At 64.7% G+C, this 115,343-nt stretch carries 97 protein-coding genes, 2 tRNA genes and 1 pseudogene (2 of these 100 only partly in view); 32 read left to right on the forward strand and 68 right to left on the reverse strand.

What is annotated here, in order from left to right; translation table 11 throughout:
- Together ACIBW7_RS14825 and ACIBW7_RS14830 are read left to right on the forward strand one after the other, a co-directional pair.
- A protein-coding gene (locus tag ACIBW7_RS14825) for an RNA degradosome polyphosphate kinase (protein WP_397046765.1) crosses the window boundary here: on the forward strand, positions 1 to 595 show its end. Its footprint begins 1,565 nt before the window's first position; 595 of the gene's 2,160 nt are visible here — the last part of the coding sequence; its start codon lies beyond the left edge, outside the window; its stop codon occupies positions 593 to 595.
- 100 nt (positions 596 to 695) lie between these two features.
- Complete coding sequence (locus ACIBW7_RS14830; RefSeq protein ID WP_397047077.1) at positions 696 to 1,640, forward strand: NUDIX domain-containing protein; 945 nt, start codon at positions 696 to 698, stop codon at positions 1,638 to 1,640.
- 183 nt (positions 1,641 to 1,823) lie between these two features.
- On the opposite strand, the gene ACIBW7_RS14835 is transcribed toward ACIBW7_RS14830, so the two are convergent.
- The 3 genes from ACIBW7_RS14835 to leuC all read right to left on the reverse strand — a co-directional run bounded on the left by ACIBW7_RS14835 (position 1,824) and on the right by leuC (position 4,814).
- A complete protein-coding gene (locus ACIBW7_RS14835) occupies positions 1,824 to 2,474 on the reverse strand; it encodes an HU family DNA-binding protein (protein WP_397046766.1) in 651 nt (216 codons plus the stop codon).
- A 156-nt stretch (positions 2,475 to 2,630) separates the two neighbouring features.
- Entirely contained in the window at positions 2,631 to 3,239 is a 609-nt protein-coding gene (gene leuD, locus ACIBW7_RS14840) for a 3-isopropylmalate dehydratase small subunit (RefSeq protein ID WP_397046767.1), read from the reverse strand.
- A 153-nt stretch (positions 3,240 to 3,392) separates the two neighbouring features.
- Complete coding sequence (gene leuC, locus ACIBW7_RS14845; RefSeq protein WP_397046768.1) at positions 3,393 to 4,814, reverse strand: 3-isopropylmalate dehydratase large subunit; 1,422 nt, start codon at positions 4,812 to 4,814, stop codon at positions 3,393 to 3,395.
- A 149-nt stretch (positions 4,815 to 4,963) separates the two neighbouring features.
- Here leuC and ACIBW7_RS14850 point away from each other — a divergent pair, with 149 nt between their 5' ends.
- The 3 genes from ACIBW7_RS14850 (at position 4,964) to ACIBW7_RS14860 (ending at position 6,526) form a co-directional block, all read left to right on the forward strand.
- Positions 4,964 to 5,665, forward strand: a complete 702-nt coding sequence (locus ACIBW7_RS14850; protein ID WP_397046769.1) for an IclR family transcriptional regulator — start codon at positions 4,964 to 4,966, stop codon at positions 5,663 to 5,665.
- Positions 5,666 to 5,700: 35 nt separating this feature from the next.
- Positions 5,701 to 6,201, forward strand: a complete 501-nt coding sequence (locus ACIBW7_RS14855) for a pyridoxamine 5'-phosphate oxidase family protein (RefSeq protein WP_397046770.1) — start codon at positions 5,701 to 5,703, stop codon at positions 6,199 to 6,201.
- 130 nt (positions 6,202 to 6,331) lie between these two features.
- A complete protein-coding gene (locus ACIBW7_RS14860) occupies positions 6,332 to 6,526 on the forward strand; it encodes a DUF5302 domain-containing protein (RefSeq protein ID WP_397046771.1) in 195 nt (64 codons plus the stop codon).
- A gap of 350 nt (positions 6,527 to 6,876) precedes the next feature.
- Here the strand turns inward: ACIBW7_RS14860 and ACIBW7_RS14865 are convergent.
- The 4 genes from ACIBW7_RS14865 to ACIBW7_RS14880 form a co-directional block, all read right to left on the reverse strand.
- Positions 6,877 to 6,949 (reverse strand) — tRNA-Glu (locus ACIBW7_RS14865).
- Between the two features lie 154 nt (positions 6,950 to 7,103).
- Positions 7,104 to 7,175 (reverse strand) — tRNA-Gln (locus tag ACIBW7_RS14870).
- A 134-nt stretch (positions 7,176 to 7,309) separates the two neighbouring features.
- Positions 7,310 to 8,782, reverse strand: coding sequence for a glutamate--tRNA ligase (gene gltX, locus ACIBW7_RS14875; protein WP_397046772.1), 1,473 nt, complete (start codon positions 8,780 to 8,782; stop codon positions 7,310 to 7,312).
- A 13-nt stretch (positions 8,783 to 8,795) separates the two neighbouring features.
- Positions 8,796 to 9,569, reverse strand: a complete 774-nt coding sequence (locus ACIBW7_RS14880; RefSeq protein ID WP_062984767.1) for a fumarylacetoacetate hydrolase family protein — start codon at positions 9,567 to 9,569, stop codon at positions 8,796 to 8,798.
- A 209-nt stretch (positions 9,570 to 9,778) separates the two neighbouring features.
- Between ACIBW7_RS14880 and ACIBW7_RS14885 the strand changes: the two genes are divergently transcribed.
- Complete coding sequence (locus tag ACIBW7_RS14885; RefSeq protein WP_397046773.1) at positions 9,779 to 10,960, forward strand: MFS transporter; 1,182 nt, start codon at positions 9,779 to 9,781, stop codon at positions 10,958 to 10,960.
- A 481-nt stretch (positions 10,961 to 11,441) separates the two neighbouring features.
- Positions 11,442 to 11,954 (forward strand): hypothetical protein, encoded by a 513-nt coding sequence (locus tag ACIBW7_RS14890; protein ID WP_397046774.1) that lies wholly within the window; start codon positions 11,442 to 11,444, stop codon positions 11,952 to 11,954.
- Between the two features lie 311 nt (positions 11,955 to 12,265).
- Here the strand turns inward: ACIBW7_RS14890 and ACIBW7_RS14895 are convergent, their stop codons facing one another.
- On the reverse strand, positions 12,266 to 12,532 hold the full coding sequence (locus ACIBW7_RS14895) for a hypothetical protein (RefSeq protein WP_397046775.1): 267 nt from the start codon (positions 12,530 to 12,532) through the stop codon (positions 12,266 to 12,268).
- A gap of 387 nt (positions 12,533 to 12,919) precedes the next feature.
- Between ACIBW7_RS14895 and ACIBW7_RS14900 the strand changes: the two genes are divergently transcribed.
- Positions 12,920 to 13,048, forward strand: a complete 129-nt coding sequence (locus tag ACIBW7_RS14900; protein WP_397046776.1) for a hypothetical protein — start codon at positions 12,920 to 12,922, stop codon at positions 13,046 to 13,048.
- A gap of 1 nt (position 13,049) precedes the next feature.
- Here the strand turns inward: ACIBW7_RS14900 and ACIBW7_RS14905 are convergent, their stop codons facing one another.
- The 4 genes from ACIBW7_RS14905 to ACIBW7_RS14920 form a co-directional block, all read right to left on the reverse strand.
- Positions 13,050 to 13,631 carry a Uma2 family endonuclease gene (locus ACIBW7_RS14905; RefSeq protein WP_397046777.1) on the reverse strand — a complete coding sequence of 194 codons (582 nt, stop codon included), beginning with the start codon at positions 13,629 to 13,631 and terminating at the stop codon, positions 13,050 to 13,052.
- A gap of 78 nt (positions 13,632 to 13,709) precedes the next feature.
- Positions 13,710 to 14,717 carry a 3-isopropylmalate dehydrogenase gene (locus ACIBW7_RS14910; RefSeq protein WP_397046778.1) on the reverse strand — a complete coding sequence of 336 codons (1,008 nt, stop codon included), beginning with the start codon at positions 14,715 to 14,717 and terminating at the stop codon, positions 13,710 to 13,712.
- A 171-nt stretch (positions 14,718 to 14,888) separates the two neighbouring features.
- Complete coding sequence (serA, locus tag ACIBW7_RS14915; protein ID WP_397046779.1) at positions 14,889 to 16,487, reverse strand: phosphoglycerate dehydrogenase; 1,599 nt, start codon at positions 16,485 to 16,487, stop codon at positions 14,889 to 14,891.
- A 671-nt stretch (positions 16,488 to 17,158) separates the two neighbouring features.
- Positions 17,159 to 18,658, reverse strand: a complete 1,500-nt coding sequence (locus ACIBW7_RS14920; RefSeq protein WP_397047078.1) for a hypothetical protein — start codon at positions 18,656 to 18,658, stop codon at positions 17,159 to 17,161.
- A 7-nt stretch (positions 18,659 to 18,665) separates the two neighbouring features.
- Between ACIBW7_RS14920 and ACIBW7_RS14925 the strand changes: the two genes are divergently transcribed.
- A complete protein-coding gene (locus tag ACIBW7_RS14925) occupies positions 18,666 to 19,061 on the forward strand; it encodes a DNA polymerase beta superfamily protein (RefSeq protein WP_397047079.1) in 396 nt (131 codons plus the stop codon).
- A gap of 21 nt (positions 19,062 to 19,082) precedes the next feature.
- Here ACIBW7_RS14925 and ACIBW7_RS14930 read toward each other — a convergent pair whose 3' ends face one another.
- Positions 19,083 to 19,574 (reverse strand): winged helix-turn-helix transcriptional regulator, encoded by a 492-nt coding sequence (locus ACIBW7_RS14930; protein WP_397046780.1) that lies wholly within the window; start codon positions 19,572 to 19,574, stop codon positions 19,083 to 19,085.
- A 104-nt stretch (positions 19,575 to 19,678) separates the two neighbouring features.
- Here ACIBW7_RS14930 and ACIBW7_RS14935 point away from each other — a divergent pair, with 104 nt between their 5' ends.
- Positions 19,679 to 20,323, forward strand: a complete 645-nt coding sequence (locus tag ACIBW7_RS14935) for a dihydrofolate reductase family protein (protein ID WP_397046781.1) — start codon at positions 19,679 to 19,681, stop codon at positions 20,321 to 20,323.
- Positions 20,324 to 20,389: 66 nt separating this feature from the next.
- On the opposite strand, the gene ACIBW7_RS14940 is transcribed toward ACIBW7_RS14935, so the two are convergent.
- The 6 genes from ACIBW7_RS14940 to ACIBW7_RS14965 form a co-directional block, all read right to left on the reverse strand.
- Positions 20,390 to 20,593, reverse strand: coding sequence for a cold-shock protein (locus ACIBW7_RS14940; RefSeq protein ID WP_040693519.1), 204 nt, complete (start codon positions 20,591 to 20,593; stop codon positions 20,390 to 20,392).
- Between the two features lie 425 nt (positions 20,594 to 21,018).
- The gene (iolD, locus tag ACIBW7_RS14945) at positions 21,019 to 22,875 is read right to left on the reverse strand and encodes a 3D-(3,5/4)-trihydroxycyclohexane-1,2-dione acylhydrolase (decyclizing) (RefSeq protein ID WP_397046782.1); all 1,857 of its coding nucleotides are present in this window, start codon (positions 22,873 to 22,875) and stop codon (positions 21,019 to 21,021) included.
- Positions 22,872 to 23,708, reverse strand: coding sequence for an ATP-binding cassette domain-containing protein (locus ACIBW7_RS14950; protein ID WP_397046783.1), 837 nt, complete (start codon positions 23,706 to 23,708; stop codon positions 22,872 to 22,874). Before ACIBW7_RS14950 ends, iolD begins: the two co-directional genes overlap by 4 nt.
- Positions 23,705 to 24,757, reverse strand: coding sequence for an ABC transporter permease (locus tag ACIBW7_RS14955; protein ID WP_397046784.1), 1,053 nt, complete (start codon positions 24,755 to 24,757; stop codon positions 23,705 to 23,707). The genes ACIBW7_RS14950 and ACIBW7_RS14955 overlap by 4 nt, the downstream gene beginning before the upstream one ends.
- Before the next feature lie 13 nt (positions 24,758 to 24,770).
- On the reverse strand, positions 24,771 to 25,778 hold the full coding sequence (locus ACIBW7_RS14960) for a sugar ABC transporter substrate-binding protein (RefSeq protein WP_397046785.1): 1,008 nt from the start codon (positions 25,776 to 25,778) through the stop codon (positions 24,771 to 24,773).
- Between the two features lie 10 nt (positions 25,779 to 25,788).
- Positions 25,789 to 26,706 carry a TIM barrel protein gene (locus ACIBW7_RS14965; protein WP_397046786.1) on the reverse strand — a complete coding sequence of 306 codons (918 nt, stop codon included), beginning with the start codon at positions 26,704 to 26,706 and terminating at the stop codon, positions 25,789 to 25,791.
- 258 nt (positions 26,707 to 26,964) lie between these two features.
- Between ACIBW7_RS14965 and ACIBW7_RS14970 the strand changes: the two genes are divergently transcribed.
- The 4 genes from ACIBW7_RS14970 (at position 26,965) to ACIBW7_RS14985 (ending at position 30,372) form a co-directional block, all read left to right on the forward strand.
- Positions 26,965 to 27,969 carry a LacI family DNA-binding transcriptional regulator gene (locus tag ACIBW7_RS14970; protein ID WP_397046787.1) on the forward strand — a complete coding sequence of 335 codons (1,005 nt, stop codon included), beginning with the start codon at positions 26,965 to 26,967 and terminating at the stop codon, positions 27,967 to 27,969.
- A 27-nt stretch (positions 27,970 to 27,996) separates the two neighbouring features.
- Entirely contained in the window at positions 27,997 to 29,010 is a 1,014-nt protein-coding gene (locus ACIBW7_RS14975; RefSeq protein WP_397046788.1) for a Gfo/Idh/MocA family oxidoreductase, read from the forward strand.
- Between the two features lie 262 nt (positions 29,011 to 29,272).
- Entirely contained in the window at positions 29,273 to 29,584 is a 312-nt protein-coding gene (locus ACIBW7_RS14980) for a hypothetical protein (RefSeq protein WP_397046789.1), read from the forward strand.
- 497 nt (positions 29,585 to 30,081) lie between these two features.
- Positions 30,082 to 30,372: a hypothetical protein gene (locus tag ACIBW7_RS14985; RefSeq protein WP_397046790.1), complete on the forward strand. Its 291-nt coding sequence runs from the start codon at positions 30,082 to 30,084 to the stop codon at positions 30,370 to 30,372.
- A gap of 405 nt (positions 30,373 to 30,777) precedes the next feature.
- Here ACIBW7_RS14985 and ACIBW7_RS14990 read toward each other — a convergent pair whose 3' ends face one another.
- From ACIBW7_RS14990 to ACIBW7_RS15010, 5 genes are read right to left on the reverse strand one after another with little or no spacing between them, the layout of a single operon-like run.
- The gene (locus ACIBW7_RS14990) at positions 30,778 to 31,590 is read right to left on the reverse strand and encodes a DUF6339 family protein (RefSeq protein ID WP_397046791.1); all 813 of its coding nucleotides are present in this window, start codon (positions 31,588 to 31,590) and stop codon (positions 30,778 to 30,780) included.
- Positions 31,587 to 32,483, reverse strand: coding sequence for a hypothetical protein (locus ACIBW7_RS14995; RefSeq protein ID WP_397046792.1), 897 nt, complete (start codon positions 32,481 to 32,483; stop codon positions 31,587 to 31,589). The genes ACIBW7_RS14990 and ACIBW7_RS14995 overlap by 4 nt, the downstream gene beginning before the upstream one ends.
- Positions 32,483 to 34,477 (reverse strand): hypothetical protein, encoded by a 1,995-nt coding sequence (locus ACIBW7_RS15000; protein WP_397046793.1) that lies wholly within the window; start codon positions 34,475 to 34,477, stop codon positions 32,483 to 32,485. Before ACIBW7_RS15000 ends, ACIBW7_RS14995 begins: the two co-directional genes overlap by 1 nt.
- The gene (locus tag ACIBW7_RS15005) at positions 34,474 to 35,490 is read right to left on the reverse strand and encodes a PD-(D/E)XK motif protein (protein WP_397046794.1); all 1,017 of its coding nucleotides are present in this window, start codon (positions 35,488 to 35,490) and stop codon (positions 34,474 to 34,476) included. Before ACIBW7_RS15005 ends, ACIBW7_RS15000 begins: the two co-directional genes overlap by 4 nt.
- The gene (locus ACIBW7_RS15010) at positions 35,490 to 38,054 is read right to left on the reverse strand and encodes a Z1 domain-containing protein (RefSeq protein WP_397046795.1); all 2,565 of its coding nucleotides are present in this window, start codon (positions 38,052 to 38,054) and stop codon (positions 35,490 to 35,492) included. Before ACIBW7_RS15010 ends, ACIBW7_RS15005 begins: the two co-directional genes overlap by 1 nt.
- A 433-nt stretch (positions 38,055 to 38,487) precedes the next feature.
- Between ACIBW7_RS15010 and ACIBW7_RS15015 the strand changes: the two genes are divergently transcribed.
- Positions 38,488 to 38,868, forward strand: coding sequence for a 3'-5' exonuclease (locus ACIBW7_RS15015; RefSeq protein WP_397046796.1), 381 nt, complete (start codon positions 38,488 to 38,490; stop codon positions 38,866 to 38,868).
- Positions 38,869 to 38,883: 15 nt separating this feature from the next.
- Here the strand turns inward: ACIBW7_RS15015 and ACIBW7_RS15020 are convergent, their stop codons facing one another.
- From ACIBW7_RS15020 to ACIBW7_RS15035, 4 genes are all read right to left on the reverse strand, one after another.
- Positions 38,884 to 40,026, reverse strand: coding sequence for a DNA cytosine methyltransferase (locus tag ACIBW7_RS15020; protein WP_397046797.1), 1,143 nt, complete (start codon positions 40,024 to 40,026; stop codon positions 38,884 to 38,886).
- A 147-nt stretch (positions 40,027 to 40,173) separates the two neighbouring features.
- On the reverse strand, positions 40,174 to 43,128 hold the full coding sequence (locus ACIBW7_RS15025; protein WP_397046798.1) for a Z1 domain-containing protein: 2,955 nt from the start codon (positions 43,126 to 43,128) through the stop codon (positions 40,174 to 40,176).
- Complete coding sequence (locus ACIBW7_RS15030; RefSeq protein ID WP_397046799.1) at positions 43,125 to 44,669, reverse strand: ATP-binding protein; 1,545 nt, start codon at positions 44,667 to 44,669, stop codon at positions 43,125 to 43,127. The genes ACIBW7_RS15025 and ACIBW7_RS15030 overlap by 4 nt, the downstream gene beginning before the upstream one ends.
- A gap of 174 nt (positions 44,670 to 44,843) precedes the next feature.
- A complete protein-coding gene (locus tag ACIBW7_RS15035; protein ID WP_397046800.1) occupies positions 44,844 to 45,317 on the reverse strand; it encodes a nitroreductase/quinone reductase family protein in 474 nt (157 codons plus the stop codon).
- A 102-nt stretch (positions 45,318 to 45,419) separates the two neighbouring features.
- Between ACIBW7_RS15035 and ACIBW7_RS15040 the strand changes: the two genes are divergently transcribed.
- Positions 45,420 to 46,049: a TetR/AcrR family transcriptional regulator gene (locus ACIBW7_RS15040; protein ID WP_397046801.1), complete on the forward strand. Its 630-nt coding sequence runs from the start codon at positions 45,420 to 45,422 to the stop codon at positions 46,047 to 46,049.
- A 171-nt stretch (positions 46,050 to 46,220) separates the two neighbouring features.
- Here ACIBW7_RS15040 and ACIBW7_RS15045 read toward each other — a convergent pair whose 3' ends face one another.
- Positions 46,221 to 47,579 carry a VWA domain-containing protein gene (locus ACIBW7_RS15045; RefSeq protein ID WP_397046802.1) on the reverse strand — a complete coding sequence of 453 codons (1,359 nt, stop codon included), beginning with the start codon at positions 47,577 to 47,579 and terminating at the stop codon, positions 46,221 to 46,223.
- Positions 47,580 to 47,949: 370 nt separating this feature from the next.
- Positions 47,950 to 48,840 carry an AAA family ATPase gene (locus ACIBW7_RS15050; protein ID WP_397046803.1) on the reverse strand — a complete coding sequence of 297 codons (891 nt, stop codon included), beginning with the start codon at positions 48,838 to 48,840 and terminating at the stop codon, positions 47,950 to 47,952.
- A gap of 232 nt (positions 48,841 to 49,072) precedes the next feature.
- Here ACIBW7_RS15050 and ACIBW7_RS15055 point away from each other — a divergent pair, with 232 nt between their 5' ends.
- Complete coding sequence (locus tag ACIBW7_RS15055; protein ID WP_397046804.1) at positions 49,073 to 49,372, forward strand: hypothetical protein; 300 nt, start codon at positions 49,073 to 49,075, stop codon at positions 49,370 to 49,372.
- A 432-nt stretch (positions 49,373 to 49,804) separates the two neighbouring features.
- A complete protein-coding gene (locus ACIBW7_RS15060) occupies positions 49,805 to 50,236 on the forward strand; it encodes a hypothetical protein (protein ID WP_397046805.1) in 432 nt (143 codons plus the stop codon).
- Positions 50,237 to 50,348: 112 nt separating this feature from the next.
- Here ACIBW7_RS15060 and ACIBW7_RS15065 read toward each other — a convergent pair whose 3' ends face one another.
- The 6 genes from ACIBW7_RS15065 to ACIBW7_RS15090 form a co-directional block, all read right to left on the reverse strand.
- Positions 50,349 to 51,320, reverse strand: a complete 972-nt coding sequence (locus ACIBW7_RS15065) for an acyl-CoA thioesterase (RefSeq protein WP_397047080.1) — start codon at positions 51,318 to 51,320, stop codon at positions 50,349 to 50,351.
- 145 nt (positions 51,321 to 51,465) lie between these two features.
- Entirely contained in the window at positions 51,466 to 52,563 is a 1,098-nt protein-coding gene (locus ACIBW7_RS15070; RefSeq protein ID WP_397046806.1) for an alkane 1-monooxygenase, read from the reverse strand.
- Between the two features lie 373 nt (positions 52,564 to 52,936).
- Positions 52,937 to 54,034 (reverse strand): lipase family protein, encoded by a 1,098-nt coding sequence (locus tag ACIBW7_RS15075; protein ID WP_397046807.1) that lies wholly within the window; start codon positions 54,032 to 54,034, stop codon positions 52,937 to 52,939.
- Positions 54,035 to 54,480: 446 nt separating this feature from the next.
- Positions 54,481 to 55,482 (reverse strand): ketol-acid reductoisomerase, encoded by a 1,002-nt coding sequence (gene ilvC, locus ACIBW7_RS15080; protein ID WP_174566238.1) that lies wholly within the window; start codon positions 55,480 to 55,482, stop codon positions 54,481 to 54,483.
- Between the two features lie 116 nt (positions 55,483 to 55,598).
- Entirely contained in the window at positions 55,599 to 56,102 is a 504-nt protein-coding gene (gene ilvN, locus ACIBW7_RS15085) for an acetolactate synthase small subunit (RefSeq protein ID WP_040693551.1), read from the reverse strand.
- Positions 56,099 to 58,027, reverse strand: coding sequence for an acetolactate synthase large subunit (locus ACIBW7_RS15090; protein WP_397046808.1), 1,929 nt, complete (start codon positions 58,025 to 58,027; stop codon positions 56,099 to 56,101). The genes ilvN and ACIBW7_RS15090 overlap by 4 nt, the downstream gene beginning before the upstream one ends.
- 332 nt (positions 58,028 to 58,359) lie before the next feature.
- Here ACIBW7_RS15090 and ACIBW7_RS15095 point away from each other — a divergent pair, with 332 nt between their 5' ends.
- Both ACIBW7_RS15095 and ilvD read left to right on the forward strand, forming a co-directional pair.
- Positions 58,360 to 59,040, forward strand: a complete 681-nt coding sequence (locus tag ACIBW7_RS15095) for a PH domain-containing protein (RefSeq protein WP_397046809.1) — start codon at positions 58,360 to 58,362, stop codon at positions 59,038 to 59,040.
- A 333-nt stretch (positions 59,041 to 59,373) separates the two neighbouring features.
- Positions 59,374 to 61,215: a dihydroxy-acid dehydratase gene (ilvD, locus tag ACIBW7_RS15100; RefSeq protein WP_397046810.1), complete on the forward strand. Its 1,842-nt coding sequence runs from the start codon at positions 59,374 to 59,376 to the stop codon at positions 61,213 to 61,215.
- A 252-nt stretch (positions 61,216 to 61,467) separates the two neighbouring features.
- Here ilvD and ACIBW7_RS15105 read toward each other — a convergent pair whose 3' ends face one another.
- Positions 61,468 to 62,358 carry a DoxX family protein gene (locus ACIBW7_RS15105; protein WP_397046811.1) on the reverse strand — a complete coding sequence of 297 codons (891 nt, stop codon included), beginning with the start codon at positions 62,356 to 62,358 and terminating at the stop codon, positions 61,468 to 61,470.
- Positions 62,359 to 62,469: 111 nt separating this feature from the next.
- Between ACIBW7_RS15105 and ACIBW7_RS15110 the strand changes: the two genes are divergently transcribed.
- On the forward strand, positions 62,470 to 63,576 hold the full coding sequence (locus tag ACIBW7_RS15110) for a PQQ-dependent sugar dehydrogenase (RefSeq protein ID WP_397046812.1): 1,107 nt from the start codon (positions 62,470 to 62,472) through the stop codon (positions 63,574 to 63,576).
- Positions 63,577 to 63,664: 88 nt separating this feature from the next.
- On the opposite strand, the gene gatB is transcribed toward ACIBW7_RS15110, so the two are convergent.
- From gatB to ACIBW7_RS15140, 6 genes are all read right to left on the reverse strand, one after another.
- Entirely contained in the window at positions 63,665 to 65,170 is a 1,506-nt protein-coding gene (gene gatB, locus ACIBW7_RS15115; RefSeq protein ID WP_397046813.1) for an Asp-tRNA(Asn)/Glu-tRNA(Gln) amidotransferase subunit GatB, read from the reverse strand.
- Positions 65,171 to 65,353: 183 nt separating this feature from the next.
- Positions 65,354 to 66,736: an alpha/beta hydrolase family protein gene (locus ACIBW7_RS15120; protein WP_397046814.1), complete on the reverse strand. Its 1,383-nt coding sequence runs from the start codon at positions 66,734 to 66,736 to the stop codon at positions 65,354 to 65,356.
- A gap of 281 nt (positions 66,737 to 67,017) precedes the next feature.
- Positions 67,018 to 67,461, reverse strand: a complete 444-nt coding sequence (locus tag ACIBW7_RS15125; protein WP_397046815.1) for a hypothetical protein — start codon at positions 67,459 to 67,461, stop codon at positions 67,018 to 67,020.
- Between the two features lie 64 nt (positions 67,462 to 67,525).
- Positions 67,526 to 68,560, reverse strand: a complete 1,035-nt coding sequence (locus tag ACIBW7_RS15130) for an ATP-dependent 6-phosphofructokinase (RefSeq protein WP_397046816.1) — start codon at positions 68,558 to 68,560, stop codon at positions 67,526 to 67,528.
- 71 nt (positions 68,561 to 68,631) lie between these two features.
- Positions 68,632 to 70,362 (reverse strand): protein kinase, encoded by a 1,731-nt coding sequence (locus ACIBW7_RS15135; RefSeq protein WP_397046817.1) that lies wholly within the window; start codon positions 70,360 to 70,362, stop codon positions 68,632 to 68,634.
- Between the two features lie 150 nt (positions 70,363 to 70,512).
- On the reverse strand, positions 70,513 to 71,394 hold the full coding sequence (locus ACIBW7_RS15140) for a serine hydrolase (RefSeq protein WP_397046818.1): 882 nt from the start codon (positions 71,392 to 71,394) through the stop codon (positions 70,513 to 70,515).
- Between the two features lie 367 nt (positions 71,395 to 71,761).
- Here ACIBW7_RS15140 and ACIBW7_RS15145 point away from each other — a divergent pair, with 367 nt between their 5' ends.
- Positions 71,762 to 72,244, forward strand: a complete 483-nt coding sequence (locus ACIBW7_RS15145; RefSeq protein WP_397046819.1) for an adenosine-specific kinase — start codon at positions 71,762 to 71,764, stop codon at positions 72,242 to 72,244.
- Positions 72,245 to 72,373: 129 nt separating this feature from the next.
- Here the strand turns inward: ACIBW7_RS15145 and ACIBW7_RS15150 are convergent, their stop codons facing one another.
- Both ACIBW7_RS15150 and ACIBW7_RS15155 read right to left on the reverse strand, forming a co-directional pair.
- Positions 72,374 to 73,546, reverse strand: a complete 1,173-nt coding sequence (locus ACIBW7_RS15150; protein WP_397046820.1) for an NADH:flavin oxidoreductase — start codon at positions 73,544 to 73,546, stop codon at positions 72,374 to 72,376.
- Entirely contained in the window at positions 73,546 to 74,121 is a 576-nt protein-coding gene (locus ACIBW7_RS15155; RefSeq protein ID WP_397046821.1) for a TetR family transcriptional regulator, read from the reverse strand. Before ACIBW7_RS15155 ends, ACIBW7_RS15150 begins: the two co-directional genes overlap by 1 nt.
- Before the next feature lie 134 nt (positions 74,122 to 74,255).
- Here ACIBW7_RS15155 and ACIBW7_RS15160 point away from each other — a divergent pair, with 134 nt between their 5' ends.
- A complete protein-coding gene (locus tag ACIBW7_RS15160) occupies positions 74,256 to 74,648 on the forward strand; it encodes a DUF488 domain-containing protein (protein ID WP_397046822.1) in 393 nt (130 codons plus the stop codon).
- On the opposite strand, the gene hrpB is transcribed toward ACIBW7_RS15160, so the two are convergent.
- Entirely contained in the window at positions 74,645 to 77,062 is a 2,418-nt protein-coding gene (gene hrpB, locus ACIBW7_RS15165) for an ATP-dependent helicase HrpB (RefSeq protein WP_397046823.1), read from the reverse strand. The genes ACIBW7_RS15160 and hrpB overlap by 4 nt on opposite strands.
- A gap of 333 nt (positions 77,063 to 77,395) precedes the next feature.
- Between hrpB and ACIBW7_RS15170 the strand changes: the two genes are divergently transcribed.
- Genes ACIBW7_RS15170 through ACIBW7_RS15180 form a run of 3 tightly spaced genes read left to right on the forward strand, consistent with a single transcriptional unit; the run spans position 77,396 to position 79,657 of the window.
- Positions 77,396 to 78,550: an FIST N-terminal domain-containing protein gene (locus ACIBW7_RS15170; protein WP_397046824.1), complete on the forward strand. Its 1,155-nt coding sequence runs from the start codon at positions 77,396 to 77,398 to the stop codon at positions 78,548 to 78,550.
- Positions 78,547 to 79,296: a Mut7-C RNAse domain-containing protein gene (locus ACIBW7_RS15175; RefSeq protein WP_397046825.1), complete on the forward strand. Its 750-nt coding sequence runs from the start codon at positions 78,547 to 78,549 to the stop codon at positions 79,294 to 79,296. The genes ACIBW7_RS15170 and ACIBW7_RS15175 overlap by 4 nt, the downstream gene beginning before the upstream one ends.
- Positions 79,223 to 79,657 carry an alpha/beta fold hydrolase gene (locus tag ACIBW7_RS15180; protein ID WP_397047081.1) on the forward strand — a complete coding sequence of 145 codons (435 nt, stop codon included), beginning with the start codon at positions 79,223 to 79,225 and terminating at the stop codon, positions 79,655 to 79,657. Before ACIBW7_RS15175 ends, ACIBW7_RS15180 begins: the two co-directional genes overlap by 74 nt.
- Here the strand turns inward: ACIBW7_RS15180 and ACIBW7_RS15185 are convergent.
- Positions 79,586 to 80,443, reverse strand: coding sequence for an SDR family oxidoreductase (locus ACIBW7_RS15185; protein ID WP_397046826.1), 858 nt, complete (start codon positions 80,441 to 80,443; stop codon positions 79,586 to 79,588). The two genes, ACIBW7_RS15180 and ACIBW7_RS15185, sit on opposite strands and share 72 nt — an antisense overlap.
- 26 nt (positions 80,444 to 80,469) lie before the next feature.
- Here ACIBW7_RS15185 and ACIBW7_RS15190 point away from each other — a divergent pair, with 26 nt between their 5' ends.
- Positions 80,470 to 81,072 (forward strand): TetR/AcrR family transcriptional regulator, encoded by a 603-nt coding sequence (locus tag ACIBW7_RS15190; protein WP_397046827.1) that lies wholly within the window; start codon positions 80,470 to 80,472, stop codon positions 81,070 to 81,072.
- Positions 81,073 to 81,216: 144 nt separating this feature from the next.
- On the opposite strand, the gene ACIBW7_RS15195 is transcribed toward ACIBW7_RS15190, so the two are convergent.
- The 4 genes from ACIBW7_RS15195 to ACIBW7_RS15210 form a co-directional block, all read right to left on the reverse strand.
- Complete coding sequence (locus ACIBW7_RS15195) at positions 81,217 to 82,026, reverse strand: sulfotransferase family protein (protein ID WP_397046828.1); 810 nt, start codon at positions 82,024 to 82,026, stop codon at positions 81,217 to 81,219.
- Complete coding sequence (locus tag ACIBW7_RS15200; protein WP_397046829.1) at positions 82,023 to 83,264, reverse strand: glycosyltransferase family 2 protein; 1,242 nt, start codon at positions 83,262 to 83,264, stop codon at positions 82,023 to 82,025. Before ACIBW7_RS15200 ends, ACIBW7_RS15195 begins: the two co-directional genes overlap by 4 nt.
- A gap of 138 nt (positions 83,265 to 83,402) precedes the next feature.
- Entirely contained in the window at positions 83,403 to 84,428 is a 1,026-nt protein-coding gene (locus ACIBW7_RS15205) for a MerR family transcriptional regulator (RefSeq protein ID WP_397046830.1), read from the reverse strand.
- Entirely contained in the window at positions 84,422 to 85,069 is a 648-nt protein-coding gene (locus ACIBW7_RS15210) for a HEAT repeat domain-containing protein (protein WP_397046831.1), read from the reverse strand. The genes ACIBW7_RS15205 and ACIBW7_RS15210 overlap by 7 nt, the downstream gene beginning before the upstream one ends.
- Before the next feature lie 332 nt (positions 85,070 to 85,401).
- Between ACIBW7_RS15210 and ACIBW7_RS15215 the strand changes: the two genes are divergently transcribed.
- Entirely contained in the window at positions 85,402 to 85,971 is a 570-nt protein-coding gene (locus ACIBW7_RS15215) for a hemerythrin domain-containing protein (protein ID WP_397046832.1), read from the forward strand.
- 287 nt (positions 85,972 to 86,258) lie between these two features.
- Here ACIBW7_RS15215 and ACIBW7_RS15220 read toward each other — a convergent pair.
- From ACIBW7_RS15220 to ACIBW7_RS15240, 5 genes and pseudogenes are all read right to left on the reverse strand, one after another.
- Positions 86,259 to 86,597: pseudogene (locus ACIBW7_RS15220) on the reverse strand (transglycosylase family protein); the annotation flags it as partial.
- Between the two features lie 618 nt (positions 86,598 to 87,215).
- Entirely contained in the window at positions 87,216 to 88,997 is a 1,782-nt protein-coding gene (locus ACIBW7_RS15225; protein WP_397046833.1) for an ABC transporter ATP-binding protein, read from the reverse strand.
- A 242-nt stretch (positions 88,998 to 89,239) separates the two neighbouring features.
- The gene (locus ACIBW7_RS15230) at positions 89,240 to 92,551 is read right to left on the reverse strand and encodes a CHAT domain-containing protein (RefSeq protein WP_397046834.1); all 3,312 of its coding nucleotides are present in this window, start codon (positions 92,549 to 92,551) and stop codon (positions 89,240 to 89,242) included.
- Positions 92,544 to 93,449, reverse strand: a complete 906-nt coding sequence (locus ACIBW7_RS15235) for a hypothetical protein (protein WP_397046835.1) — start codon at positions 93,447 to 93,449, stop codon at positions 92,544 to 92,546. The genes ACIBW7_RS15230 and ACIBW7_RS15235 overlap by 8 nt, the downstream gene beginning before the upstream one ends.
- A gap of 996 nt (positions 93,450 to 94,445) precedes the next feature.
- Positions 94,446 to 95,003: a class IV adenylate cyclase gene (locus ACIBW7_RS15240; RefSeq protein WP_397046836.1), complete on the reverse strand. Its 558-nt coding sequence runs from the start codon at positions 95,001 to 95,003 to the stop codon at positions 94,446 to 94,448.
- Positions 95,004 to 95,697: 694 nt separating this feature from the next.
- Here ACIBW7_RS15240 and ACIBW7_RS15245 point away from each other — a divergent pair.
- Both ACIBW7_RS15245 and ACIBW7_RS15250 read left to right on the forward strand, forming a co-directional pair.
- Positions 95,698 to 96,324: a dihydrofolate reductase family protein gene (locus tag ACIBW7_RS15245; protein WP_397046837.1), complete on the forward strand. Its 627-nt coding sequence runs from the start codon at positions 95,698 to 95,700 to the stop codon at positions 96,322 to 96,324.
- Between the two features lie 277 nt (positions 96,325 to 96,601).
- Positions 96,602 to 98,107, forward strand: coding sequence for an FGGY-family carbohydrate kinase (locus tag ACIBW7_RS15250; RefSeq protein ID WP_397046838.1), 1,506 nt, complete (start codon positions 96,602 to 96,604; stop codon positions 98,105 to 98,107).
- Between the two features lie 93 nt (positions 98,108 to 98,200).
- Here ACIBW7_RS15250 and ACIBW7_RS15255 read toward each other — a convergent pair whose 3' ends face one another.
- From ACIBW7_RS15255 to ACIBW7_RS15270, 4 genes are all read right to left on the reverse strand, one after another.
- A complete protein-coding gene (locus tag ACIBW7_RS15255; protein WP_397046839.1) occupies positions 98,201 to 99,472 on the reverse strand; it encodes a sugar ABC transporter permease in 1,272 nt (423 codons plus the stop codon).
- Positions 99,469 to 100,293 (reverse strand): ATP-binding cassette domain-containing protein, encoded by an 825-nt coding sequence (locus ACIBW7_RS15260; protein WP_397046840.1) that lies wholly within the window; start codon positions 100,291 to 100,293, stop codon positions 99,469 to 99,471. The genes ACIBW7_RS15255 and ACIBW7_RS15260 overlap by 4 nt, the downstream gene beginning before the upstream one ends.
- Before the next feature lie 30 nt (positions 100,294 to 100,323).
- Positions 100,324 to 101,286 carry a substrate-binding domain-containing protein gene (locus tag ACIBW7_RS15265; protein ID WP_397046841.1) on the reverse strand — a complete coding sequence of 321 codons (963 nt, stop codon included), beginning with the start codon at positions 101,284 to 101,286 and terminating at the stop codon, positions 100,324 to 100,326.
- Positions 101,287 to 101,521: 235 nt separating this feature from the next.
- A complete protein-coding gene (locus ACIBW7_RS15270; RefSeq protein ID WP_397047082.1) occupies positions 101,522 to 102,583 on the reverse strand; it encodes an alcohol dehydrogenase catalytic domain-containing protein in 1,062 nt (353 codons plus the stop codon).
- Between the two features lie 190 nt (positions 102,584 to 102,773).
- On the opposite strand from ACIBW7_RS15270, the gene ACIBW7_RS15275 reads away from it, so the two are divergent.
- The gene (locus ACIBW7_RS15275) at positions 102,774 to 103,748 is read left to right on the forward strand and encodes a sugar-binding transcriptional regulator (RefSeq protein ID WP_397046842.1); all 975 of its coding nucleotides are present in this window, start codon (positions 102,774 to 102,776) and stop codon (positions 103,746 to 103,748) included.
- Between the two features lie 276 nt (positions 103,749 to 104,024).
- Here the strand turns inward: ACIBW7_RS15275 and ACIBW7_RS15280 are convergent, their stop codons facing one another.
- The gene (locus ACIBW7_RS15280) at positions 104,025 to 104,432 is read right to left on the reverse strand and encodes a PaaI family thioesterase (protein WP_397046843.1); all 408 of its coding nucleotides are present in this window, start codon (positions 104,430 to 104,432) and stop codon (positions 104,025 to 104,027) included.
- Positions 104,433 to 104,497: 65 nt separating this feature from the next.
- On the opposite strand from ACIBW7_RS15280, the gene ACIBW7_RS15285 reads away from it, so the two are divergent.
- Positions 104,498 to 105,106, forward strand: a complete 609-nt coding sequence (locus ACIBW7_RS15285; RefSeq protein WP_397046844.1) for a TetR/AcrR family transcriptional regulator — start codon at positions 104,498 to 104,500, stop codon at positions 105,104 to 105,106.
- A gap of 429 nt (positions 105,107 to 105,535) precedes the next feature.
- Here ACIBW7_RS15285 and ACIBW7_RS15290 read toward each other — a convergent pair whose 3' ends face one another.
- From ACIBW7_RS15290 to ACIBW7_RS15320, 7 genes are all read right to left on the reverse strand, one after another.
- Entirely contained in the window at positions 105,536 to 105,880 is a 345-nt protein-coding gene (locus ACIBW7_RS15290) for a YrdB family protein (protein WP_397046845.1), read from the reverse strand.
- Positions 105,881 to 105,986: 106 nt separating this feature from the next.
- Positions 105,987 to 106,403, reverse strand: a complete 417-nt coding sequence (locus tag ACIBW7_RS15295) for a hypothetical protein (protein ID WP_397046846.1) — start codon at positions 106,401 to 106,403, stop codon at positions 105,987 to 105,989.
- 245 nt (positions 106,404 to 106,648) lie between these two features.
- Entirely contained in the window at positions 106,649 to 107,548 is a 900-nt protein-coding gene (locus ACIBW7_RS15300) for an SAM-dependent methyltransferase (protein WP_397046847.1), read from the reverse strand.
- Positions 107,549 to 107,721: 173 nt separating this feature from the next.
- Positions 107,722 to 108,885, reverse strand: a complete 1,164-nt coding sequence (locus tag ACIBW7_RS15305; protein WP_397046848.1) for an IS110 family transposase — start codon at positions 108,883 to 108,885, stop codon at positions 107,722 to 107,724.
- A 329-nt stretch (positions 108,886 to 109,214) separates the two neighbouring features.
- Positions 109,215 to 113,408, reverse strand: a complete 4,194-nt coding sequence (locus tag ACIBW7_RS15310) for an alpha/beta fold hydrolase (protein ID WP_397046849.1) — start codon at positions 113,406 to 113,408, stop codon at positions 109,215 to 109,217.
- A gap of 647 nt (positions 113,409 to 114,055) precedes the next feature.
- Positions 114,056 to 115,036, reverse strand: coding sequence for a zinc-binding alcohol dehydrogenase family protein (locus ACIBW7_RS15315; protein WP_397046850.1), 981 nt, complete (start codon positions 115,034 to 115,036; stop codon positions 114,056 to 114,058).
- Between the two features lie 39 nt (positions 115,037 to 115,075).
- Positions 115,076 to 115,343 carry the 3' end of a helix-turn-helix transcriptional regulator gene (locus ACIBW7_RS15320; RefSeq protein WP_397046851.1) on the reverse strand. It continues 620 nt past the right edge of the window, so 268 of the gene's 888 nt are visible here — the last part of the coding sequence; the start codon falls outside the window, past its right edge — the gene reads right to left on this strand; the stop codon is at positions 115,076 to 115,078.

The following is a 115,343-nucleotide window of genomic DNA, read 5'->3' on the forward strand; positions in this document are numbered from 1 at the left end:
GACCGGTTACTCGCGAAAGGCCAACTACCGCAACCTGCTTGTCGCACCGCAGGGTGTGCGCGCCGGCATCATCGAGCGCATCCAGCGCGAGATCGAGCTGGCGCGGGAGGGCACCCCGGCGCGAATCCGGATAAAGGCCAATGCAATTGTCGACGAGCAAGTCATCGACGCGCTCTACCGAGCTTCTCAGGCCGGTATACCGGTACAGATCGTGGTGCGTGGGATCTGCGGTCTGCGACCCGGTGTCGAGGGGATGAGCGAGAACATCGAGGTGCGTTCGATTCTCGGGCGCTTCCTGGAACATTCGCGAATTCTGCACTTCCAGGCCCAGGACCAATACTGGATCGGCAGCGCCGACATGATGCACCGGAACCTGGACCGGCGCGTTGAAGTCATGGCACAGGTGAAGGATCCGAAGCTGTGCGAGCAGCTGGGCTCGGTCTTCGACTCGGCGCTGTATCCGACGACGCGCTGCTGGGTACTCCAAGCCGACGGCAGCTGGCATGCCTCACCCGACGGCGCCGATAGCAACGGCGTCGAGGTACGTGACCACCAACAATTCATGATGCGAGTGCGGAGACCAGATCAGCCGTGAACGAACGGCAGCGAGTGAACCATCAACACAGCGCGCAATCGCGCACGACGGAGCCGAGCGCTGGTAAGGCGCAGTCGTGAGTGGCGCGACGGGATACGAGATGGACGGCGGACCGTTCTGGGATCCCCGGGTAACAGCCAACATTCACGCCGCGGGCGCGGTGTTGTGGCGCCGAGCGGCCGCTGAATCCGGCGCCATCGAGATCGCCGTGGTGCACCGCCCCAAGTATCAGGATTGGTCGCTGCCGAAAGGCAAACTCGATCCGGGCGAGACGCCGGTGCTCGCCGCCGTGCGCGAGGTCCGCGAGGAAACCGGCCTCGACTGCCGGCTCGGCCGCTACCTCGGGCACGTCACGTATCCGATTCCGGGACATCGCAAACTCAAGCGGGTGGACTATTGGGCCGCCGAGGTTTCCGGCGGTGAATTCAGCGCCAATTCCGAGGTCGATGTGCTGTCCTGGTACACCTTGGACCGGGTGATGGACCAATTGTCCTATCCGATGGACCGACAGGTAGTGCGCGCCTTCACCCGCCTCCCCGCCGCCACCAGCACGCTGCTTGTGGTGCGCCATGCCAAGGCGGGCAGCAAGGACCGATTCGACGGTCCGGACGACCAGCGGCCACTGGAGCGGGCCGGTCGGGCCCAAGCCGAGGCGTTGGTCCCGAATCTACTGGCATTCGGTGCATCCGAGATCTATTCGGCCGATCCGGACCGCTGCGTCCAGACGGTGGAACCACTGGCGGAGCAACTCGGCACGACCATCAGCATCGAACCGGATTTCTCCGAAACCGCTTATGCCGCAGCGCCGGACAAGGCTCGTCAACGCGCCCTTTCCCTCGTGTCGGATCGTGCGGTGCGCGTTCTGTGCAGTCAGGGCAAGGTAATTCCCGATCTGCTGCGGTGGTGGGCCGATCGGGACGGCATTACGCTGCCGTCCGCGCGCAACCGCAAGGGCAGTGTGTGGGTGCTGTCGTTCGTCTCGGGTCGACTGGTCGCCGCCGACCACCTCGACCGGTCACTCTCGGACGCCATCGTCAAATCCTGACGCCGCAGTGGAGTCCTGACGCCTGAGGGGACGACAACCGTCATACGGTCGTTTCTCGACACCAATTCCAGGCGCAGACAGCCGAAACGGCCCCGAGGCGAACCTCGGGGCCGTTTCGAGTCGGTTTGCCGAGTGATTCCGCCTAGCGGAGCCGAATCACCCGGTGGCAGTGCACCTTCAGCGTCAGCGCGCGCGACGGGCCGGAGCCTTCTTGGCCGCGGTCTTCTTCGCGGGCGCCTTCTTCGCGACCGTCTTCTTGGCGGCGGTGGTGGTCTTCTTGGCCGCCGTCGTAGCCTTCTTGGCCGCTGCCGTCGTCTTCTTGGCGACGGTCTTCTTGGCGGGTGCCTTCTTAGCGGCCGTCTTGGTGGCAGTTGCCTTGCGCGCCGTCGTCTTTGCCGGGGCCTTCTTGGCCGCCGTCTTCTTCGCGGGCGCCTTGGTGGCGGTCGTCTTCTTGGCGGCGGCCTTCTTGGCCGCCGTCTTCTTTGCGGCCGCCTTCTTGGCTGCCACCGGTGCATTCGCGCCGCGCTTTACCGCAGGGCCGCTCGCGGTCAGCTTCTGCTTACCCGCAATGACGGCTTTGAACTGCGCGCCCGGACGGAACGCCGGCACCGAAGTGGGCTTCACCTTCACGGTTTCGCCGGTACGCGGGTTCCGCGCGACACGAGCCGCACGCTTACGCTGTTCGAACACACCGAATCCGGTGATTGTGACGCTCTGACCCTTGTGCACCGCGCGCACGATGGTGTCGACCACATGCTCGACTGCCGCGGTGGCCGTGCGCCTGTCCGTACCCAACTTTTCGGTCAGAACGTCGATCAGTTCCGCCTTGTTCATTGAATCCTCCGCAGACTAATGGCCCGTCGTCGGACCGACTAGGTACCACGGTAAACCCACTTTGGGCAAGAGTCTATGTGCCACGCCAAAATTCATGTGGTTTAGCACACGTCCAGCTACCGCCCCAAGGCGAACTCAGCTATCGCTACCGGGTGATTACGCCTGCGAAATATGCGCCGGAAGGGTTGTGGGTTTCCAACTTGGCCTTGCCTTTTCGAACTCGCCGATGACGTCACTACGCCGCAGTGTCAGCCCGATGTCGTCCAATCCTTCGAGCAGACGCCACCGCGTGTAGTCATCAATATCGAACGGCAACACGACGGTTCCGGCCGTCACCGTGCGCGCCTCGAGGTCTACTACCAATTCGAGACCCGGCTGTTCCTCGAGCAACTTCCAGAGCATTTCGACATCGTTCTGTGACATCTGCGCGGCCAACAGTCCGCCCTTGCCCGCATTGCCGCGGAAGATGTCGGCGAAGCGCGAGGAGATGACGACACGAAAGCCGTAGTCCGACAGCGCCCATACCGCGTGTTCGCGCGAGGATCCGGTACCGAAGTCCGGTCCGGCCACCAGCACACTGCCCCGGTTATAGGGTTCGGTGTTCAGAATGAAGTCCGGATCCGATCGCCATGCTGCGAACAGTCCGTCCTCGAATCCCGTTCGCGTCACCCGCTTCAGGTACACGGCCGGAATGATCTGATCGGTGTCGACATTGGATCGGCGCAGCGGCACTCCGATCCCCTTGTGCACGGTGAAGGCTTCCATTTGCTGATTCTCCTGGGTCATTAGACGATTTGGGCTGATCGTTTCGAGCGACCTGCAAGCAGTCGCTACGGCGATCGTTTCGAGCGACCTGCAAGCAGTCGCTAGCGGCCGGAACAACGAATCGGCGCGGACACAACGGCGTCCGCGCGCCGATCAGTTCAGATCCGCAGGCGAGGACAGGGTGCCGCGGACCGCCGTTGCGGCCGCTACGAGCGGGGAAACCAGGTGTGTACGGCCACCTTTGCCCTGCCGACCCTCGAAGTTACGATTCGAAGTCGAAGCACAGCGCTGACCCGGCGCGAGCTGATCAGGATTCATTCCCAAGCACATCGAGCAGCCCGCCTGACGCCATTCGGCGCCCGCCGCGGTGAAAATCTCGCCCAGTCCTTCTTTTTCCGCCTGGGCGCGCACCCGCATAGATCCCGGTACAACCAACATTCGGACCCCGTCGGCGACGCGGCGTCCCTTCAAAATCCCGGCCACGGCGCGCAAATCCTCGATGCGCCCGTTGGTGCACGAACCGACGAATACGGTGTCGACCGATACATCACGAAGTGGAGTACCCGGCTCCAAATCCATGTATCGCAACGCTTTCTCCGCGGACTCGCGCGCCGTCTCGTCGGTAATCTGCGCGGGATCGGGCACGTTCTCGCCCAGTGGCGCACCCTGTCCCGGGTTGGTCCCCCAGGTGACGAACGGGCTCAGCGCGGCGGCGTCGATGTGCACCTCGGCATCGAAAACGGCGCCCTCATCGGTCTTCAGCGCCTCCCAGGCGGCCACTGCGGCATCCCAGTCGGCTCCCTGCGGCGCGTGCGGGCGGCCTTTGAGGAATTCATAGGTGGTTTCGTCAGGAGCGATCATGCCGGCCCGCGCGCCCGCTTCGATCGACATGTTGCAGATCGTCATTCGCGCCTCCATCGACATGGCGCGAATGGCCTCACCGCGATACTCGAGCACATAGCCCTGACCGCCGCCGGTGCCGATCTTGGCGATGACGGCCAGAATCAGGTCCTTACTCGTGACACCGGGCGGCAATTGGCCGTCGACGGTGATCGCCATGGTCTTGAACGGGCGCAGCGAGAGCGTCTGTGTGGCAAGGACGTGCTCGACCTCGCTGGTGCCGATGCCCATTGCCAGCGCGCCGAACGCGCCGTGGGTGGAGGTGTGGCTATCGCCGCACACCACCGTCATCCCCGGCTGGGTCAAACCCAATTGCGGCCCGACGACGTGCACGATGCCCTGATCCAGGTCCCCCATCGGATGCAGGCGCACACCGAATTCCGCGCAATTGTGGCGCAGCGTCTCGACCTGGGTGCGCGAAATGGGGTCGGCGATCGGCTTATCGATATCGATCGTCGGGACGTTGTGGTCCTCGGTCGCGATGGTGAGATCGGGACGGCGCACCGGACGGCCCGCGGCGCGGAGTCCGTCGAAGGCCTGCGGGCTGGTCACCTCGTGTACGAGGTGCAGATCGATGTAGATCAGATCGGGCTCCCGCGAGGTGCCCTCGCCCGCTCCGCGGGCGACGACGTGCTGCTCCCACACCTTCTCGGCCAGTGTGCGGCGCTCGGCCATTCTCGATCACCTTTCCGACGAGCAACCGAGGTACGCGATCCGGGCTGAGGCACGCTCACGGCTGCACAAGTTTTTGACTGTTCCGACGCGTCCGGAGCGAGCAGGCCACTGAGTGGCTTTCTCAGTATCCGAGACGCTAATATCGTTCTATGAGACAGCATAGCGGTATCGGTGTCCTGGACAAAGCGGTGTCGGTGTTATATGCCGTCGCGGAGCACCCATGCGGTCTCAACGAACTGTGCACCCGCACCGGACTGCCCCGGGCCACCGCCCACCGCCTGGCTGTCGGGCTCGAAGTACACCGGCTGCTCGCCCGCGACAACAACGGTCTGTGGCGGCCCGGACCAGCCCTCACCGAACTCGCCGCCGGGGCCACCGATCCATTGCACGAGGCCGCCGCGGCCATTCTCCCGCGCTTGCGCGAGATCACCGGCGAAAGCGTCCAGATCTACTGCCGAGACGGCAATGCGCGGGTCTGCATCGCCGCCCTGGAACCGCCCGTCGGCCTGCGCGACACCGTGCCGATCGGGGCGCGCTTGCCGCTCACCGCCGGTTCGGCGGCCAAGGTGCTGGTCGCCTGGGCGGATCCGGAACTGCAGCGCATCATCCTGGCCGATGCGGTATTCGGCGAGCGGGCGCTGGCCGAGGTCCGCAAGCGCGGCTGGGCCCAGAGCGCCGCCGAGCGGGCCAGCGGTGTGGCCAGCGTCTCCGCACCCGTGCGCGATGCCGCGGGCCACGTCATCGCGGCGGTCTCGGTGTCGGGTCCGATCGATCGCATGGGCCGCAGACCGGGCGCCCGCTGGGCGGCCGACCTGGTCGCCGCCGCGGACGCACTCCACAAGAGGCTGTAACACGTTCTAGTTTCGAACCTTTAAAGTTGGTGCGCATGGGAGTAAACCAACGGGCGCAGATCGTCATGTCCGACGCCGAGATTTCCGAATTCCTGGAGCGCAGCCGCATCGCTACGCTGGCCACCATCGGCCCGAACGGTGCGCCGCACCTTACGGCGATGTGGTACGGCCTGATCGACGGCGAGATCTGGTTCGAGACCAAAGCCAAGTCGCAAAAGGCGGTGAACTTGCGCCGCGATCCCCGCGTGACCTGCATGGTCGAAGCAGGCCAGACCTACAACCAGTTGCGCGGCGTCTCGATCGAAGGCCACGCCGAGATCATCGATGATCCGGACAAGCTCTTCGCCGTCGGCGTGAGCGTCTGGGAGCGCTACACCGGTCCCTACAGCGAAGAAGTCCGCCCACTCGTCGAGCAGATGCTCAACAAGCGCATAGCGGTCCGCGTAGTCCCGGATCGCCTCCGCAGCTGGGACCACCGCAAACTCGGCCTCCCCCAACTCCCCCTCGGCGGCACCACCGCCCAACCCCTCGACTGATCGCGCCACGCGGGCAAAATCCGCCTGACACGCCGGGTGCGGCACAGTAGCGTCAACCCTGTTCGACCCGAATCGGCAGCGCGGCGACGCATCGTGGCGCGCCACCCTGCCGCGACGACGAGGAGCAGACATGGCGGAAGCGGATAGTTCCAACGGCAAGACGGCACCGAGCACCGAAGACGTCAAACGCAAGTTCAAGGAAGCCCTGGAGCGCAAAAACCAGCACCACGCCAAGTCGAACGACCACCTCGACGGCCGCTCCAAGGCAACCTCCACCCAGGGCAACGCCAGCCATAAGCGAGAGTTCCGCCGCAAGAGCGGATAGATAAAGCCCCACCCCAAAGGCCCTCCAGCTGAACCTCTGGAGGGCTTTTGCGTATCCAAGCCCTCCCCAACTCCAGCAACTCGGGTCACATGTGGGCATCGACCACGATGCCCACTCCCGCGCCCTGATGGATCAGTCACACCGCCAAGAAAGTGCCCACAGCACCGAGGAAACGGAACTCCACCCGCCCAACGCACCCTGACCTGCTGTTCCGGGGCGAAGCCCCCGGCCACACTCGGGGTCCGGGGGCGAAGCCCTCCGGGTGGGGGTGTGGGGGTTTCACCCCCACAAGACAATGCGAAGCAGAAAAAGGCCCATGCTCTCCATGAGCATGGGCCTCCCATTCTGCGTAGCCCCGACGGGATTCGAACCCGCGCTACCGCCTTGAGAGGGCGGCGTCCTAGGCCGCTAGACGACGGGGCCAGGACTCGACCTCCCGCATTTCAGCGGGCGATCTTTCCGGTGATCTTTCGATCAGTGGAAGCTCGGTTAGCTTAGCCGACCGAAGCTCGGCGACCAAATCGCCGGATGCTGAACAACTTTCGGTCGTGCACCGAGAGACGAACAACATTCTCCGCTGGGGTACCAGGACTCGAACCTAGAATGGCTGAACCAGAATCAGCTGTGTTGCCAATTACACCATACCCCAATGACCAGGACGTTCGACCTCGTGTCCGGCTGACCCGAGGCCCTGTTCCGAGCCGAGAAGTAGAGTACCAAACCGCATACGGTCTACTACAAATCGGCTGGTCAACGCCCTGTTTTTCGGTCAAAGGCGGACTTTCAGGCCGGCGCCGTCCAGTCTCGCGCCGAGCGCAGCCGAGCCAGGCTCGTCTCGCGGCCGAGCAGCTCCAGCGATTCGTACAGCGGCGGGCTGATATGCGAACCCGTCACTGCCGCTCGCACTGGTGCGAACGCCTTACGCGGTTTGAGCCCCAGATCATCGATGAGCGCAGTTTTGAGCGCATCCTCGATAGCGGGGGTGATCCAGGCCGTCAGCGGCTCCAGCGCGGCAATGGCGGCGTCCAATACCGGGGTGGCTTCGGAACCGAGGTTCTTCGAGCCCGCCGCCGGATCAATCGCGAACTCTTCCGCGGGCGCGAACAAGAAACGCAGCAGATCCCACGCGTCGGACAACACCACGATCCGGGTTTGCACAAGTTCGGCGGCCGCGGCGAACAACTTGTCGTCGATGTCGGCGCCGATGTGGCCGTGTTCGGTGAGGAACTCACGCAAGCGGTGCGTGAAATCACCCGGCTCCAGCAATCGGATGTGTTCGGCGTTGAGCGCGTCCGCCTTCTTCTGATCGAAACGGGCCGGATTCGAATTCACTTTCGAGATATCGAAGGCCGCCACCATCTCGGCCATCGAGAAAACATCGCGATCATCCGCGATGCCCCAGCCGAGTAGCGCCAGGTAATTCAGCAAACCCTCCGGGATGAATCCCCGATCCCGATGGACGAACAGATTCGACTCCGGATCGCGCTTGGACAACTTCTTGTTGCCCTGCCCCATCACGAACGGTAGATGACCGAACTCCGGAGTGAACTCCGCGACGCCGATCCGGCGCATAGCCGCATAGAGCGCGATTTGGCGCGGAGTGGACGAGAGAATGTCCTCACCGCGCAACACATGGGTGATCTTCATCAATGCGTCGTCGACCGGGTTAACCAGCGTATAGAGCGGATCGCCATTACCGCGAGTGAGTGCGAAATCGGGCACGGTACCCGCTTTGAAGGTGGTTTCGCCGCGCACGAGATCGTGCCAGGTGATGTCTTCGTCGGGCATTCGGAGCCGGATTACCGCCGGACGCCCGGCGGCCCGATGAGCCTCGATCTCCTCGAGGGTGAGATCGCGGTCGTAGTTGTCGTAGCCGAGTTTCGGGTCGCGGCCCGCGGCCCGATGGCGCTCCTCGACTTCCTCGGGGGTGGAGAAGGATTCGTACGCTTCACCGGCCGCCAGCAAATTCCGCACGACTTCCATGTGCAGCTCGCGTCGCTGCGATTGCCGATAGGGCGCATAGGGCCCGCCGACCTCCGGCCCCTCGTCCCAGGTGAGGCCGAGCCAGCGCAGCGCGTCCAGGATCGCACCGTAGGATTCTTCGGAATCGCGTGCGGCATCGGTATCTTCGATGCGGAAGACGAACTTGCCGCCGGTGTGGCGGGCGTACGCCCAATTGAACAGTGCCGTCCGGACCAGGCCGACATGCGGCGTTCCGGTCGGTGACGGGCAGAAGCGGACCCGTACTTCAGTCATGGCTCTCTTTCGACTAGCGCTTGGCGGCAACAGGATTGGTGAGGGTTCCGATGCCCTCGACGGTCACGGAGACGTTCTGCCCGGCCCGCAGCGGGCCGACGCCCTCCGGAGTGCCGGTGAGGAGCACATCGCCGGGCAGCAGCGTCATCACCGTGGTCACCCACTCGATGAACTTCGGAATATCGTGCAGCAGAAGCGAAGTGCGGCTGCGCTGGCGGACCTCGCCGTCGACTTCGGTGACGATCTCCAGATCCGAAGGGTCGAGCGAGGTTTCGATCCACGGGCCGAGCGGGCAGAAGGTGTCGTAGCCCTTGCCCCGGGTCCACTGGCCGTCGTGCTTCTGCTGATCGCGCGCGGTCACATCGTTGGCGACGGTGTAGCCGAGCACCACGTCGAGTGCGCGGGCGGCGGGCACGTCCTTGCACGGACGGCCGATGACGATCGCGAGCTCGCCCTCGTAGTCGACCTGGGATGAGCTGGGCGGCAATACGATCGACGCGTTCGGGCCGATGATCGAGGTGCTCGGCTTCATGAAGATCACCGGGTCCGCCGGTGCGACCCCGCCCATTTCGGCCGCGTGCGCGGCGTAGTTCTTACCGATGCAGACCACTTTGCTGGCCAGAATCGGCGCGAGCAGGCGCACATCGGCCAGCGGCCAACTCCGCCCGGTGAATGTCGGAGTACCGAACGGGTGTTCCGCGATCTCCTTGGCGACGCTCTCGCTCCCCTCCCCTTCGATGCTGACGAAAGCGACTCCATCGGGACTGGCGATTCGACCTAGACGCATGCACCGCAGTCTATCGACCGCCCTCGACCTGCTCGAACGCGCCCGACCGAGCGGTCCGGAACCGCGCGCGACGGCGGGTTCGGCGGCTCGCGATGTGAGCAGTTCGACAGAACCACAGCGGAATCCACTTGCCCACTGGGTGTACGGTGAGACTCGATGTTCACAGAATGAGAATTCATTCCCATATTCTGAGATTTTGAGGTGAGGCCATGGCTACGACCGTGACGCAGATGCGCGACGTCCGACGGTGGTCCATGCTCGGCCTCGGCGTGTTCGCACAGGCCTCGAGTGCGGTCTTCATCCACGGGGTTCCGTTTCTTTTGCCCGCGCTGACGGCCGATGGCATGCCACTGGCTACCGCGGGTCTGCTCGTGGCCATGCCAACCGTCGGCCTGGTATGCACGCTGATCGCCTGGGGATATGTCGTGGACCGGATCGGCGAGCACAAGGTGCTCGTCGGCGGACCGCTGCTGATGTTCGGTGCGGGCGTCGCGGCGGCTACCGTCACCGATCACGTGCTGCTCGGCGCATTGCTGTTCGTGGGCGGCGTCGGCGCGGCAAGTACCAACGGGGCCAGCGGCCGGGTGATCGTCGGCTGGTTCGCGCCGCAACGGCGCGGACTGGCCATGGGTATTCGACAGACCGCACAGCCCATCGGCGTCGGCATCGGCGCGCTCAGCATTCCGGCCGTTGCGGCCGCGCACGGGGTCTCGGCGGCCGTTCTGGTGCCCGCGGTGATGGCGGGTGTCGCCGCGCTGGGCTGCCTGATCGGGATCGTCGATCCGCCACGGCCCACGGGCGCGGCGGCGGATCGAGCCAACCCGTATCGCGGCGATTCGACGCTGTGGCGTATCCACGCGGTGTCGGTGCTGCTGTGCATTCCCCAAGGGACCGTATGGACTTTCGCATTATTGTGGTTGCATAGTGACGTTGGCTGGTCGCTGCCCGTGGCGGGCGCTCTGGTGACCGGAACCCAATTCCTCGGCGCCATAGGACGAATCGGCGCGGGCGCCTGGTCCGATCGCGTCGGCAGCCGACTGGGACCGCTGCGCAGCGTCGCCATCGCCGCCGTAATCGCCATGGCCGCCTTGGCTTTGGCCGCATGGACACATGCGTGGTGGGCGGCGATTCCGCTGCTGATCGCCGCATCGGTCATCACGGTCTCCGATAACGGTTTGGCCTTCACGGCGGTCGCCGAAATCGCCGGACCGTTCTGGAGTGGACGTGGACTCGGCATCCAGAACACCGGCCAGAACCTCGCAATGGCCGCCATACCACCGGTTTTCGGCGTGCTGATCACCACCAGCGGCTTCCCCGCCGCATATCTGCTGGCCGCTGCGCTGGCGATGGCGGCGGTTCCGCTGGTTCCCACCGATCGACGATCTGAATAACGGCCCCTTACGAATTCGCGACCGTCCCGGCTCACCGGGGCGGTCGCGATGCGGGTGCGTCAGACAGTCAGGACCGCCTCCGCATGGACTCGCTGATTCAGAGGTCGCGCTGCGCAGCGGGATCGAAGCTGAATGGATTCCTACCTCGGATCGACGGTCCGCCATCGCACAATGCCGAGCGCGGCACATACTCACGAACCTTGCGCACCCCGGTCGCTCCGCCGCATTGGGCGAGCTTGTCGGTAGAGCTGTGCCGGACTGGACCTATCACCCGTTGTGCCGATGGCGGATCTCTGGTCGGGAAGCGCCGCGCACCAACTCGCACCTGCTGCCGATTCGGTGCTGATCGAATGGCTGATGTCGCCGATCGTGTAACCGAGCAGCGTCCACCACACCGACACTGCCGGGCCAGATCACCTCGCACAACCCACGATGTAAACCCAACCTTGACAAGGCGGGTATGTCAAGCCAGGCTTTACATATGTCCGATGAACAGCAGCGCGTCGACCCGCAGGACGAGCGGGCGATGCTCGGAAAGTTGTTGTCCGCCAATGCGGAACTGGTTGTAGGTGTGCTACGCCCGGAGGAGGGCAGGCCCAGCGTGCCGGTGCTCGCCGCGCTCACGGCGACCCGAAATCTCAGTCGACTCGTCGACGACATCCTGCACACCCTGGCCCGGCAGGCCCGCGAAGAAGGCCACACCTGGGCCGAAATCGGCGATCTCCTCGGTACCTCCCGCCAAGCGGCATTCCAACGCTTCAGCGGCCCGATGCCGCCGATGGGCCCGTTCGCCACACCCCCGATTCCGCCCACACCCCCGATTCCCCCCACACCCCCGGTGCCGCCGCCCCCTCTCGTTCCCCCGACACCACCCGGATTCCGCACCCCGCCAGCCGGTTTCCCCACCCCACCGCGCATGCCCATGCCGCCCGGCCCACCCCCGATGCCCACCCCACCCGACATGCCGAAGCCCCCGACCCCACCAACCCGTTGATCCTGGCTTCACCGAATCCCCTACAACAAAGGAGATAACCGTGTCCCAAGACCCCAACTCCATCCCCCACCCGCCCGACGCACCGACACCGCCGAGCCCCGCAGCATCGCCCAACCTTTCAACCCCACCCGGCTGGCCAACACCACCGCCCGGTCCCGCCCGGCCTACTCCGCCGCCCAACTGGGCAACGCCTCCGGTGCCGCCAAGCCCGCCGACCGCACCGAATTGGCCACCGTATCCGCACCCGCACCGCTGGGCGGCACCTAACTCAGCGAGTTCTCCTACCGCACAGCACATTCCCGAAGATTGGCCTACTCCTCCGCATTCGCCGAACACACCAACACCACCCGGCCCGACACCACCGCTCGGCGACCCGATACCACCGAGCCCCGCAGCATCGCCCGGCTTGCAGGCGACGCCCAACTTTTCAACGCCACCCGGTTGGCCGACACCTCCGCCGCCCAGCCCCGCCCAAGGTTGGCCAACGCCCAACTGGGTAGCACCTCCGATGTTGCCGCCGGTGCCGCCAGGCGCACCGAATTGGCCACCACATCCGCACCCGCACCGCTGGGCGGCACCCGGCTCAGTGAGTTCTCCTACCGCGCAGCACCTTCCCGGCGGATGGCCCGCTCCGCCGCCACCCCTTCGGCCGACAGGTGCGATGCCGTCCGATTTCGCTGCCGCACCGCCGGGCCGGCCGATCGCTTCCATGCAACCTGGTCAGCCCATGTCGCCACCGGGACCGATGCCGCCGTCGCAGGCGAATCCAGTTGCAGCGGAAGAGCTTCGGCGGGATCACGAGTCCAGTGCCGAACCGCGGGAATCCGATGACGCAACCAGGCGGCCATGATGACCGCACAATCGCAATCGACCGCTGAGCAGCTGATCGAGTTGGGACCAACCGCGCCGAATCCGTCAGTGCGGCAGCCACTGTCGTCGAACAGCATCGAACGGTCGCCGGTGCGGTGTTCGATGCCATCGGGCCGATCGGCGAGCCTGCGGCGCGAGTCCACGATGTCATCGCGGGCACCGTCCACGACTCGATTCGTGGCATTGCCACGGCGGTCGGCGGCGCACTGACCGAGCGCGAATAGGTCAGATCTCGATCAAGGCGGCAGGATCGAAACGCACCCGAAACGGTGGATCGGCTCGGATCGCCGCGGTGAATACGGTTCCCGCCGTCACCGTTGGATGGGCGCGAAAGGCGCCGTCTGCGAGCAGCATTCGGTGGATCCGGACCTCCGGATGATGCTCGACTATCCAGTACTGCGGAATATCGATGGCCGCGTACTCGCGAACCTTCCTGACCCGATCGGTGCGTTCGCTGCCGTCGCCCGGCGCAACGATCTCCACGGCGAGCAACACCTCCGTACCGGAAACCAGCCTGGGCGTTTCGGCGATAATCGCGGCCCGCGCAACATCTCTCGGGATCACCACGATATCGGGCTTGCGAATGCCGCTGGGCGTGTTGACTTCCCAACCACCGCCGATACATACGTGCACCGCGGCACCACCGGCCGCGATATCGATGAGCCGCCCGAGCCGCTGCACCACGAAATCGTGACGCGCACCGCCCGCGACCGCGATCAACCAGCCGTCCTCGAGCTCGAAACCCTTTCCGCCGTCCGGTAAACGGTGCAGATCCACATCGGTATACGGTCCCCGACGCTCGCTCATCGAACTCCCTCGCGTTCCTGCGAAACTGAAAGGCCCGCGCTCGAACTCGCTCGAGCGCGGGCCGTCAGGTAGAACAGGTCAGACCGCCGCGGCGATCCGATCTCCGATCTCGACGGTCGAGGCCGCGCCGCTACGCGACACGAGATCCTTGGCGACCGCCGCTTCGATGCGAGCGGCGCCTTCGGTGTTTCCGAGGTGGTTGAGCAGCAACGACACCGACAGAATCGCGGCGGTCGGATCGGCCTTGGACTGCCCCGCAATATCGGGGGCACTGCCGTGCACCGGCTCGAACATGCTCGGGTTGGTTCCGGAGGCGTCGATATTGCCGCTGGCCGCGAGGCCGATTCCGCCGCTGACCGCTGCCGCGAGGTCGGTGATGATGTCACCGAAGAGGTTGTCGGTGACGATCACATCGAAGCGGCCCGGGTCGTTGACCATGTGGATGGTGGCGGCATCGATGTGCTGGTAGGCGGTCTGCACCTCCGGGAACTCCGCCGCGACCTCGTTGACCGTGCGCTGCCACAGCGAACCGGCGAAGGTCAGCACATTGTTCTTGTGCACCAGCGTCAGGTGCTTGCGCCGGGCCTGCGCCTTGGCGAAGGCGTAGCGGACGACGCGCTCGATGCCGAAGCGGGTATTGGTGCTGACCTCGGTGGCGACCTCGTGCGGGGTGTCCACCCGGATCGCGCCGCCGGTGCCGGTGTAGGGGCCCTCGGTGCCCTCGCGCACGACCACGAAGTCGATATCCGGATTGCCCGCGAGCGGACTGGTCACGCCCGGGTACAGCTTCGACGGTCGCAGGTTGACGTGATGATCCAGCGCGAACCGGGTGCGCAGCAGCAGTCCGCGCTCGAGCACACCGCTGGGCACGGACGGGTCGCCGATCGCACCGAGCAGGATCGCATCGTGCTGCTTCAGCTCCGGCAGCACCGAATCCGGCAGGATCTCACCGGTCGCGTGGTAGCGCCGCGCGCCGAGATCGTATTCGGTCTTCTCGACGCCCGGCTGCACCACGTCGAGCACCTTGAGCGCCTCCGCGATGACCTCGGGGCCGATCCCATCACCAGCGATAACAGCAAGCTTCATAACAACAAGGCTCCGTTCAGTATTGCCGACCGCCACCGTACTTCGTCCCGCACCGCACGCCGCTGCCGGGCAGACAGCGCAGCCCGGCAGTCACCGTGCGCGGCGTGACATGTCATGCCCGGCACATGTGACGGCGCCGCGCACGGTCGACGTACGCGGCGCCGGTGGTGGTCAGAACAGGTCGACCAGGACGATCTTGGCCGCACCGACGGATTCGGCGATCGCGGCCTGGACGTCGGCGGGAACTTCGCGGGCCACACGTAGAACCACGGTCGCGCCCTCCTTGTCGACATCCTGGCTCAGCTGTGCGGCGAGGATGTCGATCTCCGCCTCACCGAGCTTGGTGCCGATCTTGCCGAGCGCGCCCGGCTTGTCGTCGTAGTTCAGCACGGCCAGGTTCAGGCCCTCGGCACGCATGTCGTAGTTGCGGCCGTTGATGTTGACGATCTTCTGCACCTGCTGCGGCTCGGTCAGCGTGCCCGCCACATTCAGCGTGCTGCCGTCGCCGAAGACCGCGCGCAGGTCGACGACGCTGCGGTGGCTCGGGCTCTCCGAAACCTTGGTGACCTCGGCGGTAATGCCGCGGTCCTTGGCCAGCGCGGGGGCGTTGACGAAGGTGACCTGGTCCTCGACCAGCGCGGAGAAGATGCCGCGCAGCGCCGAAAGCTCCAGCACCGCAACATCTTGGGCGGCCAGCTCGCCGCGCACCTGCACCTCGACGCTGACCGGCAGCTCGTTGGACACCGCACCGAGCAGGTGGCCCTGCTTGCGCACGATCTCCAGCCACGGCGCGACCTCGTCACCGACGGTGCCACCGGTGACATTCACCGCACCCGGCACGAATTCACCGGCCAGGGCCAGCAGTACGGACTTGGCGACATCGGTGCCGGCGCGGTCCTGTGCCTCGGCGGTGGACGCACCCAGGTGCGGGGTCACCACGACCTGCGGCAGGTCGAACAGCGGGCTGTCGGTGCACGGCTCGGTGTCGAATACGTCCAGACCGGCGGCACGCACGTGACCCGACTTGATGGCGTCGGCGAGCGCCTGCTCATCGACGAGCCCGCCGCGTGCGGCGTTGACGATGATGACGCCCGGCTTGGTCTTGGCGATGGCTTCCTTGCCGATGATGCCCTTGGTCTCCGGGGTCTTCGGCAGGTGCACCGAGATCAGGTCGGCGCGCTCGAGCAGCTCGTCCAGGGGCAGCAGCTCGATGCCGAGCTGGGCGGCGCGGGCCGGGGAGACGTAGGGGTCGTAGGCGATCACCTTGGTCTCGAAGGCGGCGAGACGCGCGGCGAACAGCTGGCCGATGCGACCGAGGCCGACCACACCGACGGTCTTGTCGAAGATCTCGACACCGTTGAACTTGCTGCGCGCCCAGGTGCGCTCGCGCAGGGTCGCATCGGCGGCCGGAATCTGGCGGGCCGCGGCCAGCAGCAGCGTGACGGCGTGCTCGGCGGCGGTGTGGATGTTGGAGGTGGGCGCGTTGACCACCATGACGCCGCGTTCGGTGGCCGCGGGCACATCGACATTGTCGAGGCCGACGCCAGCGCGGGCGACGATCTTCAGGTTCTTCCCGGCCTCGAGCACCTCGGCGTCGACGGTGGTGGCCGAGCGGACGAGGAGGGCGTCCGCCTCGGGCACCGCGGCCAGCAGCGCGGGACGGTCGGGGCCGTTGACCCAGCGGACCTCGACACCGTGACCGAGCGCGTCGACGGTCGACTGGGCGAGCTTGTCGGCGATCAGAACAACAGGACGGCCTGCTTGGCTCACTGTGGGGTACTCCTGGGAGGAAAGGGGGTCGGCAATTACCGCGCTCCAGCTTAGTTGGCCGGAATCCGCCGCGGCCTACCCCCCGGTAGGCGGGTGCCTCAACATGAAGGAAGGCCCCGCACCAACGGTGCGAGGCCTTGCCTCGTCGTACGCCGTCACAGCGGCGTCCGCGCGGTCGAAACTATCGACCGAGACAGCGCTATCAGCCGCCGAACGAACCCGTCCACAGGGTGTTGAAAATACCGTGCAGAGCAGCGCTACCGGTGGAGAACAGGCCGTCCAGAGCCGCGGAACCGGTGTCGATGATAACGGGGATCATGAAATTTCCTCTTCGTCGAAAACAAATCCAGTCGAACTGGCTGACACATGGCACATCGGGGCATGCACAAATACGGTTACGGAATTCTGGCGGATTGTGACGCAGACTACATATTGCAATTCATTGTGATCTGGACAACCGACCAGCACATCTCTGATCAGGCCATATGCTCATAAATGCAGGTCGGGAGCGCCTTTTCGAGCTGTAATTAGCTCCGCAAAGGAAGATTTCTGAGAGATCTCTGAAAAAATATGCGACACGACCTGAGATCTATCCGAGATAGGCCTTCCGGAACCCGGCAACTTTCGGACACAGCAGACCGGCACTGCCGCGATATCGCGAGTCAGCGGTATTAGTCGGCGCGATACATCAGATACGGGCGCGCCAAGATCAGCGCGACGGCAAGCATGGCGCTACCGAAATACACCGGGAGCAGATGGACGAACGCGGTGTAGTGGATGAAGAAGTGGATGACCAGCGCACCGGCCGAACCGGCGACGGCCGCACCGAGCAGCGCCCACCACACCCATGCCTCGCCCTGTCGCCAACCCCACAGTCCGAGCAGCACGATCGCCACCGCCGTCGCCATCAGCGCGCCGCCGAACCCGGCCCGGTCATGAGCGATGAACGGCAGCAGGTGCGCGTTGGCGGCTTCCAGCGTGGCGGCATCGGTGTGCATGAACTCGAGATCAGTCGGCACGAATACGAAGGTGAGTCCGACGGTCGAGATGACGACGCCGCCGATGAATACGCCCACCCCGGTCGCGACCAGCAGCAGCTGGCCCACCAGCGCGCGCCGCCTGATCCACTCGGGACACTCCGGCGGCACCGTCCAATGTGGCGTGGTCGGCTTGCGCCACACCGCGAGCAGGAACATCGGGAACAGCACCGCCGCCGCGGTGACGTGCAGTGGCTCGACGAAGCCGATCGCCAGGAAGTAGAACAGCGTCGGAAATCCGATCAGCCCGGAGAGCAGATACGCGTCGCGAGCCCAGACGCGCCCCAGCCGTATGCCGCCCCAGGCCAGGCCGGCGTACAGCACGCCGATGGCGATCATATTGCCCGCCATGGTGATTCGATCATGCTGCAGGAAATGCACCAGGTGGTGGTTGATTTCGTGCAGTCCGTCCACATCCGTGCCGAGGTAGTCGCGGTCGTACCAGAGCAGCACGGGCCCCAAAGTGATTGCCGCCGCCCCGATTCCGGCGACAATCATGCCGATGCCGACCAGCAGGCCCCAGCACCACGCAGGCCACCGACGTGGGTCCAGCGGAACGTCGCGCAGGGTCGGCGGCGGCAGAGCGGTCGGTTGCGCGGCCTCGATGACACGGTTGAACCAGCTGGGTCCGGCGGCGATCAGCACCGCCGGAGTCGCGAGCACGATGGCGGCGGAGTCGGCCAGGGCCGTCACCGCGGCGGCGATATCGGGTTCGGTCAGATAGTGCCGATCGGCGGGTTCGCCGACGATCACCTGATCGACGTGCGGCTCGAGTTCCGCGCCCACCTCCGGGTCGTCGACCAGCGCGATGACCCGGCACCGGCGATCGAGGACGGCGGCACGCACTGCCGCGATATCGTCCCGGCCCACCGGCCCGACCTCGATGATTGCAGCGCCCTGCACCGGCAGCACCCGGATGGCATGCCGCACGACCTCGACCGGAACCCGCGCGCCGAATCGCTGGGCCCATTCGGCGGGCAACTGCGGGTGGGCGAAAACGCGCTCGATCGCTCGCCCGCCACCCGGCAATGCGATCAAACCCGACAGCAACCGCAAGGCCAATAGTTGTGCGCGACGCTCCCCGACCAGGGCATTCGCCATCGGGCGCAGCGGGTGATAAGTCCAGTCCGGCACGACGCTCATCGTCACACACCCTCAGTCGTCGCGGCAGTACGAAAACGGCTGGTCCGCTTGGTCCCGGCCGAATTATTCGCTGCGGCCCGCGATGGCCTTGCGTTGGCTGCGTGAACATCCCGATGCGGCAGTGGCGCCGATGCATCTGGCATCGCTGCTGGAGCAGTGCGAGTTGCCCGGCGAGCTGGTTTCGGCGATCGCCGAGCTGACCGAGCTGAAGTCGCGCACCCGTGAAATGGGTAGCGGCGCGGTGCCGGCCCCGATCGAGGAGTTCATCGCGGCCGAATTCGACCGTGCGACAGATGCTTTCCCGAAGACGCGCGACCGGGACACGGATCGGGCTCGCGCGGTGACCGCCGGCTTCTTCCGCAAGGAAGTCCTGGCGGCCGAAGAAGGGCGGTAGCGCGGGCGGATCAGCTCTGCGTCACTCGGCGACCGCGGCGGCATATGCGCGCGCCAACCGGTCGGTGGCGGTCGGTGCGTCCGGATCGGGACGCGGAGTCCCGAGGTGCGACTCGCGCAGTTCGTCCATGAACTCGGCCCAGAGCTGTGGCCCGCCCTCCTCGAGGAGTTCGGCGCGTACGCGCAGGCGTTTCGTCGTCGGGCGATGCCGCAGCCCCCACGCGCCCAACTGCGCCATGATCGGCACCAGTTGAATCGCGGGCTCGGTGAGCCGGTACTCGGCCTTCTGACCGGGCCGGGTGTCCTCGCGACTGAGCAGCCCGGCCGCAACGAGGCGCTTGAGCCGGTCGGACAGGATATTGGACGCGATCCCCTCCTCCGATCCGGCGAGCAGCTCGCGGAAGTGGCGGCGATTGCCGAACATCACGTCGCGCAGGACCAGCAGCGTCCATCGATCGCCGATCACCTCGATGGTCGCGTTGATCGGGCAGCCCGAACGTCCCTCGTCGCGCATGCGGCGCTCCTTCCGTGGAAATTTCTGCTTGCATTCTACAACCAGTTGCCCTTAGGCTGTCCACAAGCGATTGCAAAATGCAATCAGATCGAGAAGAGAGAATCATGGCCAAGTTGCGCGTACACAACATCGCGATATCGCTCGACGGCTACATCGCCGGACCGAATCAGGGACCCGAGAATCCGCTCGGCGAGGGCGGGCTGCGGCTGCACGACTGGGTGTGGGCCACGCGCTACGGACACCAGATGGACGGCGCGGACACCGGCGAGACCGGCGTGGACAACGATTTCCTGGTCGCGGGCGATGCCGGTATCGGCGCAACGATCATGGGGCGCAACATGTTCGGCCCGATCCGCGGCCCGTGGGCCGATCACGAATGGCAGGGTTGGTGGGGCGACAACCCGCCCTACCACCACGACACTTTCGTGATGACCCATCACACGCGACCATCGCTGCCGATGACGGGTGGCACAACGTTCCATTTCGTGAACGAAACGCCGGAAGAGGTTCTGCGCCAAGCCTGCAAGGCCGCGGACGGTCAGGATGTACGACTCGCGGGCGGCTCATCGGCGATCCGGCAGTTCCTGCGCGCCGGTTTGGTGGACGAGATGCATCTCGCGGTAGTCCCGATTCTGCTCGGCGCGGGCGAGCGGCTCTACGACGATCTCGGCGCCCTGCCGGGCTACCAGATCAGCTCGGTGGCGCACTCCCCCGCGGTCACCCACGTCACCTTCACCAAGGCCGCCTGAATATCCCCCGAAACGACGAGAGGCCCGCACCCCCTGCCGGGTGCGAGCCTCCTAAGTCACGCTTGATCAGATAGCGCGGACGTCCTGGGCCTGCGGACCCTTCTGGCCCTGGCCGATCTCGAACTCCACGCGCTGGCCCTCTTCGAGGGACCGGAAACCCGAGCCGGAAACGGCCGAGTAATGCACGAAGACGTCAGGGCCGCCTCCGTCTTGAGCGATAAAGCCGAAGCCCTTCTCGCTGTTGAACCACTTCACACTGCCTTGAGCCATGTTCTTTACTTCTTACTTCCTGTTGATGAGCCGAGCAGATCACTTCGATAAGCCCGATCTCTCGATCAACAATGCCATCATCCGACGAATTCGGCCACATCCAGCAGTGGCAACTGTGAGCAAGCCGACGTTGGCGCAGCGCCGCGGCGGCGGACGCAACACCGGTTGCGAAGGGCTGGCTATCCTGAGCATAAAGCGTTCGCGGCGCATAGATCGGCCGGTCAGCGCACACTTTCGGCTATCCGCGCGGACACCGCCGGAATCCCAGCAACCACACCGGACACGGACGTCGGACCGAAGCTAAGAATTCGTAAAGAAAATACGCGACTTCGGACTCGAATGTGCACTAAGTGGTCGGTTTTCAGTTATGCGACCGTGACCAAGTGTGACACGCGATCGTCATATTGATGGAATTTCACGCCCGACTACTCCGCTGATTCGGCTCTGTCCAGGTAACGCACCTGCGCCGCCTTGGCCTCGTCGTACGCCGCGCGGCCCGCCAAGTGCTCCGGCACACCGACCTCCCACCACGCGCCCGCATCGGTCCAGGCGGACGGCTGGGTGCGCACGATCACTACGGCCGGACGGGATTCGCTCAATGCCGCTGCCCTGGCCCGCGAGTATGCGCCGCGGAACTCGGTCAGGTCGGTCGCGGTGAATACCGCGCAGCCCAATGATCTTGCGTGGCTTGCGAAGTCGACACGGGGCGGTTGTGGGTGGTTGGTGCGGCAGTCGGCGTAGAAGTTGTTGAAAGGGTCACCGCCCTGCCCCTCCTGGAGCCGGGCGATCACCGCGTAGCCGTCGTTATCGCAGACGACCGCGACGAATCGGTGGCCCGCGAAGGCAGCGGAGAACAGTTCGGAGTTGAGCATCAGATAGGAGCCGTCGCCGAGCATGGTGGTGACCAGGCCGTGCACATGCGCCATGGCCGCACCCCAGGCGCCCGCGAGTTCATAACCCATGCAGGAGAATCCGTACTCGACGTCCATGGTGGGCACGGTGCCGGTGGCCCGCCAGCCGCCGATCAACTCGCCGGGCATACCGCCCGCAGCAGTCATGACGTAGTCGTCCGGTGCGCTCAATTCGTTGACGACGCCGACGATTTGGGCGTAACTCGGGGTACCCGGTGTCGGCGCGCGCAGCTTGTCGATGTGGGCGTCCCAGGTGGTGCGAAGCCCTTCCGCACGGTCGGACCATGCGGCATCCACCTGCCAATTGACCAGGAGCGCAGCCAATTCCGACACCGACACGGCGGCATCACCCACGACCGCGAGCGCGCCGTGCTTCACCGCGTCGAACCGGGCCGTGTTGATGGTGATCAACCGTACGTCGGGCGCGAAGACGGTCCAGGACGCAGTGGTGAAGTCCTGTAATCGGGTGCCGATGGCCAACACCAGATCCGCCTGTGCGGCTGCGGCATTGGCGGATGCGGAGCCGGTTACGCCGAGCGGACCGGCATACAACCGGTGGTCGTGCGGTACGAGGGTGCGGCCAGCGGTCGTCTCGGCTATCGGAATCTCGTGCCGCTCCGCGAATTCCAGTACCAGCCGACCCGCACCCGAATAACGCACACCGCCGCCGAGGACCAGCAGCGGACGTCGGGCCGATCGCAGTGCCCGTGCCGCCTCGGCCACGACCCGCGAGTCGGGGCGCGAACGCGTGATTCGGTGTACGACCGGCTCGAACAGGGCAGCGGGGAAATCGTAGGTCTCGGCCTGGACATCCTGTGGCAGTGCCAGTGTCACCGGGCCCACATCGGCCGGATCGGTCAGTACCCGGGCCGCCTGGGGCAGGGTTGCGATGAGTTGTTCCGGGCGGGTGATGCGGTCGAAGTAGCGGCTCACCGCGCGGAATGCATCGTTGACGGTAATGGTCGGGTCGCCGAAGTGTTCGACCTGTTGCAGCACCGGATCCGGCGCGCGACTGCTGAAGGTATCCCCGGGAAGCAGCAGCAGCGGAAGACGATTCGCATGGGCGACGCCGGCGGCGGTCACCATATTCAGCGCGCCGGGCCCGATCGAGGACGTCGCGATTCCGACCTGACGGCGGTGGGTCGCCTTGGCCAGGCCGATGGCCGCCAGTGCCATCCCCTGTTCGGTATGCCCGCGCCAGACCGGAATTTCATCACGACGCTCGGACAACGCGGTGCCGAGGCCGAGCACATTGCCGTGCCCGAATATCGCGAAAGCGGCTGGGAACAACGGTACTTCACGCCCGTCGAAGGTCTCCGAATGCTGGGCGACCAGCCAGCCGACCAGGGCCTGCGCCGTAGTCAGCTTCACGGCGTCACCACGCGCTGCAATTCGTGCTGCAGCGCGTCCAATTCGGCGCCGCCGGCCATTTGCCGTGTGAGCTCCGGCAGGTCGATCTCCGACTTCTCGTACGAGCCGAGCATCGCACCGCGTTTGAGCAGCAGGAAGCGGTCGCCGACCGGATATGCGTGGTGCGGGTTGTGGGTGATCAGAATGACCCCGAGCCCGCGATCTCGCGCCTGCACGACGTATTTCAGTACGACACCGGCCTGTTTCACGCCCAGGGCTGCGGTCGGTTCGTCGAGGATGAGCACTCTGGCCCCGTAGTGCACCGCCTTGGCGATCGCGATGCACTGGCGTTGCCCACCCGACAGTGTGCCGACCGGCTGTTCCATATCGCGGATCTCGATCCCCATGTCCGCCAGTGCCTCCCGTGCGATTTCGCGGCCCTTACGTCGGTCGAGCAGTCGCAGCGGACCGTATCCGACGGTCGGTTCGGAGCCGAGTACGAAGTTGCGCCAGACACTCATCAGCGGCACCACCGCGAGATCCTGGTAGACGGTCGCGATGCCGTGGTCCAAAGCCGCACGGGGCGAGGACAATCGAGTCGGCAGGCCGTCCAGCTTCAGTTTCCCGCGATCGTGCTGATGCACGCCGGCGAGAATCTTGATCAGCGTCGACTTGCCCGCACCGTTGTCGCCGAGGACGCAGGTGACCTGTCCCGCATTCACCACGGTCGAGACGTCGCGCAGTGCGACGACACCGCCGTAGCTCTTGCCGATGTCGATCGCTTCGATCAAGGGTTGCCCACCCGTCACCCGACCACCACCCCTCATCGAATCGCTAGGCGATGCTTTGTTCATCGGCGTACCCTTTCGGCTCGCTTCTTGAATATGTTGTTGACCAACACCGCGGCCAGCAGCAGCACGCCGAGGAACAGCATGAACCAGTCGCTGTCCCATCCGGCGAAGACGATGCCCTGCCGCGCCATGCCGAAGATCAGCGCACCGATCGCGGCGCCGATCGCCGAACCAAATCCGCCGGTCAGCAGGCAGCCGCCGACCACGGCCGCGATGATGTAGTGCAGTTCCAGCCCGACGCCCTGATTCGCCTGCACGCTGGAAAACCGGAGGATGCTGCAGGATCCGACGACCCATCCGGCGAAGGCAGTGGTCATGAAGAGCACGATCTTCGTCCGATCGGCCGGGACGCCGACGGCCCGCGCGCTCGGCAGCGCACCGCCCACCGCGAAGATCCAGTTGCCGAACTTGGTGCGCACCAAGACAAGTGCGGCGATCGCGGTGAGCACCACCCACCATACGACCGATGCCTGCAGGTGCGTATCGCCGATATCGAGTGTCGAGGCGAAGACCCAGCCTGCCGAGGTGTACCCGTCGGCGCTGCGAATACCCGACACCTGAACGGTTCCGGTGACCAGGCGGGTCACGCCGAGATCGAGGCCTTGCAGCGCAAGGAAAGTGCCGAGAGTGACGATGAAACTCGGCAACCCCGTTCGCATCACGAGCCAGCCGTTGAACGCACCGACCGTGAGCGCGAACAGCAGCGAAACCAAGAGCGCGAGCCAGACATTCCAACCCGCGTGCACCGCGAGCAATGCGGTGACCAGTGCGGTGGAAGCGGTCATGACACCGGCAGACAGGTCGAATTCGCCGCCGATCATCAGTAGCGCCACCGCGACCGCCATGATGCCGAGCGTGGACGAATCGTCCAGCCAGGTCGCGATGCCGAGCGGGCTGAGGAAGCGGTCGGTAATGATCGAGAAAAGCGCGAAGACGAGCGCGGCACCCAGCAGCGCGCCGATCTCCGGTCGCACCACCATCCGCTGGAAGAGCGACGGTCCGTCCGGCGGAGTGCTCGGAGTGACCTCGGAAGGTTTTGTGGCAATAGTCATTTCATCCACTCCCTCAGCGCATGCCCAGTGCCACGCGGGCCGCCACGGCCTCGACATTGTTCTTGTCGACGAAGGCGGGACCCGTCTGCACCGGTGCGCCACCACCGACCGAGTTCAGATTCGTCCGATACAGCTGCAGCAGGACAATCGGCAGATAGCCCTGCTCGTACTGCTGCTGGTCCACGGCGAACAGCAGCTTGCCCGCCCGAATCGCCTCGACCACATCGGTATTCAGGTCGAAGGTCGCGACCGTCGCGGACGACTGCGATTCCTTCACCCCGTCCACCGCGCGGGCGGCGACCTGTGAATTCAGCGTCAGCACGGCGTCGATGGACCTATCCGCCTCCAATGCGCCCTTGATGCGGGACTGGGCGTCGGTGGGATTGTTGATATCCACCTGCAACGTGGTGCCGTTGCCGAAGGCCTTGGTCGCGCCGTCACAGCGCTGATTGGCACCGATATTGCCCGCCTCGTGGATCACGCAGAGCAGCTTCTTGCGGCCGGCGTCGGCGAGGCGCTTACCCGCGGACTGTCCAGCCAACGTTTCGCTTTGTCCCACATGGCCGATCGCACCGAATTCGGCGCTCTCGCTCTCGCCCGAATTGATGGTCACCACCGGAATGCCCGCCGCGACGGCTTTTTCGATCGAGGGCCGCAATGCCTCCGGGTTCGCCATTGATACGACGAGACCGTCCACGCCCTGCGCGACAGCGTTATCGATGAGTTTGGCCTGCTGGCCGGGATCGCCCGAGGAGTTGTATTCGACGCGGACACCGAGGTCCTTGCCCGCTGCCTCCGCGCCGTTCTTGACGACATTCCAGAAGGCGTCGCCGGGGCTGCCGTGGGTCACCACCGCGACGGAGCCCAATTTGCCCTGGGCGACCGGGGATTGGGTCGGTGCCGGAACATCCGCACCCGGCCCGGTGCACGCGGCGAGGAGGCTGGCCGCGGCCAGCCACGGCAGCACGCGGCGGGATCGCCGCCACCATGCCGTGCGTACTTCGAGCGACATCGTTGTCATCACTTCCCATCTAGATTCGGGCCCAAGGGGATCGGGGTGAGCCCAGCGCGGCATCTATGCCCGCGAGGTGGATCAGACTGCGGGCGGCGTCGCGGCTCGGCTGTTCTGCCGAATCGCCGGGACGCAATGCCGTGTCCTGTTCGATGACATACCAGCCGCGGTAGCCTGCGGCGTGCACGCTGCGCACCAGGGCCTCGATGTCGATATCGCCCTCGCCGAGCGGAACGTAGATGCCGCGGCGGACGGCGTCGCTGTATTCCATTGCGCCGCTGCGCACTCGGTCGGCGATGGCGTTGCGCACATCCTTGAGGTGGATATGTCCGATGCGTTCTGGATAGCGCGTTGCGAGGCGCACCGGATCGGTGCCGCCGATGAGCAGGTGGCCGGTATCCAGGCAGAGGTCGAGATCGGAATCGGCGAGGAACCTGTCGACTTCGGCTTCGCTCTCGACGAGGGTGCCGACGTGGGGATGCAGGGTGGTGCGCAGTCCGAATTCGGCGGCGACATTCCGGATGGCGGCGGCGGTTTCGATCAGGGTCCGCCACTCTTCGTCGGAAAGCGCTCGGCGCGTGTCGTATCCGGCCAGGCCGGTCGCGGCCGCGAGGACGATCACCTCCGCGCCCGTCGCGGCGAACAGCGCGGCGTTCTCGCGGGCGGTCTCGATTGCCCGCTCGGCGTCGCGGTGCAGCGGGAGGGCCAGAAAGCCACCGACCGAGGTGATGTCGAAATCATCTAGCAGCGAGCGCAATTCGGCTGGGTTCTGCGGTAGGTAGCCGGGTGGGCCCAGTTCCGTCGCGGAGATGCCGAGGGCGGCCATCTCGGTGAGGACGGTCCGCGCATCGAGCACATGACCCCAGCCGGGAACTTCGCAGACTCCCCAGGAGATCGGTGCGGCCGCGATGCGCAGCGGATAGCGAGGTTGGGTCATCCGGGCTCTCCGACCTTCGGTGTCGATCGACGTATGGCGCTATTGGAGCGCTCCAACTATGTAACGCAGGTCATACTGTGTCAAGTACTGCATCGGTCGCTGTTTTATCGCCGCTACCTGCGATAATTGGAACATCCAGCGGAAATACCTGCGCTCGCGCTGGGAAAAATGTCGGATTAGAGCGCTCTATTGAATAGCCCTGGCCGACCTTGTAACGTCCGACACTGCAGAGCACGGTGGATGCGGAACGGAGGCGATATGGCGCGACCGACCATGGAGGATGTCGCCGCCCGCGCCGGTGTGTCCCGCGCGCTGGTCTCCCTCGTCATGCGCAACTCCCCCAAGGTCAGCGAACATCGTCGCCGCGCGGTGCTGGCAGCCGCGAAGGATCTGGGCTATCAGCCGCACATCATGGCTCGGTCGCTGGCCAGCCGGACCTCGAACATCATCGGCGTCATGGTCTCCGACCTGCGCAATGCGTTCTTCGCAGATGTGGTGGACGGTATGGACGCAGCCGCTCAGCACGCGGGCGTGGAGTTGATCCTCAATACCGGACGCCGCAGTGCCGCCCGTGAGCGCACCGCACTGGAGAGCCTGCTGTCCTTCCACCCTGGCGGCATCATCCTGCTCTCACCCGTACTGCCGGTGGCGGCCATCCGCAACGCCGCCGAGAAGTGCCCGATCGTGCTCATTTCGCGCAGTTCGACCATTGCCGACGTCGATACCGTCAATGACGATGGCGAGCTCGGCGCCGCACTCGCCGTGGATCATCTGGTCTCGCTCGGCCACCGCCGGATCGTGCATCTCGACGGCGGCGGAGCCTTCACTTCGGCCTCGCGCCGTCGCGGCTACCGCGCCGCGATGGCGCGAAATGGGTTGGAGCCCATGATCATTGCCAGCGAGCACACCGACTCCGGGGGTATCGCCGCAGTCCAGAAGCTGCTGAACCTGTTCTCCCGCGACAACTTTCCCACCGCACTGGTGTGCGGCAACGACTTCAACGCCGTCGGTGCGATGTCGGCACTGGAAGAGGCCGAACTTTCGGTGCCGCGAGATGTTTCGGTCGTCGGCTACGACAACACCTCACTGGCCGCGCTGCGCCATATTTCCTTGACCACCATCGATCAGCCGCGAATTCAGATGGGCCGCTTGGCAATCGAAGCGCTCGTCGAACGGCTGCGCGACGGTCGCACCGAAGCCGTGCGCCGCCGTCTGGAACCCGCCCTGGTTGTGCGCGCGACGACCGCGGCGCCACGCGACTGAACCGCTATTTCGCCAGAAGGAGAGCCGATGACATCTGCACTCACCGTGGGCCTGGCCGGCGTCGGCCGCATTGGCACCTCCCATGCCGAAACGCTCACACACCTTCCCGGTGTCGACACCGTCATCGTCGCGGACGCCGACGCCGAACGCGCCCGAGCCGCCGCGGGAAAGCTCGGCGTTCAAGCCGTCTCCGATATAGATGCCTTACTCGCCGCACCCCTCGACGGCCTTGTGATCGCGACCGCCACCGACTCCCACCCCGAACTCATCATCCGCGCCGTCGACGCGGGCATCCCCGTCTTCTGCGAAAAGCCGGTAGCCGCCGACATCCAAGGCACCCTCTCCGTCATCGACCACATCCAAAACTCCACCGTCCCAGTCCAAATCGGCTTCCAACGACGCTTCGACGCCGGCTACCGCGCCGCCCGGGATGCCATCGTCTCCGGTTCACTCGGCTGGCTACACACCCTGCGCGCCACGACCCTCGACCCCACACCCCCACCGGCCGAATACATCCCCCGCTCCGGAGGTTTGTTCCGGGACTGTGGGGTCCACGATTTCGACATCATCCGGTGGGTGACGGGGCGCGAGGTAGTGGAGATCTACGCAACCGGAGCCAACCGCGGCGAACAATTCTTCGCCGACGCGGGCGATGTGGACACCGCAGCGGTGCTGCTGCGCCTGGACGACGGCGCTCTGGCCACAGTCTCCCTCGGCCGCTACAACGGCGCAGGCTATGACGTCCGACTAGAAGCCCTCGGCTCCCGCGGCAACGCCATCGTCGGACTCGACGACCGGTCACCGTTGACTTCCGTCGAACCCGACTATGCACCTTCGCCATACCCCGCCTACCCCGGCTTCATGGAACGCTTCCGTCGGGCCTACACCGACGAACTCGCGGCGTTCCTCTCCGTGCTATCCGGCGAACTCGCCAACCCCTGCACACCCGCCGACGCACTCGAGGCGTTCTATATCGCTGAGGCATGCGAACTTTCACGACACAAAAATCGGCCAGTTGCCCTGACCGAAGTCCGCCGCTGACCGACCCGCCTCGGTACCAGCCGCACCAGGTCCCAGCCAACTGGACCGACGATCACGGGGAATCCATGGCGGCATCGCCCGAGTAGGACCGCCACCAGTTCCCCATGATCTTGATCCGGCGAGGCGCTCGGGCGGTGACCTCGCCAAGAGGTGCTGCGGCAATACCGTTCTCGGCCTGGTCGCGTGTAATTCGGTGCTTCTGCGACGGTGGCCGTCGTGGGCTCAGGGCTCAGGGCCGAGCGGCCACCGCTACCCCCATCCGATGAGGAGGACCCCGCAGCAGAAGAAGCAGCTCAGCTATGCCAAAGACCGCCGAAACACGTACGGCGAGAACGACAAGGCCTCCCGCAAAAACCTCCCCCGCAAGCGCGCCCGAGCCCACCGCGCCAACCGCCACTTCGACGCCCAAACTCTGTTGAAGTCAATTGGTCCGGTAGACCCCTCCCTCGCCGACGTTGCCGAACAACAGGTCAGGAACCACCGCCGCCGCGCGTGCCGTAAATGGCCGGACACACCACTCGGCGAGTACGTGAAATGGAAACTGGCCAAACGCATTACACAAACCGAGCGGTAGACGACTCCCGCGTCGATCCGGCACACCGTACCGCGACCACCTGATTCGAATCCTCGTACACGATCTCCCCTGGCGCATCGGAATCCAACCGCACCCACCCCACCCCATGCGCGTCAAGGATCGCGAGATACCCCTCCACCCGCCCGATCATCCCCACAGCCGCCGCCTTGAACCACGACGCCGCTCCCGGGTGAACAGCACGGTCGTAAACCCCAGGGGCCACCCCACTCGGATCAACAAGGTTCGCGTTGTACCAATCATTGTTTACCCGCCGAAACCGCTCCTGCTCCCCCGTCAACACCCCCGTCCACGCCAACCCATTGACCAGCCCGAACACCCCCGGATACCGCCCATGCCGGTTCGCTTCCGCGGCTTCGAACCGCACAAACCAACGCCCGCTCACGAACCTGTTGTACCGCAAAAGATGTCAGACCCTGCTGCAACACTTCTTGTAGTCAGCGCGACCACCCACTGACCTCTAGAAGCCGGGGGATCTCATGCCATTCGCCGCACTCACCACCATCTCGATCCTCTGCATCACGGCCGCAGTCACCGCCCTGACCGCATCCGTAGTCACCGACTCCCGCGCCACCAAAGCCACCCAAGCCGCCGAGTCCTGCTTCATCGGCGACAACCTCCCCACCGATGCCTACTTCACCACCCGCTCCCACTCCACCCGCCTCTCCCAAATCTCCACCCGCCTAATGACTTCCGGCGTCCTTCTTCTTCTACTAGGAGTAGCCACTCTCGCGTTGGCCGCCTGGCAGCACAAACACGCCAGCATCTAGTGACCCGCGACGGGTATTCTTCCGTGTCGCGGACGCTGATCGGGGTTACTGTTATCGTGTCGGATTTATCCAGGTCGGCATCCGTGTCGCAGATCCAACCGTCTTCGTCGACCCGGCTCAGCCAGCCATAGGACACGCGCTCATAGATCGGAGCGCTATCAGTGGGGGCAATTTCGAGCTTGTGGTGGGTGTCCTCATGGAAGGCGGCCAGCAATGTGCGCACGGACGGTGCGATCGCTTTCCGATGGGACGGAACTATCTCGAACATCCGACCCATGCCTCCAACGGATTCGGCAGGTCCTCCATGTTCATCAGCACAGTCCAGTAGTCATCTCGAAGCGCGTCCCACAGGTCGCCGTGCTTGGGCAGTAACTCCCGAGTGGCCGCCAGATCGGAAGCTGAGCTCTACTCGCCGAATGCGCGCGCTGCGCGGGTACCGGCTTCTTCCACCGATATCCGGCCACTCGCCGACAGTATCCCGATTACGGTCTCCTTCGCGATCTCCACGAGTTCTTCGTCCAATGCTGACTCATCCAATGCTTCGAAGACGACGAACGGAGCCAGGCGGAGCAGTCGCTTTAGGAAGTCCCGCAGAATGTCTCGGTCGGTTAGGCCGTGCAGGTCCATGCGCCGCCACACCCGCAAAATCGACTTGATCAAGTGCGGACTGCCGCCCAAGGCTGCGCGACGCGTATAGATCTGGTCGAATGCCGCTTCGCCGAGTACATCTAGCGCCGAATACGGGTCGGAATCAGATGGGGAATGCACCAGGTGCGCGCGCCACCACATCCGACCGAACACATGACGAGTGAGATCGGAACCGAGTACTCGGTCGCCCGGAGGTTTTGGGTAGCGCCAGTGAGCGACGTCGGGAAGGACGAGCAAGGCCAGAAATGCCCAGACATCGCCGGCAGCAGCTTCGGCAGGAGCGATTCGCATTTCTTTGTGCAATGCGACGGCGAGGGTGAGATCGAAGGACGACTTCTGCCGCGCATCAGGTGGTTCCGGGAAGCCGGATTCCTTTGCCAGGTCGATTATGATGTCGCGAAGATACCGCAACTTGTCGTGGTCGACCCTAGTGCCGCCAGTCGCAACGAACACCGCGGATTCGTCGGTGATGGCCCACCGGCCGTGGAGATCGAGCGGGGTGAGCTCCTTGTATTCGGCCGCAAGTATTTTCGCTCGGTGGCGGAGCAGCCGTGGGTACAGAAATGTCATGCGAGCCCCTCGAAGATCTTTACGGCTGCCTGAAGTTCGGAGGCGAACAGATTCGGTGACTCCTGTGCTGCCAGTCGGATGTCCACTATGGACCGGCCAGGAAAGAGCCGGCCGAATAGTTCCTGCAGTGTTGCCCCCAGGGTCTCGTCAACGAAGTGGGAGTCGTCATCGAATTCGCTCAGACGCAGGGCGTGGTCCACCATTGTGCGAGCTACGTCGGCGTAGAGCGCGGACAGGGCGATTTTGTCTTCCACACGCGGACTGCCTGCGCCTTTGAGGGCTTCGGTAACGACGGACTTCTTTTCATTGACGAGCAGGAGAAGAGAGCCCATTGTCGCCGCGTCGAGGTTGGTGCCGATCTCCAAATGCCACGCGGCGTCACGGGGATAGTTGGTTCGGTCGAAATCAACTATGGCGATGGGGAATTGGGGAGCGTCACCTTGCAGACGAATCTGGCTCCGATCACTCCACAGAACTGAACCACCGCGGCGGGGCGCTACCGGGCGGTCACCGCCGTGTCGACGCCGCGCGAGTACCAGCGCGGTGTCCAACAAAACGACTCCGCCGAGGTCTGCGCCCGGAAGATCGGCTCGCAATTCGACTTCGCCGTTCTCGGGGACCACTGTGCGCATCACTGTTCCCCTGAGTTTCGATCCGGTCGATGTCCATATCGCGGCTAGCGCAAGTTCTGTACTCTGGTCGAGCATCGATTCGGCGAGGGCGCGTCGCAGATCGACTTTGACAGCGCGGCGCAGACGCATTGTTGTTTGATAGTCCCAATAGGGGTAGGACTCCGGCAGTGGCATTTCTTCTCCGTCGACCGAAAGGAGCCAATCACCCGCCTGGACGACGGCTGGCAACGGCTTTTTGTAGGGAAGAACGCGATGGGCCATCAGTTGACCGCCTCTGTGTAGAGCACAATGTCGGTCATGGTGTCGGCTGCAGGCTTCACCACGGCCTTCCAGATCTGGCCGTCGCCACCTTCGATGACGTACGAGGGTACCTGGTGGATCGCGCCGTGCGGGTCCTGCCACCCGACGAGGCCCGGCATATCGGCTCCGGCGGGCGGGTCCATCTCAAGACCACCGTCACTGTTCAGGGCAACAGCTAGATCGGCGGTGACTCGTTGCGGAATGCTGACCGGCACGCGGAAGCGCTGCACCACCACGGCGTGTCCCCACAGTTCATCTAGTTCTGGATCACCGATGTATTCGATCTTCGGGCGGCGCCGCCGTTGCTTGAAAGGTCTTGTGGGCTCGGCAAATGGATCGATGTCGGTCGGGTCGATGACTATTGCAGACCCAGTCGGGTTGGCAGGCTTACCGTCGCCGATACCTGTGATGTCCGGCATCTCCACCTCTTCGACTTCGTCGATTTCTTGCCGTCGACCGCTTGGGCGACGTGCAGGTGAAGGCCGGCTGGGCAGGGCGGTGTCGCCTGGCTTGCCATAGTCGGTGGCCGCGCCGATGCCCCACGCGCCGCCCACGAGTGGAGAAAGTCGTTCGCTGGCGGCCCCGAGAGACACTCGGGCTGCCTCGACCCCGCTACTGCCTCGCGGGCCGAAGTGCGCCTCGATTGCTTCCTTCATGCGTACGAAGGTCATCTTGACGAACGAGTAGTCAGGATGGTCGAGCGACTGGTAGTTCCAGTTGTCGTGGGTCGGTGGCTCAGCCGCTGCATACGCCTCGTCCATTGCGGTATCAGCTCGGAAGACACCCGCATACGCGGCGTACTCGCTCGCGGGCTTGGGTCCGGGCCAATACGTCACCACTAGTTCGGCCGGGCGCATCAGGCAGACGTGATGCACCATCCCGTGTTCGAAGCCCGCCATCTGCTCGGCGTTCGTGGGCTCGAACCGTTGCGCCAGCGACTGGTGCAAGGCAAACCGCCCGAGTAGTTTCTTCGGCCTGCGGCAATGCAGTTCTCGCGCTTCGCTGCCGATCAATTTTCGGTACGCAGAGACGAACAAGCGCAGGGACTTCATCTCCGTAGGTTCCGGCACCTTGTAGTCGATACCATCGCAGGTCACGGAGAACCGCATCGGAACAACGCCGTTGCGATCGGGCATCATCTTCGGCCACAACTGGCACGTAATCGTCTCCGCGAGATATTGGGCTACGGCTGCAGGCTCTGCGCCTTCCAAATCGGGGTCGAGGATGACAATCGTCGTCCCGGTGTCAGCGTCTCCGAACGGTTGCAATCCGAGTTTTCGTGCCATCGCATCGGCCTCGGCGCCGACAAGCGGCTCGATCACGTCCCCGGAAGGGTCTCCCCACCAGTGCCTACCGGTGTAGCGGCGATCGCGGTCAGATTCCTTCGCGTCATAGCTCTTCCACAGCGCCGCGCCCATCAGCCGGGTTTCGTAGCGACCCTCGTACTGGCACCGCGTGTGCACCAAGATCGTGCCCGGTTTCGAGACGAGATACAGGATGCCTTTGCCGAAACCGTATGTGCCGCCGCCTAATGCCTGGTCACGTGGCTCACCGATATTGCGGAGGAATGCAACGAAGTCACGTCGCTGTTCAGTGACCACATCGGCTCGCGTCGGCCCACCGAGCCCCTGGGTTCCTCGGTCCGAGATCGACAACACCCGGATGGCGGGCTGATGTAATGAGTCGCGCAGGGGGAGAACCTGTTTGGAAGGAGCCTGACGTAGCAGATTGTCCCTCCAGGCGGGTGCATCGGCGGCGCTGACTGTCTGTAGATCGATGCGATAGTCCACCGAAATGCCATCACTGCGACGAGCATCCCAGCTGTTTTGCGCCGATTCGCGGATCAGGATCGTCAGGTGATTCAGCTCGGGCTTGCCGAGCTGATTCCTGATTCCCTCTGCGGCACTCGCGCCTTCCGGCGGAAATGGTTGTGAAACCCAGGCAGGCGGCGTCACACATGCTCCTCGATCATCACCCGGATATGTCGTTCTACTTGGCTGTCGTTCATCGGGTCAGGCGTGTCGCCCGAGAGGTCGATCGTGTAATCGACATCGCGCACGTTCGAAGATATCGATGCGGCCGCGAGGTCGATGGTGGTCAGTCGCGGAAACGCGATATCGACGTTGTACCAGCGCTGTTCGCCAACCTCGTATCGAGCGTGACGGTAGTGGTCGTCGTCCGCTTTGCGGTACCCGACCGATGCCAGGTTGTTGAGAACGGCCGCCTCGTCGTCGGAAAGTTCGAGCACACGATCGATCAGGTCGAGGAAGCCGAGTCCCTCACGCGCTGTCGGCTCCAGTCGAAGCCAGATCAGACTCAGTGCGCCGTTGGCAGGAGGCTCCAATTGGTTGAGGCCGTGGATTCGAATCTGGCGACCGTTGGGACTCGTCGAGGTCTTCACTTCAAGAGCGCCCGTGTCAGTCGCGAAATCATGGCGATAGCCGGACGGACCTCGCCACAAGAGATGAGCACTGCTGTCGTGTTCGAGAAGGCGCGCCAGTACGATCAGCTCGCCGAATAGCCCGGCGAGTTTTTCTGGTCCAAGCGGCGGACCGGGGTTCTGGAACAGCGCCCTCCACTGATCGAGGACGCGGTTGAGGACCTTCGATGGATTCTCGGGGGCTGCCTCGGTGGCGATGAGTACATCAGCACACAGCGTTGTGAAGATATCGCTGAGATCCGGACGAAGACAAGCAAGATCGGCGTAGTCGTGTCTTGTCCGGTCGTCATCGAGGGTCCGCTTGTGCAACAGCAGGACCGGACCGTTCAGCCCTCTACGCACGTTCTGATGTGCGCCCACCGGCACGAGAAGGTGCCGGTTGCCCGCACTGTCGAGCGCAGCCGCCAGCGATCCGTTCGGCGTAGGTACCGGTAGCTCGGAGACGATAACGACCGACGACATTGACGGTCGGCGACGTTCGAGGCGACGCCAGTGATCATCCAGAACGTCTCTGATCTCCGACGACATCAGATGTCCTCGGCTTCGAGGGCGCTGAAGTCCTCCTCCTCGATTTCGACGCCGGACAGGTCTGCCGAGATGTAGTTGGCCTCCCACGCCACGGTGCTGTCGTTGTCCTTGGGTGTGGGAAAGACCAGACCGACGCCGATGACGTGCTCAGGCGCATTGAGCGGTTGACGCTTGTTCTTCGACGGCTCGGGTTTCGAAACCTTGTCGATCGGATACAGCACAAGCAGTCCGGCGTCGGGTTGTTGCGCCGTACGAACCTTCTTTATTTCTTCTTCGGTTGTGCTTGTCGTGATTCCCTCGAGGTCGAGGCCTGCGTCACGACGGCTCATCAGCGTCTTGATGTCGGAATGGTCCGGTCCAGAGGCAAATTGAGATCGAACGATCGTTCTGACGCTGATCTGCGGCGCGAAGTCGAACCGCTCGGTACTGTCGTCGACTGGTTTCCCGACCACCGCGATGTTCCAGCGTCGCAATGTTTGTGCGTTTCGGATGCGCTTCTCGATGTATCCGGACATCAGCTTCGCGTCGCAATCCTGCGACCGTTCATGGAACTGGTAATCCCGGAGGAAATCCAAGACGGCGTCACTGGACACATCTCGGATAAGATAACGGCCATCCGCTCCGCTATCCTCCACACTGCCGCCGCGCACAGCCTCGCTCACGAGCGTGCGTGCTGCTGTTTGGTTTTGCAATAGCCACTCGGATTCCAGACGGAAGTACCTGGTTTGGACACGTTGTCCACCGTAGGATGACGACGCTGACACCGCGTCCTTCATTTTTGCGGCTGCTGTGACGCGTAGTGCGGGGTGTGCGCGAAGGCGTACCGCGAAGTTCATCGGTGTCTTGCCCTCGGTCATATAGACATCGATGTCGCGGCGCATCTCGGTCTCGACGGTTGCGAGGTGGCGAAACCAGTCCTCAAGTTCCTCGGTCATCCATATACGTGGCAGGTCGGCGTACCCCTTGCGGTAGCCGAACCAGCGGCCCATCTGCAGCAACGTGTCATATGTGGAGACCGAGCGCACAAAGTAGCTGACAGACAGGCCCTCGAGGGTAAGACCTCGCGACAGTGTGTTGCCGCCCACGGCGATCGCCACTACGGGGCCGTTCTCGTAGTCGAGGCGGTCGGTACTCTCCGAATTGTCCATTACCACGCGGCAATCGCGCAGTACATCCGGCAGTTCCGCTATGAGCTCATCGAACGAGACGGATTGTTCTCCGAACTCGGCAGCCAGCACTCGGGATGCCTCTTCGTCCCACAGCTCGCGCAACTCCCGGTGAACCAGCGAACTCTCAAGGTTACGTCTGGTTTTGGCTCGCAGTGACAGCAGCGGGTCGCGGAATCTGTTGTGGACCACAGTGCGCACACTTGTGTGAATAAGCATGGTGGAGTGCCTATTTCCACCGCCGCGCACTCTACGGGCGGCGGTCGTCAACCAGAAGTACAAGACAGCACGGCGTAGGGTTGCGGTAATCGTCGGGTGGAAGTCGTCGACGTCCGCCCTAGTCTTGGGTCGGACCAGCTCTACGTCGTCTTCCGGGACTGTACGGATCATGTCGTAACCGTCATCGACGTCATTGGGGTCTTCGCCGTCCAGCGCGTATCTGCCGAACAAAACCTCCGTACCAAAATGTCCCTGCGGTTGGGGGAGATTCACGATGAAGTGTTCGGGATATAGATCCTCGGCGGCAGGATTGATCAGCAGGTTCGCGAACGGTGAGGCTGTGTATCCAACATAGGCAGACTTCGGCAAGGTGCTGAGGATCTGCCGAATCAACGGATTTATCGACTTCGTCGCGACGGTCGCCTGATCGGCCTCGTCATCGATAATCAGCGCAGGGCAGTCGGCCAAGTACTCCGACGCATCGGCGAGCCACTTCACCAGTTTGCGCAGCACAGTCGCGTTCTTCTTGACGACACAAAGCACGTGGGTTTTATTCGACTTCCCGAAGTAGCTGGCTGGGTTCGCGGTCGGTCGGAAATCGTGATCCAGGTCAGTGATCTGGGACCACAGCGTGGGGTTCGGCTCCACGAGCTGCTGAACCAAACGGGCTTGGGTTTGTCTGCGAAGGCCGTTGTGAATCCCTGCGAGCACGATGAACAGCTTGTAGCGGCGATCAGCAGCCTTGGCCATCACGGCGGTGAAGTTGGTGGTCTTGCCGGACTGCACGTAACCGACGACTAGGCCGCGTGTCGAGAAGGAGCTCTGCCTCGGATGTTGTAGGAGTGAGACGACCCGCGTCGAAGAATCATCCAGCTGGTCGATGGATGGCTTCGACCAGCCGTCCTTGGCTAGCCCTGCGGTGATCGACGGCCACAGCTTGTCATCGGGATGAGGCCCGGTGTACCAGGTTTCGTAGTTGTCGACCACAACGGAGTGTGGCTCGCGCATCTCCTTGATGCGCACGACTTCCCGCTCGTGACGGTCCACGATGCGCTTGATGACATCATCGGGCATGGAAAACAGGCGGAGCTTCTTGATCGCCTCGGCTGGCGTGTAAGTATCGAGCAACAACCTGAACACATCGAAGAGTTCGTCGTGCTCGTCAATCACATTACTCACCAGCATCTCCCACTGCGCGCTGCCCCGACTTCGACGATGGGAGGTTTGACTCCCCCCGCGTTGCGGGTAACTGTATCGGCCTCATCTGACAGGATTCAGGCAAGTGGACGAAGTGTTACCCCGTTGCAGTCCACGTATCGGTCGCCGACACCGGTTCGCTACAGGACCGCGGCAGAAAGGGTCGATCGCGCAGACTGACCATCAACTACCGGACGTCCAAGGAGATTCTCGGCTGATGCTTGGAGGTCATCGACAAGCAGGTCGATGACCTCGACCTCGCCACTGAGACCTTGGCAGGCGCGCGGTCGGTCTTCAGCGGCCGGGAACTCGACACGCGCGGCTTCGCCTCCGAAGCCGCTGAACTCCAGGGAATTACGGAGTGGATCGGCGGCAGGCATGAGAAGGGTATGCGCTCGCCGATATCGCCGTGTGCGTGTTCGAACACCGACAGGTCAGAGACATCCTTCAGGCGCTGACCACGGAAGGCATTCCGAACGTCGAGATCAATGAACGAACCGACGAGGAAAGCCTCGGCGATATGGTCAGAGTGATGACAATGCACCGAGCCAAGGGGCTGGAGTTTCGGGCAGTCGCCCTACCTCAGCTGAGCGCGAAAACGTTCCCGGCCTACTATGTGCACAATCTGAAGGGATTCGAACGACAGCACGCAGAGCATCGGCTCCGGTGTGTTCTCTATGTCGCAGGCTCCCGAGCACGTGAACGCCTGGCGTTGAGTTGGTCTGGAACCCCATCTCCGCTCCTACCTCCGCGCCGCGTCGCCGATTCAGTGCTTCCAACCGAATTCGATCAGTAGGCCCACGGAGCCGGTTCACGAGTCGATATCGAACAAAACTCCAGAATAGTCGTCGTCTACCTCATCCCCGACCCTCAGTAGCTCCTGCCGTACCCCACCTTTCGAGTTCTCCCAATCGTCCGCGACGACAGCGTTCAAAGCTGCCTCGTTGGGCGCTTGATCAAAAATCGCCCAGCTCAGGACATGCACAGCCAACCGTGGCGGGATAGCGTTCCCGACCTGTTGGGCAACATCCTTGCCAGCCCAGGGATAGTCGTGCGGAAATGTCTGTAGGCGTCCGGAGTCGCGAGTGTCAAGATTTCGGAGGTATCGTCCATCGAGTGTGACGATCTTATTCCGTGAAACTTTTCCCGTCACCGTATAGGCAGGCTCGTCGAAACGACGCTCACCGCGCGCTTTCGGATCACCACCGGAGCCGTAATTGGAAACGACAACAAATTCCTTGTCGGGCTCCAACACCGGCCCCATAGTCAACCAGTTGGGCAGATGAGTATCCCCGGCAGGTTTCACCGCACCGCGGCGAAAAACCCTATGAGTTACTTTCGGAAGTTGTGGTTGGCGATGCAAGTGGGCCACCAGGATCGCGCGACGACGAGTCTGCGGCACACCGAATTGCTCGGTTCGAAGGATACCGGTATCAACCTTGTATCCCCTCGCCTCGAGCACTGAGGCCATTCGTTCCCACACCGGAAGTACCGCCGGAACTTGTTCCAGCACAATGACTTCGTACGCACAGTCATGGATATCGAAAGCGTCGAGTGCCCACCGCAACGGTTCCAGGACCAGGCCGGTGCGCTCGTCTCGCAGCTTCTTCAGTTCGACCTTGACGGTCTTATCGCCTACCCCCATGCGATCGACGAAGTGCAGCACCTCATCGAGCGCCTCGCGGCCGACACCGGATCCAGCAACCGAGAATGTCTGACACGGCGGGCCCCCAGCGAGCACTTTCGCCTTCGAAAACAACTCCGGCCCTAAGTCGCGGACATCCTTGTGCGAGGTAAGTAGTCCGGCAGCTTCCCTTGTCGCACAAGCGTTGTCGTCCCATTCGACGCCGTGGACCGAGATCCCCAGCCAGTGCGCGGCGACGTCCATACCACCGGGACCCGCGAACAGGTCGATCATCTGGGCAGGTGCAGCCTCCCCCGCATCTGACGCCATACTGCAAGATCATAGCCGGCGGGCGCGGATCACGCGCCGCACCTCACCGATTCGGTGTCCATACTCTGAGTTCGAAGGAGAGCCATCTTCGGGAGCCGTACACCTGCCTCGCCTTGGTCTGAACATATTGAAGCTCTGGGGACGGTCCTACTCACCTTTGGCATCAATGATCGGGGTGTCGGTCGACGAATCGATCGTGGTAAACCGGACAACGCGCTCGTCGCCACGCAGTGCACCCGCCGGAGCGACGAAGGTGAAGGCCATCACGACGCGAGCTGCATCGAACGGCCCAACGGCACCTGTCTCTGCCGGTTGACTCGGTTCGATGATTGGGTAGAGCACAACGACCCCACGCCGATCCGCAACCAACCGCTCGGTATTCGTTTCACCGGAATCACCCAACGCCCCGGCAATTCGGTACGCGACTCCACGATGTTTGGGGTCGCTGATCACACCGAACAACGGCTTGCGACGTCGCTCACGTCCGAACCACGAGAACATGCGGCCTGCGGCGCCCAGCTCGATCCGATTGCCGCCCCGAAGATGTTGGGGTGCCAGGACGACCCAATCGTCGACGAGCGGATTGCCCTCGTTCGTGATCTGGCGGAGGTACTGGAGGTGTGGGGCGAACTGACTTGGAGCTCGCCATTTCAAAGCATCGACCAAACTGAGGAACTCGGTTGCATCCAGCCTGCCGGTGAACGCCGGGTAGGCATGCGTCTTCTTCGGGTCTTCGAAGTTGTAAGCAAGACTGGCGGTTTCGGCGGAGAGCGCTTCTAGTACCGGCATCCACAGGCGCATGTTGTGGCGCAAGTCCGGCGCCGCCGTCGGGTATGCCGTCGGTTCCACCCACTGACCTGGGCTTTGAATCTCGACCAATCGGGAGTTGTACATCTTGTTCGGACTCGTCGGCTTAAGACCCGGCAGGTGTTGGGCAACCAACGGTGGCACCTGAGCGGGCGTCACCTGTGGCTCTCCGTCGACCAGCACAGCGTACTGCGCCAGCTCACCGCGGAAGCTCTCCTCGTCTAGGCAGACGGCCTCGAATGCCTTATACAGGTCCACTCCCTGTTTGCGTGGGCCGACTTCCTCTCGCCCGATGTACAACCGCACCAAATCGCGGTATCCCCTACGGAACCCGAACCAGCGACCCATCTGCATCAGTGCCGACACATTGGTGGCCCGTCGGCGGAAGTACGAGACCGTCAGACCTTCGATCGTGAATCCGCGAGACAGTTTCTGGCCGCCGATGAGGATCTTCCATATCGACCGCTTGTCGAAATCCGCTTCGCCGGTTTCCAGGTCCTTATCACCGTTGACCACGATGATCGGCTTATCGTCGCCGCCGATGCGCACCACAGCCGGACTGATGTATGGCATCAGCTCGTCGTACGAATTTGGAACGGCCTGACCTACGGCGTGCACCCCTGAAACGAGTGCAAGGTCATTGTTGAAGAGCGCACGAAGCCGCTGATGTCCGGCTGGGCCGGAATACCCTGAGTCCAACCACAGCTTGGTGACTCGGCCGAGTAGCTCGCGGTGAGCATCGATCCAGCTGGATTCGTGGATCAGCATGGTGTGGTGCTGGAAGTAGCGATCGCCGAGGCCCTGATCCTCACGGTAGAGCTTCATCGCTGCCGTGATCACGAACATATCCATCGCCTGTTGTAGGCAAGTCGCATCATCGTCGTCCTCGACGACTACGTCGCGAATGAAGGCTTTCTCGTTCGAATTCAGGATGGATCGGTCCGGCTCGGCGACATCGGAGTCGAGATCATGGAAATCGCTGGCACCCATGTATCCATAAGGACGCGGGAGCGAGACAATGAAGTCCTTGGGGAAGATGTCGGCGGAGTCGCTCGGATCGATGAAGACGTTGGCGTATGGAGTCGCGGTGTAGCCGACGTACTGCGCGCGGGGCAACATCTTCAAGAGGTCGGAAATCTTCTGGTTTATGGCGGTGCGATCAGCATCCGGCTTCGGTCGAGATGTGTTGACCGAAGCCTCATCCGATTCGTCGTCGATGATCAACACAGGGATCTCGGACAGCGGAGTTTTGATCTTGTTGAGGTCTTTGACGAGCTTTGCGAGTACTGCCTTGTTCTTCTTGACTACCATCAACCGGGCAGAGGAACGGTACAGATTGCGTGCGTCGTATAACGGCAGGGCCGGTTCTCGCTTCTCGAACTCGAGTGCGACGATGCCTTGGAGCAGACTCTTGTAGTCGTCGTTCCTGGTCGTCATGCGCACGATATCGAAGCCACCCAATGCCGAAGGCAGACCACCGAACTCCACGAACTTCCGTCGGATCCACTCGGGGTCGTCGGCGTAGTCGGATTCGAATTCGCTTGCGCCGCGCAGGATGTTCTCGCGTCCGACGAGTTCCATGTCGAGCCTGCGTTGAGTTTGGCCACGAAGCAGATTGAGGGTGCCACCGAGGACGATGACGAGTCGGTAGCCAGCGTCGACTGCTTTGGCGATTACACCGGTGAAGTTAGCGGTTTTACCGGACTGGACGTAGCCGACGACAAGGCCTTTCGATTGGTAGGCATCGACACGAGTTGGGTCGGCGAGACGTTCGACGACGCTGTCGGTAGCGATGTCGAGCGCTGCGATGGACTCGGCGGACCAGCCCTTCTTGGTCAGCAGCCCCCTGTAGAACGGCCAATACCAGGGGCGTCCCTGTTGCGATACGGGGGTGTACCACGGGGCGAACTTGTCGCTGATCACCACGGGCGGAACGGCTTTTGAGACCGGCACCAGTGCCTCGAGCAATTTGCAGGTTGCTCGTTCCAGATCGAGGAGGCGGTAGATGTCGGCACGGCGTGCGTCGGTGCGGGCGCCTGATGACGACCACACGGGGGCTTCGGCGAAATCCCACTGCGTCATCTGCCGTCGCCACATGTCCACCAGGCGATCACCAGGCACGGACATTAGTAGCGCCTCCCGGAAATCGTTCTCATCAGCGTGGACTTCAACATCGGACGACATGTCCTCGACCTGATAGGCCATTGCCTTGGCCAGCCTTTTCGGCCTGCTGCCGCCCATATCCGCAAGCACCGCGCTGTGCAGTGCGATGCGCAGCGCTTCCCCTTCGCTCATTCGGATTCTCCTGACTCGTCGTCGAGCTGGTTGAGTTCGGCTCGGGCAGCCGAGACGAGGACGGATTGCCAGAGTTGGAGATTGTCCCTGACTCGGGGACCGCTGAACTCCGTTTCGAAGATGTCGTGCACGAGAAAGTAGATGAGCGACTTCAGCAGTGGGGCGTCATTGAGGGTTCCCCCGCGGCCACCGAGGATGGCCGCGCGGTAGCGTCGATTGAGTGCGATGGTTCGGGTGTCGCGGTCTATGTCGAAGAAGACATCACCTGCTAGTTTGCGCCACTGTGCGGCGATTGGCTGTTCACCAGGCAGGATAGGCAGCTCTTCTTCGATGGATTCCTTGACCGCCGGGGCGAATCCGGTGCCCGGTGGGATCACCGGCTTACGTTGGGTGCCTGATCGTTTCCGCGCCTCTCGGTACGTCAGCTGGGCGTCTGCGATGAATTCGGCGAAAGCGCGACCGCTCGCGTCTTTTGCGCGTTCTACCGCAGACGCGAATTCCGGCGTGGCCTCGACACCTTCCTTCTTCACGCTCAGTCGCAAGACGTCACCCGCGTCGGCGGGCAGGTCGACGTCGACCCTGGCCAGCGACAGACTTTGCTCGGGCTGACGGAAGTTGTTCCAGCCGCCCGCCTGAACGATGCGACCGTTGCGATAGAAGTAGAAGCCCTGGCGCTCCAACACCGACCCGACGGACTTGTATTCGTCCAGTGAGGATTTCGGCGGCCAGATGTGGGCGGTCAGTTCAACACTGCCGATTGATGGGACCTCGGCCACGAAGGTGCGGGGGTAGTCCCGATGACCGGTGACCGGGTAGCCGAACGGATTGAGCGGTACGACACCGAAGTTCATGTATACATCGCGGGAGCGGATGTCCTCGACAGCGATAGTGATGTTGAAGTCGTCACGCAGTAGGAAGCGGTGCAACTGCAAGCCGAGGTGCAGGCCGAGCTTGTTGATGGTGCGATGCAGGTAGCGATCGGTTTGTCCGCTACCGCCGTGCTGAGGGAAGTTCTTGACGCCGTCCCAGCGAATCACTGTGCCCTGCCAGGTGATCGGACAGTCTTGGTAGCGGTCGATCAGCGTCTGGGCGTACCTCGGTTCAACGATGTCGCATTGAAAGCCGGTGACGGCTCGTTCCATTACCCAACGTCGGCCTGCGGGCCTTGTTTTGCGGGTTCGGCTGGTTACGGTTACTGCGGCCGCGTGGCTGAGCGAGGCCGATTTCAGGCCCGTGCCGAACATACCGAGGGCACTAGGCGAGTAGTGATGTCGACCGCCGACCGTCATCGCGACGTCGAGCTCCTCGTCGGTCATGCCGCGTCCGTCATCGATTACCAACAAGCTGACGAGGGCGTCGCCATCGCGTAGGAAATGGATGACCACATCCTTGGCGCCCGCGTCGATGGAGTTGTCCACGAGGTCGGCGATGGCGGCTTCGAATCCGTATCCCTGGCTGCTCAGGGCCTCCATATATCTGGCGTCAGGTGGCAGGAACTTGCTGCCCGTCGTCGGGACGTCGAACTGCCACTCTTCCGCCATATCCACCCCACTGCGTCAACAAATCCAGCCGAGACCTCTAGCCAGAGATCCGATGATTGCGGACGGTTGTTACACATCTCCCGTGAGTCGGACGCAGGATACGCTCGAACCTGGCCGCTGCGGCTACCGCCAGACCACAGCGCAACTGTTGGTCTGTCCCGATTACACCGGTCTTCAGCCTTCGGCTACAAGGGGGTTGAGGCGGACTACGGCGGTGCCTTGGGATAGAGCCGCGCGGAGGGAGGGGAGGTTTACGGTGCCGTCGGGGTTGAGGTGGATTTTGGCGAAGCGGCCGTGGGTTGGGTTTTGGGTGAGGATTTCGCGGTAGAGGGTGGCGGCTCGGGGTTCGTCGGTGATTACTTCGTGGGCGGCTTGGATGTTGGTGCCGCGCAGGAGGATTCGGACGGGGACGTCCGGAATCAAGTTGTTGCGCCAGTTGGCGGCGGTGCCGATCAGGAGATGGCCTTCGTGTTCGGCGTAGCCGACGGGGTTGGCGTATTCGCGGCCGGTTTTGCGGCCGGAGACGGTGATGATGAGGAGCCTTTTGCTGAGTAGGGGGTGTAGTGGCGAGCGGAGGATGAAGCGGACGATGGCGTCGCCGGTGCGTTGGATGCGGGACTGGGTGGTGGGGGCTTTTGTGCTGGTCATAGGGATGGCTCCGCTGATCGTATAATTACTGAGTAGATACTCAGAAAATACGCCCGGGTGGGGCATACTGCAAGGGCTGGTCGGTGCGAAGAGGAGGTTGCGGTGGCGAAAGCTGCGGATGGTGCGCGGGCGACGCGCGGGCAGCGGGGGCGGCCCTCGACGGGGGTGCGGGAGTCGGTTGTGGTTGCGGCGCAGGAGATTTTGGTGGAGGCGGGGGTGGCTCGGTTGTCCACGAAGGAGGTTGCGAAGCGGGCGGGGGTGGCCGAGTCGAGCATTTTTTATCACTTCGGCGATCGAATGGGGTTGTTGCAGGCGGTGATTCAGCGGCATTTGCGGCCGGTGAAGGACGTGCTCGGGGAGGTCGATGAGGAGCCGGGGTTGCGGGCGGGGCTGCTGGCGCTTGTCGAGGCGTTGGAGGAGTTCTTTTTGGATGCCATTCCGGTGATGGCTGCGGTGCAGTCGGATGTGGAGTTGCGCGCGAAGTTTGCCGAGCGCAGCCGGGAGTTGGATATCGGGCCGCAGCGTGCGGTTGACGCGGTTGTCTCGCACCTGTCGATACAGCACGCCGACCAGCGGGTTCCCGGCACGGTGGATCTGCGAGCCGCTGCCCTGCTGCTGGTCGGCGCGGCGCACCAACGAGCACTACAGCGTCATCTGAGCCCGCCCGACGTGATCGCGGCGCTGCCGACGACAGAGTCCATTGTCGATGCGGTTATGCCGATCCTCGGCTGACACCGCCGGGAAAGGTCGGGCCAGCGGTTACGGCATACCCTCCGTCATCACGGTCATGTCCGCTCTCGGAGCGGTCAAGCTGGCAATAGCCGAGCGATCACCTCAGCCAGCTGCCTGACGTTGCGACATTCGTGCATGGCTATTCCGCGCGGCACACACCTCATCGAGCGGTCAAGCCGGCAATAGCCGACCGATTACCTCGGCCAACTGCTTGACGTTGCGACATTCGTGCATGGTTATCCGCTGGGCATACACCTGGGCGGCGGAGTCGCCGGTGGACCAGGAGCGAGCCGGTTCGGGGTTGAGCCAGTAGGTGTGTTTGGCCCGGTCCGACATTGCTTGGAGGGCGGGGAGATTCGGGTCGGTGCGGTTGGTGCGGGCGTCGCCGAGGATCAACAGGGAGGTGCGGGGGCCCAGGGCATCGAGATAGTTGTCGATGAAGCCTTGGAAGGCCTCACCGTAGTTGCTGCTGCCGAAGCGGGCGACGTTGGAGTTGCGGATTATTCGGGCGGCGGCGCCGGGGGCGGGAGGTTCGCCCGGGGTGAAGAAACCGGTGATTTCATCGCAGGTGTCGATGAAGCCGAAGCTGCGGACCCTGCTGAATTGGTCTTGCAATGCCTGGACGAGTTGCAGGGTGAATTCGGCGAAACCCGTTACGGAGCCGGATAAGTCGGCGAGCACGACGAGGTCGGGGTGGCCGTGTTTGCGAGCGCGTAGGACCGGGTCGATCGGCACGCCGCCGGTGGCCATGGAGCGACGCATGGTTCGGCGCATATCGATCTGGCCGCGGACCGCTTTGCGGCGGCGGGCGGCGAGGCGGGTGGCTAGTTTGCGGGCCAAAGGGTTTACCAGGCGGCGCATTTCGGCGAGGTCCTGGGTGCGGGCGCCGAGGAAGTCGACTTGGTCGGTACTGGATTCGACGCCACGGCGGGCGATGTATTCGGTGCCACGGAGTTCGGCGGAGCGCAGGCGCGCCTCGGACTGGACGGCGGTGCGGAATTCGCGGAGGCGGCGGTCGGCTTCGATGGTGCGGACGGTGGTATCGAGATCGGTGCCAATGCGCTCGACGATGCGATCGATAAGTTCTTCTGGCCGTAGGGATTTCATCGTCAGATAGGACGACCAGCCCGCACCCGATGCGGTGGTGACCGGGCGCGAGGACTCTCCGGTGCCGACTCCCCCGTAGCCGCCCAGCGCGGTGAGGGCCTGCCGGGCGAGTTCGGTGACAGCGGTGCGGTCGTCTCGAGCGAGTGCGTCCACCAGGCTGTCGCGCAGATCGTCGATGGATTCGGAAGCCGACAGGGCTGCCGGTTGCTCGGCGGTAAGGAAGTAGAGATCGAAGAGCTGGTCGAAGACGGCGCGCTGACCGTTACGACGCAGCAGGCAGGCGGCCATACCGGAGCGCAGGCGGTTGCGGTCGGATAGGCCGAGCGCGAGCATTGCCTCGGCGGCGTCGATGGTTTCGCTCGGGCCGGCGGAGATGCCGTGGTCGCGCAACAATCCGACGAACTCGACCAAGCGATCGGTCATCGTGTCGGCGGGATGCTCAGGGCTGGGCCGCGCGGGTGACGTCACCACTCGTTCCCCTCCCCCGGCAGCCGCACCCATTGTCGGGATCCGGAGCCGTTGCCTCGAAAGGTGCCGGTCCCGAGATACGCTGCGGCAGTTGATATATCGTCACACCGCACGCAGATTGATTCCCCACTGCGCGTGCCGTCGACCCCATCGGCGCACCGACCCGCCTCGCCCACCGGCCCCACCCGTCGGCGAGATCCACACTCGTCGCAGACGCCCGCAAAGAATCGCGATAAACGGTGCGGCAGTTGATGGGCGACACGTTCATGCGCGGTGCATCGCATGCACCTCCATTCGGGCGCGACTCGGATCGCGGCAGCGGCGGTCATGACGGCCTGCGTTCGTGCGGATCGGCAGCGGGAAGCTCGAGGCGATCTATGGCTATGCGATGGTCAGCTTGGTATTTGAGTAGTACGCCGAGGGTGGACCGGACAAGGGAACCGGTGAGGTTGCGGGCACCCAGAGCTACGAGAGTTCTTGCCCAGTCGACGGTTTCGGCGATCGAGGGCGGTTTGCGGAGGGAGAGTTCGCGGAGGGCGGCGACGGTTCTCACTACCGGCTCGCCCAGGGTTTCGTCGAGCTCGGGGACCTTCATGCGGACGATCGCGCGTTCCAATTCCGCTGTCGGATAGTCGATGTGGAGGTAGAGGCAGCGGCGTTTCAGCGCTTCGGAGAGGTCACGGTTGGCGTTCGAGGTGACGATGACGAAGGGCTTGCGGACGGCGGTCACGGTGCCGAGTTCGGGGATGCTGACCTGATAGTCGCCGAGGACCTCGAGTAGCAGTCCTTCGAGTTCGATGTCGGCCTTGTCGAGCTCGTCGATGAGCAGCACGGTCGGACGCGGATTCCGGATCGCGGCCAGTAGCGGGCGTTGCAGCAGGAATTCTTCGGTGAAGACGTGGTCGCGGGTGCTGTCCCAGCTCTCGTTGTCGGTGGCGGTGATGCGCAGCAATTGCTTGGCGTGATTCCACTCATAGAGCGCGCGGGCCTCGTCGATGCCCTCGTAGCACTGCAGGCGCACGAGGTCGGAAGCGGTGGCGGTGGCGATCGCCTTGGCCAGCTCGGTCTTGCCGACACCCGCCGGACCCTCGATCAGCAGGGGCTTGCCCAGGTGACCGGCGAGGAACACCGCGGTGGCGATGTCGGTGGAGGGCAGGTATCCGGCGTCGGTGAGCCGCCGCGTCACCTCGTCGACCGAGCCAAAGAACTTACTCATCGGTAACAGTCTAGAACCTGCGGATTTCCGCTCCATCCCTGAGGCCGACACCCACCGCATGGGGGACTCGTCATACCAAAGGATGAATCTCCCTGAAATCGTGTTCGCACCATTGCCATTCGACCGGTCGCGGCCGAGTGTGGACCTGCAAATCGTTGCGTCACCGGACATCCCCTGCATCCGGCGAGTAACGACGGCGTCTTCGCGGACGCGCAGATAGAAAGGATCCACGGTGTTCTCGAGAACGACTCCCCGCCGATCGACCCGGGTGGCCATGGCCGTCGCCCTCGCCGCAGTCCCGTTGACCGCGCTGGCCATTCCCGCCTCGGCCGAGCCGGCCACCAGCGAACCCGGCGTGACCGAGGTGCGGCACCCGCACAACAACGATTGGGACTGCGACCGCCCCGGCTTCTTCGACGACTGGAACCACAGCCCCGGCCGTTGGGACGACTGTGATCTCCCGGGCCGCTGGAACGACCCGTGGCGATTCCCCCGCCACCTGTTCCCCCGCGGAACATTCGGCAGTAGCTGATCGAGAGAAACGGCCCGGCGTCACAGGCGCCGGGCCGTTGTCATAGATCGGATACCAACCGCGATCAGTCGCATCCCGCAGGCCAACCGGGAACTCGTGCCGCGAGCTGCGCATCCAGCTTGCACAGCCAAGCGCTCAGCGAGCTGAGCGACGCGCCGCAGCAGATCAAGCCACGATAGCCGGCACATACCCAGTGTCTATCGCACAGAAGCTCTATCTTGTGTGCAGTGCCCATTGGATATGTGACAACGATGAAACTGTTGGGGCGCGGCGGACGAACCGAGAAACGTTTGGCGGCAACCGGCTTCGGAGCGACTCGCCTAGGGGATAGCCCCTACTCCAGTCCCATCCGGGCTCATACTTTCGACTGAAATTTCCCTGAATCCGATTGTGGCAGGAGATTTTTCGGCGCGTGCACGCAAGAGTGGAAGAATGACAATGACGCCTCGTCGGATGCTGGGCCAAGCGGCCGTGGCGGCCGCTCTTATCGCTGTTCCCCTGACCGCCTCGGCAATTCCGGCATGGGCCGCACCGGAAACCGGTTCGGCCGGATCGGGACAGACGGTTGACTGCGAAAGTGCCGAGCACCGGGACGAGTGCGAGCAGGCGTGGCGGAACGAGCAGGCCCGGCGAGACAGGGAGGCCCGCGACTGGGCGAACAACCTGAACAATCCGGCCAACCCCATGAGCCCCTTGAACCCGAACAACCCGACCAACCCGAATAGCCCGACCAACCCGCGGTACCAGTGGGAGCACAGCCTCAACAACCCGGCCAACCCCATGAGTCCGCTCAACCCCAACAATCCGGCCAACCCGAACAGCCCACTGAACCCCAATAACCAGCACAGACCGAACAACAGCTAGCCCGCGCCACGGTGGTCCGGCCTCAGACAGTCCGGACCACCGCACTGTCACCAGGGCGATCCGGCCTCATCCAGGCCGGATCACCGCGATGCACCAGGCCCGCCACAACCTGTTACGGCATCGGCACCCGGAAATGGTTGGGTTCGGCATCGGCCGGCACGTCGGTCGCCTGCGTGAACCGCTCCACCTCGGCACGCAATTCGATGAGGTGCCGCGCATGCGCATCGAGCGCCTCATCCTCGGCGGAAACCGGAACCCACTGGCGCACCGGCCGCGCCTTACCGTTCTCATCGACCGCGACAACAACCGCGAGACCGTGCGCGGCGAGCGCCGGTTCATCGGAGTGCGTATCCGTCGACGTCACGTGCACGCTGACATGCATACTCCGCGGCCCGGTGTAAATCAGCCGCGCACTCACCTCGACGATGTGCCCGATGACAATCGGCCGGTAGAACCGGATCCCGCCGAAGTACGACGTAATCACATGCTGCCCAACCCAATCGGCACCGCAGACATACGCTGCCTCGTCAATCCACTGCATGGTGCGACCGCCGTGCACCTTGCCACCCCAGTTGATATCCGAAGGCGCGGCCAGGAATCGCAGAATCGACGTCGGCGCTGTACCCGCCGCTGTGTACTGCTGCGCCGCCATCGCCTCCTCGATCCGCTTGCGAACCGAAACCCGCGCCCGCGCTTGCCGATGCCGCTCCAATTCCAGAATCGACGTCGGATTCCATTGCGGCACTTCGACGGTCCGCCGGTTGTCGTCGACCGCGACGAAGATCGTCAGGCACTGCGCTGTCTGCACCGGCCTGCGTCGTGTGGGATCGGTCGAATAGACGCTGACGAGAATATGCATGCTGGTACGCCCGGTGTGCACGAGATTCGCATGCAGTTCGACCAATTCACCGACCGCGATCGGGCGGTCCAGGTGAATATTGCCGACGTAGGCGGTAACGCAGTAGCAACCGCTCCACTGAGCCGCCGCCGCATAGGCGACCTTGTCGATCCATTCGAGTAGCTTGCCGCCGTCGACCGAACCGGCGATGCCCGCATCCGCCGGTTTGACGAGAAAGCGGTGGATGGCCTCGGCACGTCGACCGGCCGATGCCGGGCTCGGTACGGAAGTGGGGACAAGTGTGGTGGATGAGATGCTCACGACTCGCGATCTGTTCGGCAGACAATGGTTCCGACTCCGATGTCCCCGAAGACGATAGGCAACCGCGCCGCTACGGGCGAGTAGCCGGCTCCGCAGATGCGGCGGTCAGTGGAGGTGTCCGGCGCAAGCGAGCGGAGATACGGCGACGTCTGGTCCGAGGTTTGGTGTTGACGAGGTTGATATCACCGCCGTAGTGGGCAAGAACACGACGGTCCATGACCGCGCGCCAGATCGGCGGGACGGCGGCCAACAGGATCATGCTTGCATAGCCGGCAGGTAGCTGCGGTGCCTGCTCCGAGCTGCGCAGGGTCTGGTAGCGGCGGCCCGGATTCGCGTGGTGGTCGCTGTGGCGTTGTAGATGGAACAGGAATATGTTCGTGACCAGACGGTCACTGTTCCAGCTGTCACGCGGGGAGCAGCGCGCGTAGTTGCCATTGCGACCGCGCGGGCGAAGCAGTCCGTAGTGCTCGACGTAGTTCACCGTCTCGAGCAGCCCGGCGCCGATCAGCGCCTGCAGCGCCAGAAACGGGATCACCGCGGGCCCGAAGAGGGCGATCAGCGTGCCGAACAGCGCGATGCTCATCGACCAAGCCTGCAGCAGATGATTGTCCAAGCAGAACCAGCGCTTTCCCTTGCGGGAAAGGCGTTCACGCTCCAGAACCAGAGCCGACCGGAAGCCGCCGAGCATAGTGCGCGGCAGGAACTCCCACAGTGATTCGCCGAATCGGGCACTGGCCGGATCTTCCGGCGTCGCGACGCGAACATGATGGCCGCGGTTGTGCTCGACGAAGAAGTGCCCATATCCCGATTGCGCCAGTGCGATTTTCGCCAGCCAGCGTTCGAGGTGCTCGACTCGATGGCCGAGTTCGTGGGCGGCGTTGATTCCGATGCCCGACACGAACCCGAGCGTCACGGCCAAACCCAGCTTGTCGGAAATGCTCAGCGCCGGTCTGGCCCAGAGATATCCCGCGATGAGCAGGCCGATGAACTGTAGCGGCAGGAAAAGGTAAGTGCACCACCGGTAGTAGCGATCGTTGGTCAAGGACTCGTAGTCCTCGTCGCGCGGATTGCTCCCGTCATTCCCTATCGCCATGTCCAGCAGCGGGATCACCACGAGCACAATGATCGGGCCGATCCACCAGAATATTTCCAGGCCTGTATGGACCACCAGTTGTGAAGGAAGTACGGCGCAAGTCGGAGCGATCAACCCCAGTATCCACAGATACCGCTTGGGGTCGCGTCTTTCCGTATTCTCGAAGATCGACATAGGTGCCTCGGGCCTCCAACAGAACAACACTGACAGGGGGTGGGGCCGCCGAAATCCGTTGCGGTAGAAACTGTCGCTCCAGAATAGCTGTGCCCGCGCCGCCTGCCAGCAATCTGTCGAAATCCACCTTCTGACCTAACGAATTTCCTCAGCCGAGGGGGTGCATCGTCGCCGCGGCCGGGAAATCGAACACGGTACTCGATCAGCATGCCGGCGGCGGGTTTCGGCCTGGAACCGGCCCGCCGCCGGGCATTACGCACCGAAAATCACCGTGCTACGGCAGCGCCGCGCAGTTGGATGGAGCGGGCATACCCGCGAGCCGATCGGTCAACCATTGCTGTGAGGACACCAGTGACGGGAAGAAGGCAATCACGTGAGTGCCGACGAGTCCGGATGCCGGGGGAATTTCGGCGTTCGATTCCAGCTGAACGGGCACTCCGCCACCACACCAACCGGCGGCCACGTCGCGCACCGGCACAAATGGCGCTCCCTGGTCGTTCATGGCCGAGGCCGCAAGTACCGGAATGGCCGGGGCGCGTGTGCCGATTCGCTGCTCGGCGAATGCCGACTGCAACGCCGGGGACCTATCGATAACGGCGGTGAGCGGTTCTCCGCTGGTGGTCCACTCCGACGTATTCCCGTGCTCCTGGGCAAGTCCGACCGGGACCGCGCATTTGCCCAGGGATTCCTGCAGGATCGCCTTGCCGAGGTCGTTGAGTTCGGCGTCCAACACCGGGCGAGTTTCCGGGTAGTCGGCGGCAATGCCGTTGAGTATCCAGGCGATCGACGGTGCGAAATCGGCGCGGCCGTCGTTGTATCCGATGAAGTATTCATCGTCCACCACCGGCCCACCGACGTAGGCGCCGCGCACATTCAGATCGGGGGCGTAGCTCGATTGCAGTTCGGCCGCGCCGGCAGAGGCCATACCGCCCTGCGAATACCCGTAGAGAATGACCGGCGTGCCGGGGTTGAGGCCGGAGCCCGGCAATTGCAGCGCGGCGCGCGCAGAGTCCAGTACCGCGTAGGCCTGCGCTTTCCGGTTCAGATAGTCGTGCACATCGGGCGTGCCGAGGCCGTGATAGTCGGTCACCACTACCGCGATGCCACGGTTGAGCAGCGATCGGATTGCCACCAGATCGTATTCGAAGATTATGTCCAATGGAGGCTGGGCCTGGACGATCTGCGTCATCAGCTTCGAGGGCGCGCATTGATCGCCCTGTCCCTTGGTACCGCCCGCGTACGCGACCAGCGGCCGCTCACCCGGGCCGGTCCACGGCATGCTCGGCTGCAGATACGTGCCCACCACCGCCGTACGCGCATCGTGGGTATCACTGCTGACGTACATGAGCCGCGTTGCCGCTGCGGGAACCATTCCCGGCTGCCCGGGCGCCGACATTGCCACCGCCGCCGGTTCGGCGCGAACGATGGTGCCCCGCCCGTCCGGAAGCGATGGCGGCGGAAGGTAGAAATCGGCCTCGGCGACCGGTTGCTCTCCGGCCGGTTGCGTCCATGCATGTGGAGCAGTGACCGTCCCGCCTCCGAACACAATGAGGGTTCCCGTCAAAGCTGCGGCCAATCCAAATATTCGGCTGCGCACGATTTGTGATCCTTCCTGCGATTTTGGGAGTACCCATGGCATCTAGAATCGGATAGAGAGGTTATCTCCAGGAAGATCCGTTTTCCGTGAATCCCGACCAGAAACGCCGATCCGCGATAGCCTCGAATCCCGCAAACACCGAGGTCCACTTCGGCGTCCGCCCGAAACGACAGTGGCCCACCCCGACGAATCGGGATGGGCCACTGTGCTGCTCGCGCGTATTACGCGGTTTCGGTGATCGGCCGGTCGACCCAGCTCATCAGGCCGCGCAGCTTGGCGCCGGTGACCTCGATCGGGTGCTCGGCGTTGGCCTTGCGCAGCGCCTCGAGCTCCTTGTTGCCGCCCTCGACATTGGCGACGAGGCGCTTGACGAAGGTGCCGTCCTGGATGTCGCGCAGGATGTCCTGCATGCGCTTCTTGGTGTCGGCGTCGATGACCCGCGGACCCGACAGGTAGCCACCGAATTCGGCGGTGTCGGAGACCGAGTAGTTCATGCGGGCGATGCCGCCCTCGTACATGAGGTCGACGATGAGCTTGAGCTCGTGCAGCACCTCGAAGTACGCCATCTCCGGCGCGTAGCCCGCCTCGACCATGACCTCGAAACCGGTCTTGACCAGCTCTTCGGTGCCGCCGCAGAGCACGGCCTGCTCACCGAACAGGTCGGTCTCGGTCTCTTCCTTGAAGGTGGTCTTGATGACGCCGGCGCGGGTGCCGCCGATGCCCTTGGCGTAGGACAGCGCCAGCGCCTGGCCCTCACCCTTCGGGTCCTGCTCGACCGCGATCAGGGCCGGAACGCCCTTGCCGTCGACGAACTGGCGACGCACCAGGTGGCCCGGGCCCTTCGGCGCGACCATGCCGATGGTCACGTTGGCCGGAGGCTTGATCAGGCCGAAGTGGATGTTGAGGCCGTGGCCGAAGAACAGCGCGTCGCCGTCCTTCAGGTTGGGCTCGATGTCGTTGGTGAAGATCGACGCCTGGGCGGTGTCGGGGGCCAGCACCATGATCACGTCGGCCCACGCGGAAACCTCCGCCGGGGTGCCGACGGTCAGGCCCGCCTCTTCGGCCTTCGGCCGCGACTTCGAACCCTCAGCGAGGCCGACGCGGACCTCGACGCCGGAGTCGCGCAGGCTCAGCGAGTGCGCGTGGCCCTGGCTGCCGTAGCCGATGACAGCGACCTTGCGGCCCTGGATGATCGACAGGTCGGCGTCGTCGTCGTAGAACATCTCGACTGCCACTGTAGGTTCCCTTCTTGTTCTTCTTGTCGAAAGTTGTTTAGTTTCAAGCGGTTCAGCTGGCCAGCCCGTTCTTGGGCCGGCCCGAGAACACAGCGCGGCGAGCGTTAGCGAGTCGCGGTGATCGACTTGGGTCCGCGGCCCACGGCGACCACACCGGACTGCACGATCTCCCGGATGCCATAGGGCTCGAGCATCCGCAGCAGCGCGTCGAGCTTGGACCGGGTTCCGGTCGCCTCGACGGTGAGCGCGTCCGGCGAGACGTCGATCACCTTCGCCCGGAAGAGCGTAACCGCCTCGATGACCTGGGTACGCACGCTGGCGTCCGCACGCACCTTCACCAGGATCAGTTCGCGGGCGACCGAGGTGTCGGCGTCCTGCTCCACGATCTTGATGACGTTGACCAGCTTGTTGAGCTGCTTGGTGACCTGCTCGAGCGGCAGATCCTCGACCGTGACGACAATGGTCATGCGCGAGATCTCCGGGATCTCGGTGCCGCCGACCGCCAGCGATTCGATATTGAAGCCGCGGCGGGAGAACAGCGCCGCGACCCGGGCCAGCACGCCCGGCTTATCCTCCACCAGCACGCTGAGGGTGTGAGTCGTACTCACTGTTCGGTCCCCTTGCTCTTGTCGTGCGACATCGCCTCGTGGATGACGGCGGGCTCGGCGGCCTGCTCGTCCTCGTCGAAGAGTGGGCGGATGCCGCGCGCGGCCATGATCTCGTCGTTGCTGGTGCCTGCGGCGACCATCGGCCACACCTGGGCGTCCTTGCCGACGATGAAGTCGATCACCACGGGACGGTCGTTGATGGACTGCGCCTCGCGGATCGCGGCCTCCACGTCTTCCTCACGCTCGACCCGGATGCCGTGGCAGCCGAGGGCTTCGGCGAGTTTGACGAAATCGGGGATGCGCAGGGTGTGCGTGCCCAGATCGGTGTTGGAGTAGCGCTCCTCGTAGAACAGGGTCTGCCATTGGCGGACCATGCCGAGGTTGCCGTTGTTGATCAGCGCGACCTTGATCGGCACGCCCTCGACGGCGCAGGTGGCCAACTCCTGGTTGGTCATCTGGAAGCAGCCGTCACCGTCGACCGCCCACACCTCTTTGTCCGGCGCGCCCATCTTGGCGCCCATGGCCGCCGGGACGGCGTAGCCCATGGTGCCGAGACCACCGGAATTCAGCCAGGTGCGCGGCTTTTCGTACTTGATGAACTGCGCGGCCCACATCTGGTGCTGACCGACGCCCGCGCAGTAGATGGCGTCGGGTCCGGCCAGACGGCCCAGCGCCTCGATGACGAATTCCGGCGACAGCGAGCCGTCGCTCGGCGTCGTCCAGCCGAGCGGGTAGCTCTTGCGGATGCCGTCGAGGTACTGCCACCAGTCGGTGAGGTCCAGTTTCGGCGCACCGGCGGGGTCGGCCTTCAGCGTTTCGATCAGTTCGACGATCACCTCGCGGCAGTCGCCGACGATCGGGACATCGGCGTGCCGGTTCTTACCGATCTCGGCCGGGTCGATATCGGCGTGGATGATCTTCGCGTCGGGCGCGAAGGAGTCCAGCTGACCGGTGACGCGGTCGTCGAAACGCGCGCCGAGAGTGATCAACAGATCGGACTTCTGCAGGGCGGCGACGGCTCCCACGGTGCCGTGCATGCCCGGCATGCCCATGTTGAGCTGGTGGCTGTCCGGGAACGCACCGCGCGCCATCAGGGTGGTGACCACCGGGATGCCGGTCAGTTCGGCCAGCTCCAGCAGCTGGGGCGAGGCGTCGGCCTTGATCACACCGCCGCCGACGTAGAGCACCGGCTGCTTGGACTCCAGGATCATCCGCGCGGCCTCGCGCACCTGCTTGCCGTGTGGTTTGGTCACCGGGCGGTAGCCGGGCAGCCGCATCTCCGGCGGCCAGCTGAAGGTGGTCTGCGCCTGCAGCACATCCTTCGGGATATCGACGAGCACCGCGCCCGGACGACCGGACGAGGCCAGGTAGAAGGCCTCGGCGATCATGCGCGGGATGTCGATGCCATCGGTGATGAGGAAGTTGTGCTTGGTGATCGGCATGGTGATGCCGGAGATATCGGCTTCCTGGAATGCGTCGGTGCCGATCAGGCCGCGCCCGACCTGGCCGGTGATGGCGACGATCGGAACCGAGTCCATCTGCGCGTCGGCGATCGGGGTGACCAGGTTGGTCGCACCCGGACCGGAGGTGGCCATGCAGACGCCGACCTTGCCGGTGGCCTGCGCATAACCGGTGGCCGCATGCCCCGCGCCCTGCTCGTGCCGGACGAGGACGTGACGGACCTTGGTGGAATCGAAAAGCGGGTCGTAGACCGGGAGAATCGCGCCGCCGGGAATGCCGAATACCGTGTCGACGCCGAGCTCCTCGAGGGAGCGGACGACGGACTGCGCGCCGGTGACCCGCTCGGGCGGGACCTGGCGGCGGTTCGCCGCGTTGGCCGGACCGCCAGCGGGCGCGGCCTGCTGATTCGCCGAAGGCGCCGGCCTGCGGGCCGAGGGCCCGGGCCGTGCGGTTGGTGCACTCACCGTCTTCGTTCCTAACTGTTCGTACTAGACCCCGGACAACTGTGCTTGCACGTGGTGCCTTGCGAAGCGGCCACATGCCAGGACTTTTGTCCCGAACACAAAAAAGCCCCCGACAGCGCATGGCTGTTCGAGGGTGGCGCGTCGCAACGCGAGCTGACGTATTCGACTCAGGTAGTCAGGCTCAACGCTGGACGCGCCGGCCGATTACGAGCAACTCGTTTCGATTCACGCGCATGACGGTATGTGTGCGCGAGTCGATCAGTCAAACAGGTCTCATTATGTGAGACCGAGCGGGTGCTCGAGTCCGTTCACCATGATGCGAGGATGGTGGTGTGTCATCACCGCATCAGTCCGTGCCACCGGCTAAATCGTCCCATACGCCCGCGGCGGGATCGGAGACGGGTAGTTCGCCGGAACCGACCGAGCCGAAGCAGACGGCGCAGGTCATCCGCATTACGCAGATGGCCCACCTGGGTGTGGTCGTACTGCTGTTCTGTGTCTTCTTCGCGTTCGTCGGCTGGCCGATCGGACTGTGGTGGCTGCTACTGCTCCCGGTCGCGGCGGCGGTGTGGGTCGAACGCACGCGCACCACGGTGTCCGAGGACGGGCTGGATCTGCGCACGGTTTTCGGTTCCCGGCACCTCGACTGGGCACAGGTCGCGGGGGTCGGCATTCCGAAGCGCGGGTTCGTGCGCGCGCATCTCACCGATGACACCGAGGTGAAGCTGCCCGCGGTCAGCTATGACCGGTTGCGTGATCTGATCCGCGCCTCGAACGGTCGGATTCCGGATCTGTTCGCGGCGGAGGCGGCGGCGCGGGAGGCGGAGTACGAGGCGCGCAAGTCCGAGGACGAGGCGGAAGCGCGCGACGCCGATGCCGGTGCGGAAGCACCCGAGGCCGATGCGGGTGCGGAGACACCGAACGCCGACGCGAAAGCAGCCAACGCCGACGCATCTTCCGCTGAGACCGAAACGCGCGACTCCGAGACCGAGGCGCGCGACTCCGATTCGTAGCGGTTCACCAGCGACGGGGATAGGAACGCCGCCAGGTAGGCTCGCTGCCGGATGCGATCCGGTGATCGCGTCGGACGGACAACCCCCGCCCGCACGTACCGGACCGGCGGATAGCGACGGTGCCGGAACCGACACGACCGATGACACCGTCCGCGCCGACGACCACCCTCGCGGCGACACCATCCCGAACCACAGACCGATGGCGATCAGCGCTGTCGACCGCCACGAAAGGCCCGCCCCTGCGCAGGAGTAACGTGGTCGGTCGCTGAATTCGCTCATCGAGCGAACTCCGCGCAGTCGCACATCAGCCCCCGCGACCTTCCGAGGATTTACATGCCACCGCTTCGTTCACGGACAACCACCATCGGCCGCAATGCCGCGGGCGCACGCGCACTCTGGCGCGCCACCGGTATGACCGACACCGACTTCGGTAAGCCGATCGTCGCCATCGCGAACTCCTACACGCAGTTCGTACCGGGCCACGTGCATCTGAAGAATGTCGGTGAGATCGTCGCGGACGCGGTGCGCGCCGCAGGTGGTGTACCGCGGGAATTCCACACCATCGCGGTCGACGACGGCATCGCGATGGGCCACGGCGGCATGCTCTACTCGCTGCCCTCGCGTGAAATCATCGCCGATTCGGTCGAATACATGGCGAACGCGCACACCGCCGACGCGCTGGTGTGCATCTCCAACTGCGACAAGATCACACCCGGCATGCTCAATGCCGCAATGCGCCTGAACATCCCGGCCGTCTTCGTGTCTGGCGGGCCGATGGAGGCCGGTAAGGCCGTGGTCGTCGGCGGTGTCGCACAGGCGCCGACCGATCTGATCACCGCGATCGCCGCCAGCGCCAATATGAATGTCAGCGAGGACGGTCTGTCCGAGGTCGAGCGCAGCGCCTGTCCGACCTGCGGCTCCTGCTCCGGCATGTTCACCGCGAATTCGATGAACTGCCTCACCGAGGCGCTCGGACTCGCCTTGCCCGGCAACGGATCCACGCTGGCCACCCATGCCGCCCGCCACGCGCTGTTCGAGCGGGCGGGCACCGTGATCGTCGATATCGCGAATCGCTGGTACCGCGAGGACGATGCGTCGGTGCTGCCGCGGAATGTGGCCGATGCCAAGGCCTTCCGCAATGCGATGGCGCTGGACGTGGCGATGGGCGGTTCCACCAATACGGTGCTGCACACCCTGGCCGCCGCGCAGGAGGGTGAGATCGACTTCGATCTGTCGACCATCGAGGAGACCAGCCGCCGGGTGCCGACGCTGTCCAAGGTCTCCCCCAACTCGGACTACCACATGGAGGATGTGCACCGGGCCGGCGGCATTCCGGCCATCCTCGGCGAACTGCGCAGGGCCGGACTGCTGGAGACCGACGTCACCACGGTGCACACCAAGAGCTTCGACGAATGGCTCGACACCTGGGATATCCGCTCCGGCAAGGCATCCGAGGAAGCCATCGAACTGTTCCACGCCGCGCCGGGCGGGGTGCGCACGACCGAGCCGTTCTCCACGAGCAACCGGTGGTCGTCGCTGGATACCGATGCCGCGGGCGGCTGCATCCGCGATCTCGAGCACGCCTACACCAAGGAGGGCGGTCTGGTCGTGCTGCGCGGCAATATCGCGCCCGACGGTGCGGTGCTCAAGACCGCCGGTATCGATGAGGAACTGTTCACCTTCCAAGGTCCGGCCGTCGTGGTGGAGTCGCAGGAGGAGGCCGTTTCGGCGATCCTCGGCAAGAAGATCAAGCCGGGCGATGTCATCGTGGTCCGCTACGAGGGTCCCGCGGGCGGCCCCGGTATGCAGGAAATGCTGCACCCCACCGCATTCCTGAAGGGCGCGGGTCTCGGCAAGGAGTGTGCGCTGATCACCGACGGCCGCTTCTCGGGCGGCACCTCCGGTCTGTCGATCGGCCACATGTCGCCCGAGGCGGCCAGTGGCGGCGCCATCGGCCTGATCGAGAACGGCGACCAGATCCGCATCGACGTCACCACCCGCACCCTCGAGGTGCTCATCGACGATGCCGTGCTGGCCGAACGCCGCGCGAAAATGGAAGCGTCCGAACGGCCGTGGCAGCCGGTCGATCGGGTGCGTCCGGTGACCACCGCACTGCGTGCCTATGCCGCCCTGGCGACGTCCGCCGACAAGGGGGCCGTGCGGCGCGTGCCGTAATTATCCGACACTCGACGGCGTCCCTCGTGCTTGCATGAGGGACGCCGTTTCCGTTCCAGCCCAACAGAATCGTATCCGGCTACAGGCCCACTCGGCGATTGCGCAACCATGCGCTCGGCACACGCCCCTTCGCGCGTGAGCGGATGATCGGGCGAAAACGGAGACACGGAATCCCTTGTGCCCCAACAAGCATCGCCCCGAGAAACGAAACGGCGCCCCTCGATGCTGAAGGGCGCCGGTTGTGTGGACAGGTTACTCGAACGGGCCGATCCCGGTCAGCGGGTTGCCGCCGTGCAACCAGTACCAGGTGCCGATGGCGGCGGCCACGGCCAGGATCAGGACCACGAAGGAACCGTAGGCGGGGCGGGTCGCCCAGCCGCGGTTGCGGTCGAAGGACAGGCGGCCGGGTCCGGTCAGCAGCAGGACGACGGCGGTGCCCGCGAGGATGGATTCCAGTTCCACACCGCTCTTGACCGAGGACTTGTACTGGAAGCCGGGGATCATGCCCTGCTTCCACAGCCACGCGTCGATGATCACCGCGAGCACCGCACCCGCGGCGAGCGGACTGGCCAGGCCGAGGACCAGCAGTCCGCCGCCACCGACTTCACCGGCGATGACCAGGATGGTCGACAGGGTGGCGTGGTCCCAGCCGCCCGACGCCATCATGTCGCGCGTGTTGTCGAGCCCCTGGCCGTGGAACCAGGTGGTGAGCTTCTGCAGGCCGTGGTAGATGAAGGTGCCGCCGACGACGAGGCGCAGCACGAACAGGCCGAGGTCGAGGGTGCCGCGGCGGGCGTCGCCATTGCGGCGGCGCAGCGGCCGGCTCGGCTCGGCGCCGGACGCGTTCGAGGCGGGCGGGATGCTGGCGTAGGAGTAGGCCGCGGCTTCGTTCGCCCTGGCCTGCTCACCGACCGAGGGGATCTCCGGATCGAGCCCGAGTTCCTCCTCGGTCCGCGGCACATCCTTGGCCAGATCAGGGCCGCTCGGGCCGGTATCGGAGGACATTCTGGGCAGCACGCCGGTGGGTGAATCGTAAGGACTGGTCACGCCACGACCGGTGGACGACACCGCCGACTGCTCCTCCGTGGGCGATGCCGCGCCCTCGGTTCTGGGTGCGGATGTGTCTTTGGGCTCTTCGGTCACGGTCGATACCCTATGCGGCCTCGCGCCCGCATGGGCGGTCTCGATGCGACGGCGTGTCCGTTTGTCGACCCGGAGCGGCACATCGGCCGCGGTTTCCGTAACGTCTGAACCATGAGTTTGGTTGTCGCGGGGCGTATCGCCCTGAGCCTGGCGCTCGGCTCCGTCCTGCTGGTCGGCTGCGCCCGATTCGACGATTCCGCCTCCAGCCCGTTCACACCCGAACCGACCTTCAACCCCGCCGAACCCAAATCGCCACAGCAGAGCCCATCGCAGCGCCCACGCCCGACCGGCCCGTGCATCGATCCGGATCCGAATGTGATCACGACCTGCCTGGATTCCACCGCGGGCATCATCTCGCTCGGCGAGGATGCGCTGGTCACCGAGCGACGCACCGGACGCATCTACAAGACGGTCGCGGTGGATCCGAGCGATCCGCAGTCACCGCCGATACTGGTCGGTCAGGTGGATGTGGACGGCTCCGGTGACGGCGGCATCTCCGATATCGCCCTCTCGCCGACCTACCGCGAGGACGGACTCATCTACGCCTACATCACCACCGCATCCGACAACCGGGTGGTGCGCATCGCGGAGAACGGGCCGCCGAAGACCATCCTCACCGGAATTCCGAAGGGGTCGGTCGGCAATCATGGTGCGCTGGAATTCATTTCGCCGACCGAACTGCTGGTGCTGACCGGCGATGCGGGCAATCCCGGTTTGGCAAGTGCACCGTCGTCACTGGCGGGCAAGGTGTTGCGGATCAATTCACCGTCGCCGGGAGCCAATCCGGAGGTCGTGGTGTCGGGCCTCGGCACGGCGGGCGATCTGTGCGACGACGGTAAGGACAGCGTCTGGATCACCGATCGCACCCCGACCGAGGATCGTCTGCAGCGCTTGGGCCGGGACGGATCGATCACCACCGCGTGGACTTGGCCGGATCGGCCCGGCGTGGGTGGCTGCGCGGCCGGACCCGATGTGGTGGCGATCGCGATGTCGGGGGCGAAGGCGCTGGCGATTGCGAATCCGGATGCGAACACTCACGCGGTCACCGCGGCGCCGACGTTCACTGTGCAGGACAAATACGGCAGGCTCGGGGGTGCGGCGGCCGGTGCGGACGGCACCATATGGGCGACCACCGTCAACAATGACGATAATCACGGGCCGTTCGACGATCGGGTGATCAAGATCCCGCCGCCGTCGCAGGGCACCGGGCCGGACTAACCGCGCCGATAGCAAAGTGGGCGGGTCCCTGAGGGATCCGCCCACTTCACGTTGGCTTGGTCGGGAAAACCGCGGGTGCGGACCGAACTCAGGCGCAGGCCTCGAGCACGAGCTCACGCACGCGGGCTGCGTCGGCTTGGCCGCGCGTCGCCTTCATGACGTCACCGACGATCTTGCCCGCGGCCTGCACCTTGCCCGAGCGGATCTTCTCGGCGATATCGGGATTGGCCTCGAGCGCCTTCTGCACCTCCGCCTGCAGCGCGGTCTCGTCGCTGACCATGCCGAGGCCCTTGGTCTCGACGATCTTCGCCGGATCACCCTCGCCTGCCAGGACGAAGTCGACGACCTGCTTGGCAACCTTGTTGTTCACCGTCTTCGATTCGACGAGCTTGATCACCTCGGCCACCTGGGCGGGCGTGATCGGCAGCTCCTCCAGGGAAACCTCGCGCTCCTTGGCCTTTTCGGTGAGGTAAGCGACCCACCACGAGCGTGCCTCGTTGACCGGAGCGCCCGCATCGACGGTCGCGATGATCAGGTCCAACGCGCCCGCGTTCACCAGATCACGCATGACCTCGGCGGACAGTCCCCAGTCGGACTGGATGCGCGCGCGGCGCAGCCACGGGTACTCCGGGATCGTGCCGCGCAGCTGCTCTACCCAATCCTCCGCGGGCGCAACGGGTTCCAGGTCCGGCTCGGGGAAGTAGCGGTAGTCCTCGGCGGTCTCCTTGCGGCGACCGGGCGAGGTGGTGCCGTCGCTCTCGTGGAAGTGCCTGGTCTCCTGCACGATCGAACCGCCGTCGGCGAGAATGGCGGCTTGGCGGCGCATTTCGAAGCGGACCGCGACCTCGACGCTCTTGAGCGAGTTGACGTTCTTGGTCTCGGTGCGGGTGCCGAATTCCGTTGCGCCGATGGCCATCAGCGACACGTTGGCATCGCAGCGCAGCGAGCCCTGCTCCATTTTGACGTCGGAGACCTGCAACGACTTCAGAACTTCACGCAGCGCGGTCACATAGGCGCGCGCCACTTCCGGTGCCCGCTCCCCCGCGCCGGTGATCGGCTTGGTGACGATCTCGATGAGCGGCACGCCGGCCCGGTTGTAGTCCAGCAGCGAGTGACTCGCGCCGTGGATGCGGCCGGTCGAGCCACCGATGTGGGTGGACTTGCCGGTGTCCTCCTCCATATGCGCGCGCTCGATCTCGACGCGGAAGGTGCTGCCGTCGTCGAGTACCACGTCGAGGTGACCGTTGGTGGCGATCGGCTCGTCATATTGGCTGATCTGGTAGTTCTTCGGCTGGTCCGGGTAGAAGTAGTTCTTGCGCGCGAACCGGCCCCACGGGGTGATCGCGCAATTCAGGGCCAGCCCGATCCGGATCGCCGACGCCACGGCCTGCTCGTTCACCACCGGCAGCGAGCCGGGCAGACCGAGGCACACCGGGCACACCTGGGTGTTCGGCTCCGCGCCGAACTCGGTCGGACAACCGCAGAACATCTTGGTCGCGGTGTTCAGCTCGACGTGAACCTCCATGCCGAGCACCGGCTCGAACCGGTCGATGACATCGGCATAGTCCATCAAGTCGACGGTGGGTGCACTCATAGCGATCAGTCTATTGACCCGCCCGCCGCCCTCGCCAAGCGGTCAGCACCCGTCGTGTCTCTCGCGACCGCGTCGGCCCGGTGACTGCTGAGCCGTCGCATAACCAGTGCGCTCCTCGCAGAAGGTGGAGCTTCTGCGAGGAGCGCACTGGATGTGCGCTAGCGCTCTGACCGGGCGGTTCGGCTAGCGGGGTTGGGCGTGTTGGGTGAGCCAGGTGGTGGTGTAGGTGAGGACGTCGGGGGCGATGGTGGTTTCGATGCCGGTGTATTCGCTGGGCAGGCCGGAGTTGGCCGGTTGCATGAGGTGGTTGAGGTCGGGGAAGACGTGGACGGTGGCGTCCGGGTCGGCGGCCAGGCGGTCACGCATCGGTTGTTCGTTCTGGGTGGCGAGGACCTGCATGTCCTTGGTGCCGAAGAAGGCCAGGACCGGGATGCGCAGGGCGGAGAGCGCGGGGGCCGGGTCATAGGTGATGAAGGACGCCATGTACGTGGTGTGGTAGGCGTCGAGGGTTTCCGCGGAGGCGCGCTGGTTCGGCGGGAGGGATTCGTTGTGGCGGTAGGCGAGGTCCTTGGCGGCGGCCAGGTCACCGGAGCGGATCAGGTTGGTCCAGTCGGTGATGTAGGTGACCTGATCATCGATTCGGGACTGCGGTGCGCCTGCCGCGCGGAGCAGTGCGCGGTTCTGCTCGATCAGGACCTCCCAGCCGGGTAACGAGGGGCCGGCCATCAGGATCGCGAAGGCGACGCCGCTGTCTGGGCGCGATGCCACCAGAGGTGTGAGATAGCCGCCTTCACTGTGGCCGAACAGTCCGACGCGGGCCGGGTCGATATCCGGGCGGGCGCGTAGGAAGCGCACGCCGGCGGCCGCATCCTCAGCGAGATCGTTGTACGTGGCGTCGTCGAGTTTGCCGCTGGTACCGCCGACGCCGCGGTCATCGGTGCGCAGTACGGCATAACCCGCGCGGGTGTAGGTGTCGGCCAGCAGCAGGAAAGGCTTGTGGCCCATGAGTTCTTCGTCGCGGTCCTGAGGGCCGCTGCCCGAGATCATCAGGATTGCGGGGAAGGGGCCGTTGCCCTCGGGCAAGGTCAATGTGCCCGCGATGGTGATATCGCCGTTGCGATAGGTGACGTCTTCGGAGCGGTAGGGGTACGGCGGTTTCGGCTCCTGCGGATGCGCGGACGTCCCGATCTTGCCGGGCTCGAGCGTCAACGGCAGGCTCTGGCCCGCTTGCCGGAACTCACCGCTGATCCGGTTGGCATCCTTGTCCAATTTGCCGTCGAACACCGGATCGCCCGGAGTGTTCGGAATCGCGAACGCCACCCGATCCGGTTCGGCGGAAACATCTTTCAGCTCCGCGCCGTTCACACCCTGCGACGGGATGTCGATGGTGGCGCTGCCGTTGTCCGCGAAACTCACCCCCACCGCCAACGGCGCGTCGGGCACCTCGATGGACCCGTGCCAATCCCCGGTCAACGACCGGGTCTCGCCCTTATCCGATGACGAACACCCCGCCACCAACGCAACGATCAGGACCAGAACCGAGACGAGCCATCGCCCAGTGCGCATGCCGCAACACTACCGATCCGCGTGGACAATTCGGACGAACTCCGGGACGCGTGCTGCGCTCGGGCATCCGTCCCCGGCGGCATTCCGCTCACTCGCCCCAACAGCACCTCGCCCGTGCAGTCCACCCCGGCCACGCCGACGCAGGACCGCTCAGCGCACCGAGGCCATCTCACGTGCCGACCGTCGTGAAGGCGTCGACCGCCACTGTGGCGTGCCGGGCAATCCTGCGCTCACACCGCCGCCGCGATCAGTCCCCGTCAGCGAAACACCGGGGCGGAGGTTCAGGCTCCGCGGGCGTATCGGACTGCGGCGGCGATCGCGTCCATGTCGAGTTCGAGGGTGGGGTCGTCTTCTTGGGCCTCCTGGAATTCCAGCAGTGCGTCCGGCACGCCGCCGCGGCGCGCGATGGCGAGGAGTTCACGGCGGACGTAGGCGCCGAGCGGGAGTTCGGCGGCGCGGGCACGGCGGCCGAACATGCCGAGGGCGTCGGCGGGCAGATCGTAGACCTGGATGAGGGTTACCGCGTCGGAGTCGAATTGCGGGGTCAGATCGCGGCCCTGGGCTTCCAGGAATTCCACGATCGTGTCCACGGAAGTTCGCCGACCCGCCATTGCGATCAGCTCCTGACGGACCTGAGCTTCGATCGATATGCCCGCGATGCGAGCACGGCGGCGAAATACGGCGACAGCATCGGTGGGCAGGTCGGATACCTGGAGTTGAGCCACAACGACCAGAGTAGCTGTGCGACAAGGAATTCGGCAGGTCTCGATTGTGCAACAAACGCTGGAATCAGCCGAAAAATGCCTCGGCTTCGCGGTAGCGGTCGGTGGGCACCCGCTTGAGCTGCTTGGTGGCCTCGGACAACGGAACCAGATCGATGGAAGTGCCGTGCAGAGCAACCATTTGGCCGAATTGTCCGGCATGTACGGCTTCGGCGGCATGCAGACCGAACCGGGTCGCCAGCACCCGGTCGTACGGGGTCGGGCTGCCGCCGCGCTGGACGTGACCGAGCACGGTGGTGCGGACCTCTTTGCCGATGCGGCGTTCGATCTCGGTGCCCAGCTGCTGCGCGACACCGGTGAACCGCTCGTGGCCGAATTCGTCGATGCCACCCTCGAGCAGCGCGAATCCGGAATCCGGGGCCGGATGCGCACCTTCGGCGACCACGCAGATGAAGTGCTTGTCGCCGCGCTGGAAGCGGCGCTTGATCATCGAGCACACCTCGTCCACGTCGAAGGGCACCTCGGGAACCAGCGTGAGGTGCGCACCAGCCGCCATGCCCGAGTTGATCGCGATCCAGCCCGCATGGCGGCCCATCACCTCGACCAGCATGACGCGCTGATGCGATTCCGCGGTGGTGTGCAGCCGGTCGATGGCCTCGGAGGCGATGGACAGCGCGGTGTCGTGGCCGAAAGTGACGTCGGTGCAGTCGATGTCGTTATCGATGGTCTTCGGGACCCCGACCACCGGGACACCCTCGTCGGACAGCCAACTCGCGGCGGTGAGCGTGCCCTCGCCGCCGATCGGGATCAGTGCCTCGATCCCGTTGTCGTCGAGGGTACGTTTGATCTGGTCCAGTCCGGCACGCAGTTTGTCGGGATTGGTGCGAGCGGTGCCGAGCATCGTGCCGCCCTTGGTGAGCAGGCGGTCGGTGCGATCGTCGTTCAGAATGGTGATCTTTCGGTCTTCGAGTAGCCCGCGCCAACCATCCTGGAATCCGATGATCGCGTCCCCGTAGCGTCCGTTCGCGGTGCGAACGACGGCACGGATGACCGCGTTCAGTCCTGGACAGTCGCCGCCTCCGGTCAAGACTCCGATGCGCATGGCGCATATCTTGCACCGCTTCACGCGATCGCGCGGTCGCACCCCCGTGAACACCGGGTAACGGCTACGACTCAATACACATAGACGATGGCGTTCTCACCGCCGCTGCAGGTTGCGAATTGATCACCGGCCGTGCAATTCATCTTGTAATCCCGATTGTTGATCGGGCTGTGCGCCATGACCGACCGATCGGTAATAGTGCTGTCACCACCATTCGCGTATGCCTTGCGCACCTCCTCGGCGAAGGCGCAACTGGTGACGGTGGTGCCGATCGCGGACGAGGTGAAGCGGCCGAGCGCCGGATACAGCTGGGCGCACGGTTTCGCACCGGCGGGCAGGTGTGCGGGCATGGTCGTGGTCGTCGGCCGGCCGGAATGTTCGCTTGCGTTGTGCATCTGCCAGCCGACAATTCCCCCGATCGCCAGGACGACAAGCACCGCGCCGATCCAGCCGATGCGCATCGATCGACGTGCAGGAATCGGTGTCGCATCCGGTGGATATGGTGCGTCGTATCGGGGCATCGGCATGCCGACGGTTCTCGACAGTGCCTCGGTGGTCGCGTCATGCGGTGGAATGTCGCGGTGCGTCGGATCCGATGGGTGCTGGGGCACGAGTGTCGGCTCGAGTCCGGTGATCTGCTGCGGTCTGCTGGTGGAGGGTGGCCCGATCTGCGATCGAGGTCTGTTCGATATTGGGGAACCGCCCCCTTGCGGCTGGCCGCCCGCCCGCTGCGGACCACTCGCCGACCGCAGACCACTCCCCGACGGCGCACCGCCTGTCCGCTGCGACCCGCTCGCCGACGCCGGACCGCCCGCCTGCCACGACCCGCCCGGCTGTTGCGGCCGACTCGGCGATTGCTGCCCGACCGCCGATTCCGGTCCGAAGGTCGGGAAGATGACGGTCGCTGGAGCGGGTTGTGGGTTCTTCGAGATCTGGGCGGTGGGCAAGTCCGAGTTCGGGACCGACGATGTGCCCGACACTGCGGCTCTGGCCGCTGCTGCCAGCGCGCGGGCCGTGGGGTAGCGGTCGGCGGGTTCCTTGGCCATACCGCGGGAGATGACCTCGTCCAGTGCGCCGGGCAGTCCGGCTCGTTTGGTGGTCGGGCGGGGTGGCGGTGTCGAAAGGTGGGCTCGGATGAGCGAACTCATTCCGTCGGCCGGAAAAGGTTGTGTACCGGTGAGGCATTCGAACAGCACGCAGGCGAGGGAGTAGACGTCGGCGGTGCCGCCGATCGGGGCGGTGTCGAATCGTTCCGGCGCGATGTAGCTGTAGGAGCCGATCGCTTGGCCGGTCGCGGTGACGCTGGGGTCGCGCTCGGACCGGGCGATGCCGAAGTCGGCAAGGTAGGCGAAATCCGAAGGTGTGACCAGGATATTGGCGGGTTTCACGTCGCGATGCACCAAGCCCTCGGCATGCGCGGCATCCAATGCGGCCGCGACCTGTTCGATGATGCCGACCGCACGGGTGGGGCTCAGTGGCCCCTTGTCGCGCAGCACCGAGCGCAGATCGCTGCCCCGGACCAGCCGCATATCGATATAGAGCACACCGTCGATCTCGCCCCAGTCGTGAATCGGGATGACGTGTGGTTCAGCCAGCCGCGCGGCAACCCGGGATTCGTGCCGGAATCGCTGCTGGAATCGCGGATCGCCGGCCAGCGCCATGGGCAGCAGCTTGACCGCGACCACGCGGTCCTTGACCGTGTCGTACGCCTCGTAGACCTCCCCCATCCCGCCGCGGCCCAGCAATGCACGCAATTCGTAGGGTCCGAATCGCGTACCGGCCCGCGACTGCGTTTCGTCCACCCCGTTACCTCCACCTCGCCGAACCGCCCCACGATCGTGGTCCTGCGATCTCACCCGTTAGTCGGGATTCTCGGGTGCCACCGTTACCCGGTCAAGTGTGCGCGCCCACGGGGCCGCCGCGCGAACCCGCGGGCGCCGACTCGACCGGGATCAGGAACAGCTGCCGCCGGAGAATTCGTCGAGGTGTTGGGAGATCACGGTGGCGAGCCGGTCCAGGATGTTCGTTCCCTCGGAGAAGCTGCCCGAATCGGGCTGGATGGCAATGGCGACCGCGATCTGACCGGCCGGTCCCTGGATCAGACCGAATTGACGGACCAGATAGGAGCCGGATGTGTCTGGCCCCCAACCACCTTTGAATTCCGCGCCCTTGAGTTCGCCGAGGCCCCAGCGCTGACTCGACGTGATCTGTTCCATCAGATCGATCACGTCCGAGCTCTGCGACAGGCATGGCAGCCGGGAGGCGAACCGAACCTGTTCGGAGAGCGCCCAATCCGCCTGTCCGAATGCGGAGGCATCCGAGCGCGTCTTGGTGGCGGGCACCGTGGTCTTGGTATCGCCGCCCTCGCGCAGCACTGCCTCGACCGCCTTGGCCGCCTCCTGGCCGGTGCCGAGCGACTGCCAGAGGGTATCGGCCGCGGCGTTATCGGACTGGGTGATCGCCGCCGTCGCCGCGTAGCTCGAACTCGTCGAACTCTTGCGCTGCGACGCGATGACCAGCGGCACCTTCATCGTCGACCAGGCGGGTCCGGTGGTCCAGTCGCCGAAGGTCACCATCTTCTCGCCGCCGACCGGCATGATCGCCATGCCCAGTTTGCCGTGCACACTCAACTGCAGTTCCTGGAAACCGGCGGCCAGCGTGCCCGGCACAGTGACAGATAGATGCTGCTGATCGGTGTGCGCGGCGGCCGCGGTGATGCTGGGTTCCGCAGCGTGCTTGTCGGCGTCCGCACCGCATCCGGCCACCAGGAGGAGTCCGGCCAGCGCGGTACCGCCGACCACTTTTCGCAGGCGTCGGGATAGCTCAAAATACATACTTCGACACATTCTCGTTTCGAACTGCCCCGCGTTTCGATGTCAACACGGCATCCCGACACCGTACTTGGCAACGACACCGACCGCCCACCGCAACCGCGCCCACGCCGCCGAACCCCGAACAGCGACAACGGCTTACAGCGTGGTCAACCGGCATGTACACCGTAATGTGCCCGCTCGGTGCCGCTGGTCGCGCATGACCGCGCGCTGCCGCCCTCATCCGCGAACTCCTCGTGTTCATCGTCTCGCAACGTACTCGACAAATCCGACATAGCCCACTTTTCCTGGTACCAGGGGTACTGCACGCCTTGAAGGGACGGGCGTGTCGCCCTGGCGCACAGACTCGAATCCGGCGCAGGATAGTTCGATGGAGCTGACTTCGGTACACATCGATAAACCGGATGATCTCAACGTCATCGTCGGGCAGGCCCACTTCATCAAGGCGGTCGAAGACCTGCACGAGGCACTGGTCGGGATCAGTCCGCATCTGCGTTTCGGGTTGGCATTCTGTGAGGCATCCGGGCCGCGGCTGATCCGGACCTCCGGCAATGACGACGATCTGACCGAGCTCGCCACCAAGAATGCCGTCGCGATCGCCGCGGGACATTCGTTCATCGTTTTCCTGCGCGAGGGCTATCCGGTCAATGTGCTCAATGCGGTGCGACAGGTCCCCGAGGTCTGTGGAATATTCTGCGCTACCGCAAACCCGGTCGAGATATTGATTGCCGAAACCGAATCGGGACGCGGAATTATCGGAGTCGTCGACGGGGGCGCACCGCTCGGCATCGAAGGCCCCAGCGACAAAGACGCCCGTAAACAACTACTGCGCCAAATCGGCTACAAGCTGTAACACTTGCCGCCTCAACTGAGGATGCCCGCCCTTCCCTGCCGCAAGCTCAGCCCTGGGATCTGGACACCCGATCACCATGTATCGGTGGCGGCAAATATCGAGAGTGCCCCGCTGCCAATACATTCTCGGCTAATTGTCAGTTGGAGGACGGAGGACGCAGTGGGTGCGGGTGTAGATGGTGGGCATGCATTCGTTGCAGTGGGTACAGGCCGATCGGGTGTTCTGGTCGGCTTGGATTCGGCGGGGGAGGTCTGGTTCGCGCAGTAGGGCGCGGCCCATGGCGACGAATTCGAAACCCTCTGCCATTGCCGTGCGCATTGTGTCGAGGTCGGTGATGCCACCCAATAGGATCAATGGCATCGATAGTTGGCTGCGGAATTGACGGGCGCGTTCGAGTAGGTAGGCATCGTGGTATGGGTACTCGCGCAGGAACGCGCGGCCCATCAGGCGGAAGCCCCAGCGTGCCGGGGCGGGAAGGACTTTCGCGAATGACTTGCGTGGGGCGTCGCCGTGGAACAGGAGCATCGGATTGAGCAGGGAACTGCCTGCGGTGAGTTCCAAGGCGTCCAGTGCGCCGTCCGATTCCAGCCAGGCCGCCACCTGCAATGACTCCGGGAGCGAAAGGCCGCCGCGCACACCGTCTTCCATATTCAGCTTCGCAGTGACGGCCAAGCGGTCGCCGACAGCTTCGCGCACCGCTACCGCGACCTCGCGGGCGAGCCGGGCGCGGTTGGCCGGGGATCCGCCGTAACGATCCTTGCGCCGGTTCAGTAGCGGGCTCAGGAACGAACTCACCAAATAGTTGTGGCCGAAGTGGATTTCGACCGCATCGAAACCCGACTGCTCGGCGAGCCGCGCGGCATTCGCGTAATCGGCTATGACCGTGGCGATTTCGGACGGGTCCGGAACGCGCATCGGGCGCATACCGAGTGGGCTGAACATTCGGCTCGGCGCCAGTGCGGGGGCGCGATTGGATGCGGCATTGGCCACCGGGCCCGCATGACCGATCTGGGCGCTGACGGCGGCGCCTTCGGCGTGCACGGCGTCGGTGAGTTCGCGCAGTCCCGCGACGGCTTCCGGGCGCATCCAGATCTGGTGCCGGTCGGTGCGGCCACCCGGCGATATCGCGCAGTAGGCGACCGTCGTCATACCCACTCCGCCGGCGGCGATTTCGCGGTGGAAGTCGATCAGTTCGTCGGTGACCAGTGCGTCCGGTGTTCGTCCCTCGAATGTCGCGGCCTTGATCACCCTGTTGCGCAATGGGATCGGGCCGAGTGTGGTCGGTGCGAATACTTCGTTCATCATTTCTCTCCTGGCGCGGTCAGTCCGGCGACCACGAAATCCCGCAGCGTGCGGACCGCCTCGTCCGACAGCTCACGCTCCCCGGTGCCGACACCACCGAACTGCACGATGATCAGGTCGAACGCCAATCCCCAGCGCCGCCGACTCTCGCGTTCGCTCAGCTGCGGCAGCAAGCCGACCCAGGCGTCCATGCGGAACCAGTGCCGACGCCACATCGTCGGGTGCCGACCGAGGACGAATTGGGCCAACAGCCGCAGGTGCAGCCGCCCGACGGGATCGGCCGCCAATCCGATGAACGGCTCGATCACCGCATCCACCAGCGCCGATACCGAACCGTGCGCGGTCGTCACCTCGGTCAGCCGTTCGGCCCACAATGATCCGAGCCGATCCTCCAGCAACGCCGCGACCAGTGCTTCCTTCGAGCCGAAGTGATAGTGCACCGCAGCGGGATTGGCCCCGGCCGCCGCGCAGATCGCCCGCACCGAGACATCGTCGTACCGCTCGGTCAGCAAGAGTCGCTCGGCCGCCAGCAATAGCCGCTCGCGCGTGCCCGCCGCGGCCGCCTGTTCCACCATGACCGAAGTCAATCACGTTTCAATCAGCGATTCAATCACTGATTGAATCGATGATTGCCAACTGCTGGCGGCCTAACATGGGAGCTACCTCTAGAGCTCCACGCGAGGAGAAGTGACCAGCTCAGGACGGGAGCATGATGAGCCAGCACGTCACCTACCGGAGAATCTATGAAGCGCCGATTCCGTCGGACGGCACCCGCGTGCTCGTCGATCGGGTCTGGCCGCGCGGGATCCGCAAGGAGGCCGCACACCTGGACGAGTGGATGCGCGACATCGCACCGTCGACCGAACTGCGCAAGTGGTATGGGCACCAGCCCGAGCGCTTCGCCGAATTCCGTCGCCGATATCTAGCGGAACTGCGCGATACCCGGCACCGTGAGGCCGTCGCGCAGCTGCGGGAGATCGCCCGCGAACATCCGGTGACCTTGTTGACCGCCACCCGCGACGTCGACCACAGCCAGGCCGCTGTCCTCGCGAACTGGATTGCGGGAGAGGCGAATTCGCCGGACCGACGGGTCGATACCTAGCCGGCGTTCCGGGCGGTGCCGCGGTGAGCGGGCACGCTGGTGGGATCCTCCGGCCATGCGTGCTTGGGGTAGCGACCGCGCAGGTCGCTGCGGACTTGCGGCCAGCCGGTGCGCCAGAACGACGCCAGGTCCGCAGTGATCGCGACGGGGCGTTGAGCGGGTGAGAGCAGGTGCAACACGATCGGCACTTGCCCATCGGCCAGCGACGGTGTCCGCGTCCAGCCGAAGACCTCCTGCACCTTGACCGCGAGCACCGGCGGGTCGGTCGAGTAGTCGAGACGGACGCGACTGCCGGAGGGCACTGGCAGGCGCTCCGGCGCGAGTTCGTCCATGCGCGCGGCATCGGGCCACGGCAGCAGGCGACGCAATGCCTGTCCCGCGTCGATGCGTTCGAGGTCCGCGCCGCGCCGCGCCGTCGCGAGTTCGGGGCCGAGCCAGGCGTCGGCGTCGGCCAGCAGTGATTCGTCGTCGACCGGCGGCCAGGGGGCGCCGAGTGTGCGGTGCAGGAAGTCGAGGCGCTGCCGGAGTGCGACCGCGTCGGAATCCCAGTGCAGCAGAGTGAGTCCGGTCGAATTCAGGCCGCGTCGCACTGCCGCGCTCAGCAATTGGCGATCGGGATCACGAATCTGCCGCTCCGACAATACGATCGCGCCCAATCGCTCGACCCGCCGGGCAACCACGTCACCGTCGACCCAATCCACCTCGTCCGTGATCTCCAACAGGCTCGATGCCGCACGGCGAGCGAGCTTTTCGTCGGCGACCGCGGCCGACCGGATCCGCCCGTCGGAACGACCCGGATCGCGTGTCGCCACCGCGACCGCCAGCCATTCCGCATCACCCAATCCGGAACCCGGCGGCAGGGTCACCGCCGTGCCACCCGCCATCAGATAGCTCGCCGAGCCGGGATTACGTCGCCGTGCCAGCCGTTCCGGATGTGCCAGTGCGACAACGAAAGCCGGATCGTCGTCGCCATCTGTCGCGTCGACCAATCGCGACAGACGCTCGACCTCCCGCCGCCAGCGCGGTGGCCGCGCACGCCGCAACGCGCGCAGACCGGCCACGAGATCGACGCCGGACACGAGGGTGTCATCGTCGAGGACCGCGACAACTTCCGCCGCCGCCCGGGTGCCGACCTCGGCGGCACCGTCGAGCAGCGCCCGCGCCAATCGGGGATGCAGTCCGACTCGTGCCATGTGTCGCCCGCGCTCAGTGACCTCCCCCGCTCCGGTCACGGCTCCTAACGCGCGCAACACATCTCGGCCGGCTGCCAACCCGCCCTGCGGCGGTGCGTCCCACCACGCGAGGCCATGGCCATCGGGTGTGCCCCAACACGCGAGCTCCAATGCGAGACGCGTCAGATCCGCCGTGCGAATCTCCGGCTCCGGGTAGGCAGGCAGGGTGCCGTTCTCGTACTCCGGCCAGCAGCGCCACACCTTTCCCGGAGCCTCGCGTCCCGCGCGCCCAGCCCGTTGCTCGGCGACGGCAGCCGAAACCCGTACTGTCGCAAGGCCGGACAACCCACGTCCCCGATCGATGCGCGGCACCCGAGCCAGTCCCGAATCCACCACGGCGCGTACCCCCGGCACCGTCAAACTCGATTCAGCCACCGCGGTGGACAACACGACGCGCCGCCGCGGGCCCGGACGCAACGCGATATCCTGCCCGGCAGCGGAAAGCCTGCCGTGCAACGGAACCAGATCCACGTCCGCATCGGCCAAAAGATCCATGGTCCGGCGGATTTCGGCCGCTCCGGGTAGGAAGACGAGCACATCGCCGTCGGCCCCGACGAGCGCCGCCCGCGTGGCGCGGGCCACCTGCGCTTCGCTCCGTTCCCGCGGCAACGACGGAACATACGTCGTCTCCACCGGGTGGGCCCGCCCCCGTACCTGCAACACCGGCGCACTACCCAGCAGCACCGAAAGACGTTCGGCCGCAACAGTTGCCGATGTAGCGAGCACCCGCAGATCCGGCCGCAAGCCGGCCCGCGCATCCAGCAGCAACGCCAACAGCAGGTCCGCGTCGAGATGCCGCTCATGACATTCGTCGAGAACCACGACATCCGCGCCCGCCAACTCGGGATCGCCCTGCAACCGCCGCACCAGCAACCCGGATGTGACGACCTCGATCCGGGTCCGGGCACTGACCCGCCGATCTCCCCGGATCGAATACCCGACCGTCTCCCCTACCGACTCACCCAGCAGCGCGGCCATCCGCCCCGCCGCCGCTCGCGCCGCCAAACGGCGAGGCTCGGCCACCACCACGCGCCCGGCAGTCTCCAACGCCAGCGGCACCAATGTCGTCTTCCCGGTTCCCGGAGGCGCGACCAATACGGCGGCGCCGCGCTCGGTCAATGTCGCGACAATGCGGTCGAGCGCGCCACGCACGGGCAGATCAGGAAGCTCGGGCAGTTTCATTGCCAACCAGTCTGCAGTCCGGCACGAAGAACCTGAACCTCACCCCGTGGGCGCGCGGTCGGTGCCACGCTGACATCGGTGCGGGCCGACCCGACCGGGAACCGGAAATTCTCGACGCAAGCACCTGCGCTGACGAGAACCCGATGACCAAATACGCGCCTACAACGTGTTGTGCTGGGATTACGGCGCCCTTGGACCACATGAGGCCGAGCTGGATCCTCTACCGATGCCCACACCCACCGCCCCGACGGCGTGTTTTTGGCCGGAATCCGCTGAAATGCCTTGTGCAGCAACACTACCCGCGCTCACATAGGGGTTCGCTACGATAGAGATGTGCGGATCGGAGTAGGGCTCTCCACCGCGCCGGGAGCGTGGCAGGCAGGAGCAGAAGCCGCAGCGCACGCCTGCGATCAGATCGCGGGTGAGACGCCGTCGCTTGCTGTGCTGCTGGCATCCCGAGCACATACCGACGATGCCTCGGCGGTACTCGCCGGAGTCCACCAGACGGTCCAGGTGCCCGCACTCGTCGGATGCGTGGCGCAGGCGATCGTAGCCGGTCGCCGTGAGATCGAGGACGAGCCCGCGGTGGCGGTATGGCTGGCATCCGGATTGCCCGCCGCCGAGACCTTCCAGCTCGACTTCGTCCGCACGGCGACCGGAGGGCTACTCGCGGGCTACCGCTTCGACACCACCGCACGCGACTTCCACCTGCTGCTGCCGGACCCGTTCTCGTTCCCCGCCGACATTCTGCTCGAGCACCTGAATACCGATCTGCCAGGCACCACGGTGATGGGCGGGCTGGTGAGCGGCGCGGGGGGACCGGGCGGCTGCCGGTTGTTCTGCGACCACGATGTGGTGACCTCCGGCGCGGTCGGCGTGCGAGTTCCCGGACTGCACGGTGTCCCCATCGTGTCGCAGGGCTGCCGACCGATCGGGTATCCGTATATCGTCACCGGCGCGCGTGGCGCGCTGATCACCGAATTGGGCGGCCGACCGCCGATCGTGCGGTTGCGCGAGATCGTCGAGGTGCTGCCACCCGACCAGCAGGAACTGGTGACACACGGGTTGCAGATCGGCATCGTGGTCGACGAGCATCTGGCAGTACCCGGGCAGGGCGATTTCCTGATCCGTGGCCTCCTCGGTGCCGACCCGTCGAGCGGCGCGCTCGAGATCGGCGAGCTCGTCGAGGTCGGCACGACCGTGCAGTTCCAGGTCCGCGACGCGGTCGGGGCGGACGAAGATCTGCGTGCGGCCCTCGTCCGAGCGGGTTCGGACCTGCCAGGACACCCGGCGGGTGCGTTGCTGTTCACCTGCAACGGACGGGGTCGCCGGATGTTCGGGGTCGCGAACCACGACGCCGCCCTGATCGAGGACTTGCTCGACGGCATACCGCTCGCGGGCATCTTCGCCGCCGGCGAGATCGGTCCCATCGCCGGGCGCAATGCGTTGCACGGATTCACGGCAGCGATGGCGGTATTCGTCGAATGAGCGTCGACCTGCGGGTCTACGCCGAGCTGAACGATTTCCTACGGCCCGGCGAGCGGTACGCGGTGCTGCGTCGACCGTTCCGTCCGCACCAGAGCGTGAAGGACGTCATCGAGGCGGCCGGCATCCCGCACACCGAGGTCGACCTGGTTCTGGTCAACGGTCAACCGGTCACCTTCGGCCTGCGCCCCCGCGAAGGCGATCGGATCACCGCCTATCCCGTATTCGAGACCCTGGACATCGGCCGGGTTACCAGGGTGCGCCCACACCCACTGCGCGAGCCGCGCTTCGTCGCCGACGTCAATCTCGGTGGCCTCGCCAAGCTGATGCGGCTGATGGGCCTGGATGTGCACTGTCGATGGGACGCCGACGACGCCGCACTCGCCGAACTGTCGGCGGCCGAGCACCGGATCCTGCTCACCCGCGACCGTGGACTGCTGAAGCGGCGCAACGTAACTCACGGCGTGTACATCAGATCGGACCAGCCGGTCGATCAGATCGTCGAGGTGATCCGACGGTTGGATCTCGTCGAGCACTTGGCGCCGTTCACCCGCTGCCTGCGCTGCGGTGGCGCTGTTGTCGCGGTCGCCAAAGCCGAGGTCGAAGATCGGCTGCAACCGCTCACCCGCCGCCATTACGAGGCGTTTCGGAAGTGCCGCGGCTGCGGGCGGATCTATTGGGAGGGATCGCACCAGGTCCGGCTCGACGCCACCGTGGACGCGATCCGCACCAGCCTGCACCAATCCTGACCCCACCTCGCAACCCGGCGCGAAGCGCCTTCGCCACGACGATTTCCCGATCCCGCAGCAGTTCGTCGACGACCTGAGCGAGATGACATACCACGCCCGCACCGCGACCGCGGCGGCCAGCAGCGACTACCTGAACCAGCGGACCCTCCCGGACCGGCTGACCGCCCTCGGCAAACCCCTGCTGGTGATCTTCGGTGAACAGGATCGCCGGTGGCGCTTCGCTACCTCCACCGCCGAATACCGCACCGTTCCCGGCGCGACGGTGGTAACCATGCCGGGCGTCGGCCACTCACCCCTGGTCGAGGATCCCACCCGAACCGCCGAAATCCTGTTGTCCTTCACCGGAATCCACGTCTCCTGAGGCGGACCGAGCGCCGTGATCGTGATGGCGGGAACCGCGGCGGGACATGGCGCCCGCTCGCGCGGGGATCGAGGCGGCACTGAACGCACGGGCGTCGAAAGCCGCTCCGAGACAACGCACGGAAATGCCGTGCAACACCCGGCCGCCAGGCCGCCCGACACGGCCGCGGCTGGCCTGCTCGCGCTCGGCCGGATCGTCGACGGCGTTGTCGATGAGCTCGGTGCGGACGTAGCCAGGGGAGATCGACGTCGTCCGCAGAACCCCGTCGGTGCTCTCCTGCCGCAGGCCCTCCAAGAGGGTGCGTACCGCGTTCTTCGTCCCGGCGTACACCGCCTGGGTGGGGACGATCTTCAGACCGGAGGTCGACACGACGGTGACGAGGTGACCATTGCCCTGACGGCGGAACACCGGCAGGGCCGCGGCGATCCCGTGCAGAATCCCCTTGACATTCACATCGACCATCGCGGACCAACCCTCGACGTCGAGATCGGCAACGGGGCCGATCCTGCTGATCCCGGCGTTGCCCACCAAGACGTCCAGACGGCCGAAGCGCTCGACGGCGAGGGTGACGAGCGACTGGAGGTCGTCGGGATCGGTGACGTCCACGCGCCTGGCGACCGCCTCGCCACCAGCGGCTTCGATCTCGGCAACCAGTCGTTCCAGCCGTTCGGTGCGGCGGGCACCGAGTACGACGGCCGCACCGAGTGAGGCGAGGTGGCGAGCTGTCGCTTCACCGATTCCGCTGCTGGCGCCGGTAATGGCGACAACCTTGCCGTGGATGGTCATGAAGATCCTCCGCCTAGAATGGACACATGTCCGGTTATACCGACGACCTTAGCGGACACCTGTCCGCTTCTGTCGAGAGCGGCGGAACGCGGCGTGCGGATGCACAGCGCAACCGCGAACGAATCCTCCAAGCGGCACGCGATCTGGTGCACGAGCCGGGAGAGCTGAAGCTCAACGCGGTCGCGAAGGCCTGCGGCATCGGGCAGGGCACGCTGTACCGGCACTTCCCGACACGAGAGGACCTCCTCGCCGAGGTGTACCGCCGTGATGTGGACGACCTGGTCGCCGCGGCTCCGCGACTGCTGGCAACTCACCAGCCGCTGGATGCGTTGGCGGCGTGGTTCGACCGGGTGGCCGCCTACGCCCGGGTCAAGCGCGATGTGTTCGCCGCCGTCGAGGCGGCGACATGGCGCGACCTCGTCGCTCACAGCCTCGGCCCGATCGGTGAGGCCGTAGAACTGCTACTGGCCGCCGGCCGCTCGACCGGCAGCGTCCGCGCCGATGCCGAAGCCCGCGACGTCATCGTGCTCATCAGCTGGTTGTCGCGGCTGGACGACGCCGAACTCGACGCACGAGGGCCGCGGTTGCTGTCGATCCTCGTCGACGGTCTGCGCGCCCACCGCCCCTGAGACGCATGCGCCCGGGCGTGCTCATGACGTTGAGCGGCTGACCGAATGCCATCAGCTCGTCATTGCCGACGCACAACGTTCAGCCGGATAACCGGGCCCATCCCAACTCATCTGGAATCACGCCCGCGGATCGTTTACCGGGTCTCACCGGTCATCGTTCTCGCCATATCCCCAGCGCTTGGACAGCTCGCCGAGGGAAACCGGCAAGTCGTAGACCGCGGTGTCAGTGCTCGGCAGCTGGATGCGCCCGCTGTGAATCTTGTCCCGCCAGTCCCCCAGGTTGGGCTCGTAAGCCCCATGATCGTAATTTCCGTAGTCGAGCATCGTCGGCTCATAATCGACGCCGATAAAGCGACATAAATCGCTGCAGACGAGATCAGGCGTTTCGAGAAGATTCTCGTATCGGACTTCTATCGAATCGGGATGCGTCGCCGCCGCTTCCAATCCTTCCGACCATTGCAATATCGAGTCGCATGCTTCCTCGACTTCGGAAGCGATTCCGGAGTTCAAGTACGAGAGGCAGATGTCGACCGGATTTCTATAGAGAATGATGAATCTAGCATCGGGCCAGCACGACAGTATCTGCTCGTATATCAGTATGTTGCCCGGAGTTTTTTCGACCAGGAATCTCTTCCCGCTCGCCATCAGTTGTCGATACAAGAGTTGATCCCAGAGCATGAATTTCAGGTCGTGTTGTCCCAAGTGGAGCCGATCGATCGACAGCCTTGCGCCGTCTATCGCTTCCACGTGGATAGAGCGGAGGTGCAACTCGTGCGGAGAATATATTTCGGAATGTGAATCGAGGACGCATCTCAGCAGGGTCGATCCAGATCTCATCAGGGATAGGATGAACGTAGGACTCTGCACGAATCGGCTTTCCGAATCGACGAGGCCGAAAACGCGCCGCCGTGACCCGAGAGTATTGTCGGCTTCGCCTCGGACGGGTCCTTTCATGAGATGGTCCGATCATCGAGCAGGTTTTCCCACGGCCGACCGGTAGCGATACTTCGCGAGACGGTATCGAACTTCTCATCAGCTGCCACCGGTTCCAAGACCGGGTAGGTAACCCGGATGGATTCATCCGATACTTGGACGACTTTCATTCCATGATCCTGCAATTCGGCTCGGAGCAGCACTCCGGACGTTTCGGAGGACAGCAGCAGGAGACTGTCGATGTTGTCTGCATTCCGTGTCAGAATGAGCAACCCGAGATCAGGATCATGAGCCGCGGCGGTCAACGATCCAGCACCGGCGAGGCCCGCCTTTGCCATTGCCGCGGCGGCGAAGTCGAGCGTGACCGGTGCGGCGCGCGCCAAATACCGTCTTCCCATGCGACCCAGCAGGGCGAACTTGGTGATTCTCCGGTATCGCGCCGGATCTTCGCGCGCAGTGCCGTCGAAGAACTCGAGTTCGGCCTGGAACCGATCGAGCACCTCGACATCGGCCACATCCCAGTCCAGACCGTTGCTGTAGCTGGGGAATCCGGTCCGGTATACGTAGGTGTGCTCGACGGGTTTGGCTACCTGTGCCCCTGCGTTCACCATCCGCAGCCACAGATCCCAGTCCTCCGCGTAGGTGATTTTCCGATCGCGATATCCGCCGACGTCCTCGTACAGCCGACGACTGTAGAGTGCACCGACCAAAACGTAGTTGCGCATGAGGATCTGGTCGAGGTGACCGACCCCCGGTCGTGGGTGCGCGTCGTGCATCCGGTCGACACACAACTTCAATCCGCCATACCAATGCAGCGCACGTGGGCTGATCAACCCGGGGCGTTCCAGGTATGTCCGACGTAGCGCGGCCAGGTGAGCAGGTGTCACGAAATCATCCGCATCCAACTGCGCCACCAGCTCGGTATCCATCAGGGCTATCCCCGTCGCGCGAGCTGCCCCGATCCCACACCTGTGTTCGTGACGGACAACTTTGATCGGGAGCACGCCCCGCCAGCGGTGCGCAACCGCATAGGTGGCATCCTGCGAACCATCGTCGACGACGACCACCTCTCGAGGTGGCTGCGTCTGCATCGCGAGCGAATACAGCGCACGGTCGAGGCAGCCAGCCATGTTGTACGCCGGAATGATCACACCGACCGTTGCTTCTTCAAGCACAGGTAATGGTGACACGATCTCGGACCGGGCACTACAGCCGCGGGCGGCGGTCGAGACATCAGTGCGCTGGCTCTGATCCTGCACTGCTGATAGGCCAGGCGACTCGGCAAAGGCGCCCGAAGTCGTTCTGGTGCCGCCGAGCCCAATCGCCGAGCCGGACGCGAAGAAGCTCGCCGAGCCCGCCATCTACGAACGCACGAAAATGCCGATGAGCGAGTCGTTCTAGGGCTGCCCTAGCTCGTCGTCCCGTGCTTCGAGCGTTTCCACGAGCGCCGACGCGATGAGGGCCACGGCCCGATCATCGTCGTGAGCCAGTTGCCGCAGGGTATCCAGCGCGATGGTTCCCGGCATCTCGGCGAGTGCCTGGGTCAGTCGTATCCGCACCGCCGAGTCCGCTTTGTGTGCGGTGAACTCGTCGACCAGCGCTCTCATGATCCGGTCTGCCCACTTCGCGTCTCGCGCCAACGTTCCCAAGAGCTCGGCCGCCTCGACATCGTTCGGACCCTCGACCACCGTGCCGACAAGTTCCGGCACAGCCCGGGTCACGCCCCGCGCACCCAGTGCGAGAGCAGCATGTCTACGGACCGTCGTGTCCGCGTCCGCGAGCGCTTCCGTGAGCACCGCGGTCGCCTCGTCGCCCGGTAGCTCGGCGAGCGCCAGGACCGCGCGCCGCCGGACGTCTACATCCGCCGAGACCATGCCGGCTGCCACGCTCGCCACACCGTCACCGCCCGCCCGGGTGAGGGCCCACCGCAGGGCCCCGGCAACGTTCGGATCGGATTCGGTGAGGACCGCCTCGGCCAGCAGCTCGGCGGGCACCGACATGTCCTCGGCCGAAGCCAGGACGGCCTGCTGCCGCCGGGCGGCATTCTGCGAACCGAGTCCGTGCAGGAGCTCGACGATGCGCAAGACGTCCTGCCAGTCGGAGGGCTCGGCCGCATCGACCGTACGGAGCCGCTCGAGGAGTTCTCGCTCCCGGTTCAGTCGCTCTTCGGTCTTTCGGATGAGGTCGCCGACCAGTCCGGACGGGGTGAATCCGGGGCCGTCGAGAGCGCGTCCGATCTGGCTCAGTGACAGCCCCAGGGACCGCAACCCCTCCACATGGAAGATCCGCCGGATATCTTCGGGAGAGTATTCGCGGTAGCCACCCACGGTGCGGCCCGTCGGTCGTACCAGCCCGAGGGAGTCGTAGTGCCTGAGCATCCGGGCGCTCACCCCCGAGCGGCGCGCCACCTCACCGATCAGCACGCAGTTGTCTCCTCCCGGTCCGGACCGAGTGCGACGACCCTTCTCGCCGCACCGACGGCGAGGTCGAATCCGGCATCCGGGTCACGCAGTAGCCGCTCCGTGGCGCTCGCATGCGCACGCACCGTCGGGTCGTGACTTGCCAGCGCCTTTTGCAGGACCGGCTCGACCACGTCGCCGAGCGCGACGAGGGCGCGGCTCAGACTCAGTCGTACCTCCCGGTCACCGCGGCCGAATTGCGTGGCCAGCTCCGCGGCCAGCCCTTGCTTCTCCCCGTCGGGCACGAGAACGACAGCAGCGCGCCATGCACTCCGCGCGACCTCGTCGTCGGCGTCGTGCAGCAATGACCGCGTGATTGCGGGCCATGCGTCCCTGTCCCCGATCTTGGACAGCGTGTGCAGCGCTTGGCTCCGGGCCTGTGCGCGTTCGGAACGGAGTTCCGCGCGGAGTTTCGGAACCGTGATCTCCGACGGGAGACGGGTCAGCGCCCACGTGAGCATGTCGCGCACAAAGAAGTCCGGCTCGATCGCGCACCGCTCTATGAGCGCATCGACGAAACCGGGCTCGGGATGCGTGCCGACTGCCAGAGCCGCCTCGAGCCGCGTCGACGAGTTCCTAGCCGCCAACGCGTCGAGCAGTCGCATGTCCTGTGGATTCCTGTGTGTCGAATTAATGGGGACCACCTCCGACAGCCAGTGAAGGCCTTCACACAGTGACAATGTCAAGCGCACGGGCAACAAGCCGTGGACATCGCAGTACTCCATCGCATCGGTGGCCCGAGCGGTCGCCTGCACTCCTCTGCCGCTGGGCGCTCGATCCCTGAATGGTGCAGCGGACGCGGGCAGCGGGGCGGCACGCAGGTGCGTTGCGGCTCGGAGGTGCGTTATCGTCGGCTCCCGAAGGGATATGCCAGCTGCCGAAAGGCAGTCTGTCTGGCGTTCAGTGCTGACCTGAAGTGCGGTATCAGGGAGGAATTGTGGACATTACCCAGCTGATCCTCGATGACCACCATGAACAGCGGCGGCTGTTCGCAATCCTGGAGCAGATCGATCGCGCGGAGACCGGTGCGCTTTCCGCGATCTGGGACAGACTGGCCGCCTTCCTCGAACTGCACGCGCAGGCGGAAGAGGAGATCTTCTACCCCGAGTTGCTGCAGGCGGGTATCGCTGCCCGCCGCGCGGGCGGGGTGGAGGACGAGACACTCGACGCTATCCACGACCACAACGAGATCAGGGATGCGATCGCCGAAGTGGCGCATCATCAGGTCGGCACCGAGGACTGGTACGCGGCCGTCGCGGCGGCGAACTCGGCCAACAGCGATCACATGGCCGAGGAAGAACGCGAGGGCCTCACCGACTTTCGCCGCATGGCCGGGCTGGCGCGCCGCCACCAGCTGGCCGTCGCGTTCGCCGCTTACGAAGCGCGCAACTACGCCGGTGTCCAGCCCGTGGACAAGGATCCCGTCAGCTACATCCGCGAAGCAGAGAAGAAGCTGCGGACCGCTGCGAGCGGTTCGCTGAGTGTCGGCACCCTGAAGCGGAACTGACCGGAAGACCCGCCGCGGCCGTCAGTATCGCGACATCGCCTCATGCCGCATTCCGCGCTGACCGAACCGGCGAGCGCGGGACGTCCGAACAGCAACGCGCCGAGGTTATCTCGGGCCGTCGCAGTACGCGGTCATGCCGACTATCACTCGCAAGGGTGGCCGCTGTTCCCTTGACCGACGTGGCTGTGCGAGAGGTGTTCACCGCAGCGGGCGGCGTTCATGAGACCCGGGACGATGACATTCTCATGGCTAGGTCGTATCCGCTGGACAGCTCTGCTGCCTCACCGGAGGCCGAGCGCTGCCGAACATCCTGCCCAAGGGCCCCAGCCCTGAGCGGCGAGCACGTGCTCGGCGACGGCGATCTGCTGCTCACGGGTGGCTTTATCGGCAGTCTGCGCATACGCGGCACCGCCATATGCGGCCCATGTGCCCGGCGAGAACTGCAGACCGCCCTGAAACCCGTTGCCAGTGTTGATACTCCAATTACCGCCCGACTCACACGCGGCGAGGCTATCCCATTCCTGATCGCTAGCGGCGGAAGCCTGGCCAATGGATACCATGCCTGCCCCGCCGATGATCGCGCTGGTGGCGACGATCTTTTTGAGTGGGGTGCCCAAAGCGCTCATATCGCAGTTCCTTTCGAGTCAGCAAACCTATACAGGTGTCCAAGCATGAAAGGTGATCACTGGATCTTTTGCGGCCGTTCGAGTCTGCGCTGGACGCGGTGAGCTCGAGTGACAGTCCTCGATATCGTGTCCACATCGAAATACAAACCCATGTCGTGCGTGAACCCATTGGCAGCCCTTGGTCGGTCGAAAAGCGGCGGCGACCGACCGGATGAATGACGGTGTGCAAGCGCGGTAATGCCGAGGTCATGAAACACAATGGCGTGTGATCGCCTGGGCCTGCATGAATCCAGCCAATGGCTGACTTTTCTCACGTTTTCCAGCGTTCCGCACGCGCGGTCTCGCCGAAGCGGTGCGTGTAGTCGATCGACTGCCGAAAACCCCGCTACCAGCTCGAGTATCGAGACCTGCCGCCCGGCTCCGGATGGCTACCCGGCTCAGAAAACGGGTCCGCGCCACTCATCGCGATGTCGGAAACCCGCATAGGCCATAAAATCCCGCAATGGCAAGGGGTTGAACAACAAGTTCAGGAATTGTCGAAAACCCACCAGGTCGCTTTAGCCGGCGATGACCTGGCCGAGAAGTACCCACGTGCCTACGGCGGGATCGATCCTCCGATCAATGGGCGACCACGTCCTCGCCGAGGAATCCACCCGACTGGTACCGCCACAGCTGCGCGTATGTTCCTTTCGCAGAGAGCAACTCCTCATGTGTTCCCTCCTCGACGATTCGGCCTTGGTCGAGCACCACCAGCCGGTCCATTCCGGCCACAGTGCTCAGCCGATGCGCGACGACCAGCGCCGTACGCCCTTGCATCAACTCCCAGAGCGCTTGCTGCACAAGCAATTCGCTTTCCGAGTCGAGGGCGCTGGTCGCCTCGTCCAGGAGCAGGATGGGCGCGTCTCGGATGATGGCCCGAGCCAGCGCGACCCGCTGACGCTGGCCCCCGGACAGTTTCACGCCGCGCTCGCCGATGAGCGTTTCCATACCCTGCGGCAGGGCGTCCGCGAACTCGGTGACGTGCGCGGCCTTGGCGGCCCGCAGGATCTCCTCGTCCGTGGCGTTCGGGCGGGCGAACCGGATGTTCTCGCTGAGGGTCCGGTGAAACATGGCCGGATCCTGTGGCACATAGGCGATCAAACTGCGCAGATCCGCCTGCCGCGTCCGCGCTATGTCCTGCCCGCCGATGCGTATGGTTCCGGACTGGATATCCATCAACCGCAGAAGTAGTTGGGTGATGGTGGTCTTGCCACCACCGGATCGCCCGACCAGGCCTACCTTGGTGCCGCTGGGCACGTGCAGATCCAATTCGTGAAACAGCTGCCGCGCACCGCCATACGCGAAGTTCACTCTCTCGAACCGCACGTCGAAACCCTTGGGCCGCAGTGGTTCCGGATGTTCGGTATCGAGCACCTTCGGTTCGTCCAGCAGCAGTTCGGTGAACTGCGCCGCCTCGGTGAGCACGGTCTCCAACCGCCGGTAGATCTGGTTGAACCGGAACATGATCCCGGTGGCGTTGAAGTAGTAGGTGAATGCCACCACAATGGTCTCCACCCCCGCATTCCCGCCGCTGAGACCCAATGCGATCAGGAGGCCGATCACGTTGGTGAGCGCCACCAGCGGCGCCACCAGCGTATCTATCCGCAGGTTCGCATAATCCCAGGAGCGCAACGACTTTCGCCGCGACGAGGCCACCCGCCGCCGATGCTCGGCAGCCTCCTGTGGTTCGGCAGCGAAGGCGCGCACCACCTGCATATTGGCCAAACTGTCGGCCAGATGCCCGGAAACCAGCGCAATGGCGGCTTCTCGGTCGTCCACCAGCTTCTGGCGGCGCTGGATCAAGGGCAAGATGACCAGCGCGGTCACCACGATCATCCCCATCAGCACGGCGACCAGCATGGGGTTGTAGCGCCACAACACAACCGAGGCGAACAGAAGCGGGACCAGGGCCGCCAGAATCTCGAAGGCGAGGGTGTCCACGAACTGTTCGAACCGAGCCGCGAAGCTGACCGAGCGCTTCGTCAGCGAACCGGCGAAGTTGTTGTGGAAGAACGCCGCGTCCTTGGCGAGCAACTCGTCCATGGCAACGACATACAGGTGCTCGATTCCGTAGGCGTCGACACGGTTCAAGCAGTGAATCCCGATGCGCCACAACAGTTCCGCGAGCAGCAGGACGCCGCCGAAGGCGAGGGTGTACGAAGCCAGAGCCCCGAAACTCGTATCCCCGGTCACCGCGACCCGGCCGACCATCATGGCGACGATCAGCGGTGCGATGTACAGGTTGCAGATATTGCCGAGCGCCGGCCCGAGCAGCGCCGGAATCGTTGTGGCCTTGCGAGAGGCCATTTCTCGGCCATAAAAACGCAGCACCAGCTTTACCGCCGTCGCGCGTGAACTCATGCTCCCCCTCGTCTCGAATTGAACGAGCGACACAGGTGAGCAATGATCCCGCGTCCAGGCGGATTACGGCCACCGAATATTCGCCGCGCGCGAGCTGGGTCCACTCTCCGACACGTGCACCCCCTCACCGGGTGACGGGATGTCTCCCGCACCGGGGCACGGGACTGGCTTGGTCGCCGTATTTCGGCACAACCGAGTGATCGCGGGTTTCGACTCAGCGGTCAAGCCACTGATGCGCGACCTCACCCTCGGGCCTCATCCACGGGAAACCTCTCGCTCATCATCATGCTGATGCGCAACAGCCCTTCGGCACGCACGATCTGTTCCTCATCACCGATCCGGCGGAAGAACTCGAGCGCGCCCTTCGCGTATCCAGCGGCTTCGTCGTACCGCTGGAACTGCAGAAGGCCCGCACCGAGGTTCACCGCTGAGCTCGCCGCATACCAGAAGTCACCGCTGGCCTCGTAGTCCGCAATCGCTTGGACATAGTGTCGTCTGCCCTCTGCCAGGTCGCCGAGCATGAGCAGGCACATGCCGAGCTGGTTGTGGGCGGGGGCCGTGTCCGCTCGAGCCCAGTGCGGAGTCGCGGCGAGCGCGCGTTCGAGCCAGCCGACTGCATCGCGTATCAACGGCTTTCGTTCCTCCGCGGCGTCGGGAGGTAGTCGGTTCGCCTTGGCCAACGCGATATTGCCGAGCTGGCCGCAGCTTTTCGCGCGACCTTGGAAGTCCTTTTCCGCACGCAACCGGTAGCTTTCGAGCGCGGTTTGCTCGGCCATGTCCAGGTCCAGAATGTCCGGCAGACGGCAGTGCGCGTCGGAGATCTTGCCCAAGGTGCGTGCCATACTTGGTCCGTCGTCGATCCCGGCGAAGAAGTCCAGCGCCCGGTGGTAGGCGTCGAGGCAGCCGGGGCTGCCCGCCGCGGCGAGGATCTGTCCCAGGTCGTCGTAGGAGACACCGAGACTCCGGACGAGATCGGCCCGGAGTAGTTGAAGCGCCCGCGAGCGTGCGGCCGGGTCGTCGTAGCGGTCGAGAAAGTTCTTGGCCTGCGGATTACGCGACCAGTCCGGCGGATCCTCGAGAAGGTCGGAAAACGATTCGAGATCACGTTTGATCCGCAGTTGCTGGAGGCGGAACGCCAGCCCGAGTTCACGGTTGCGCATGCCCCGCTGCACGAGCAACTCCGTATAGACGTCCCACAGATTCTCCCGGCCCTGCCTGGGCTCCTCGGTGTCCGGGAGCATGACGTGGTCGCGGAGAGCGTCGAGTATGCGATCCCAGGTGCCGAACCGGTGCTCACTCTCGTAAAGCACGCGGAGTCCGGACAGCACGCCGACCATCGCGAACCACTGCCCGTCCTCGACGCAGATCCGATACGCGTGCAACAGGTTGTCCTCGTGTGCACGTGCCCAGCCGACCGCACCCACGGCACCCTGACTGCGCCAGTCCGTGTTGTACTTCTCGCCCAGCGCCGCGACACTCCACACGTACCGTTCCCGTAGATCGTCTTCGCGCTGCTCGACCAGGTCTGACACGACCGGATGCAGCATCCACACCCCGCCGGTCACCTGCTGCGCGGCACCGATCGCGCTGAGCCGCTCCAGTACCGGGCGACAACGGATTTCCTCGAGTCCCGTAAAATGCAAGAGGGCGAGATCGGTGAAGCCCTGACACAATGCCAGGACACGAAGCACCTCGTCATCGACGTTGCCCAGCGCCGACCGCAGGGAGCCGACCAGGTCACCAGCGACAACCTGCTGGTGGCCGGACAGTGTACAGTCGACCAGCGCTTCGAGAATCATGGGATTTCCCCGGCTGGCGCCGGCGACCTCCAGCCACTGGCCCACATCCGTGAGCGGTTCGCTCCGTGCCGCCAGCAACTCGGCGATGAGGCCGATCCGGTCCTCGGACCGAAGCGGCGGCAACGACAGCTGAGCGGCGTCCGGGAGCCAGTCGTGCTCCTCGCGACGTGAAGTGAGCAAGAGCCGGACGCCTGAATCACTCAGACGCGCAAGGAGTTCCGCGTACGGTCCCGGCTCGGCCACCGTCTCCACGTTGTCCCACACCCACAGTTCGGGGCGCAGGCCGTGCAGCTCGGCGGCCGCCTTGTCCAACAGGTCGTCGGGGCTCTTCAGTTGGCGGAAGGACGACCACAGCACAGCGCCGCGTCCCCCCGCGGTATCGGCATACCACCGCACGAATTCGGCTGCTACTACGGACTTTCCCGAGCCCGCCAGGCCATGCAACACGACCACGGGGTGTTCGTCGAACGCGCGATCCAGCCGGAGCAGAACATCGTCCCGACCGACGACACCGACCGCAGGTGGAGGCGGTACGGCTGCGTCCACCTGCCACGCCGGTGCGGGTTCGGCCGTAGCACTGGGGAGGAACCGCACCGGCCGCGCTTCGAATACGAGCGGGACCGACCAGTCTGCGAATGATCGGGACCGGCCCAGCACCGTGCGAACTGGCTCGTCGGCGAGTCCACGACGAGCGGCCGAGACCGACTCCCCCAATGTGCCGCCCGCGACAAGACCTTCGTAAACCCGGCCGACCACAGCGGTCGCGGTCGCGACATAGACGTTGTAGTGCATGGCGACCACGCCGGGGACGCCGCAACCGAGGACCTCGCTGGCAAAGGACGGGAAGGCCGCGACCGCGGACTCCCTCTCGTGCTCGGTGGGCCCGACCACCGCCGTGGTGTCCTCGGGTCGTTCGGCTGCGGCGTGCGCGGACCTGCAAGCGTTGAGTCCGAGGATACGGACCCCCGTAGCCGCGAGTAACTTGCCGAGTGTCGCACCCGGCACCAATTGGCCCTCCGAGTTCCCGCCCGGGTCTTCGAATACCACGTAGCCGCGTGGCCGCGATGTCGCGCCGACTGGCCTGGGTACCAGGTCGGTATACCGTCCGTGCCCGTCGAAATGCACCACCTGGAGTGGCCTGCCGTCGGCGTGCGCCGCCCCCAACCTGTCCCGCAGCGCCCGGAAGGTCGGCGGCCGCAGGACTTCGACCTCGACACCCATGCGACGCAATGACCGCACCAGCGGTTGCGCAACGCTGCGAAACGGGACGTCCTCATTGCCCGCTGGACGTGCAACCACCAACAGGACACGCAGCGGGTTGTCGTCGTTGCTTTCATCGGTCACCTTGTCGATGACCGGCACCCGGACAAACGATGCTGCGCGCAGGGCAAGCGGCGAGCCGTCCGGCAGGCGCAGAAGTTCCCAAGGCAACATATCGCCTTCCGGGGTGCGGTCCTCGATCTCGACCCGCATGCCGTCGAGCAACGGTTCCGCAGCGCGCCACAAGGATTCGGCCGGCTCCCTCGCGAAGATCGCATCGAACCACGACCTGCCGAGCTCGCGCATCCGATGCTCGATCGAGACGGTAAGCTCCTCGCCCGCCGGCGTCGGATACTCCAGATAGTCCTCGAAGTACCACCGCAGATTGGCGCGGTCGCGTGCACTGAGCTGCGGTGTCCATGACACGGAGACGTCAACGCCGCCGAAGGAGACGGTTACGGTTCCGTCTGCCACGGTCAGGCGCAGGTCAGCCATCAGCGGATCGGCTCACGCCCAGGACAATGTAGTTGTACGGCAACAACATCGTCTTGTCTTCACGATGTGCGATCTGCCCTGTCGCGGGATAGAAACGCCACTCGCCCCAGTCCCAGGCCAGCTCATCCGTCTCCGGAATCTGCACCGCCACATACGACCCCTCGGCCAGCGCGGCACGGGTCGACACCCCGCTGAAGCCGAGGCCGAGATGAAAGTCCTGCACGGGCACGTTGTTCCGGCGTTGCGCGAGCGCCTTGGTGAGGCCAACCGACATCTCACCGAGCAGCCCGACAGCCGGGTGCAGAACCGACCCCAGCGCCAAGCCGCGCTGGAACATCGCGGAGTCGAGGCACGCGATCAACGCCTCGTCATCGTCGTTCTTGACATTGACCGTGTAGCAACGGAAGGAGATGCCCTCACCACCGACTCGGAGCCCGGTGAAGATCGGGTAGCCGAGCACGGCCGCTTGCTCACCTTCACGCACCCGCTGGGCGAGACTGAAGTGGCACACCTCCTCGCCGTCGGAGGCGTGGTGGTCCGCGCGGAACGTGAACAGTACGTGGTGGCCGCCCCGGCCGGGATAGTCCGCGACGCGCAGCCGGTCGAGACTGATCGTGACGGCCGCTCCCCGCAGCGTGGGGTCCGCGGCAACGTCGCCCGCATGCCGGATGGGCAGCGGCGCCGACACGTCGCCACTGCGAATTCCGATGTGCCCAAACGCATGTGCGGTGTGCAGCCAGCTGCGAGACAGAAACCGCCGATTTGCGAACACGGTTTCGTTGCGGGTACTGGGAGACCCCGCGATGGCGTCCGCGAGCTCGACCTCATCGATCGCGCGCAGCACGGGCTCCATACTGGCGGGTTTCCAACTGCCGATCACAGGCGAGAAGTCGTTCACGGTGGGAGGGTGCACCTTCCGTCATCGTCCGGGCCTGCGCGATGTGTGATCTGATCCCGGCATCCAGAATCAGCATGCCGCACGGCGACGACCCGTTGTTCGTTTCGCCGCGAATCGCACCCAGTCTGCCAATCCGTGGCACTCAGTGCCTGGCTGTCGTGGTTGTGCACAGACGGCTCTCAGTACGGCGGATAGGCTCGGCAACCCTGCAATGACGACGTGGGGGTCTGTCGAGGCGCAACAGAGTTTCGAGCCCTGTGCACCCCTCACAACTCCGTTTCATCGCGAGTCTCCAATCACGACATAGGATTTCGCCAGGATCCGTACGGCAACATGAACACCCGGAGCGGATATTGATCCAGCTCAGGTACGACGGCGTATGCGGTCGTGGTTCATCGAGAAACCGTTCGATACGTAAGTGCCCCGCGGCGTTTCGTGGCAGCCGGATGCGTTCTTCGACCGGTCGGACACCGGTGGAGGTGTTCTGCCAGGAACTGGTGGCTACCTCCCCGGACTCGTGGTGTGCAACCGGTCATCGCCCCGGCGGCACCGGCATGGCGGGCGGCATGGCGGCCGCGATGTGTTCGCCGAGGTTATGACGCCGGGTGACGACCAGTTTGATTTCGCCACCGAAATCTGGTGTTGCGCCTGGCTTTTGGAACAGGATCACGCCGAGATCGGCGACAGCGGCGCCGAGTGATCGGATTCGCTTGTGCGATCGGCCTTTGCACACGATCCGGATGTCGGGTTGGCCAGCATTCGCAGCGGTCCGGGTGAGGTCCGGGTCGCCGCGGCGTGGATAGCGGGCGCCGATCTGGGCGATGAGCTGGCCGTATTCGTCACCGGTAGTGACCTATTCGATGATGCTGATCGGGTCCGGGTACTTGTCGAGTACGGTTTCGGCCCATTCCCAGGCGAATTCGTCCGGTGTGAGGGTCCAGGCCGTCCGGACCCACATCACCGAGGGATTCGAACCTGACGACCCAATCGGCGAGGCTAGGACTCTTGGGTAACGCTGAACAGCAGTGTCGGCTCGATGAGGATGTCGCGGCCGGTTTCGCTCTTGTAGATCTCATCGACGCTGCCGAAGCGCGCCTCGGCATAGTTGAGGCTCAGCAGGTTCGCGGCGCGACGGACCGCCGCTTCGTCCGGGCCCTCGATCTCCAAGAACGTCGGCAGATCTGGCCACGTATCGAGGTCGAATACTACGTCGCCCAGCTGCCACTCCTCGCGGAAGTTTTCCTGGTAGCGGACCTCGCGCAGGCCGAGGTGTGCCAGGATCTCGGCCATGGCGTCCAAGTCACCGACGGTCGTTTCGATCTCGGTGGTGCCGTCGATGGTGCTGGCATCGGTGACTTGCTTGAGAGTGAGTGTTGACCGGGAGCCCTCGTTGCGCAGACGTACCCACGCGCCGCGGGCGAGCGTGTCGTTATCGAATATTTTGCGGGTCAATAGTGTTCGCGGGAACAACTGCGTGGCGCCGAGGGCCGTGAGCGCGGCGCGCACGGCGTCGACGTCGATTGCCAAGAACTTGGCTTCGTATTCATGCTTCATCGAGGCTGGATCCGCCTTTCGTAGGTCGTTCGGGTACTTCGCCGCCAAGAGCACGCACATCCGGTGCGTGTGGTCACGGGGCCGGCCGACATGCGCGCATTCGATGAACGGGCCGGTCTGCAATGTGAGTAGCACGTTTCATGTGTCAGTAGCGAAGTGGACCGCGAGTTGTTCGGGGGTGGTGTAGTGCTCGATCCGATCATGCCGGGCCTCGACGGGCATCATGAAATCCGCACCAGAACAAACCGGTTCGGTGACAGCAACCGGTCGGTTCTCGAATCCGGTTGCAACACACCATTTTCGATATGTCACACGCATTCCGCATGTTCACCAACGGCAGTTCGTGGGCGGCGGGCTGAAGGTCGATCTGTGCCCGACAACGCCATCTCACACCTATCGGAAAGCGCGCTACGAACCGAATCCCAACGCCCCCACATGAACTCGAACTCGAAGCTCGATCCGTGCGCGGTACTGGGAATCGTCGGCCAGCTCCCACTTGCCATACGGCAGAGACGGACAGAAGGTCGTGCGCGAAAGCACAGTCAAGTGGGCAATCCGAAACGTAACTGGTGAGGTCGCCGGTCACGTCGACCAAGTCGCCGTCACCGGCACGAAGGAGATGCGCTCCGACTCGGCCGGCAGCGATTCGACCTGAGACCGCTCAGAATCAGTGCGCCGCTCCGTCTGCATTCATATGAAGCTCACCGTTCAGACGTTCCTGACCCTCGACGGCGTGATGCAGGCCCCCGGCGGGCCCGAGGAAGATCCCAGCGACGCCTTCACCCACGGCGGCTGGCAGGCCCCCTTCCCGGACCAAGCAGTCGGCGAGTTCGTCACCGAGCTCAACAGCCACGCCAGCGCGTTCCTGTTCGGTCGCAGAACGTTCGACATCTTCCGCGGCTACTGGCCTGATCAAACCGACCCCGGCAACCCCATCGCCACCGCGATCAACTCGCTGCCCAAGTACGTCGTGTCCAACTCGCTCAGCGAGGCCGCTGCCGCGTGGCGCGGCGAGTACCCCGGCACCGCTCGCCTCCTGACCGGCGACATCGTCGCGGCGGTGCAGGCGCTCAAGGACGAACCCGGCGACGAGCTGCAGATCTGGGGAAGCGGCAAACTGCTCCAGACGCTGTTGCAGCACGAACTCGTCGACCGCTTCCGCCTGATGACATTTCCACTGGTGCTCGGCTCCGGTCGCCGCTTGTTCAACGACGGCATCCTCCCGGCGACGATGCGCCCGGTCGAGCTCACCGTGACCGATCTCGGCATCGTCCTCGGCACCTACGAACCAGCCGGCCCGGTTCGCCACGGCCAGATGTAACCGGCTGAGGCGATGGCCGTGCCAGGCCGTCAGATCACGGCTGGCCATCACCGTGGCGATGACGGCAACGCGCACCGGTCTGATGACGGTCAGCCGGTTGATCCAACCCCGAGCACACGTCCTCGATCGACACCATCCACGCCGTAGCCCAAGCCCTGAAACTCGACGTGCGCGATGTCGCGCGCGAAGCAGAGCTGGACGACGGGAATGGTCCGGTATCCGCCGCCCGCCTCTATTACGCTGATGCCGAACGCGCGGCAATGATGTGGAAGTGCGGGTGACTGGGTTGTCGGATCTGCTCCTTGGTGTCGACATGGGTACGGGCAGCACCAAGGGGGTGCTGACAACCAGCGACGGCAGGATTCTCGCGACGGCGGTCCGAAAACACGGCATGAGCCTTCCTCGGCCGGGCTGGGCAGAGGTAGATGCAGAGACCATCTGGTGGGGCGATCTGGTCGAGGTATGCCGGGAACTCGTTCCCCATATCGCAGAGCATCATCTAGCCGGCATATGCGTCAGTGGCGTCGGTCCGTGTCTGCTGCTGTGTGACCAGGATTTGCGCCCGGTCCGGTCGGCGATTCTCTACGGAATCGACATGCGGGCTACGGCGGAGATAACCGAACTCACCGACCGACTCGGTGCCGACAAAGTGCTGCAGCGTTGCGGTAAAGCTCTGTCGACCCAAGCAGTGGGACCGAAAATGCTGTGGGTGGCGCGCAACGAGCCGGACGTGTGGCGACGGGCCACCCGGTGGTACAACTCCAGCTCATATGCCGTCGCAAAACTGACCGGGGCCTACGTGCTCGACCACCATACGGCCAGCCAGAGCGACCCGCTGTACGACCTGCGCGGGCAGGATTGGGCGCAGGATTGGATCGGCGATATCGTCGGGCATCTCGAGATGCCGCAGATCGTTTGGCCACATGAAGTTGTCGGCGCAATAACGTCAGTGGCCGCACAGGAGACGGGTCTGCCCGCCGGGACTCCCGTCTGCGCGGGTACCGTCGATGCCTGGAGTGAGGCTTTCAGCGCCGGGGTACGGCGACCCGGGGACGTGATGCTGATGTACGGCTCGACGATGTTCTTCGTCCAGGTTCTGCCTACCCTCCAAACCCACCCGCTGCTATGGACAACCTCTGGCATCGAGCCGGGGCAGTTCACGCTCGCCGCGGGAATGTCGACCTCAGGGTCGCTCACTTCATGGGTTCAGCAGTTGACCGGGGACGTGCCGTTCGAACAGCTCATCGCCGAGGCGGCGGCCGTGCCGCCTGGATCCGACGGCCTGGTACTCCTGCCGTACTTCGCTGGTGAGCGCACGCCGATCTTCGACCCGAGAGCGCGTGGCGTCGTCGCCGGACTCAGTCTGCGGCACGGGCGGGGCCACCTCTTCCGTGCTGCATACGAGGGCATCGCCTACGGCATCCGGCAGATCATCGAGTTTCTCGACAGCGAGCTGACCCCGATCGAACGGCTCGTGGCTGTCGGCGGCGGAACGCAGGGTGGCTTGTGGACTCAGATCGTCAGCGACGTCGTCGGCCGACCCCAGGTGGTACCGACCCAAACCGTGGGCGCGAGCTACGGCGACGCACTGCTCGCCGCGATCGGAACCGGCCTGGTTCCACCGGAGACCGACTGGGCGACCGTCGGTCAACTCATCGAACCGAACCCCCGCACCCGGGCACTTTACGACGACCTGTTCGGCGTCTACGACAGCCTGTACGGAGCGACGAAGCCGCTCGTGCACACGCTGTCCTCCATCCAGGAGTCCCCCTTCACCGAGTGACTCCGCACATGCCGGACCGATGTTCGCGACATGCAAGTCGGGCCGCGATCGGCCCCACTTACTTCGGAGGATTGTTGGACGCCGGCGCGGACCTCATGCCTGTCCGTGCGAGACGCGAGATCGGCGCGCCAATGAATCGATGAGTACCGCCAGGGCAAGGACAGCACCGGTGATCATGAACCGCGGGGCCGACGACAGATTCAGCAATGTCAACCCATTCGAGATGGACTGGATCACGAGGATCCCCAGCAGGGCTGAATACGCTGATCCTCGACCACCGAAAAGGCTTGTACCGCCGATGACCGCGGCGGCGATGGCGTTGAGATTGACGTCGCCGGTGCCGGCACTCTGGCTGGCCGAGGCCAGCCGGGCCGCCATGAAAATACCTCCGAGCGCCGCGAGCGTGCCGGTGAGCACGAACGCAGACGTATAGACCCGGTTGACGTTGATGCCGGCCCGGCGCGCGGCCTCGACGCTGCCGCCGACCGCGAACATGTGCCTTCCCCAGCGGGTCCGGGTCAGGGCATAGTTCGCCACAACCACCGCGATGACGAAGACCATGAACATCCACGGCACTCCATTGTCCTGGTTGAGATACCAGGCGGCGGCAAGGAAGACGACCAGCAGCACACCGCTCTTGATCAGCCGGGACTGCACCGACGGCCGGGATAGATTGGCCCGTGCCCGTTCTCGGATGTTCGCCAGACCCGCGACGAGCACGCCGACCGCAGCGACGACGCAGATTACATAAGCCACAGCGGGTGGCAGGAACTGCTGCTGGCCGAAGGTCACCAGCTGCGAACCGTACGGGAGGTTGATCGACCCGTGGCTGCCGAGCAGCTGAAGCTGAAGTCCGAGGAAGGCGAGCAGGCCGGCCAGAGTCACAACGAAGCTCGGCATACCGAATCGGGTATAGACCAGTGAATAGAGCAGCCCGATCAGCGCGCCGCTGAGCAGGGCCGCTAGGACGGCCACCGGCATGGGCCAGCCCTTGTTGACCCACAGGACTCCGAGGAACGCCGCCGAGAGACCGCTTAAGGAACCCACCGACAGGTCGATCTCCCCGAGAATCAGGACCAGCACGATGCCCAGGGAGATCATTCCGACGGCCGCACTGTCGTAGAGCAGGTTGACCAGGTTCGTCGAGGTGAGGAAGACCGGGTTCAGGGTCTGGAAGACAACGGCGATGCCGACCAGACCGACGAGGACAGGGAGCGCTCCCAGGTCACCGGAGCGCACGCGGCGACCGAATCCGGTGATCATCCCGCCGACGCCGCCCACACCGACGGTTACCCGGCTGTCCTGGCGGTCGAGTTCGGTGCGCTCGGCCGTCTCGGACTTCGTGGACGTTTCCGTCTGACTCATGACAGCTCCTCTGCGGTGTTCGGAACAGCCGCGTCGACCTCGACCGCTCGCCGGGCCGATCGGCGAGCGACGACGTTGTCCGTGGCGCCCGTGATTGCCGCGACAAGCTCGTGGTTGCTCACATCCGGACCGAAGGTTCCGTTGTTGCGGCCGAGCCGGAGCACCACGATCCTGTCCGCGACCGCCCGAACGTCCTCCATGTTGTGACTGATCATGATGACGCCGAGCCCCTTCGCGCGGACCCGTTCGATCAGGTTGAGGACTTCCGCGGTTTGCGCCACCCCCAGGGCGGCAGTCGGCTCGTCGAGCATGATGAGCCGGGGGTTGACCAGCAGCGACCGGGCGATAGCGACGGTTTGGCGCTGACCACCCGACAGCGACGCGATGGGGACGCGAACGCTCGGGATCCGAGCCGATAGCTCCCCGAGCAGCTCCCAGGACCGGGTCTCCATCTCGACTTCGCTGAGCCGCGTCCGACCGAGTTCTCGGCCGAGAAACAGGTTGGCGACGACGTCGAGGTTCTCACAGAGCGCGAGATCCTGGAAAACGGTGGCGATGCCGAGTTCGAGTGCCGCGTTCGGCGAGGGAATTGTGACGGGCTTTCCGTCGAAGAAGAGCTCACCGGAGTCGGGCTGATGGACACCGGACAGGACCTTGACCAGGGTGGACTTACCCGCCCCGTTATCGCCGACGAGGGCGACCACCTCACCGGCGTGGACTTCCATGTCGATGTCGGTCAGCGCGGAGACCGCGCCGAAAGTCTTGCCGATACTGCGAAGGCTGAGCACCGGTGTCGTGGACGATGTTGCCGTGGCTGTCATATGAACTCTATCGATGACGTGAAGGCGGTTTCAGGAGATCCCCAGTGCTGTGCACCCGGTGGCATAGGCACCAGTGCACAGCTCCGCCGCGGTGTTGATCTTGGCGTCGACGATGTCGGCCTTCAGATTGTCCCGTGTGACGACCTTAGGCACGAAGAGCATGGTCGGGGCCTTGAAGACGGTTGTCAGGTTGCCGCCACCGACGGCCTCGACCTGCTTGCCCTCGACGAGATCGACGACGACTTCAGCTGCCGCGGCGGCAACTATCTCGCTCGGCTTGGAGATCGTGTTGTACTGGTCACCCGAGATCACGAGCTGGAGCCCGGCGTTGGTTGCGTCGTTACCAGTTACCGGCGGGACAGGCTTGACGTTCGCGGCCTTCAACGCGGCAATGGCACCACCGGCCGTCCCGTCGTTGGCCGCGACGATCCCGCCGATCTGACCCCCGAACCGGGAGACCTGGCCGGCGACCCACTGCTGAGCAGCGGTCGGCTCCCAGTCAGGGGTGTCGTACTCGGCGAGCGTCGCGTACCCGCCGCTGGCGAGGCCTTCGTGGATACCCTTCTTGATCAGACCTGCTGCCGCGTCGGTCGGTGAGCCGTTGACCTCCAGGATCCCTTTGTCGGTCGGGACGCCGGTGTCCTTCATGTGCTTGACGAGCGATTCGGCGATCGCCTTGCCGATGGCCTCGTTATCGAAGGACACGTAGTAATCGACCTTCGCGTCCGGGATGGGCCGATCGTAGGCAACGACCTTGATTCCCCTGGCCTGAGCACGTGACACCATGGAGGCCGCGGCGGTGGAGTCGACCGGATCGATCACGATGGCCTTGACGCCCTGCGAGATGGCGGCGTCGAACTGCTGCTGCTGTTTCGCTGCGTCAGCGTTGGCATTGTTGTAGAGCGCCGTACAGCTCGCGCACAACTTGCTGAGCGCAGCCTTGAAGCCCGGCGCATCGTGCTGCTCATACCGGGTCGATGCCTGGTCCGGCATGAGGAAGGCGACCTTCGCACCATCGATACCGCCGGTAGCGGTTGTGGCGTTCTTACCCGAGCTGCACGCCGCCAGCGGCAGGGTGAGGGCAATAGCGAGGACAATGGCGGCCCGGGTCGTCTTGATAACGTTCATAACGATGTCTTTCCGATCTGATGTGATGTCCGGGTGGCAGTGGGCGACCATGGTTCGGCCGGTCGCGAGCCGATCGTTTCCGTCAGCCTGAGCCGACCGATCAGGGAATGAGTGAGACCTTGATCGACTCCTTGCCCGACGCGACGAGGTCGAGTCCGCGCGCAAACTCCGCAATCGGCAGCTGGTGGGTGCAGATGTCGTCGAGCGGGAGCTTGCCGCCCTCGATGAGCCGGATCGCAGCAGGCCAGCAGTTCGGTCCTAGATGGGCGCCGCGCACGTCGAGTTCCTTGTCATCGCTGATGATCGTCCAATCGACGGTCACCGCCTCCTTGAAGACGCTGTATTCGATAAAGCGACCGAGCTTGCGCAGCAGGTTGAGGCCCTGGATCACCGCCGAAGGGTGCCCGGTCGCCTCGAGGTAGACATCGGCGCCATAACCACCGGTAAGTTCTCGAACGCGGGCAACGGGATCTTGCTTGCTGATGTCGATCGTCATCGTGGCCCCGGCGCGCGCCGCAAGCTCCAGCTTGCGCGGCTCCATGTCCAGAGCAATGACCTGGGCCGGAGACTTCGCCGCCGCACCCGCGACCATGCCGAGGCCGATGGGCCCGCACCCGGCGACGACAACCACATCGGAGAATGTGATCTCGGCCCGTTCGACGGCGTGGAGCGCGCAAGACAGCGGCTCCGCGAAGGCCGCGTGCGCAGGGGGAATGTCAGCGCTGATCCGATGGACCAGAGAACCCTGCGTGATGACCATGTACTCCTGCATGCCGCCGTGGGTTGCGCGCTTGAAGCCGTAGATGTCGTGCACCTGACACATGTGGTAGTTGCCCTCGGCACAGTAGCGGCAGTTCCAGCACGGAACGATCTGCTCGACGACGATGCGATCGCCGACCTCGACGCCCCAGCGCTCGCGAGCGGCATCGTCGAGCTCGACGACCCGCCCGGTGATCTCATGCCCCGGTACGACCTCCGTCTCCGCCCATGCCGCCCGGTTTTCGTCACCCCAGAACTTCGATGCGCCGTGGTAGCACTTCAGGTCGCTCGCGCAAATGCCGACGGCCTCGACGCGGATGAGTGCCTCTCCTGGTCTCCGCGACGGGACCGGCAACTTCTCCAGCCGGTAATCAGCGGGACCGTGACACACCACCGCCTGCATCGTGTCACCAGCGGCCGACCCGGCGCGTTGTCGATCAGTCACGAGGGACTCCTTACTGCCTGCCACCTCCCGAGGGAGGCGTGTTCTATGTCACTATAGACATCGGTGAACAAATGTACAGCACGAATGTTCAGACCCGATCGAATACTCTGAACATCTGCACACCGATTCGCACGGAAGGAGGATGCCGATGAGAGACCGAGCAGCCGGGAGTATCGAGGCGGGTGCCCGCCGCCGGTTTCCTCCCGGATTGGTGTACCAGGCTGCGCGGCTGTACTACCTGGACAACGCGACTCAGGCCGAGATCGCACACCAGATCGGTACCAGCCGTGCGACCGTGAGTCGTCTCCTCGCCGAAGCGCGCGAGACCGGCATCGTCCAGGTCACAGTCCGCAACCCGGAGAAGCGGGCGCTGACCGACCTCGAGCATGATCTCCGCCAGGCGCTTGGACTAACTGCGGCATACGTGACACCGGAGTCCCCAGGCGTCGAATTGGGGACGCTGCTCGCTCCCCGCGTCGCCGACGCGCTCACCGAATCGCAACTGCGCCCCGGAGACACGCTTCTAGTGTCAACCGGCGCAACGGTATTCGCAGTCGCACGTCACGATCTGCCACAGCTGCCCGGCGTCCTCCTGTGCCCGACAGTCGGCGGTATCGAAGAGCCGGAGGCGCACTACCAGTCGAACGAGATCACGCGGGCGCTGGCGCTGCGGGTCGGTGGAGCCCCCGTCATGCTGTACGCCCCCGCCATGCCGACCCCGACCCTGCACGAAGCGTTGATGAGCGACCCACAGATCCAACGGGTCCAGCAACTGTGGCGGTCTGCGCGCGCCGCACTGCTCGGGATCGGTGCTCCACCGCTGCACCGCTCGTCGCTGCCGAGCGTCATCTCGGCGCGGGAGGCATCGCTCGAGCACGCCGTCGGTGACATCTGCGCCCGGCCCTACGGACCCGACGGAGCGCCGATCGAGTCCAGTGGGTTCGAGCGCCTCATCGCCGTCCCGCTAGAGGACCTCCCGCGCATTCCGCACACAATCGGCGTGGCCATCGGCCAAGACAAGGTGGACTCCATCCTCGTTGCGGCGCGCGCCGGCTACGTGAACACCCTCGTGACCGACAGCCCGACGGCGGAGGGTCTCCTCAGAGCGGCTGCCGTCAGATAGACGACCGCCACGACCGGCACAGCACCGGTGGGCTCGACCACGGACCACGCTCGGGCTCGACATGAGCGAGCGGCCGACCCGCCAGGCCCTCCAACGTCCCGGAACCCGAAAACTATGTCCGAACTCCGCAACAACTGGATCTGGCACGGATTGCGTGATTGATCCGCCTCGGAGTGCGAACGGGCTGTTGATGGCTCATCATGTCGCCGGTGTTGTGATCTTGGACCGTTGGCGGTTCTGCTCCCGCATCTGACAGGGGTCGCTGATCTTTCGGTTTCAGGCGGCCGCGTGTGGAACGCGCGTCTGCACAGTTTGGATCACATGGACGCACAGTTCGCCGGACTCGTCCGCGATTCGCACACCGACCACCACCGCGGTGCGGCTGACGCGAATCGGCGCGGCGACCGCATGCGCCGCTCCGCGGACCGGACGCAGGAAATGCGTTGTCGAATCGGTCGTCGCGGGCAGTGCCCCCGGGGCGGAATTCAGGGCGGCACAGACCGCGGCAGCCGCATCGGCCAACCCCATCAGGGCACCGCCGTGCAGGCCACCCCCTGTTGTCGACAGCGCGACGGTGTGGGTCAGGCGGGCGGTGACCGCGGAGGGTGTGAGTTCTGAGAACTCCACTCCGAGAGTGCGGACGAACGGAGCGAGTTGGTAGACGTCCTCGGCTGTGATGGTCATGGTTGGCCTCTCATCGTTGTAGAGACTTCACTCTACAACGCTCTCTGGAGAGTACTCTCTACAGCGTGGTGAGATTCGTACACGACACCGCGGCGATCCTCGACGCCGCTGCGCGACTGCTGGCTACGCAGGGTCCCGCCGGCGTCACGATGTCCGGGGTGATCCGGGAATCCGGTGCACCGAGCGGGTCGGTCTACCATCGCTTCGCCGATCGGCCCTCATTGCTGGCTGCCCTGTGGAACAGGGCCGTCGGGCACCTGCACCGGGACGCCTACGTCCTGTTCGACGAGGACGATCCGGTCGAGGCCGCCGCCGCGATCACCGGCCACATCGTGCAGTGGTGCCGGAGCAACCCGCTCGACGCGCAGGTCCTGCTCGCGGGTGTCCACCACTTCGCTCCGCAGAGCTGGCCCGCCACCGCAAGTGCGGAACGCGCCGCCGAAACAGCCCGGTGGGACGCCGCCATCCGCGGACTCGTCCACTCGTTACGCGCCGAAACCGGGTTGTCCACGGCGACGATCGTTCTCACCATTGTCGACCTGCCGTACGCCGCGGTTCGGCGATATCTCACCGCCGACCGGCCGATACCCACCGAACTCGATGTCCAGGTACCCACCATGGTGCGCACGCTGCTGAACAGCTTGCCCGCCGCAGAGGACAAAGCCGCCGTTTGACAGGGCTCGCAGACCAACGGCCACGGCGGTGAACCGATCCAGTACCGGCGCTGCTTCTCATGCGTTTCCGGGACGCAGAAGCCGTCGGTGTAAGTACACAGCCGATACGAGCGCCGGTTGTCCGACGCCGCAGTAGCCAGCCGCGAGGTGGTGATCGGGATTCGGGTACGACGGTTGTTCTGTGACAACTTCGGTTGCGGGAGAACGACTTTTACCGAGTCAGTGCCCGGCCGACAGTCCGGTCCGCGCCAACTCGGACCTGCGCCGCAAACGAATCCCGTTGAGCGACTGCCGACCCACCGCGACGAATCACGAAATGTGTAATCTACCTTGCGGATTCGGGCGTCGCCAGCGGAGCGGCCGCGGCTTGGATTCCGGGCTGCCCTCTGCCCCAAAGATCTTCTGAACTCCGTACATCACGCGGCGTGCTCACAAGGTCAGATGCCCACACCTGATCGCCAGCAGATTCGCTATCAGGACGGCGACGAAGACGACCGCGACCGCTCGGTAGCCCACGGCCCACAGTCCGACCGCAGCACTGCCGAAAACCACAACCTTGGTGACGACCGCGAGCAGTGGGTTGTCGAATGTCGCATGCGGCGCCGCGAACAGGCCCCAGGCCAGCGCCGCGAGCAGTGGCACACCCACAGCCAACACGAGCTTGACCGGAGTCACAGTGGCGGTCTTCCAGCCCCACAGTCCCAGCGCCCCGAGCGCGACCAACTCCATCCCGAATGCCAGCGTGAGGTTGGCCCATTTCCAGACTTCGTGCATGTCCGCTCTCCCATGAGTCGCCAAGAGCATCGCTCTCTAATGAGAGCAGTGTGCACAGTTGATTCAGCTTCGTCAAGTTGCTGCCCCGGCTACCCGATTGCCTTCCCTACGTTGCACGACGCGGCAACCAGGTGCTGCCCGAGTCGAGGACAGCTCTACAGAACCTCGATCTGCGCAGGCTCGGGCAGCGCCCGTGGGCGCTCATCCGTATACAGGCGTACTCGATTCCGCTGAGCCTGCCGTTCTCGACCCACAGGATGACCTCACCGACAGGTGCCCCGTTCCGGTCCGTGACCGCTCCGCTGGCAAAGATCCCGTCCGTCGATCCGGACGCCGGCACTGCACTGGGCAGCACCGCCAGGTCAACGCTGGACGAACCGTCACCCCAGGTCGCGACGACCCGCGTGAACGGGATCTGCGACAGGAACTCGCCCGCACCGACGGCACCGGACGACAGCAGCTTGGTGACGACGCCGCACTCGAGCTCGGTGAGCGCCCGCGGCTGAATCGGTGTAATACTCATCGATTCTCGCGCTACGTCACGGAATGCACGCGGTGCCGATTTTCAAGACGCCATCGACGCGGCAACGCCATTCGATCGACATCCGGCGGGTGGGCCCGCCCGTGGGGCGGGTCGTCGCCAGGCAAACACACTCTGCAGAAGTTATCGGCTGACTGACATGCTGACCCACAGCACGGCAGCGAGTAATCGTTTCGTCCATGCCGCAGTCTCCACCGCTGCCGACGACGCGACGCGGGTAGCGCTTTTCAGCAGTCGGCGACGACCACCCGGCCGTTGGCCAGGGTCTGTGGGCGGCGGACTGGGATGGCCAGCCCTTGGGCGAGGGTGAGCTGGTCGACGTCGGAGACCACCCGCCAGCCGTGCGCGCCCAGCAGCTCGCGCATCTGCTCCTGCCGCCAGGCCGAGACGTGCCGCTCGTGCGACATCGGGTTGGTCCGCCGAGCAATTCCGAACAAGATCCGCAGCGCCAGTCGCCCCGCGCCGGGTATCGGCAGCCGGTTCGAATAGGTCGCGATCAGCCGTGAGCCTCCGGCCGAGCAGGCAGCGATCTCGGCCAGGGTCGAATTCGACTGGTGGTGCGTGAGGTAGGGCAGCACGCCCTCCCAGATCCACGTGGTCGGCCGGGTGCGATCGTGTTCGGCGGAATTCAGCGCGGCGCCCAGGGCGTCACGGCCGAATTCCACCGGCACGAAGCGCACCGACTTCGCTGTCGGCGCCAACTCGCCCAGGCGGGTGCACTTGTCCCGTTGCGAAGCGGGCTGATCCACCTCGAACAGTCGGACTCCGGCCAGTTCCGGCATCCGCCAGCCGCGCGCATCCAGACCCGCGCCCAGAACCACCAACTGCGGATTCTGCACTTCCCGCACCGCGTCGTCGATCGCCACGGTGCGTGCGGCCAGCACATCGGCGGTGGCAGCGAGGAACTCGAACTCGATCCGATCCTGCCAGCGCCGCGGGACGTTGCCGCGAGCCAGTTCGACGGCGGCCCGCTCGTCGACGTGCAGCAGCTGCCGGGCAATCGGATCGGCGAACCGCCCCACCGCGACACGGCCGTCCGCCACCGCCCTGGCCTGGCAGACCAGTACCGCTGTTCGACTCGCCCGCAGCTCGGCTTTGTCTATTCTTCCTTCGCTACGCTCGCTCATGTCGACACGGTACTGCGGTCAGCAGCGACGCGATCCCTGGCTCGTAGCGACAGAATGCCAGGACAACACCGGACGCCTGGCTTGACAGAGTGCTCGGATCCAATGAGATACCTCGGATTTCACGAGACGAATTACCCACCACACCGAACGCACGGTAATGGCTCCCCTTTATGTCAAGACGCAGTTGGGAGTTCGCCGTTAGGCTGGGTGGCGGTAGGTCCGGGTTGTGGCTTGTCCGAAGGACCGGCGTGCGGGGTAGGGCCGGCCGCGCTGGAGTCAGTAGTCGCCCCCGAGTGCCCTCCCGGGCTTGCCGCATCTCGTCGCCGCTGGTCGGCGAGCATCCGCTGATAGACGACATTGGACAGGCGTCGTTTGAGTGCCCGCATCGCCTCCATGGAAGTCTTCCCGGCAGCCTTCTTGTTGTCGTAATAAGCACGCCCCGCCGTCGGGTTGCGCAGCTGGACCACTGCCATGGTGTGCAGGACATGGTTGATCTTGCGGTTGCCGGCCCGGGAGAGCCGGTGTCGCTGCTGCTGGCCGGAGGAGGCGTCCAGCGGTGCGGTGCCGTTCCAGGAAGCGAACCGGTCCCGGGAAACGAAGCGGTGGATGTTGTCGGTGTCGGCGAGAAGCCGTGCAGCACCGCAGGGGCCGATGCCGTGCAGGTCCATCACTGTCGACCCGCGCGCGAGGACCAGTTGCTTGAGTTCTTTGTCCGCTGCTTTGGTTTTCCGGTCGAGGACCTCGAGATCGTCGATCAGCTCGCTGACCAGCCGCAGACGAACCCGGGCCGCGGCATCGGCCGGTTCGACGGTCTGAGCCAAGGCGCGGGCCTGCATGGCCGACAGAAATCTTTTGGCGCCTCCGGGCACCAACTCCAGCAGCAGCCGGTGGATCCGGTTCAACAGTTCGGTGCGGGCACGGCCGAGCTCGTCACGACGATCGACCAGCAGACCCAACGCGACCAAGTCCGGATCCGCCTGCACCCGACGCAGATTCGGCGACCGCAACGCCGCCAACGCGACCGAATGCGCGTCGACCGGGTCGGTTTTACGGCCGTTGCCGGTGGCGAACACCCGAACCTGCGCCGACAGTTTCGCCGGTACGTCGATGACGGTTTCTCCGTCGGCTACCAGCCGGTGCGCCACATGCCGTCCGACACCGTTGCAGCCCTCGATCGCCCACACCCGTTGCGGAAATCGCTGTGCCGCACATAGCATTTCACCGTATCCGGCGGTGTCGGTGCCGTAACGCCCGGTCGCGAGGATCTTCGCGTCGGGGTCGATGATTTCGATGGTGGCCGAGCGTTTGTGCGGGTCCATTCCGATGATGACCGGCATCGGTATCCTTCCAGATCGACGGAGGAGGTATCCGTGCAGGAAGGCACCGCTACTTCGAGCCAGGGCAGACCCCTTTCCAGCCACGCCCGCACGGTAACCCGGTGGGACGCAAGCCATTAGAGAGCCACACCGATGATGCTAGTGGGCAGCCGCTTAGGGAGCTTCCCACCGGGTACCTGGGGCTGATCCTGGCCGGGATCAAGCCCTACCACCAGTCTTAAGTAGCCGCCTATCGAGCGTTCGCGACGTCAGCGCCACGCACCTATTCGACATGCTCTGAAATTTCGCATTACCAACATTCCCGATACACGCGAAGACCGTAGGTGCCATCATTCCCTTCTGAACTGAGTTAGCCAGCTGTCGAGCTGGCTGTCGAGAAGCTCGCGCGACTCGATCAGCTTCTCGAGGGCGTTGGGGGTGTCGACGAGTTTCCCCAGCGCCTTGGCTTCTCCTTGCCGGTCGCCGAGCTCGCGGTAGAGGTTCAACGCCTGCTGATACAACTCGACCGCTCCCGCGTGGTCACTACCCGCACGACACGCCTGCCCGAGTTCATAGAGGGCGTCGGCTTCGCCGCGCCGGTCGCCGAGTTCGCGGTAGATGACCAGGGCCTGCTGGAACAACTCGGCCGACACCGGATATTCACCAACCGCGAAGCGCACTCGGCCGAGGTCGTAGAGGGCGTTGGCTTCGCCGAGCCGGGCGCCGATCGCGCGGTAGATGGCCTGTGCCTGCTGATACAACTCGATCGCCGAAGTGTAGTTTCCGGTCACGTAGCGACCGAAACCGAGCCCGCAGAGAGTGTTGGCTTCGCCGTGCCGGCTGCCGATCTCGCGGTAGATGACCAGGGCCTGCTGGAACAACTCGGCCGACACCGGATACTCCGCACTCGCATGATGCATACGGCCAAGGTCGTAGAGGGTGTCGGCTTCGCCGGGCCGGACGCCGAGTTCGCGGTAGATGGCCAGTGTCTGCTGGAACAACTCGGCCGCCGCCGAATGCTCACCGATCGTCGAATGTATTCGCCCGAGCTCGTAGTGGATGTCGGCTTCGCCGTGCCAGTCGCCGAGTTCGCGGTAGATGGCCTGTGCCTGCTGGAACAACTCGGCCGCCGCCGAATGCTCACCGATCGTCGAATGTATTCGCCCGAGCTCGTAGTGGGTGTTGGCTTCGCCGAGCCGGGCACCGATTTCGCGGTAGATGACCCGGGCCTGCTGGAACAACTCGGCCGACACCAGATATTCACCACCCCCGAAGCGCACTCGGCCGAGCTCATGGAGGGTGTTGGCTTCGCCGCGCCGGTCACCGAGCTCGCGGTAGATCACCTGTACCTGCTGGAACAACTCGCCCGCCGCCGAGTACTCACTAACAGCGAGACGCACTCGGCCAAGTTCGCAGAGGGTATCGGCTTCGCCGAGCCGGTCGCCGAGTTCGCGGTAGATCGACTGTGCCTGCCGACACAACTCGGCCGATATCGCAAGGTGACCCCTTGTCTGATGTACCAAGTTCAGCTGCACGAGAGTGTCGGCTTCCGCTTGGCGGTTGCCGAGTTCGCGGTAGATGTCCAACGCCTGCTGGAACCACTCGGCCGCCACGGAATACTCCCTGAGTATGTAACAGGCGCGACCGAGCTGGTAGAGGGAGTCGGGCTCGCCAGGTCGGATGCCGAGTTCGCGGTAGATGTCCAACGCCCGCTGGAACCACTCGGCCGCGGCTTTGTAGGCATCCGTCGCGTTACGGGCCAACCCGAGCTGGTAGAGGGAGTCGGCTTCCTTGTACCGATTGCCGAGTTCGTGGTAGACGTCCAACGCCTGCTGGAACCACTGGGCCGCCCCGGAATATTCACTGATTATGTAGCAGGCACGACCGAGTTCGTAGAGGGAGTTGGCCTCGCCAGGTCGATCACCGAGTTCGCGGTAAATGCTCAACGCCTGCTCGAGCCACTGGGCCGCCCCGGAATACTCGCCGATCGTGTACCGGGTACGACCGAGCTCGTAGAGGGAGTCGGCCTCGCCAGGTCGATCACCGAGTTCGCGGTAAATGCCCAACGCCTGCTCGAGCCACTGGGCCGCCCCGGAATACTCGCCGATCGTGTACCAGGTACGACCGAGCTCGTAGAGTGCAACGGCTTCATGATGTCGGTCACCGAGTTCGCGGTAGATGTCCAACGCCCGCTGATACAGCTCTGCCGCCGCCGAGTATTCACTTGTCGCTGAGCGTACTGTCCCGAGTCCGACAAGAGTGGTGGCTTCGCCAGCCGGGTGGCCGAGTTTGCGGTAGATGTCCAACGCGAGCTGATACCACTCTGCCGCCGCCGAATACTCACCCGCCGTACTTTGGGTCCAGCCGAGCCCGAAGAGAGTGTCGGCTTCGTCGAGTCGCTTGCCGAGTTGGCGATAGATGTCCAGCGCCTGCTGATACCACTCGACCGACACCGAGTACTCACCGACCGCATAGTTGGTCCAACCGAGGTAGAAAAGGAAACCGGCGGCTTCGGGCAGGCTTGCAATGCGGCGAGCAGTCTCGGCGGCGCGCTGGTGGAGTTCGATCGCCAGGGGCCAGGGGCCGTCTTCTACGAGCAGGTCGGTGAGCATGCTGGTCAGAGCGATCAGCTGTGTCGGCCGACTGTGGACTGCAGTGTAATCAATACAGGCCAGCAGGTTTTCGCGTTCGATCCGCATCCAATCCAACATCGGCTGGTCGGGTTTGGTGCCGGTGGTCTGATAGTGCGCCAAGAGCCGATCCACAGCATCGGCGCGGTCCTGGATCGGGTCGTCCTCTGCCACGGCATGGGCGTATTCGCGCACCAGATCGTGAAGTCGGTAGCGGCCGGGACCAATCTCGTCGAGCAGGTGGTCGGTATAGAGTGCGTCGAGTTCGTTGCGCGCGATCTCGGCCGGGATCTCAGCGAGAGCAGCGACAGCATGGGCTTCGAGGTCCGGACCTGGGTGCAGCCCCAGTCGCCGGAACAATCGCTGCCGCCCAGCGGGCAGATCCTCATACGACAGGGTGAACGAGGCCTTCACCGCACGGTGGCGCGCATCGAGGTCGATATGGGGCAGACGGTCGTTCGTGGCGGCAAATTCGGCGGCCAGAGCGGGAACCGTCCAGGTCGGGTGAGATGCGAGCCGTCTGGCCAATAGTGTGATCGCCAACGGCAGATACCCACACAACCGCACGATATCCGCGACTGCGGGCTGGTCAGCATCGGCCGGGGCGCGGCCGCCTACCGTGCTGAACAAACCCGCTGCGGCATCGGGATCGAGGGTATCGACCGAGACAGTCACCGCCGCGTCGAGCGTGCTCAAGCGACGCCTGCTGGTGATCACCGTCAGACATCCAGTTCCCGACGGCAGCAACGGTTCGACCTGCACCGGATCGAGCGCGTCATCAAGCACCAACAACACCCGCCGATCACGGACCCGGTCCACCCACAGATCTTGGCGCGCACCGACAGATTCGGGAATAGCGCCCGGCTCGACACCCAGATTGGTCAGCAGTCGTGCCAGCAGGTCAGTGGGTACGGCCGGTGTCTGTTCAGGGGTGTGGCCGTTGAGATCGAGGAAGTAGCGGCCATCGGGGAACCGGTCGGCCAGCAGATGCGCGACCCTGGTCACCAGCGCGGTCTTACCCGCACCAGCCATACCATCCACCGCGACCACCCGGGCGGAGTCAGCGGCGGCGAGGATCTGCTGCACCTCATTGTCACGGCCGACGAAAGTATCCAGATCAGGGCGCAATGTGTCGATCACCCCCGCCCGCGGAGGAGGACGTTGCTGCTGATCACCATCGGGGGTACGCCGCCGCTGATGATCGGTGATCGCGTAGGCAACACGGTTTTTCAGCGTGAGATAGCTGCGATGACGAACCGAGTCGGGACGGATGATCGAGAAATGATCCCCAGGCAACGCACCCACGAACCGGTCGGGAAACACCGACCTGGCCGACTGCGGCGACACCACCCCGTCGCTTTCGGCGGCGAACAGCCACATCGGAATCCGCATCGCTGGATCCTCGGCGTGCACGATCCGATTCAGCACCTCCTTACGGTTGGCGGTGATCTGCCGGTTGATCGGACGCAGCGCCCGTTCCTGCCGGTTACGCAGCATCGGCACGATCGACACCCACTTGCGCGCGGAGTACAGCAGCAGCGATCCCTCGTTCGGACAGGAGAACATCACGACCCCCGCGATCGACGCCAACTCCTCGGTCGTCCCACCACGCACCCGGTCCGCCAGATACTGCTGCACTACCAACCCACCCATACTGTGGGTCACCAACACCACCGCACGCCCCGCCGGGATCTCATCGACAAGCTTGACCCGCAGACTCTCCGCGACCTCCGACAACGCAGGAATCCGCCGCAACGGATGCAACTGGAACGGGCGAGTGTCATAGGCGAACTTGTCCACCTCGACACTGCCGGCGAATTCCTCATCACCAGCGATCACCTCATCGAACGCCTCCCACGTCCGCGCCCCCGAGATGAACCCGTGCACGAACACCACACTCGTCAGCGAATCCACAACCCCTCCTGACATCGCCGACATCAGCTCTCCCCGACTGGCATTCGAGGCGCACCCCGGCTTCACCCATTCATCGTGACCGACAAACCAGCGTTACGACACACCAATCCACCTCATCTACACCCGGTCAACCCGCAGCCCGTAGCACGATTTCTCTCGGCTGCGCACCACTTACCAATGCAAAAACACCGCGCTATCTATCGGAGGCGTCACACGAGATCTCGGGTGTGATATCCATCGAGCGTGTCGAAAACCATTGGCGTCCAACAATTCTTATGTCAGCCCTTTCTCCGACACTCGTATGGCCAGCAGGGTGTCCGACATCCGGGATCCACTCATCCTCGACGATCATGCGCTCGACCCGATCGGCGGCGAAGGGGCGCCTGTCGGCGAAGGCCGGGTATCGACCACCGAGCCATGAGCTCGACCAGGCAGATCCACGCACTCAACGCGGCGGGATGCCAGAACGCGTGAACATCTCGGAAAGCGTATTCGACAAGTTGTGATACGTCGGCCTGCCAGTATTCTGCGAACTTCCGAGAAGCGCGCATCGAGTGGACGCGTGCTTCTGTCGAGAGGGTGACGTCTCGCTCCTGCTGTCGGCCACAGGACCGCGTCTGCGGGACTTGACGACTGGTGTTTCCAGATCAAGCAGGCGTGACTTCGAGCACCAATTTGCCTGTGGTGGAGCCGGACTCGATGCGACGGTGCGCTTCGATCGCTTGATGCAGGGGCAGCGTCTCGACCTGGATCCGGAGGTCTCCGTTGGTGGCGGCGGCGACCGCGCGACGCAGTGCGGTTCCCGCATCGGCGGGATAGGCGGCGGAGAAGGCAGCCAGGTTGAACCCGGAGACCGTCTTGTTGCTGAACCATAGTTCGTTGGCTGACATCCCGACGTCCTCGGCGCCGGAAGCGTTGCCCATCACCACCATGCGCCCCATCGGAGCGAGCCGGTCCAGGCTGGCGCGGCGCGTTGGTCCGCCGACCATGTCGACCACGATGTCGAACTCGCCCGCGTCGGCGAGCTGGTCGCGCAGGATAACCTCGTCGTAGCCGAACGCGGTGGCGGTCGCGATCTTCTCAGGGGTGCCCACGGTGCCGACCACGCGACCCGCGCCCAACAGTCGGGCCGCTTGGCCGAGCTGGCTGCCGACACCACCGGCGGCGGCGTGTACCAGTACACTCTCGCCGGGTTCGATCCGGGCGACGCGGTCGAGGACCAGGAACGCGGTGGTGCTGTTGGACGGCAACGCCGCGGCCGTGGCCAGGCTCAGGGACTGCTCATCGAGCGGAGCGACCAGGTCCGCGGCGGTGACCGCCACCTCGGCGTACCCGCCGCTGTCGACGATGGTCAACGCGGCTACCGGCTGACCGACTGTCAGTCCCACCACCTCGGCTCCCACAGCGCGGACGTGGCCGGAGATCTCGATGCCGGGCACGAACGGCAGCGGGACGTCGACCACGCCTTGCCGGTAGAGGATCTCGGCGAAGTTCGCACCGGCGAAGGCCACATCGATGGCGACCTGACCAGGCCCGGGCTCGGGGATGTTCACGGCGGCCTCCCGCAGCACCTCGGCGGGGCCGAACTCGGGGATGGTGACTGCCTTCATCTGCATCGTGTTGCTCATGGCACCAATCCTGCGGTCCCGGCACACCGATAGGCAGTGTCAGTTCATGGGGGGTGTGCCACCACCAGGCTGGGAGCGCAGCAATCGCTCCAACCGTTCACTGGTCTCGGTGCCGGGGACCGGGTTGTGCAGGATGAGGTGATGTCCGGGATGGTCGGGCAACGGGAACAGGGTCGCTTCGAACACCATCACCCCGACGTCGGGGTGGTCGACGGCCTTGACCGCGGTTGAATGCTCGGCCGCGTCGTGACGCGCCCACAGCTCGGCGAATTCCGGGCTGACCTGTGCCAGATCCCCTGCGATGCGG

Source organism: Nocardia sp. NPDC049526, assembly GCF_044465765.1.
GTDB lineage: Bacteria > Actinomycetota > Actinomycetes > Mycobacteriales > Mycobacteriaceae > Nocardia.

Excerpts from the sequence above, each read along its gene's own strand:
- ACIBW7_RS14935 (WP_397046781.1), top strand. The coding sequence starts at position 19,679 with ATGGCCAAGTTGCGCGTACACAACATCGCGATATCGCTCGACGGCTAC.
- ACIBW7_RS15270 (WP_397047082.1), bottom strand. The coding sequence starts at position 102,583 with ATGCAGGCGGTGGTGTGTCACGGTCCCGCTGATTACCGGCTGGAGAAG.
- ACIBW7_RS15140 (WP_397046818.1), bottom strand. The coding sequence starts at position 71,394 with ATGTATTTTGAGCTATCCCGACGCCTGCGAAAAGTGGTCGGCGGTACC.
- hrpB (WP_397046823.1), bottom strand. The coding sequence starts at position 77,062 with ATGAAACTGCCCGAGCTTCCTGATCTGCCCGTGCGTGGCGCGCTCGAC.
- ACIBW7_RS15225 (WP_397046833.1), bottom strand. The coding sequence starts at position 88,997 with ATGAGTTCACGCGCGACGGCGGTAAAGCTGGTGCTGCGTTTTTATGGC.
- ACIBW7_RS14950 (WP_397046783.1), bottom strand. The coding sequence starts at position 23,708 with ATGAACAAAGCATCGCCTAGCGATTCGATGAGGGGTGGTGGTCGGGTG.
- ACIBW7_RS15145 (WP_397046819.1), top strand. The coding sequence starts at position 71,762 with ATGGAGCTGACTTCGGTACACATCGATAAACCGGATGATCTCAACGTC.
- ACIBW7_RS15045 (WP_397046802.1), bottom strand. The coding sequence starts at position 47,579 with ATGACCGATCGCTTGGTCGAGTTCGTCGGATTGTTGCGCGACCACGGC.
- ACIBW7_RS15315 (WP_397046850.1), bottom strand. The coding sequence starts at position 115,036 with ATGAGCAACACGATGCAGATGAAGGCAGTCACCATCCCCGAGTTCGGC.
- ACIBW7_RS14990 (WP_397046791.1), bottom strand. The coding sequence starts at position 31,590 with ATGACATTTCTGTACCCACGGCTGCTCCGCCACCGAGCGAAAATACTT.
- ACIBW7_RS15110 (WP_397046812.1), top strand. The coding sequence starts at position 62,470 with ATGAGTTTGGTTGTCGCGGGGCGTATCGCCCTGAGCCTGGCGCTCGGC.
- ACIBW7_RS14850 (WP_397046769.1), top strand. The coding sequence starts at position 4,964 with ATGAGACAGCATAGCGGTATCGGTGTCCTGGACAAAGCGGTGTCGGTG.
- ilvC (WP_174566238.1), bottom strand. The coding sequence starts at position 55,482 with ATGTTCTACGACGACGACGCCGACCTGTCGATCATCCAGGGCCGCAAG.
- ACIBW7_RS14835 (WP_397046766.1), bottom strand. The coding sequence starts at position 2,474 with ATGAACAAGGCGGAACTGATCGACGTTCTGACCGAAAAGTTGGGTACG.
- gatB (WP_397046813.1), bottom strand. The coding sequence starts at position 65,170 with ATGAGTGCACCCACCGTCGACTTGATGGACTATGCCGATGTCATCGAC.
- ACIBW7_RS14960 (WP_397046785.1), bottom strand. The coding sequence starts at position 25,778 with ATGACAACGATGTCGCTCGAAGTACGCACGGCATGGTGGCGGCGATCC.
- ACIBW7_RS14910 (WP_397046778.1), bottom strand. The coding sequence starts at position 14,717 with ATGAAGCTTGCTGTTATCGCTGGTGATGGGATCGGCCCCGAGGTCATC.
- ACIBW7_RS15230 (WP_397046834.1), bottom strand. The coding sequence starts at position 92,551 with ATGGCTGACCTGCGCCTGACCGTGGCAGACGGAACCGTAACCGTCTCC.
- ACIBW7_RS15210 (WP_397046831.1), bottom strand. The coding sequence starts at position 85,069 with ATGCGACTGCTCGACGCGTTGGCGGCTAGGAACTCGTCGACGCGGCTC.
- ACIBW7_RS14830 (WP_397047077.1), top strand. The coding sequence starts at position 696 with ATGGACGGCGGACCGTTCTGGGATCCCCGGGTAACAGCCAACATTCAC.
- ACIBW7_RS15175 (WP_397046825.1), top strand. The coding sequence starts at position 78,547 with ATGAGCGTCGACCTGCGGGTCTACGCCGAGCTGAACGATTTCCTACGG.
- ACIBW7_RS15160 (WP_397046822.1), top strand. The coding sequence starts at position 74,256 with ATGATGAGCCAGCACGTCACCTACCGGAGAATCTATGAAGCGCCGATT.
- ACIBW7_RS15300 (WP_397046847.1), bottom strand. The coding sequence starts at position 107,548 with ATGAGCGAGCGTAGCGAAGGAAGAATAGACAAAGCCGAGCTGCGGGCG.
- ACIBW7_RS15050 (WP_397046803.1), bottom strand. The coding sequence starts at position 48,840 with ATGAGTAAGTTCTTTGGCTCGGTCGACGAGGTGACGCGGCGGCTCACC.
- ACIBW7_RS15280 (WP_397046843.1), bottom strand. The coding sequence starts at position 104,432 with ATGACCATCACAGCCGAGGACGTCTACCAACTCGCTCCGTTCGTCCGC.
- ACIBW7_RS15035 (WP_397046800.1), bottom strand. The coding sequence starts at position 45,317 with ATGACCAGCACAAAAGCCCCCACCACCCAGTCCCGCATCCAACGCACC.
- ACIBW7_RS14995 (WP_397046792.1), bottom strand. The coding sequence starts at position 32,483 with ATGGCCCATCGCGTTCTTCCCTACAAAAAGCCGTTGCCAGCCGTCGTC.
- ACIBW7_RS14955 (WP_397046784.1), bottom strand. The coding sequence starts at position 24,757 with ATGACTATTGCCACAAAACCTTCCGAGGTCACTCCGAGCACTCCGCCG.
- ACIBW7_RS15060 (WP_397046805.1), top strand. The coding sequence starts at position 49,805 with ATGACAATGACGCCTCGTCGGATGCTGGGCCAAGCGGCCGTGGCGGCC.
- ACIBW7_RS14905 (WP_397046777.1), bottom strand. The coding sequence starts at position 13,631 with ATGAGCGAGCGTCGGGGACCGTATACCGATGTGGATCTGCACCGTTTA.
- ACIBW7_RS14930 (WP_397046780.1), bottom strand. The coding sequence starts at position 19,574 with ATGCGCGACGAGGGACGTTCGGGCTGCCCGATCAACGCGACCATCGAG.
- ACIBW7_RS15275 (WP_397046842.1), top strand. The coding sequence starts at position 102,774 with ATGAGAGACCGAGCAGCCGGGAGTATCGAGGCGGGTGCCCGCCGCCGG.
- ACIBW7_RS15190 (WP_397046827.1), top strand. The coding sequence starts at position 80,470 with ATGTCCGGTTATACCGACGACCTTAGCGGACACCTGTCCGCTTCTGTC.
- ACIBW7_RS15240 (WP_397046836.1), bottom strand. The coding sequence starts at position 95,003 with ATGAAGCATGAATACGAAGCCAAGTTCTTGGCAATCGACGTCGACGCC.
- ACIBW7_RS15020 (WP_397046797.1), bottom strand. The coding sequence starts at position 40,026 with ATGGCGTCAGATGCGGGGGAGGCTGCACCTGCCCAGATGATCGACCTG.
- ACIBW7_RS14855 (WP_397046770.1), top strand. The coding sequence starts at position 5,701 with ATGGGAGTAAACCAACGGGCGCAGATCGTCATGTCCGACGCCGAGATT.
- ACIBW7_RS14885 (WP_397046773.1), top strand. The coding sequence starts at position 9,779 with ATGGCTACGACCGTGACGCAGATGCGCGACGTCCGACGGTGGTCCATG.
- leuD (WP_397046767.1), bottom strand. The coding sequence starts at position 3,239 with ATGGAAGCCTTCACCGTGCACAAGGGGATCGGAGTGCCGCTGCGCCGA.
- ACIBW7_RS15265 (WP_397046841.1), bottom strand. The coding sequence starts at position 101,286 with ATGCCGGACCAGGCATCGACCCGGTATGAGCAGCACGATGCGCCGGGC.
- ACIBW7_RS14965 (WP_397046786.1), bottom strand. The coding sequence starts at position 26,706 with ATGACCCAACCTCGCTATCCGCTGCGCATCGCGGCCGCACCGATCTCC.
- ACIBW7_RS14970 (WP_397046787.1), top strand. The coding sequence starts at position 26,965 with ATGGCGCGACCGACCATGGAGGATGTCGCCGCCCGCGCCGGTGTGTCC.
- ACIBW7_RS15130 (WP_397046816.1), bottom strand. The coding sequence starts at position 68,560 with ATGCGCATCGGAGTCTTGACCGGAGGCGGCGACTGTCCAGGACTGAAC.
- ACIBW7_RS15305 (WP_397046848.1), bottom strand. The coding sequence starts at position 108,885 with ATGCCGGTCATCATCGGAATGGACCCGCACAAACGCTCGGCCACCATC.
- ACIBW7_RS14940 (WP_040693519.1), bottom strand. The coding sequence starts at position 20,593 with ATGGCTCAAGGCAGTGTGAAGTGGTTCAACAGCGAGAAGGGCTTCGGC.
- ACIBW7_RS15245 (WP_397046837.1), top strand. The coding sequence starts at position 95,698 with ATGAAGCTCACCGTTCAGACGTTCCTGACCCTCGACGGCGTGATGCAG.
- ACIBW7_RS14890 (WP_397046774.1), top strand. The coding sequence starts at position 11,442 with ATGTCCGATGAACAGCAGCGCGTCGACCCGCAGGACGAGCGGGCGATG.
- ACIBW7_RS15260 (WP_397046840.1), bottom strand. The coding sequence starts at position 100,293 with ATGACAGCCACGGCAACATCGTCCACGACACCGGTGCTCAGCCTTCGC.
- ACIBW7_RS14975 (WP_397046788.1), top strand. The coding sequence starts at position 27,997 with ATGACATCTGCACTCACCGTGGGCCTGGCCGGCGTCGGCCGCATTGGC.
- gltX (WP_397046772.1), bottom strand. The coding sequence starts at position 8,782 with ATGACTGAAGTACGGGTCCGCTTCTGCCCGTCACCGACCGGAACGCCG.
- ACIBW7_RS15120 (WP_397046814.1), bottom strand. The coding sequence starts at position 66,736 with ATGCGCACTGGGCGATGGCTCGTCTCGGTTCTGGTCCTGATCGTTGCG.
- ACIBW7_RS15005 (WP_397046794.1), bottom strand. The coding sequence starts at position 35,490 with ATGTCGTCGGAGATCAGAGACGTTCTGGATGATCACTGGCGTCGCCTC.
- ACIBW7_RS15030 (WP_397046799.1), bottom strand. The coding sequence starts at position 44,669 with ATGGCGGAAGAGTGGCAGTTCGACGTCCCGACGACGGGCAGCAAGTTC.
- ACIBW7_RS15290 (WP_397046845.1), bottom strand. The coding sequence starts at position 105,880 with ATGCACGAAGTCTGGAAATGGGCCAACCTCACGCTGGCATTCGGGATG.
- ACIBW7_RS15185 (WP_397046826.1), bottom strand. The coding sequence starts at position 80,443 with ATGACCATCCACGGCAAGGTTGTCGCCATTACCGGCGCCAGCAGCGGA.
- leuC (WP_397046768.1), bottom strand. The coding sequence starts at position 4,814 with ATGGCCGAGCGCCGCACACTGGCCGAGAAGGTGTGGGAGCAGCACGTC.
- ACIBW7_RS15255 (WP_397046839.1), bottom strand. The coding sequence starts at position 99,472 with ATGAGTCAGACGGAAACGTCCACGAAGTCCGAGACGGCCGAGCGCACC.
- ACIBW7_RS14880 (WP_062984767.1), bottom strand. The coding sequence starts at position 9,569 with ATGCGTCTAGGTCGAATCGCCAGTCCCGATGGAGTCGCTTTCGTCAGC.
- ilvD (WP_397046810.1), top strand. The coding sequence starts at position 59,374 with ATGCCACCGCTTCGTTCACGGACAACCACCATCGGCCGCAATGCCGCG.
- ACIBW7_RS14980 (WP_397046789.1), top strand. The coding sequence starts at position 29,273 with ATGAGGAGGACCCCGCAGCAGAAGAAGCAGCTCAGCTATGCCAAAGAC.
- ACIBW7_RS15155 (WP_397046821.1), bottom strand. The coding sequence starts at position 74,121 with ATGGTGGAACAGGCGGCCGCGGCGGGCACGCGCGAGCGGCTATTGCTG.
- ACIBW7_RS15150 (WP_397046820.1), bottom strand. The coding sequence starts at position 73,546 with ATGAACGAAGTATTCGCACCGACCACACTCGGCCCGATCCCATTGCGC.
- ACIBW7_RS15075 (WP_397046807.1), bottom strand. The coding sequence starts at position 54,034 with ATGGTTCCCGCAGCGGCAACGCGGCTCATGTACGTCAGCAGTGATACC.
- ACIBW7_RS14985 (WP_397046790.1), top strand. The coding sequence starts at position 30,082 with ATGCCATTCGCCGCACTCACCACCATCTCGATCCTCTGCATCACGGCC.
- ACIBW7_RS14860 (WP_397046771.1), top strand. The coding sequence starts at position 6,332 with ATGGCGGAAGCGGATAGTTCCAACGGCAAGACGGCACCGAGCACCGAA.
- ACIBW7_RS15295 (WP_397046846.1), bottom strand. The coding sequence starts at position 106,403 with ATGAGTATTACACCGATTCAGCCGCGGGCGCTCACCGAGCTCGAGTGC.
- ACIBW7_RS15195 (WP_397046828.1), bottom strand. The coding sequence starts at position 82,026 with ATGAAAGGACCCGTCCGAGGCGAAGCCGACAATACTCTCGGGTCACGG.
- ACIBW7_RS15025 (WP_397046798.1), bottom strand. The coding sequence starts at position 43,128 with ATGAGCGAAGGGGAAGCGCTGCGCATCGCACTGCACAGCGCGGTGCTT.